The following is a 115,343-nucleotide window of genomic DNA, read 5'->3' as shown; positions in this document are numbered from 1 at the left end:
GAAGACGTCGTTGCCGTCCTGGTCCTGACCGAGGGCGTCGACCTCGAAGTCGAAGTCCATGGTGCCGGCCAGCGCGTACGCGATGACGAGCGGCGGGGACGCCAGGTAGTTCATCTTCACGTCGGGGGAGATGCGACCCTCGAAGTTGCGGTTACCGGAGAGCACCGCGGTGACCGACAGGTCGTTCTCGTTGATCGCCTTGGAGATCTCCTCCGGAAGCGGGCCGGTGTTGCCGATGCAGGTGGTGCAGCCGAAACCGCCCAGGTAGAAGCCGAGCTTCTCCAGGTACGGCCACAGGCCGGCCTTCTCGTAGTAGTCGGCGACGACCTGCGAGCCGGGCGCCATGTTGGTCTTGACCCACGGCTTGGTGGCCAGGCCCTTCTCGACCGCGTTGCGGGCGAGCAGTGCGGCACCGATCATCACCGACGGGTTCGACGTGTTGGTGCAGGACGTGATGCCCGCGACCGCGACCGCGCCGTGGTCGAGGACGAACTCGCCACGCTCGGACTTGATCTTCACCGGCTTGCTCGGGCGACCGTGCGAACCGTTGGCGGCCGACGGAACGGTGGCCTCGTCGTTGGCGGTCGACGTCTCGACCGGATCGGACGCCGGGAAGGACTCCTCGACGGCCTCGTCCAGGGCGGAGTGCGCGGCGTCGGCGCCGTTGGTCACGTAGGTCGCGATGTCGCGACGGAACGCGGCCTTCGAGTCCGACAGCAGGATGCGGTCCTGCGGGCGCTTCGGGCCGGCGATCGACGGCACGACGGTGCCGAGGTCCAGCTCGAGGTACTCGGAGTAGGCGGGCTCGTTCGCGGCGTCGTGCCACATGCCCTGCTCCTTGGCGTACGCCTCGACGAGCGCGAGCTGCTCGTCGCTGCGGCCGGTCAGGCGCAGGTAGTTGATGGTCTCGCCGTCGATCGGGAAGATCGCTGCGGTGGAACCGAATTCGGGGCTCATGTTGCCGAGGGTGGCGCGGTTCGCGAGCGGAACCTCGGCGACGCCGGCGCCGTAGAACTCGACGAACTTGCCGACGACGCCGTGCTTGCGGAGCATGTCGGTGACGGTGAGCACGACGTCGGTGGCGGTCACGCCGGGCTGGATCTCACCGGTCAGCTTGAAGCCGACGACGCGCGGGATCAGCATGGAGACCGGCTGGCCGAGCATCGCGGCCTCGGCCTCGATGCCGCCGACGCCCCAGCCGAGCACGCCCAGGCCGTTGACCATCGTGGTGTGCGAGTCGGTGCCGACGCAGGTGTCGGGGTAGGCCTGACCGTTGCGGGTCATGACGGTGGGCGCCAGGTACTCGATGTTGACCTGGTGGACGATGCCCATGCCCGGGGGGACGACCTTGAAGTCGTCGAACGCGCCCTGGCCCCAGCGCAGGAACTGGTAGCGCTCGCCGTTGCGCTGGTACTCGAGGTCGACGTTGCGCTCGAGGGCGTCGGCGCGGCCGAACACGTCGAGGATGACCGAGTGGTCGATGACCATGTCGGCGGGCGAGAGGGGGTTCACCTTGTTCGGGTCGCCGCCGAGGGTGGCGACGGCCTCACGCATGGTGGCGAGGTCGACGACGCAGGGGACGCCGGTGAAGTCCTGCATGATGACGCGGGCCGGGGTGAACTGGATCTCGACGCTCGGCTCGGCCGAGGGATCCCAGTTCGCGATCGCGCGGATGTGGTCGGCGGTGATGTTCGCACCGTCCTCGGTGCGCAGCAGGTTCTCCGCCAGAACCTTCAGTGCATAGGGCAGCTTCTCGGTGCCGGGCACGGCGTTCAGGCGGAAGATCTCGTACGAGTTCTCTCCGACCTCCAGCGTTCCCTTGGCGCCGAACGAATCAATACTGGTGCTCACGTCAGCTCCACTCGTCTTTGAGGTTCGCCGTCGACGGGGCTGTGCCGACGGCAAGCGAGGCTTTCGCGGCGACCAGTCAGGTGTCATGACGGGAAGCTGCCATGTGGTCGACTTGGTCGAGACCGACCCGGTAGGTCGCGCCGAATAACCTCGCGGTGATTCTAACAGTACGCTTGTCCTGTGAAATCTGCGGCATCCGCATGGCCTGCGGGTCGCACACCAGAGATCCTTGTCCGTCGCGACCGCGATCGCAACGCGGGAGCGACATCGCCGGGTTGTCGCGTCGCGGTCCCGTAAGGTGCGGGGCGGTCACCGACCACGCCACCGCCCATTCCCCTGATGCACCGGACGAGAGATGCCTGCCGCTCACACCATCGCGTTCCTCCCGGCGCCCGCCGACATTCCGCCGGGCGTCGACATCGACACCGTCCTCGCGGACCTGGCGGACGACGGCGTTTCCGCGCCCTCCGGCGACGTGGCCGGACTGCAAGCCGTCGTGGCACGGGCGCAGGAGCACGGCCTGAACCTGCGGGTCGTCGTGCTCGCCGAGAACCCCGGGCGGGACTCGCAGTTGCGGGACATCGCCACCGAGGTCGGTGTCCATGACGGCGGCACGGTGCTGGTGCTGAGCCCGAGCTGGGTGGGGACCTACAGCGATTCGTTGCCCCGGGTGAGTGTCGAGGACGCTCAGGACCGCGCCTACACGGGCAACGCGGTGGACTCGGCGAACCAGTTCCTGGACACGGTGATCCAGCCGGACGCGCCGTACGGGTTGATCACGATCGCACTCGTGCTCGTCGTCGGCGGTGGTGCGGCCGCGACCTGGATGCTCCGCACCCGTCGCCTCGGCGCAGGCCGCGCGGACTCCTGAGCGGCCGCCCGGATTTCCGGTCCGTGGGCCGGGTGTCCTGACTCGACTCGCGCCGAGCTGCAATCGGCTCGGCACGCCGGGCCGATCGGCGAAAACGTCACGCGGTAAATCTGTTTCACGCTACGGGCGATTCCCTCCACTACATGCGGCATTTGTACGGTGTAATTACGCATGTGTCGTTTGTGACTGAAGTTTCGTCAGTGCGCGAAGTGTCGTACGGTGCCATTGACGCTTTTGGGGAAGAAGTGTCGCTGTGGGCAGGGTTGCCACGAGAGTGGCCCCTGCACGCCGGAGTCCACGGGTGAGCAGTCCTGTGGTCGCCTTCGGCACGCGTCTTCCCGGGACTGTCGCGGACCGAGGGAGACAACTGTGAGGCGAAGGGCACCGAGCGGCACCCACCGCCGCGGATTCTCGCGCAGGCGATCTCGCGGCGCGCGGGTACTCGTCGGATTCGGCATCGCACTCTCCCTGGTTGCGACCAACCCGGGCGTCGCGGGCGCGGTGCCGCCGCCGCCACCGAACCCCAGCGACGGTCAGTTGCAGCAGGCGGACACGGACGTGGCGGCACGCGTCGGCCAGGTCGGCGCCCTCATCAACGAGGTCGCCAGTGCCGACCAGCAACTCCGCGCACTCGACGACGCGGTCGCGATCAAGCGCGAGGACGTCAACCGGGCGCTCGTCGACCTGCAGAACGCGCGGGACGCGGCGAGTGCTGCCGCCGGCGCCGTCGGTGCGACGCTCCAGGCGCTGAAGGACGCGGGCGCACAGATCGACGCAGCGCAGCTCCGGTTCGACGAGTTCGCCGCCAACACCTATCGGCAGGGCACCGGCGTCGCGTCGTTCGCGTCGTTCATCGGATCCCAGGGTCCCGGCGACGTTCTCGATCGCGCGCAGCTGATGCGCGTGCTCGCGACCAACAAGAACGCCGTGCTGGACGCACTGCAGCGCGCCCGCACCGCCGAGGCCAACAAGAACTCGGCGGCCCGGGAGGCGAAGCAGCGAGCCGACGACGCCGCCTCGGCGGCCGAGTCACGCAAGGCCGACGCGGAGAACTCGATCGCCGTCGCGCGGGCAGCGCTGGCCGAGCAGGCGGGTAAGAAGGCGGCCGTCGAGGCGCAGAAGGCGTCCGCCGAGGCGCAGCTCGCCGCGGCCCGCGACAACGTCGCCGGTCTGCAGAGCCAACGGCAGGCGTTCGTCAACTGGGACACCCAGCGCGCGGCCGAGCAGGCCGCAGCCGCGGCGGCAGCGCAGGCCGCGCGGGAGGCGTCGGCCCAGGCGGCCGCCCGCGTCGCCGCCGACCAGGCGGCGCGTGACCGCGCCCGCGCACTGGCCGAGGGGCAGCGCAGTCACACCCAGATCGAGGACGATCCCACCGAACTCCCGTCGTGGAGCGTGCCGGACGATCCCGATGCCACGGAGCCGGACGGCACCGACACGGACACCTCGGAGTCCACGGACACCGACACGGACTCGGAGACGTCGGAGTCCACCGATACGGATTCGGGGACCTCGGACTCGGACACCGACTCCACGCCGACGACGACCGCGAAGCCGAAGCCGACGACGAAGCCGACGACACCGAAGCCGTCGAAGCCGAAGCCGTCGATCAGCGGCAGCGCAGCAGTCGAGACCGCCATCGACCGGGCGATGTCCCAGCTCGGCGTCCCCTACGCGTGGGGTGGCGGCGACGAGAACGGGCCGACGCTCGGCATCCGCGACGGCGGTGTCGCCGACAGCTACGGCGACTTCAACAAGGTCGGGTTCGACTGCTCCGGCCTGATGATCTACGCGTTCGCCGGCATCGGGATCTCGTTGCCGCACTACACCGGCTACCAGTACACCGCGGGCGAACAGGTGCCCACCTCGCAGATGAAACGCGGCGACATGGTCTTCTACGGGCCCAATGCCAGCCAGCACGTCGCGCTGTACCTTGGCAACGGGGAGATGCTCGAAGCTCCGCAGTCGGGATCGTTCGTGAAGATCTCGCCCCTGCGCTGGGACGGCATGACCCCGTACGTGGTCCGGATGGTGTCCTGACCCGGCGCACACCGCCGGATTCGGGGGAGTGGAAAGCGGTGGATTCTTGGTGACGTCACAGGGCGCGGACGGCGGCACGGCGAGCAGCGGCGACACCGGGACGGCCGGCGGCAGCACCGCGAAGGCCGACGGCGGCACCGCGAACGCCAACGGCGGGGCCGCGGCGGGCGCGGGCACCGCGTCCGGCGTGCAGTCCGACGCGCAACTGCTCGAGAAGGTGATCTACGAGGTCAAGCGCGTGATCGTCGGCCAGGACCGGCTCGTCGAACGGATTCTGGTCGGCCTGCTCGCCAAGGGACACGTGCTGCTCGAGGGTGTGCCCGGCGTCGCCAAGACCCTGGCCGTCGAGACGTTCGCGACGGTCGTCGGCGGCTCCTTCTCCCGGGTCCAGTTCACCCCCGACCTGGTGCCCACCGACCTCGTCGGCACCCGGATCTACCGGCAGGGCCGCGAACAGTTCGACATCGAACTCGGTCCCGTCGTGGCGAACTTCCTGCTCGCCGACGAGATCAACCGGGCCCCGGCCAAGGTGCAGTCCGCGCTGCTGGAGGTCATGGCCGAGCGGCATGTCACCATCGGCGGCAAGACCTTCCCGATGCCCGAACCGTTCCTCGTGATGGCCACCCAGAACCCGATCGAGAACGAGGGCGTCTACCCGCTGCCGGAGGCCCAGCGGGACCGCTTCCTGTTCAAGGTGCTCGTCGACTACCCGTCGATCGAGGAGGAGCGCGAGATCGTCTACCGGATGGGGGTCGCCGCGCCCGAGCCGCGCCAGGTGCTCGGCCCCGACGACCTGATCCGGCTGCAGAAGACGGCCGGTGGGGTGTTCGTGCACCACGCGCTCGTCGACTACGTGGTCCGGCTCATCGCCGCGACCCGCACCCCGGACGCCTTCGGGCTCACCGATGTCGCCGGCTGGATCTCCTACGGCGCCTCGCCCCGCGCGACCCTCGGCATCATCTCCGCAGCGCGCGCGCTGGCCATGCTGCGCGGCCGCGACTACGTGGTCCCGCAGGACATCCTCGACGTGGTCCCGGACGTGCTGCGGCACCGTCTCGTGCTGTCCTACGACGCCCTCGCCGACGAGGTCAGCCCCGACGACGTGATCACCCGGGTGCTGCAGACCGTCGGGTTGCCGCAGGTCGCCGCGCAGCCCGTCGCGCCCGCGCCCGTTCCGCAACCCACGGCCACTCCGGCGGCGCCGGTCGGGGGCGCACCGCGGTGACCACTCCCGGCTCCGCCGGGGCGACCCCGACCGGGTCGTCGCTGCCGTCGCTGCGTTCCGGTCAACTGCGGGACCCCGAGCTGGCGGCGGCGCTGCGCACGCTCGAACTGACCGTGCGACGGCGGCTCGACGGGGTGTTGCACGGTGAGCACCTCGGCCTGATCCCCGGGCCGGGCACCGAGCCCGGGGACGCGCGGATGTACCAGCCCGGCGACGACGTCCGGCAGATGGACTGGTCCGTCACCGCCCGCACCACCCACCCGCACGTGCGGCAGTCCGTCGCCGACCGCGAACTCGAGACCTGGCTGGTCGTCGACCTGTCCGCGAGCCTCGACTTCGGCACCACCGGTGCGGAGAAGCGGGACCTGGCGGTCGCCGCCGCCGCGGCGGTGGCCCACCTGACCAGCGGTGGCGGCAACCGGATCGGCGCGATCGTCGCGACCGGACACCACAGCGTCCGGATCCCGGCCCGCGGCGGCCGCCTGCACGCGCAGGCGATGCTGCGCACGATCGCGACCACCCCGCACGCCCCCGACGGTGTCCGGGGTGACCTCAAGGGCGCGATCGAGGCGTTGCGCCGGCCGCAGCGCAGGCGGGGCCTCGCGGTCGTCATCAGCGACTTCCTCGGCCCGTTGGACTGGGAACACTCCCTGCGCGCCGTGTCCGGTCGGCACGACCTGCTCGGAATCGAGGTGCTCGACCCGCGGGATCTGGAACTGCCCGACCTCGGCGAGGTGGTGTTGCACGATCCCGAGACCGGCCGCACCCGCGAGTTCACCACCACCCCGCAGTTGCGCGCCGACTTCGCCGCGGCCGCGCAGGCGCACCGCGAGACGGTCGAGCAGACGCTGCGGCGCTGCGGGGCGCCGGTCCTGGGACTGCGGACCGACCGGGACTGGATCGCGGACATCGTCCGCTTCGTCGCCGCCCGCAGGCACAGTTATGGTTCCCGGGTGAATCGAGTGCCGCGCCGGTGAGCCCGACCCAGTTCGCGTCGCCGTGGTGGCTGGCGTTCCTCCTCGTGGTCGCCGCGCTGGCGGCCGGGTACGTGCTCGCCCAGCGCCGCCGCCACCGGAACCTGCTGCGGTTCTCCAACCTGGAGATGCTGGAGAAGGTCGCGCCGGCGCGGCCCGGGCGGCTGCGGCACCTCCCGACGGCGCTCGTCCTCGTCGGACTCATGTTGCTGACCGTCGCGCTCGCCGGGCCAACCACCGACAAGCGGGTGCCGCGGAACCGGGCCACCGTGATGCTCGTGATCGACGTGTCGCTGTCGATGAAGTCGACCGATGTCGCACCGACCCGGCTCGCCGCCGCCCAGGAGGCCGCGAAACAGTTCGCGGACGGACTCACCCCCGGCATCAACCTCGGACTGGTGGCGTTCGCGGGCACCGCCTCGGTGCTGGTGTCACCGACGGTCAACCGCGAGGAGACCAAGGCGGCGATCGACCACCTGACCCTCGCCGAGCGCACCGCGACGGGTGAGGCCATCTTCACGTCGCTGCAGTCCATCGAGACCCTCGGTGCGATCCTCGGCGGCGGCGACCAGGTACCGCCGGCGCGGATCGTGCTGCTCTCCGACGGCAAGCAGACGGTGCCGGACAGTCCCGACGACCGTCGCGGCGCCTACACGGCGGCCCGGCAGGCGAAGGAACAGGGAGTGCCGATCTCCACGATCTCGTTCGGGACCTCGTACGGCACAGTCGACATCGGCGACGAGCGCATCGCGGTGCCGGTCGACGATCCCTCCCTGCGGGAGATCGCCAACCTCTCCGGCGGCACCTTCTTCACCGCGTCGAGCCTCGAGGAACTGAACAAGGTCTACGACACCCTCGAGGAGCAGATCGGGTTCGAGATCACCCGCGGAGATGCGAGCCGGATCTGGCTGGTGCTCGGCGTGCTCGCCACGGCGGCGGGCCTGGGCGCGGCTCTGGTTCTGCGCCAACGCCTGCCGTGACGCTCACGCTGCTGTCACAATGTGCTGCCGGCCGATCGCCGTAACGCCACAGACCCGCAAGACGAAGACCCTGACACCCAACAGATAGGTTTATCGAATGTCGAACGCGTCCACCCCGTCCCGCTCCGTGCTCGTGACCGGAGGCAACCGGGGCATCGGCCTCGCGGTGGCCCAGCGTCTCGCCGCGGACGGTCACAAGGTGGCGGTCACCCACCGCGGTTCCGGTGCGCCGGACGGACTGTTCGGCGTGCAGTGCGACGTCACCGACGCGGAATCGGTGGACCGGGCGTTCACCGAGGTCGAGGAGCACCAGGGTCCGGTCGAGGTGCTGGTTGCGAACGCAGGCATCACCGACGACACCCTGCTGATGCGGATGACCGAGGAGCAGTTCACCAACGTCATCGACGCCAACCTGACCGGTGCGTTCCGGTGCGCCAAGCGTGCGAACCGGGCGATGCTGCGGGGCCGGTGGGGCCGGATGATCTTCCTCGGCTCCGTCGTCGGTCTCGCGGGTCAGGCGGGGCAGATCAACTACGCGTCCTCGAAGGCCGGCGTGATCGGCCTGGCCCGTTCGGTCACCCGCGAGCTCGGCTCGCGATCGATCACGGCCAATGTCGTCGCGCCCGGCTTCATCGAGACGGACATGACCGCCGACCTCTCCGAGGATCTTCGCGACACGGCGAAGAAGTTCATCCCGCTGCAGCGACTCGGCAAGCCCGAGGACGTGGCCGCGGTGGTCAGCTTCCTCGCCTCGGAGGACTCCGCGTACGTGTCGGGCGCTGTGATTCCCGTCGACGGCGGCATGGGCATGGGGCACTGACCCGGCTCGATCCCCTCTCGCACGCAACGACTTTCACACCAGGAGGAGTACAACCATGGGCGGACTGCTCGAAGGCAAGACAATTCTCGTCACCGGCATCATCACCGACGCGTCGATCGCGTTCCATGCGGCGGCGATGGCGCAGGAGCAGGGCGCGAAGGTGATCATCACCGGGTTCGACCGGCTGCGCCTGATCGACCGGATCGCCCAGCGGCTGCCGAAGCCGGTGCCGCCGGCGATCGAGCTGGACGCCACGAACGAAGAGCACCTGGCCGCGCTCGCGGACCGCGTCCGCGAGGTTGCCCCCGAGGGCGTCGACGGCGTGCTGCACTCGATCGCCTTCGCGCCCAAGACGCTGATGGGGCCCGAAGCCAAGCCGTTCCTGGAGGGGCCCGGCCCGGACGTCGCGAAGTCGTTCGAGATCTCCGCCTGGAGCTACGCCTCGCTGGCCCGCGCCGTGCTGCCGGTCATGAACGAGGGCGGCTCCATCGTCGGCATGGACTTCGATCCGCGCACCGCGATGCCGTACTACAACTGGATGGGTGTGGCCAAGGCCGCACTCGAGTCCGTGAACCGCTACGTCGCGCGTGAGGTCGGCGAGGCGAAGAAGGTCCGCTCGAACCTCGTCGCCGCAGGACCCATCAAGACCCTCGCCGCGAAGGCCATCGCCGGCACCGCCACCGACGACGCCAAGAAGATGAACCAGCTCAACGAGTACTGGGACGCCGCGTCGCCCATCGGCTGGAACTTCAACGATCCCACCGCGGTCGCGAAGTCCGTGGTCGCGGTGCTGTCGGACTGGCTGCCCGCCACCACCGGATCGATCATCTACGTCGACGGCGGAGCCAGCCACAACACCTGGCTGCCCGAGAACCTGTGACCGCCTGACGATTTCGATGACCTACGACGCCCTGCTCCTGCTCTCCTTCGGTGGTCCCGAGAAGCCCGCCGACGTCCGGCCGTTCCTCGAGAACGTCACCCGGGGCAGGGGGGTGCCGCCCGAACGCCTCGACGAGGTGGTCGAGCACTACATGCACTTCGGCGGGGTGTCGCCGATCAACGCGCTCAACCGCGACATCATCGCCGCGGTCGAGGCCGAATTCGCGACTGCGGGAACCGAACTGCCGGTGTACTTCGGCAACCGCAACTGGCATCCGATGGCCGAGGACACCGTCGCTCGCATGCGCGACGACGGTGTCCGCTCGGCGCTGGTGTTCCCGACGTCTGCGTGGGGCGGGTACTCGGGGTGCCGGCAGTACCACGAGGACGTCGCACGTGCCCGCGCCGCGGTCGACGGGGCGCCGGAGCTGACGAAACTGCGTCAGTACTACGACCATCCACTGCTGATCGCGGCCTTCGCCGATGCGATCACCGCCGCCCGCGCCGACCTGCCCGCCGAGCAGCGGGACGGCGCCCGGCTGGTGTTCACCGCGCACTCGGTGCCGGTGGCGGCGGACGCAACCGGCGGTCCGCCCGCGGACGGCGGCCGGCTCTACAGTCGGCAGGTGGCCGAGGCCGCACGGCTGTGCGCGGCGGCGGTCGGCGTCGGCGAATACGACCTGGTGTGGCAGTCGCGGTCCGGGCCGCCGCAGGTGCCGTGGCTCGAGCCCGACATCTGCGACCACCTCGACACCGTCGCGACGTCCGGCGCCGACGCGGTGATCGTGTGCCCGGTCGGGTTCGTCTCCGACCACCTCGAGGTGATCTGGGACCTCGACACCGAGGCACGGGACAGGGCGGCGGAACTGGGTCTCGGGTTCGTCCGCGCCGGCACCCCGGGCACCGATCCGCGGTTCGCGCGACTCGTCGCGGAACTGGTCGCCGAGCAGACCACCGGTGCGCCGGCCCGGCGCCTCGGCACCGAGCCGCTGTACGGCGCCGGAGTCAACGGCGGTCTGTGCGCGGTGGACTGCTGCCGCCCCGCCCGGCGCCCGGCCCGGCCCGCATCGGCCCGGCCCACCGTGTGACACCCGAACTCATAGTTCCTCGACGTGCTCGTCGAGGAACCGCTGCGCCATCTCCGCTATCGACTCGCCGTTGCAGGGATACTGTTGGCGGGCAGTCAGGGCAAGAGCCACGCAGCAGCTGATCGGCTGGGGGACGGATGGAGTCACCGAGCACGGCCGAAGCGGGCGAGTGGATGCGCGCCTATGTCGCGGACAGCCTTTCGCGCGCCGACCTCGAGGCGTTCATCGACGATGTCGCCACGTCGATGGGTGCGGACGTTCCGGAACTGTCCACGGATGCCGACGTTCAGCGGGACCTCCATCTGGCCGTTCGCAGCCAGTTCCGCTTGTTCCTCTCGATCGGGCAGCGCGCGGCGCGGCGGTCCGTTCCCGTCGCGGAGGAGGCGCATTCGCTGGCCCGGACGATCGCGCGTCGTGGACTCGAGCTGCGCGTTCTCTCCCAGCTGTATCACGCCGGCCACCGCGCGGTGTGGCGCTTCGTGACGGCGTTCGTCGACGATGCGGACGTGCCGGGGGAGTTCAAGGTTCGGCTCGTGGTGATGATGTGGGAGCAGACGAGTGAGGTCATGAACTCGATGCTCGAAGAATTGGCGGCGACGTACACCCGGGAACGGGAGGGGATGCTCAGCGGGACCTTCTCGATGCGGGTGAACACGGTCCGCGAGATCCTGGACGGCAGCCTGAGCGGCGAGCCGGAGGCGTCCGCGCGGCTCGGCTATCCGGTGCACCGGGTCCACACCGCGGTGGCGTTGTGGACCACCGAGCACGCGATCTCGTTCGACGCCCGGATCTTCGAACCGCTGGTTCTCCGGCTCGCCCGCGCCGCATCCGCGACCGAAACCCTCTGCGTCCCATCGGGTTCGCGAGGACTGTGGGCGTGGTTGATCACCCGAGAGGGTGAAGAGCTCGCGATGGATCCCACCCTGGTGCCGCCGGGTGTGCGGGTTGCGACGGGCCGACCGGGGCAGGGCCTCGTCGGCTTCCGGCGGACGCACCGAGAGGCGCTCGCGGCGCAGGACATCGCGACGCGGGCGCGACGCCCCCGCGCCGTCACCACCTACCGCGAGGTCGAACTGGTCGCGATGCTCGCCGCCCGGCCCGACGCGCTGAACACACTGGTCCACCGTGAGCTCACCGGGCTGACCGGTGACGACGACGTGTCCGCGCGGCTTCGTGCGACATTGCGTGCCGTGCTGAGCAACCCCGGCAATCTGGAGGCCGCGGCCCGGCGCCTGAGCGTGCACAAGAACACCGTGCGGTACCGGATGCAGCAGATCGAGGAACGTCTGGGTCAGCGGATCGAGCGCCGCGCCCTGCACCTCGAACTGGCACTCGACTGTTTCGACACCTTCGGGGTCGAGCCCGACCCCGGTGTGCCGACCGCACAAATCGCGAGACGGCGGTTGGACAAGTAGACCAAACCGCGGGGCATGCCCGGTTGGAAGGCTTCGACACACCAGCGACGACAAAGGAGCGCCCAGTGTCAGTGCCCATTCGACCGGAGTCAGTGCCCATTCGACCGGAGTCAGTGCCCATGCGACCGGAGTCAGTGCCCATGCGACCGGAGTCAGTGCCCATGCGACCGGAGTCGGTGCCCACCCGACCGGAGTCGGTGCCCACCATCCCCGCAGGATTCGATCCCACCGACCCGGACATCTACGCGACGCACGTGCCGCACGCCGAGTTCGCCGAGCTCCGCCGGACCGCTCCCGTCTGGTGGTGCCCGCAGCCGCCGACGACCGGCGGGTTCCAGGACCACGGCTACTGGGTCGTCACCCGGCACGAGGACGTCAAGGAGGTGTCACGCGACAGCGACGTCTACTCCACCTGGGAGAACACCGCGATTCCGCGCTTCGAGGACGACATGCCCCGTGACGCCGTCGAGCAGCTGCGGCACATCATGCAGTTCAAGGACGCACCCGAGCACACGGCACTGCGCAAGATCATCGCGCGAGGCTTCACACCGCGAGCCGTCAACAGCCTGAAGGCGGCGTTTTCCGAGCGTGCAGCCGGGATCGTGAGCGAGGCCCTCTCCGCCGGCGCCGGTGACTTCGTCACCCACGTCGCCTGCGAACTTCCACTGCAGGCCATCGCCGAGCTGATCGGTATTCCGCAACAGGACCGTGGCAAGGTCTTCGACTGGTCGAACCAGATGACCGGCTACGACGATCCCGACTTCGAAGGTGAACCCGAGGCCGCCTCGATGGAGCTTCTCGGATACGCGTACCAGCTGGCGGAGGAGCGCAAGCGGTGTCCGGCCGACGACATCGTCACCCAGCTCCTGCAGGCCGACGTCGACGGTGACGCGCTCAGCGCGGAGGAGTTCGGGTTCTTCGTCCTCATGCTCGCGGTCGCGGGCAACGAGACGACGCGGAACGCCATCACCCACGGAATGATCGCGTTCCTCGAGGACCCGGACCAGTGGGAGAAGTTCAAGGCGGAGCGGCCGGCGACCACGGTCGAGGAGATCGTGCGCTGGGCGACCCCCGTCACGGCGTTCCAGCGGACGGCGCTGGTGGACACCACGCTGGGTGGCCAGAGGATCCGGCAGGGTGACCGGGTCGCCATGTTCTATGCGTCGGCGAACTTCGACGAGGAGGTCTTCGACGATCCGATGACGTTCGACATCACCCGCGACCCGAATCCGCACCTGGGATTCGGCGGAACGGGGGCGCACTTCTGTATCGGTGCGAATCTCGCGCGTCTCGAGATCGACCTGATCTTCAATGCGATCGCCGACCACATGCCCGACATCACCAGGCTCGGCGACCCGAAGCGACTGCGCTCCGGGTGGCTCAACGGCATCAAGGAACTCGAGGTCGACTTCACCGGAGGATGCCCGGTCGCCCACTGAGCCCGGCAAGCCGGTCGCGATCGCGAAGTTGACGCTTCACCCTGGTGTGCGGGTGGGGATCGGGGGAGGATGGGACTGTCTTCCCTCGGGCCCATCGGGAGGGGTCGTCTCCATGATCCGTCGTACCACCGCGTTCGTCCTCGTCGCGTTCGCCTCCACCGCCCTCCTCGTCGCCGGACCCGCCACGTCCGCCGAAGCCGCCACGGCACCCCCCAAAGCAGGGCCCGGCGACCAGTACGTCAGCAATCCGCCCGACGACAATCAGCTCGTCGGCTACTGCTCCGACCAGGCGCAACTCGCGAACAACCTCGAAATGCAGGGCGATCACGATCGCGCACTGAACGTCGTCGGGGCCGCGAACATGCGCGGCTGCCGCATCTACACCTTCGAGGCCAGCTGGGGTGCGCAGTGACTCACGCGGTCCACGCGTAGCGGAGCCGCTCGGCGACCTCGTCGACGGGCCGGTTCCGGTATTCGGCGAGCTCGTACCCGCGGACGGCACGCAGCGCCTCGTGGATCAACGGGTCGAAGAGCTGATCGGCGAGCCGTGAGTCCGTGAATCTGCCGAGCATGTCCGCGGGCTTCGTGGGGAGCAGCGTCACCCCCGCGCCGGCCCGCTCCACGTCGCTCAACCGGGCCGGATTGATCGTCACCTCGGGAGGCAGTGGCAACGCCTCGGTCAGACCGGTCTGCACCGCACCGAGCAACACGGTGGACGCCAGATAGGGGTTCGCGGACGGATCGATCGGCTTGACCTCGACGTGGGCGCCGTGCGGATTTCCCGGGGTGTCGGCGCACAGCCGCACCGCCGCCTCCCGGTTCTCCAGCCCCCAGCAGCAGTGCGCCCCCGCCCAGCTGTTCGGGCGCAGCCGCAGGTGGGAGAGCGCGGACCCGGACAGCACCAGCATGAAGTCGGGCAGCACCGCGACGAGGCCGGCGAGCGCGTGGCAGCCCTCGTCGGTGAGCGCGTGCGGGCCGTCGCCGCCCGAGAACAGCGGCACACCGCCCCGGCTCAGTGAGAGGTGCTGGTGGGCGCCGTTTCCGGCGCCTCCCGGGGTCGGCATCGGGGAGAACGACGCCGTCAGCGCGTGAGCGCGTGCCGCCCGGCAGATCAGGATGCGGGCGAGGACCGCCTGGTCAGCGGCGTGGACGGGGGCGGCCGGTGGCAACGACACCTCGAACTGGCCCGGACCGTACTCCGCGTGCACCTGTTCGATGCGCAGTCCCGCCCGCTCCGCCGCGGCCTGCAGATCGGCGATGAAGTCCCGCCGGCGCAGCACGGAATCGAGTCCGTACGCGGACCAGGTTCCGGGATCGTCGCCACCGAACAACGTGAACTCGAGCTCGTGCCCGATCAGCGCGTCCAGTCCCGATTCGCCGAGCACGCCGACGGCGGTTTCGAGGGCCCGGCGCGGGCATCCGCCCCACGGCGCGCCGTCCTGGTCGGTCAGGTCGGCCGGTGCCCACCAGGTGTCCGCGCCGAGGTCGCGCAGGTCGTCCCGGCCGATCCGCAGGCGCAGGTCCCCGACCACGGACAGGTTCTCGGTGAACGCGAGGTGGTTGTCGGCGCAGAACACCATCCAGCAGACCGAGGCGCCGGCGCCCGCGGTGACGAAGTCGTCGAGCCGGTCACCGGGCATCGTCTTCGCCCGCGCCACCCCGGCCATGTCCACGACCGAACCCACGATCAGTCCCGGATTCGTCGTCAGCATTGCCTTCTCCGCGCATCGTCGTCTCCGCGCATTGCCGTCTCCGTACCGTCGCGGTTCGTGTCATGGCCGGCCGAGCTTCAGTCTGACACCCGACGAGACCCCGGCACGTCCCGAAATCGAGATTGGTCACAATTGGATCGTGAGCACTGATGGCTACTTCGTCAGGGTCGACGACCACCGCTACCGCCCGACCGCGCTGACCGGAGGGGCGTGGACCGAGGCGGAACAGCACATCAGCCCGCTGAACGGGCTGATCGTGCACGCGATCGACCGCTTCGTCGCGGCCCGTGGAGCCGACGACCTGGAGATCGCACGGATCAGCATCGACATCCTCGGCGTGCTGGCGATCGAGGACTTCGACATCGCCGTCGAGGTGCTGCGCCCGGGTCGCACCATCGAACTCCTCGAGGCCACCGTGACCGCCGCCGGACGGCCCGCGGTCCGGGCTCGGGTGTGGCGAATGGCGACGTCGGACACCACCGCGGTGGCGGGAGGCCCCTCGCAGGCATTGACCCCGCCGGAGGAACTGCCGACCTGGCCGATGTCGGACCTGTGGCCGGGCGGCTTCATCGCCTCCCTCGACGTGCGGACTGTCGGGGCGCCGCGGCCCGGCCGCACCACGGCCTGGATCTCCACGTCGACGGCGCTCGTCGCCGACGAACCGGTCGGGGCGCTGGCGCGCTACGTCGCGCTCGTCGACACCGCCAACGGGATCGCGGTGCGCCAGCCGCCCACCGAATGGATGTTCCCGAACCTGGACCTGACCATCCACTTCGCCCGGCAGCCGCGCGGGGACTGGGTCGGCCTCGACACCACCGTCACCTTCGGGCCCGACGGGCACGGGCTCACGTCCAGCGTCCTGCACGACCGGCACGGCCCGATCGGGCAGGCCAACCAGATCCTCACCGTCCGCGCGCTCGGCTGAGTCGGCGGCCGCCGGGCGGCACGGTTCGGGTGCGGGGCGGCCGCGGCTGCGTGATGATGGGTGACGGCCCGATACGCACGCGGCCGCTCCGGCCGCACCCGGACAGTCGAGGTATGCGATGACCGACAGTTGGATCCATTCGCGCGATCCGTTCGACGACATCTTCAACCGATTCTTCGGTTCCGGATCCGCGCCCCGATCACCCGTGCAGCGCGTCGACCTGGGGCGGCTGCTGAACGACGACGCGAAACAGCTTGTCGCACTGGCCCGTCAGGCCGCCGACGACTGGGGGAACCCGGAGATCACGCCCGAGCACCTGCTCTATGCCGCGACCCTGGCCGACCCGACCCGCGGGGTGATCAGCGGACTGAACCTGGACCCGGACACGGTGGCCGAGCAGATGCAGGCCGCGATCGGGAAGGGCGACGGCACGGGGGACGGACAGATCACGCTGAGCCCGGCGGCCAAGCTGGCGCTGCGCACCGCGCAACGCGAGGCGGGGCAGGCCGGGATCAGTTACATCGGCCCCGAACACATCCTGTTCGGGATCGCGTCGAACCCGGAGAGCCCGGCGGCGCGCGCGCTGGCCGGCGCCAAGCTCGAGGCCGCCACGGCCGGGGCGCAGGCGCAGAGCACCACCCCGACCCTCGACGAGTACGGCCGCGACCTGACCGCCGAGGCGCGGGAGGGACGGGTGGACCCGGTGGTCGGCCGCGCCGACGAGATCGCGCAGACCGTCGAGATCCTGTCCCGGCGCCGCAAGAACAATCCCGTGCTGATCGGCGATCCGGGAGTTGGCAAGACGGCCATCGTGGAGGGGCTCGCGCAGCGGATCGTCAACGCCGACGTGCCGTCCACCCTCGCCGACCGCCGGGTGATCGCGCTCGACGTCGGATCTCTGGTCGCGGGCAGCAAGTACCGCGGCGAGTTCGAGGAGCGGCTGACGAAGATCCTCGACGAGGTACGCGAGCACTCGGACGAGCTGATCGTGTTCATCGACGAGCTGCACACCATCGTCGGGGCCGGCGCGGGCGGCGAGGGGGCGATGGACGCGGGCAACCTGCTCAAGCCGGCCCTGGCCCGCGGCGACCTGCACGCGATCGGCGCCACCACCATCGACGAGTACCGCCGGTACATCGAGAAGGACGCCGCGCTCGAGCGGCGGTTCCAGCCGGTGATGGTCTCCGAACCGACCGTCGACGACACCATCGAGATCCTGCGCGGCCTGATCGACGTGTACGAGGAACACCACCAGGTGCACTACACCGACGAAGCGCTGGTCGCGGCCGCGGAACTGTCGGATCGCTACATCACCGACCGGTTCATGCCGGACAAGGCGATCGACCTGGTGGACCAGGCCGGTGCCCGGGTGCGGCTGCGCACCAAGACGCCGGACGCCGACACCCGGTCCGCCGAGGACGAACTCGCGCGGCTGCGGCGGGAGAAGGACTCCGCGGTGTCCGCCGAGGACTACGAGCGCGCGAACGAACTCAAGAAGCAGATCACCGAGCAGGAGGAGTCGCTCGGCGCGGCGGCGACCGGCGCGACCCCGGAGGTCGAGGTCGTCGACATCGCGGAGGTGATCTCCCGGCAGACCGGCATCCCGGTCGCGGACCTCACCAGCGAGGAACGCGCGCGACTGCTCAAGCTCGAGGAGGTGCTGCACGCCCGGGTGATCGGGCAGGAAGAGGCCGTCACCTCGGTCGCCGAGGCGGTGCGACGGGCCCGCGCCGGTCTCGCCGACCCGAACCGGCCCACCGGGTCGTTCCTGTTCCTCGGCCCGACCGGTGTCGGCAAGACCGAGCTGGCGAAGGCGCTCGCGGACGCGGTCTTCGGCGACGAGGACCGGATGATCCGATTCGACATGAGCGAGTTCCAGGAGAAACACACCGTCTCCCGGCTCGTCGGGGCCCCGCCCGGGTACGTCGGCTACGAGGAGGCCGGTCAGCTCACCGATCGGGTGCGCAGGCAGCCGTACTCGGTGATCCTGTTCGACGAGGTGGAGAAGGCGCACCCCGACGTCTTCAACATCCTGCTGCAGCTGCTCGACGACGGCCGGGTCACGGACGCGCAGGGCCGCACGGTGGACTTCAAGAACACCATCGTGATCATGACCAGCAACCTCGGCTCCGACCTGATCCTCGGCGCCGACAGCGACGATCTCGAGGCGCTGATGCCGCAGCTGATGGAACGCCTGCACGCGCACTTCCGGCCGGAGTTCCTCAACCGGATCGACGAGACCGTCGTCTTCCACCGCCTCGACAAGGAGCAGCTGCACCAGATCGTCGGGCTCATCCTGGACCGGACGCGGCGGCTGCTGCGCGCCCAGGACGTCGAACTCGACATCACCGACGGCGCGGTCGACTGGCTCGTCGACACCGGTTTCGAACCGCGTTTCGGTGCCCGGCCGCTGCGGCGGACCGTGCAGAAGGAACTGGACAACAAACTGTCCAACCTGTTGCTTGGCGGGGCCGTTTCCGGCGGCGACACCGTGCGAGTGGACGTCGACGAGGCCGGACTGATCCTCGAACGGGTCGCGCCCGACGGCACCGAGGGGACGGTGGACGTGGCGCCCGGGGACTGACCCCCGACACCTGGGTCCCCGACACCCGGGTACGGGTGCCGCCGGAACTCGGGTAGTCCACTACTCGTTTCCACCGCCACGTCCGCCGATAGCGTCGAGACGACCCAGCGGCCGTGGCCAGGGAGGCGAAGTCATGCGGGAGAACAATCCTGTCCCGAAGATGTCCGGATGCGCCGGTACCGACGGTCCCGATCGCGGCGGACCGGCACCGGGGGTCGCTCCCCGAAAGAACATCGTCATCTGTCTCGACGGCACCGGCAATCGCATCCGCGCCTCCGGGAACACCAACGTGATCAGGCTGTTCCGGGCGCTCGAGAACACCGCGGGCCGGCAGATCGTGTACTACGACCCCGGCGTCGGCACCTTCTCGTCCGCCGGCGCATGGACCGCGATCGGGCGGTGGTGGTCTCGCATGCTCGGACTGGCTTTCGGTGTCGGGGTGAAAACCAACCTGGCGGAGGCCTACACCTTCCTGATGAACCACTGGGAACCCGGTGACCGGATCTACCTGTTCGGGTTCAGCCGGGGTGCGTTCACGGCGCGGGCGCTGGCCGGGATGCTGCACCGGATCGGCATTCCCCGGCCGTCGTCCGAGAATTTGGTGCAGTATGCGATCGCTGCATACTCGCGTCGCCGCGCCTGGACCGTCGACGACCGCGAGGAGGCCAAGGAGTTCTCCAGTACCGTCTGTCGAGCAGTCGACGGCGCGGGCAAGGGCCGCTTCTCGGTTCCCGTCCACTACCTCGGGGTGTGGGACACGGTCAGTGCGCCAGGGATATTCCGGCGGGCCCTGCGGTTCGAGAGCACCCGGCGCCTGAAGAACGTGCGGGCCGGCCGCCACGCCGTCTCGCTCGACGAGAAGCGCCGTCCGTACCGGCTGTACCGGGTCGACAATCCCCGGATCGACGAGGTGTGGTTCTCGGGTGTGCACTCGGACGTCGGCGGCGGCTTCTCCGACGACCACAGGCTCGCCGACATCTCGCTGATGTGGATGCTGGACGGTGCGTACCGTCACGGCCTGCTCCTGCGTGAGCGGCACGAGCTACGCGAACTGCCCACCGTGACTGCCGGTGACGCCGTCGGCAAGGTGCACCGGATGTCGTGGTTGTGGGCATTCGTGGGGCGCGGCAGCCGCAAGCCGGGTCCGGGTGCACGGGTTCACGACAGCGTGCGGCTCCGGCGCGAGGAGAGGCCGGACGAGAAATGCGTGCGGTTGCAGGAGCCGGTCTGGGTGGACCCGGGCTGGTGCGGGCCACATGTCTACGGGCACGCCCGGACGCCCAGCCTGGTCGGTCAGTACGCCTCGCCGAACGGAGGCAGGCGTGCCGGCAGGGCCCGCGCCGCGTCGAGCCGTGCTGCGCATCGGGGCTGAGGTGCTTCGCGCGCACGGGTTGCGCTGACAGGCCGGGACGCGAGGTCACGCGCGGTGTCCGCCCTGTCGGCCCAGCTTCGGTCGAACTGGATCACTGAATCGACCCGGAGCGGTGATCGCGCGGTGGCGTAGTGTTCGGGGCGTCGGAACTGGAGGTGCCGGGGTCGATGCGATCCGACGGGGATTCCTGGGACATCGTGAGCGGTGTGGGCCGCACCGCGTTGGGTGTGGCGACCTTTCGCGCGCTGGAGACCGAGCGCCCGGACAACCTGATCACCGACGAGTACGCGCGCTGGTTCGTCGAGGCCGCCGGCGACCCGCACTTCACCGGACTGCTGGCAGACCCGTCGCCGCTGCAGGATCTGCCGTTCTTCTTCCCCGGATTCATGGGTCTTCGGACGAAGTTCTTCGACGAGCACTTCCTGTCCGCCGCGGCCGGCGGGGTGGTGCAGGCGGTGATCCTGGCCGCCGGGCTCGACGCGCGGGCGTACCGCCTCGACTGGCCGGCGGGGACGGCGGTGTTCGAGGTCGATCAGCCGAAGGTCCTCGAATTCAAGGCCGAGGTGCTCGGCGCGCACGGCGCCCGGCCGAAGGCCGATCGGCGGCCGGTCGCCGTCGACCTCCGCGACGACTGGCCCACCGCGCTCGTCGCCGCCGGTTTCGACTCGGAACGTCCGACCGCATGGTCGGCGGAGGGGTTGCTGCCCTATCTGCCGGGCCCCGCGCACGACGCCCTGTTCACCCGGATCGACGAGTTGTCGGCCGCGGGCAGCCGCATCGCCGTCGACGGCTTCGGTGGAAGCGCCGACATTCGTCGGTTCATTGCATTGCGGGACAAGTACTTCGGCAACGAGGCATTCGGCGGAATCGACGTCGCGCAGTTGTTCTACGACGACGAGCGTGCCGATCCGGCGCAGTGGTTGACCGATCGCGGCTGGACGGTGCGGCGATCGACCCCCGTCGACCTTGCCGCGGCATACGGCGTGCAGGTACCCGAACTACCCGACGACCTGGCCGATCTGGCGCGAACCCCGGCCTACCTGGTGGGCGGGAAGTAGGCGGCGCCGGCGCGAACCGATTACTTTGGCCGACCGGACGAGTCTCAACTCCCGTATCACCATCATCGGACAGCGAGGGAGCACAGTGAACCAGCTATTGCGAGTCCAGAACTTCAACGTCTCGAGCGACGGGATCGCCGCCGGGGAGAATCAGAGCTTCGAGAGCCCGTTCGGCTTCGACCACGGCGCCATGTTCGCCTGGGCCGGTGCGACGGCCAGCTGGCCCAACCGCACCGACCCCGGCGGCAGCCGCGGCCTCGACGACTACTTCACCCGAGACTTCGCCAACAACATCGGCGCCGAGATCATGGGCCGCAACAAGTTCGGGCCCCAACGCGGACCCTGGCACGATCTCGAATGGCTCGGCTGGTGGGGCGACGAGCCGCCGTTCCACACCCCGGTGTTCGTGATGACCCATCACAAGCGCCCCTCGTTCGCGCTCTCGGACACCACGTTCCACTTCGTCGACGGCGACCCGGCCACCGTCCTCGAGCAGGCCCGCACGGCGGCGCAGGGCAAGGACGTCCGGCTCGGCGGCGGCGTCACCACCATCCGGCAGTTCCTCGACGCCGACCTCGTCGACACCATGCACGTGGCCGTTTCGCCGTTCGAGCTCGGGTCCGGACTGAAACTCTGGGAGACACCGGAGGAGCTGACCGACCGGTTCCACCTCGAGATCGTGCCCAGCCCGAGCGGCGTGACGCACCACCTGTTCTGGAGAAAGTGACTCGCGCGCAGGGGGTGCTCACCGGTCAGGGGCGGGGTTGTCCGGCGCCCACGCACGACGTCACCGCGGCGACCCGTGCGGTCCGCACCGCCGTCCACAGCGGTCGCAGGGTGTCGTCCCGGGCGCTGGCGCCGGTCGCGGTCTGCGCCCGGCCCGAGGACTCGCCGGCGACAGTGAGGATCGCCGCGACCTGATCGGCGGTGTCGAGGATCCGCAGCGCCCGTGCAGACGTGCCGTCCGGTGTCGTGTGCCGCGAGAGGTCCGCCAGTGCATCCGCGATCCGCGCCCGGGGATCGCCCTGCCCGGGATCGAACCCGCCGTGCATCGACGCGAGCGCGTCGGCGGCGTCCCGGACCGCCTCCCGCAACGCGTACTCCGCCTCGCCGAGACCGAACTGCTCGACCGGACGCGGAATCTCGGGGACCGAGTACACCGTCCACCGCAACACGTCCGGGCCCTCGACGGTCGGCACCACCCCGATTCCCGGGGATCCGGGCGCACCGATCATCACGCCCTGGCCTGCGGCCAGCGCCGCCGCGGCGAACTCGGTTCGGGCGGGCAGCCCGCGGACGTCGCCCGCGGCGGGCAGCACGAGAATCGGCGCCGCCCCGGGATCGGCGGTGGTGACCGCTCGCACCGCGCGCAGCAGTGTCACCGGACCCGCGTCGGTGGGATCGGGCCACGGCAGATCCCACTGCAGCGCGACCTCGGCGTCCGCGGAGGCGATCAGGTGCATCGGGGCCCACGCCCGGACGGCGTCGATCGCGTCGTCGGGTGAACTCGCGCCGGCGAGCCACGCGGCGGACCAGAGAGTGAAGCTGATGCTGGGGCAGGACACGGTAGTCAAGCTTAGGACGGTGCGGCGCGCAGTGGCACTAGCCTGGTCGGTCGTGAGTGGACGCGACATGTACGGCGGGAACATCTTCGACGGGCACACCCGGCGGCGGGCCCGCGAGTACCCGAAGGTGCCCGCCGACCGTGGCCTGGTCGTCGAGGACGCCGCCACCGGATGGTGCGGTGCGGTGGTCGGCATGGAGAAGACCTACGACGGCGACTACGTCCGCCTCGAGGACGGCCGTAAGCAGACCCGGCTGTTCGCGATGCGCGAGGCCGCGTTCCTGATCGACGGCAAACCGGTCACCCTGACCCGGCCGACCGCGAAGAAGCCGGCCGCCGCCACCCGCTCGGCGTCCGGTTCGACCCGCGTCGAGGGATTGAAGGCCCGCACCGCGCTGCCCAGCCGGATCTGGGTGGAGGGCGTGCACGACGCCGCGATCGTGGAACGGGTCTGGGGTCACGACCTCCGGGTCGAGGGAGTCGTCGTCGAGCAGCTCGAAGGTCTCGACAACCTGCCCGAGCGGCTGGCCGAGTTCGGTCCCGGCCCGGGCCGCAAGGTCGGGGTCCTCGCCGATCACCTGGTCGAGGGGTCGAAGGAGACCGCACTGACCCGGGGCCTCGGCCCGTACGTCATGGTCACCGGGCATCCCTACATCGACGTGTGGGAGGCGGTGCGCCCGAAGGCGGTCGGCATCGACGCCTGGCCGAAGATCCCCCGGGGGCAGGACTGGAAGACCGGGGTGTGCCGCGAACTCGGTTGGGGCACACCACAGGACGGCTGGCGTCGGGTGTACGGCGCGGTGTCCTCGTTCCGGGACCTGGAGGCCCCGCTGATCGGCGCGGTCGAGCGGCTGGTCGACTTCGTGACTGTCGACTGATCCCGCTCGCGCGCACCGCCGCCGCGGGCATCCGGGTGGTTAGATGGTGGCGTGGCGGCAGTGATCTGGTTGGTTGCGGGTGTCCTGCTCGCCGCCGCGGAAGCGGCGACGGGCGACTTCTTCCTGCTCATGCTCGCCGGCGGTGCGCTCGCCACGGCCGGGGTGAGCGCCGTGACGGACTTTCCGGTGTGGATCGACGCCGTGATCTTCGCGCTGGTGTCGCTGGTCCTGATCCTCGGTGTCCGGCCGGCCCTGCTGCGGCGATTCGCGACGCCACCGGTGTTGCCGACCAACACGGCCGCCCTGCCGGGCAAGCACGCGCTGGTGCTCGAAGAGGTGTCCGAGCATCAGGGCCAGGTGAAACTGGGCGGTGAGGTGTGGACCGCCCGCCCGCTCGACCACACCGAGGTGTATCCGCCGGGTACCACCGTCACGGTCATGGAGATCGACGGCGCGACCGCCGTCGTGTGGCGGGGACCGTAGACGCCGGGATCTGCAGGCACTCTGTACGGACAAACGCAGGAGGGGATTGGGGATGGCCGCACTGATCGTGCTGGCGGTGATCGTCGTACTCGTGGTGATCGTGGTGGCGAAGTCCGTCGCGCTGGTGCCGCAGGCCGAGGCCGCGGTGATCGAGCGTCTCGGCCGCTACCAGCGCACGGTGTCCGGACAGCTCACGCTGCTGGTGCCGTTCGTCGACAAGATCCGCGCGAAGGTCGACCTGCGGGAACGGGTGGTCTCGTTCCCGCCGCAGCCGGTGATCACCCAGGACAACCTGACGCTCAACATCGACACCGTCGTGTACTTCCAGGTGACGAACCCGCAGGCCGCGGTGTACGAGATCAACAACTACATCGTCGGTGTCGAACAGCTGACCACCACCACGCTGCGCAACGTGGTCGGCGGGATGACCCTGGAGGAGACGCTGACCTCCCGCGACTCGATCAACGGCCAGTTGCGCGGGGTGCTCGACGAGGCCACCGGCCGGTGGGGTCTGCGGGTGGCGCGGGTGGAGCTCAAGAGCATCGATCCGCCGCCGTCGATCCAGGAGTCGATGGAGAAGCAGATGAAGGCGGACCGCGAGAAGCGCGCGATGATCCTCACCGCCGAGGGCAGCCGCGAGTCCGCGATCAAGACCGCCGAGGGCGCCAAGCAGAGCCAGATCCTGGCGGCCGAGGGTGCCAAGCAGGCCGCCATCCTGACCGCCGAGGGCGAGCGGCAGTCCCGGATCCTGCGCGCGCAGGGTGAACGCGCCGCGAAGTACCTGCAGGCGCAGGGGCAGGCGAAGGCGATCGAGAAGGTGTTCGCCGCCATCAAGTCCGGCAAGCCGACACCGGAACTGCTTGCCTACCAATACCTTCAGACCCTTCCGCAGATGGCGCAGGGTGATGCGAACAAGGTGTGGCTGGTGCCGAGCGACTTCGGCGACGCGCTCAAGGGTTTCGCGAAGACCCTCGGCGCGCCCGGCGAGGACGGGGTGTTCCGCTACGAGCCCAGCGCCGAGGAACCGGTCGCGCCGGTGGACGACTCCGACGAGGTCGCGGACTGGTTCGAGTCCAAGACGGACCCGTCGGTCGCGAAGGCCGTCGCGGCCGCGGAAGCCGTGGCGCGCACGCCGGTCGAGACGTCGCTGATCCCCGAGCACGAGCTGCCCGGCGCACCCGGCCAGCACACGTTGCCGACACCGCCGCTGCCGGAGGGGGAGCAGCAGCTCTAGGCGATCAGCGGCCTGGGCCAGGGCCGGTCAAGGTTCACGGATCGACTGGAGTTGTTCCGGTTCCGGGGCGTGACGAGCGCAGCTCGTCGAGGGTCTGCTCCGGACCGGCGGGCACGCCGAGCCGGGCATCGATCACGAGCCCGACGACCCCGATCCCGAGGCAGAGCGCCGACACCGCGAGCAGCGCGGGGGAGGTCCCGCCCCCGATCGCGTCGCCGAGCACCACCACGCCGATCGTGCCGGGGATGATGCCGACGATCGTCGCCAGGATGTACGGAACGAACCGGATCGACGACAGCGCCGCGCAGTAGTTCGTGATCGAGAACGGCATCGGAGCGATCAGCCGCAGCGATCCGACCGCGAGCCAGCCGCGCCGGGCCAGCCGGTCGTCGATCTTCTGCACCGCCGGATGGGTCAGGCGGGCGGCGACCACGTCCCGGCCGAGCGCACGCACGAGGACCAGCGCGATCGCCGCGCTCACCGTCGTCGCGGCGATCGCGATCAGGATCCCGGTGACTGCGCCGAACAGGACGCCCGCGGCGAGGGTGAACACGGTGCGGGGGACCGGGGCGACCGTCACGATCGCGTGCACCGCGAAGAACGCCAGCGGAAACGCCGGGCCCAGCGAGTCGGACCATTCGCGCATCTGGTCGATCGACGGATGCGGCACGAACAGCGCGACCGCGGCCAGCGCCGCGAGCACCACGATCAGGCCGATGGCCTTCGGGCTGCGCAGCCGGCGGACCGCCGCCGTCAGCACGACGCCGAGGCGTCGGTGTCGCGCCGGTCCGTGGCGGGGGCTCCGGCGGCACGCCGGCAGGTGACGGTGGCGACGGAGCAATCGCGGCCGGCGTGGTCGCGGACGGTGACCCGGACCACCGACACCCGCCGGCCCGCCCGCATCACCTCGGCGTCGAACACCGTCGGCCCGTCGAGCGGCACCGGGCGGAAGAAGTTGGCCCGGAGTGCCGCGGTCCGCATCGAAGGCCCGGCGGCGATGCTGCCCGCCAGGTCGAGCGCGCAGGTCTGGATTCCGCCGTGCATCATGCCGAGCACGTTCGACAGCGCCGGGTTCGCGGGCACCGTCAGCCGGGACCCGGTTCCGGTCTCCTCGATCCGGCCGCCGAGAAGGTCGAGCGGCGGCGCCGACGGGCCGTCGGCCATCGGTTCGGGTGCGGTCGCGGTGAGCACCGGACGGTTCTCGCTGACGCCGTCGACGAACGATCCCCACAGGGTTCCGGTCGCGATCAGGGTCCCCGCCGAATCGACGACGCGGGTCGAGCTGAGGCCACCGTCCTCGTCGAGGGTCTCCACCCGCGCCTCCGACGCCAGGTGGGGCCCGCGCCAGCCCGTGGTCGGGGCGAAGTCGACGGACAGGGCGGCACTGACGAGTCCGGCCCGGTCGCCGCGCCGGTGGTACAGGGTGAACCCGAGAATGTCGTCGAGCAGAACGCCGAGGGCGGCGGTGGAGTCCGGGAACCCGGCTCCGAGTGTCATGGACGACCGGTTGACGTGACCGTCCCGGACCGGCCTGCTCACCCCGAACAAGGCCTGCGGGGTCTCGTGCAGATCGGTCGCAATGGTCATGCGGTGAGGTTACCGAAGGGTAGGTGGTCCAGCGGAAAGGGCCCGACGGCACCGGGCTAGCATCACAGGCGGAATGACCATGTCCGAATACCGAGAGGAAGCTGACACCGTGTCACAAGCTCCAGTGCCACGCGCTTCACAGACCGAGGAAGCTGCCCGCGACTACGCGGCGTGGCAGCAAGCGGTGGCTGCGGTGCTCGCGAAGGCCCGCAAGGTCGACGTTTCCGAGCTGCCGGCCGACCCGGAACACCTCCTCGACACCACCACGTACGACGGTGTCACCGTCACCCCGCTGTACACCCGGCGCGAGGAAACCCCCGAGGCCCCGCTGCCCGGTGTGTTCCCGTTCGTCCGTGGTCGCGACGCGCACCGCGACGTGAACAGCGGCTGGAAGGTCAGCGCCGCGTTCGGCGCGGGCGAGAACGATCCGAAGCTGGTCAACGAGGCCGTCCTCGACGGACTCGAGAACGGTGTCAGCGCGATCTGGCTGAGTGTCGGCGGCGCCGGGCTGTCCGCCGACACCCTCGGTGTCGCGCTGGACGGCGTGCTGCTCGACCTCGCGCCGCTGACGCTGGACGCGGGCGCCGACGTCGCCGCGGTCGCCGAACGGCTCTACGCGCTGATCGACGAGCGCGCCGCCGCCGGTGACGGCGTCGCCGACCGGTCCGCGATCACCGTCGGCCTCGGCGCCTCCCCGCTCACCGACGGGTTCGCCGGTACCGACGGTGTCGACCTCGCTGCGGCGGTCGCGCTCGCCGCCGCCGCCACGGCGCGCCCCGAGACCGTCCGCGCGATCACCGTGGACGGCACCGCCTTCCACAACGCCGGTGCCTCGGACGCCGAGGAGCTCGGCGCCGCCGTCGCGGCCGGACTCGAATACCTTCGTGCGCTTGCCGGATCGGACGTCACGATCTCGAAGGCGTTGGGGCAGATCGAGTTCCGCTTCGCCGCCACCGACGACCAGTTCCAGACCATCGCCAAGCTCCGTGCCGGCCGCCGCCTGTGGGCGCGCGTCGCGCAGGTGTGCGGCGCCGGCGAGTTCGGTGGCGCCCCGCAGCACGCGGTGACCTCCGCCGCGATGATGGCGCAGCGCGACCCCTGGGTGAACATGCTGCGCACCACCCTCGCGGCCTTCGGTGCCGGTGTCGGCGGCGCCGACGCGGTGACGGTGCTGCCGTTCGACGTCGCGGTGCCCGAGGGCACCCTCGACACCTCCAAGTCGTTCGCCGCCCGCATCGCCCGCAACACGCAGTTGCTGCTGCTCGAGGAGTCGAACCTCGGCCGCGTGCTCGATCCGGGCGCCGGCTCCTGGTACGTCGAGGACCTCACCGGGCAGGTCGCGGCCAAGGCGTGGGAGTTCGTCCAGCAGATCGAGGCCGCAGGCGGGTACACCGCCGCGCTCGAGTCCGGCGTGATCGCCGACCGCATCGGTGCCACCCGGGCCAAGCGCGACTCCGACATCGCACACCGCAAGACCGCGGTCACCGGTGTCAACGAGTTCCCGAACCTCGCCGAGGCCCCGCTGGCCGAGGGCCCCGCACCGCTCGAGGGCGTCGCCCGCTACGGCGCGGCCTTCGAGGCGCTGCGCGACCGCTCCGACCGGTTCCTCGCCGAGCGCGGCCACCGGCCCAAGGTGCTGCTCGCGGCGCTCGGCCCGGTCGCCGAGCACAACGGCCGCACCACGTTCGCCGCGAACCTGCTCGCCTCCGGCGGCATCGAGGCGGTGAACCCCGGCACCCTCGATCTGGCGACCGTCGCCGGGGTCGTGGCGGAGTCCGAGACCACCATCGCGGTGCTCTGCGGCACCGACAAGCGGTACGGCACCGACGGGGTGCCCGCGGTCGACGCGTTGCGCGCCGCAGGCATCGAGACCGTCCTGCTGGCCGGACCGGAGAAGACGTTCGCCGACGCGCAGGGCGCGGACCGGCCGGACGGCTTCCTGACCGCTCGTATTGACGCAGTGTCGGCCCTGACCGGTCTGCTCGACACCCTGGGAGCGAAATGAGCATCAAGCACACGATCGGCAGCTTCGCCGACGTGCCGCTGACCGACCCGGACTTCCCGGCGCCCGCGGCGCCGACCGCGGCCGACGTCACCGCGCACATCGAGGAAGCGGCACAGGCGAACAACTACGAGGCCGACCAGGTGGTCTGGTCGACGCCCGAGGGCATCGACGTCAAGCCGGTGTACACGAAGGCCGACCGGGACGCCGCCGAGGCGTCGGGCTACCCGCTCGACAGCTTCCCGGGTGCCGCTCCGTTCCTGCGTGGGCCGTACCCCACGATGTACGTCAACCAGCCGTGGACGATCCGTCAGTACGCCGGCTTCTCCACCGCCGCCGAGTCCAATGCCTTCTACCGGCGCAACCTTGCGTCCGGCCAGAAGGGCCTGTCGGTCGCGTTCGACCTCGCGACGCACCGCGGCTACGACTCGGACCACCCGCGCGTGCAGGGTGACGTCGGCATGGCCGGTGTCGCGATCGACTCGATCCTCGACATGCGGCAGCTCTTCGACGGCATCGACCTGTCTCAGGTGTCGGTGTCGATGACCATGAACGGCGCGGTGCTGCCGATCCTGGCGCTGTACGTCGTCGCCGCGGAGGAGCAGGGCGTCACGCCCGAGCAGCTGGCCGGAACCATTCAGAACGACATTCTGAAGGAGTTCATGGTCCGCAACACCTACATCTACCCGCCGAAGCCGTCGATGCGGATCATCTCGGACATCTTCGCCTACACCAGCGCGAAGATGCCGAAGTTCAACTCGATCTCCATCTCCGGCTACCACATCCAGGAAGCCGGTGCGACCGCCGACCTGGAGCTGGCGTACACCCTCGCCGACGGTGTGGAGTACATCCGCGCCGGACTCGACGCGGGCATGGACATCGACAAGTTCGCGCCGCGACTGTCGTTCTTCTGGGCGATCGGCATGAACTTCTTCATGGAGGTCGCCAAGCTGCGCGCCGGGCGTCTGCTGTGGAGCGAGCTGGTCGCGAAGTTCGACCCGAAGAGCGCCAAGTCGCTGTCGCTGCGCACCCACTCGCAGACCTCCGGCTGGTCGCTGACCGCGCAGGACGTGTTCAACAACGTCGCGCGCACCTGCGTCGAGGCGATGGCCGCGACCCAGGGCCACACCCAGTCGCTGCACACCAATGCGCTCGACGAGGCGATCGCGCTGCCGACCGACTTCTCGGCCCGCATCGCGCGCAACACCCAGCTGCTGCTGCAGCAGGAGTCCGGCACCACCCGGCCGATCGACCCGTGGGGCGGCTCGCACTACGTCGAGTGGCTCACCAACGAGCTGGCCAACCGGGCACGCGCGCACATCGCGGAGGTCGAGGAGGCCGGCGGTATGGCGCAGGCCATTTCCGAGGGCATCCCGAAGCTGCGCATCGAGGAGGCCGCGGCCCGCACCCAGGCCCGCATCGACTCGGGTCGGCAGCCGCTGATCGGCGTCAACAAGTACGTGCCGGACGAGCCGGACAGCATCGAGGTGCTCAAGGTCGACAACACCAAGGTGCGTGCCGAGCAGCTGGCGAAGCTGCAGCAGCTGCGCACCGATCGGGACGAGGCGGCCACGCAGGCCGCGCTCGCCGAGCTGACCCGCGCCGCCGCCGCGACCGAGGGCGGCATGGAGAACAACCTGCTCGCCCTGGCCGTGAACGCGGCCCGCGCCAAGGCCACCGTCGGGGAGATCTCCGACGCGCTGGAGAAGGTGTACGGGCGCCACCAGGCCGAGATCCGGACCATCAGCGGGGTGTACCGGGACGAGGCCGGAAAGTCGGAGAACATTTCCACGGCAACCGAACTCGTCGAGAAGTTCGCGGAGGCCGAGGGTCGCCGTCCGCGAATCCTCGTCGCGAAGATGGGTCAGGACGGTCACGACCGAGGCCAGAAGGTGATCTCCACCGGGTTCGCCGACCTCGGATTCGACGTCGACGTGGGACCGCTGTTCCAGACCCCCGAGGAGGTCGCCCAGCAGGCGGCCGACGCCGACGTGCACATCGTCGGTGTCTCCTCCCTCGCCGCAGGCCACCTCACCCTGGTGCCTGCGCTGCGGGAGGCACTCGCGGAGGTCGGCCGCCCCGACATCATGGTCGTGGTCGGCGGCGTCATCCCGCCCGGTGACTTCGACGAGCTGTACGAGGCGGGCGCCGCGGCGATCTTCCCGCCCGGTACGGTCCTCGCGGACGCGGCGGTCGGGCTGCTGACCAAGCTGTCGGATCAGTTGGGACACTGATCGGATTGGCGCCGGTTAAGCGTCCACCGCTGGACTTGACCGCCCTCGGCGATGCGGTGCTGGCGGGCCGGCGGGGGGAGATCGCGAAGGCGATCACCCTCGTCGAGTCCACCCGCACCGACCACCGGGAGCAGGCGCAGCAGCTGCTGCTGCGCCTGCTCCCGCACGCCGGTGGCGCTATCCGTGTCGGCATCACCGGTGTTCCCGGGGTCGGCAAGTCCACCACCATCGAGGCCCTCGGGATGTACCTGATCTCGTTGGGGCACAAGGTCGCCGTCCTCGCGGTCGACCCGTCGTCCACGCGGACCGGCGGCTCGATCCTCGGCGACAAGACCCGGATGCAGAACCTGTCGGTCGAGCCGAACGCGTTCATCCGGCCGTCGCCGACATCGGGCACGCTGGGCGGTGTCGCGAAGGCGACCCGCGAGACGATGGTGCTGATCGAGGCCGCCGGCTACGACGTGATCCTCGTCGAGACCGTCGGCGTCGGGCAGTCCGAGGTGACGGTCGCGAACATGGTCGACACGTTCACCTTCCTTACCCTGGCCCGCACCGGGGACCAGTTGCAGGGCATCAAGAAGGGCGTTCTCGAACTCGCGGACATCGTCACCGTCAACAAGGCCGACGGCAAGCACGAGCGGGAGGCCAAGGCCGCGGCCCGCGAGCTGGCCGGGGCGCTGCGGCTGATCTACCCGCACGACGCGCTGTGGAAGCCCCCTGTGCTGACGATGAGCGCACTCGAGAACGTCGGCGTCGACAAGTTCTGGGACGAGGTGCTGCGGCACCGGAAGGTCCTCGGCGACGCGGGCGAACTCGAACGCAAACGCCACCAGCAGCAGGTGGACTGGACGTGGTCGATGGTCCACGACCAGCTGCTGCGCCGCCTCGACACCGATCCGGCCGTCAAGGCCATCCGCGGCGACGTGGAACAGCAGGTGCGGGACGGGTCGTTGACCGCTGCCCTCGCCGCGCACCGCATCCTCGAGGCGTTCGACAGGTAGCGGCTGCGCCACCTGCATCGAGCGCAGGCTCCGCTCCGCGGACCGCGCGCGATCTTCACCCGGCCGGTTGAAACGGTCGTTGCAACACCGCTGATCCTGGAAGGCGTTGCAGATGGTGTAGATCGGTCGGCCCGGCGTCAGAACAGGCGCGGTTGAGGTTCCGGCAGTGCCGCAATGAAGACGCGTCGACGGTGGAGGTCGGGGCGCGGCCGCGGTGGCCTACTTGACGCCAAAAGGTGGATCGTGGCGTCCGGCTGGGGGCGACCCCGCCGGACGCCACCACGGTCGGGACGGTCTCTGTTGCTCAAGGACCGCGAGACGATTTCGAACCGCTGCAGGCCGGAAAGGCGCAAACCGAGATCGCAGACGCGGTGGGGCGGTCCCGGTTGACGATGATCCGGGAGCCCGCCAGGAGCACGACTAAGCGTGGCTACATCGCTTCGACCGCGCACCGGGTAGCGCAGGAACGGGCGAAACGCCCGAAACCTGCGACGCTGGCCACCCACAGGGCTCGCCTCCCACGCCAAATATCGGTTGCCGGTGCGGTGGATGTCGTCGACGTGCGAGGCTTCGCCTTCTCGTGAGCCAGTGGGGCCGAGACGTCTGGGTGCTGGAGCTGCTCTGCGAGTGCGGGTACCGGCCCTCCGTCATCCGGCCGGTACCCACTGTGAGTGGGGCGCAGTGCAGTGTTGAGTGTGGTCGGGCCCCTGCACCCTGGTTGGTGCAGGTCTGGCAGGTGGCGTCAGCGCGGCAGGTACTGAGCGATGACTGGTCAAGTATCCGCTGCTGACGCGTGTGACGCTGGAAGGTTGACCAGATCAGGCCGGGGATCAGGGCTGGTCTGGTATCCCTTCGGCGTGGAAGGCGCGCATAGCGCCATCATTCAGCAACCAATCAGAGAGACGCTCGCGGCGGCCGACCAGACCTCGGATGTCATCGAGAGTGACTGCGTATATGAGACCGATACCCTTCGTCTGAATACTCTTTAGCCGCTCTACGAAGGTTTTGTAATAGCCAGCAGAGGAGACGAAGATTCCGATCTTTACGATGGACTTGCGATCATCGATCTTGGACTCGAAAGTTCTAAGGTCGGCAACACCCACGGGCGACTTCCAGTTCTTGCACTCCACAAAAATGTAGGGGCTGTTCTGCGATGTCCAGAACGGGGCTGGCAGATTGTTCCTCAGCACGAGGTCGATCTCTTCCTCCCGGGTGCTGAAGTTCTTTTCGGTCACTGTCAGCTGAGGCGCTTCGGTCTGCAAGAGTGATTCCATGAGACGTTCCAGCGCGTCTCCTCGAGCCTTTGATGAGCTCTTCGCTCGGTCCTGATTGAGTTCGTCCAGTTGCCTCAATGCTGTAGCTGCCTGTCCGAACCAGTAGTGAGGTCCGAGGCGCGTTTCGAAGTCAGCCAGAGCGCCGAATAGCACCCCGAGGTTCCGTGCGTAGCTCGCGATTCCGCCACCAGTCGCGCTCCAGTAGCCGTCGATAAAATCCTCTGTCTCGTCTTTAGTGTGCATATCGAATTCGGCGATGCCCTCGGTGAGTACGTAGCGAACGCCTGTATCGGCTGGAAGGTGCTGGAGCAGCACAGCCACCAGCATGGGCCAGGCAACGAGTCGTGCCTCGCGAAAGAGAACGGCGATGGTCTCGACAGCACGGGCTACGGGCAGAGGTGGATACCCAGCATTCTCCGCTGCTTGAATCGCGTCGTCTAAGGTCGTAAAGGTCACCTCTAAGGGCTCGTCGTAGAGGAGGTCCTTGAATACGAGGACCTCCTCTTGATTCGAATCGAGCCACTGCGCAGAGAGAATCGCCCCAAGTGACGAGAGATCCTCCTCCGGGGAAGAGGATCTCTCGGTCATAAGTCGTTCATCTACGCTTTTCAGAGCCTCGGCCGCGGCTTCGGATTCGTCCTCAGCGGATCGGTATGCACGTGCCGCGTACATCCCTCTAAGCGCGGCTTCAGAAAACGATCCGTCCCGGACCGCGGTGTACGCAGCAACACTCGCATCCCACCCAAGACCTTGCTCCTCGAGATTCTGAAGCACTTCTCCGGCTGTGCTCTCAAACATCACATCGGTTGGTCTCCCGTGTGATACTTCCGAGAACTGAATGTCGAGGTCGTCGCGAGTGAACAAGAACCGTGGAAGGTCTCCGGTCTGCTTGCGGTACTCCACGACCGTCCGGTCCCCAACATCGACGTATGTATCAAATCCCATAGGTCCTGACTGTAATCAGGCGGAACTGATCGGTCGGGCCAGTTCAATCGGGCGTTGCAACACCGCTGATCCTGGAAGGGGTTGCAGATGGTGTGGATCGGTCGGCCGCCGGCGTCAGGACAGGCGAGTCAGCGCTGCAGCGCGGTTTCGATCAGGTCGTGGCCGAGGTCGAAGCGGATGCCGTCCGGGTTCGTCAGACCCGGTCCGCGGTACCAGGATTCGTCCGCCTCCGGGTGCGGGCCGACCAGTCCGACGCGGCCGTTGCCGTACGGCGTGACCACCGCGGCAACCGTGTCGTTGGGATAGCGGGCCAGGACCGTGGCTCCGACGGCGGAGAAGTCGCCATCGGCGACCCGAAACGTCGCGCCGTCCTGGAAGTACATGTGCCGCCGCTGATCCCGCCAGGTCACCTCGACGATCGCGTCCTCGGTGTCGTCGACGGTCGCGCCGTCCGTGCCGATGTACTGCCGCACCCGGCCGGGGAACAGGCCGTACCCGGGGTCTCCTCCCGCCAGATAGGCTCCGAGACAGAACCCGAGATAGGTGCCGCCGCCGGACACCCAGTCCCGGAGCGCAGGCGCGTACGAGCGGGTGTGCCGCCAGGCGGACTTCAGCGTTCCGCCGCCCGGTTGCGCATACACCACCGCACCGGCGAGGGATTCGGCGGTGACGTCGATGTTCTCGTCGGGGCCCGCGTACACCGGCCGCAGCGGGGTCGGTGCCGACTCGAGCAGGCTCGCCACCGACTCCGCGCACCCCGAACAGGTCGCGGGACCCCGGTAGACGAGGGCGACCGGGCGGTCGTCCTCGAGCCAGCGGGGCAGGGTCACGGCGGCGGTCGCGCCGACCGCGCCGACACCGACCGCGCCGAGCAGCAGCCGGCGCCGGCTGACGGGGCTCACGACTGCGCCTGCCGGGCACTGGCACGCGCTTCGACGATGCGCCGGACCCGGGTGGTGATCGACCGGACGAGACCCTCCAGCGGTCCGCGGCCGGCCGTGGCCCGCCACGCGACCGCGGCGACCGCCATGACGAGCAGCTGGCGCAGGTAGCCGTCCCACGGTCCGTACACGTCGAAGTCGGAGTTGACGAACATGATGTGCCCGACGTACGCGGTGAGCGACATGGTCCCGATCGCGACGACCGGGGCCGTGACGATCCGAACGACGCGCAGCGCCGCGCCTCCGACGTGGAACAGCAGCAGACACAACCCCAGCACCAGCAGGGAACTGCCGGTCGTGGACATCAGGTCGAAGGTGGTTCCGGTGTGCGGTGCCGACACCGTCAGCCACCACCCCGAATCGGTCGGCACCCAGCCGTCGGACCCGAACGCGAGGATTTCGTCGACGATGTCGGCGCCGGACGCCTCGACGAGGCGGTCCAGGCCCTCGAACGGGTGCAGGAACATCCACGAGATCACCGACGCCGCGAGCACGAGCGCCGCCCCGACCCCGGCGAGAGTGGCGGCGATGCGCGGCGACCGCAGGTCGAGCCGCCCGATCACGAGGCCGGCGCAGACGTACGTCATCCACACCAGTGCGGGGAACTCGCCGGTGAACAGCAGGTCCGCGACCGTGGCGAAGGGTTTGTGCAGCAATGTCTCCCACGACAGCTGGCGGGTGAGGCCCTCGGACAGGTGTGGGCGCACCAGCTGGCTCACCACCGGCATCAGCAGCGCGTTCGCCGCCCCGATCACCGCGACGGTGCGGGTGCTCAGGAAGATCAGCGGGATCGCGAGCAGGAACATCACGCCGTAGTAGCCCAGGATCACCACCCCGTAGTCGATGTTCGTGTAGCCGAGGGTGAGGCCGATCGCCCCGATCACGGCGGCGCGGGCGGCGATGCCGGCGGACATGCCGTACGCGCGCGGGCCGGGACGCTGCCGGGCGCGTCCGGACAGGAAGGCGATCGACACGCCGGCCAGGACGGCGAAGATCGCCGCGGCGTGCCCCGCCGAGATCCGGTAGATCAGCGTCGGCTGGTCGTCGTCGCCGTAGGGGATCAGCGAGTGCACGGCCACCATCCCGATGACGGCGATGCCGCGGGCGAGGTCGACACCGGTCAGCCGGTACGGACGGGTGCGGGTGCCGCGCGTCTCGGCGGCGGTCGTGGTCTGCGTGCTCATCGGGTCATCACCGCATCGATCAGGTCGAGGCCGGCGGCGGTGCCGACGTCGGCGGGGGTGGGCAGTCCGGAATCGGTGAACCAGGCGGCGTCCGCTTCGGGGTGGGGGCCGACGACTCCCACGCGGCCTTCGCCGAAACGGGCGGTCAGGGCGGCGACCTCGCCGTTCGCGTACGCGGCGAGCACGTGCATCCCGGGAGGGAAATGGGGCGGCAGCGCGAAGGTCGGCCCGTCCTGGAAGTACATCGGCTGGGGTCGTCCCCGCCAGCGCACGTCGACGACTCTGGCCTCGGTGCCGGGAACCTCGGACCGTGCCGTGGCGATGTACTGGTCGGTGTCGCCGGGCAGCAGGTCGAAACCGGGGGTGGCGCCGGCGAGGTAGCCGCCGAGGCAGAACCCGAGGTACCGGCCCCCGCCGCGGACGTAGTCCCGGACGACGGGACGGTGCCGGCGCATGCGGCGCCAGGCCGGGACCAGCTCGTCGCCGCCGGGCTGGGCGTACACGGCCGCGCACCCGAGGACCTCCGGGGTGAGGTGGAGGTACTCGCGCGGGCCGACGTAGTGCACGTCGAAGTTCCAGCGACTCCGCTGCAGGAGCGCGGCAACCGACTCGGCGCTGCCGGGCAGGGTGGCGCCGCGGCCGCGGTACACGAGGGCGAGGGGGCGGTGCCGGGAGTACCTCACGCGGGCACCGCCTGTGCCGGAATGCCTTCCCAGCGGGTGTCGGCGGGCAGTTCGTCGCCCTTCATCAGCAGCGACAGCGCTCCGAGTTCGGCGTGCGGCCCGACGATCGCGTCGTAGAGCACCACCGCGCGGGTGCCGACGGTCGCTCCGGCGCCGACGGTGACCGTCGACATCTTCATCACTCGGTCCTCGAAGAGATGGGTCTGCAGCGACACCCCGGCGCCGATCTCCGCGTCGTCCCCGACCCGCACGAGGTCGAACTCGGTGAGGTAGGTGGTGCCGATCCACACCCGTTTGCCCATCCCGGCCCCGAACCAGCGCAGGATCATCGGCAGGAAGGGGGTCCCGGTGAGCTGGTTGAGCAGCACCGGCACGGCGGCGGATTCGTACATGCCGGTCGCGAACTCGGAGCGGCGGACGAACTTGGCCCAGAGCGGCTCCACCCGCGGACGGTAGCTGCCGACCAGGTTGCTCTTCACCGCCGCGGCGAAGAGCACCACGCCGAGCGCGGTCAACAGGGCGAGCCCGGGCGCGGCCAGGATGGTCCAGGTCAGGGTGCTGCTGCGGGCGATCAGCGACAGGCCGAGCAGGTAGAAGTACAGGCTGACGCCGATCACCGTGGGCGGCAGCACGATCCGGAAGAACTCGATCCACCACCGGTGCGCGACGACGGAACTGCTGGGCGCGAACGTCTCCTGCTCGGAGTACTCGCCACTGTCCTGCCGGGCGGGCAGGTAGAACGCCGGGTTCCCCAGCCACGACGTGTCGGGCGGTACGCCCTCCGCGGGCGGCACGGTGAGCACGCCGACGAGGGAGCCGTCACCCGTGCGCATGCCACTGGGCAGGACCGCGGCGTTGCCGATGAACGCCCGGGTGCCGACCTCGGTGGGTGCGAACGTCATCCGGCCGTTGCAGTACGTGCTGCCGCCGAGACTGGCCATGTCGGCGACGAAGCTCTCCTCGCCGATGGTGAGCAGGTCGGGGTCGATGTGCGAGACGGTGGAGACCTCGGCGCCGCGACCGACCCGGGCACCGAGGACGCGCAGCCACGGCACGGTGTACAGCGTCGCGTACAGCGTGTTCGTGTAGAGCAGGCTCATCTCGAACAGTTTGTCGGTGACCCACTTCTTGACGCCGAGGGTCGACGCGGCGGGGAAGGTGCCGACCGGTAGCGACGGCAGGATCAGCTTCTTGCCGAGCGCGACCACCGCGCACACGCTCGCCACGTAGACCGCGCCGGATGCCAGAGTGGCGAGCAGTGACGCGATCATGCCGTATTCGAGCAGCACCGCCCACACCAGCACGAGGCTGGGCACGATGGTCGCGATGGCCAGTGCCTCGAGGGTGACGACGCCGAAGGCGGTCAGCAGCAACGTCATCGGGGCCCAGCCGGGCGCGGGCTCGTCGGCGGCCATCGCCTCGACCCGCGGGTCGAGGGTGCGGACGCGCTGCGGCGGCGATCCGGTCCACCGTGTGCCGGGCGGGAGAGAGGCGCCGTCGGCGAGCACCGACTGGTCGCCGAGCATCGCTCCGTCACCGACGGCGGCCCCCGGGTCCAGGACGCAGTTGGCGGCGACGTAGGCATGGTCGCCGACCGAGATCGGGGCGACGACCACCTCGCCGCCGGCCACCCGCCACGGCCGGATGTCGGTGTTGGTCCCGATCGACGCGCCGGCGCCGATGTCCACGAGCGCAGGGAACGAGACGATGGACGTCCCGATGTGGGTGTCGGAGCCCACCCGCGCTCCCAGCGCGCGCAGGAACGGGGCCATCAGCGGTGACCCGCTGAGCACCGGCATCGGCGCCAGCATCATCAGGTGGTCGACCATCCACAGCCGCAGATAGGTTGCGCCCCAGAGCCGGTAGCGGCCGGGTCGGATGCCGGCGGACAGCGGTCTGATCGCGATGACGGGCAGCACCCAGCGCACGCCGAGATAGGAGGGGATGGTTGCGATCAGCAGGTCGACGAGCGCGTCGAACGACGGCTGGCCGTCGTGCGCCCGGTAGACGATGGAGACCGGGATGGTGACGACCAGCAGCACCACCAGGACGAACAGTGCCTGGACCGTGCCGGCGCGGCGGACGGCGGCGTTGCCGATCGGTTCGCGGCCGGCGCGTTCGACAGGCGGGATCGGGGGTGGGGGACCGCCTCCCGTCGCGTGCGGGCCCACGCCCGGTGGTAGGGCCCCGGCCATCGCGCGGATCGTGGGATTCGCGTACACGTCCCGGATGCCGGCGCTCGGATGCAGTCCGCTCTCTCGCAACCGGGTGACCAGTTGCGCGGCGGCGAGGGAGTGGCCACCGAGTTCGGTGAAGAAGTCGGCTTCGACGGACACCTCGCCGGCAGGAAGGCCGAGCAGGTCGGCCCACAGTCCACGCAGGTCGTGTTCGACGTCGGTACCCGCGGCGACGACCGGGCCACTGGGGCCCGACAGCCGGCGCCCGGTCGGCGCGGGCAGGCGAGGGCGGTCGACCTTGCCGCTGGGCATCATGGGCAGCTCGTCGACGATGTCGATGAACGTCGGGACCATATAGTCGGGCAGTCGCCGGGAGGTTTCCGCGTCGAGCCGTGCGAGGAGGGCGGCGACGGCCAAGGGGCCCGCGTCCGTGCCCGGCATCAGCACCACCCAGGAGGCGAGCTGCTCGACGTCGGCGACCGTCACCAGCGACACCACGGCGCTGGCGACGTCCTCGTCGACGAGGAGCACGCTCTCGATCTCACCGAGATCGACTCGGTGACCGCGGATCTTGACCTCGCTGTCCGCGCGGCCGAGATACTCGATCTCGCCGTACTCGGTCCAGCGCGCGAGGTCACCGGTCCGGTAGATCCGGCCGGCGATGCCGCTCTCCGGAAGGTCGAGAAACTTGTCCGCCGTCAGATCGGGGCGCCCGATGTAGCCGCGTGCGACCCCGGGGCCGCCGATGCAGAGCTCACCGACCTCGCCGTCCGGGACGACGCGTCGGTCCTCGTCGAGGATGACGCACGAATAGGTCGGCAGCGGGACACCGATCGTGACCGGGCGGCCGGGAACCAGCTCGCACCAGGTGGCGGTGACGGTGGCCTCGGTGGGGCCGTACGTGTTCAGGATCCGGCGCCCCGGGCGGCCCCACCGCTCGACGAGTTCGCGGGGGCATGCCTCGCCGCCGACGAGAATGTTGCGCAGCAGTGGTAATTCGCGCGGAATCGTCGCGAGCAGCGTCGGAACGCAGTAGAGCACCGTGACGCCGTTGCCTTCGAGGAAGTCCGCCAGTTCACCGCCGAGGCGACCGGCGCCGGTCGGCCCGGCGACCAGGGTGGCGCCCACCGCCCACGTCGGCCAGATCTCCTCGATGGAGAAGTCGAAGGAGATCGTCATGCCCTGGTAGACGCGGTCGGTCGGTTGCACGTCGTAGACGGTGGGCACGATGTCGAGGAAGTTGCAGATGCTGGACTGCGCGACCTCCACACCCTTCGGTCGCCCCGTCGAACCCGATGTGTAGATGATGTAGGCGGCCGGATCGCGGTGTGCCACCTCGAAAGTCGGGCGGGTGACCGGCTGGGTGGCGATCAGGTCCGCCTCGCCGTCGATCTCCGTCCACGGGACGCCGAGCGGTTCGAGAAGGCCGGCGAACGACGCGCTGGTCAGGACGAGGTCGACGCCCGCGTCATGGGTGATGTAGTCGACGCGGTCGGCGGGGGAGGCCGGGTCGATCGGGACGAACGCGGCGCCCGCCTTGAGCACGGCGAGCAGGGCGACATAGGTGTGCGGTGAACGCTCGAGCAGGATCGCGACCCGTGCGCCGACGCCCGCGCCCACGTTGATCAGGTGGTGCGCCAGCTGGTTCGCTCGCCATTCGAGATCGGCGTAGGTGAATGCGGCTTCCTCACAGAGGAGGGCGGTCGCGTGCGGGGTCCGGTCACAGGCCGTTTCGAAGACGTGCTCGAGGCGGCGCGGCCGGGTGCCGGTGCCGTGAGTGTGGTCCGCTGACGGGTGCGTCTGCGCGCCTGACATCGACATCCTTCGGAGCTAATTACTGGCTAATTGACTTTCGAGTGCCACAGTCAATCACGCTCCCGAAATTTCTGGACGATTGTCCATGACGGCGGGTCGGGCCGCGACGGCGGGGTCCGGAAATGACCTTTTTGTTCCGTTCGTGCTGGACATTTCGGCGATTCTCGCCCCGGGAATCCTGGGCGGCGGGGGTGGTGTGCGACATCCTTCGGTGCACGTCGTTCGGGATATTTCACCCTCGGGTTCACCCGTTCTTCCTGTTAGGAAGTGGCGGCGGTCACAGTCGGGTGCGCGCGCATGGGAGGGCCGCTGGACACCCGGAGGCTAATCCGGACACCGTGGGCGCGGTGTTGACCGCCCTGGTGGGGTCCCGCGGGCTGCCGACTGTCGACGCTCGTCGTCGACATTCGGCTGTACGCTGCCCGGCCGGAAGCTCGCGCGAGAGCGGGTGCCCGCGCCGGAGTCCGCGTCGGCGCAGACGGACCGGACCGAGGCGAAGGTCGAGCTGATCGCGTTGTGTGCTGGCCTTCTACGGTGCGGGCTGTGGCACCGGCGCCGCGGTTGCGTCGTAGCCGGTCAGGAACGGTTGCAGGAAGGGCACTTCCGAGAGCCGGTCGAACGGCCACGGCAGCGGCGCGCGGGTCGGCGTCGTGGTGGCCGGCAGCGGGGTCGAAGTGGTCGGGGCCGGCGGTGTGGTCGTCGTCGTGGGCGACGGGGCGACGGCGACGGGTGCGGTCGTCGTGGGTGCGGGCACGGCAGGGGCGGTGACCTGGGGTGCGACCGGTGCGACCGGCGCAGGAGCCGGAGTGGCGGGCGCGGCGGGTGTGGTGGTGATCGGTGCCGCGACGGTCGTCGGTGCCGGGACGGCAGTGGTCGTCGGTGCCGGGACGGCGGTGGTCGTCGGGGCGGTCGTGGTAGTCGTTGCCGGCGGGGTCGTGGTGGCGGTCTTGTTGCCGCGCACGGTGGTTTCGATCAGGTCGTACGCGAGCTGCGGGTTCACCGCACCGTCCGGGGACAGCCCGTCGTCGACGAACCAGCTCTTGTCGGCCTCGATGTGCGGGCCCACGACGCCGACCCGGCCCTTGCCGTAGTCGGTGGCGAGCGCGGCCACCTCGCCACCCTTGTACGTGCCGAGGATGGTGGCGCCGTGCCCGGCGTTGAGCTCGAAGGCCGGCGGATCCTGGAAGTAGGTCGTGTACTCGGTTCCCCGCCAGACGATCGTCGACCGCGCGGGCTTGGTGTCCCACACCGTCGCGCCGCGCTTCGCGCTGTACTGGGAGGTGTCACCGGGCAGCAGGTTGTACCCCGGTGTGGCACCGGCCAGATAGCCGCCGACGCAGAAGCCGAGATAGTTGCCGCCGGCCGCGATCCAGTTCTTGATCAGCGTGGAGTACGGCTTCATCGCCTTCCACGCGGTGCTCAGGCTCGGTCCGCCGGGCTGGGCGAAGACGGTGGCGCGGGCCAGGGTGGCCGCGGTGATCGGGGTGTCGTTCGGGCCGACGTATTCGATCCGGAACTTGGACGGTGAGTTGCGCAGCACCACGGCAACGGATTCCGCGGTGCCCGGCACCGACGCCGGACCCCGGTACACCAGCGCGAGCGGCTGGGCCGGTGGGACCGGCGTGGTGGTCTGGGCGGCGGCCAGCACCGGCACGCCCAGCAGAGCCAGCACCACGGCCAGGACCACAAGTACCCGTCGGTGATTGCGCATGGCACCCCGCTCTGTTCTCTCGTCGCTCGCTGTCGGCGAGAACCGACGGCGCGGTTGACATTACAATGATGCGATCAGATATCCGCCGTTTGACACAGGCGGGACCCGATGCGGTCGATCAGGTCGTCGAAGAACGCCTCGGGATCGGTGTCCACCGCGATGTCGGCGTTCGGTGCACGTCCCCACATGCCGTGCCAGTCGGCGACCGTGCAGCCGCGGGTCAGCGTCCCGATGAGTTCGACGTCCACGGTCGCGGGTCTGGTCGTCGCTCGGGCCGGGTCGAGGGCGAGGGCCGCCGCGAACGGATCGTGCATGTGCGCCAGAAATCCCTGCCCGTGGTCGCGGTGGAACTCCAGGTAGAAGCGGATGGCATCGGACAGCGCGCGGAGGACGGGATTGGCTGTACGCGAGCGTGTTCCGGGAGGATCCTGCTCGGTGATCAGCTCGACCGGCGTGCTGCCTGCGGCCTCGGCGAGCCGGCGTAGATGGGTCGGTCGCATCTCGATGGTCTCGGTGATGTCGAGCGGGCACACCAGAGGCCTGCGGTCGGGCGGTGCCGCGCTGAACGCGTCGAACACCACCTTCGCGGCCTCGGGGTCGACGGAGATGTTCCACTCCGCCTTCGGTGTCGTGTTCCCGGGATGGTTGAACGCGCCACCCATGACGACCAGCCGGTTCAACAGCAGCGGCAGTTCGGGCTCCATCCGCAGCGCCAGCGCGAGATTGGTCATCGGTCCGGTCACCAGGCCCGTCACCTCACCGGGGCGCGAGCGGGCGATCTCGACCCACGCGGTGGCCGAGTCACGCTGGGCGAGCGCGCGTGTCGACGGTGGCAGCACCGCGTAGCCGAGCCCCTGTGGTCCATGGGTGTCCTCGGTGGTGCGCAGGTCGTCGGTCAGCGGCACCGGTGAACCCAGCGTCACCTCGATGTCGGGCCTGCCGCACAGGTCCAGCCAGGCCAGATTGTTCGCAGCGACCTGTGCGGTGGGCACATTGCCCGCCGTGCTCGCTACGGAGAGGATCTCGGCATCCGGACTGGCGACCAGGTACAGCAGTGCAAGAGCGTCGTCGATCCCGGTGTCGACGTCGACGAACAGGGGAGTCGGCGCCACGTCAGTCCTCGATTCGCGTCGTCGGGTCGTGCCGGACGGGGAAGTTGACGGAGCGGGCGATGAAGCACGTCTCGTGCGAACGCCGGTGCAGGTCCGCGACCGCCGCGATCACGTCCCCCGCGTCCCCGGAACTGCGCGCGACGACCACCTCGGGGCGAAGGGTGACGGACGTGAACTGCCCCGCCCCGCCCGCCTCTTCGACCATGGTTCCGGTCGGACGGTCGGTGTACTCCGTGACGACGATGCCGTCCGCGGCGGCAAGGCCGAGAAACCAGAGCATGTGGCATTCGGAGATGGACGCGACGAGCAGTTCCTCGGGGTTCCAGCGTCCTGGGTCACCACGAAATGCCGGATCCGAACTGGCGAGGACCGGCGGTTTGCCGTCTGCGGCGACATGATGGTCCCTGCTGTACTTCGTCGGGGACGAAGTACCCGAGCCGAGATTCCCGGTCCACGTCACCTCGAGGCCGTAATGGTGTTCACGCACGGACAGATCCTCTCACCCCCCTCAAACCCAGTGCGGCGCATCGGCACCCCAGTCGTGAGCCGGGAACGGGTACTCGGCACGTCCGGGAAGTGCGGGACGCGCAGAGGTGATCGCGCCGTGGGTGACGGTCGCGGCCGCGCCGGGCGCGAGTGGCGCCGGAGGCTGCTCCACCCGCCCCGGAGCGCCGAGGAGGGAGTGAGCGGTTCGTGCCAGCGAGACCGAAACCGAACGCCCCAGGCCGTCGCCGACCCGCAGCGCCACTGCGTCGACGATGCCCGCCGCCAGCAGGTAGCCGCTCGCATGATCGAGGGCCTGGACCGGTAGCGCGCCTGGACGCTCACCGCCCTCGACGAGCGCAATTCCCGACGCGGCCTGCACGATCGAGTCGAAGCCGCGTCGCCGAGCCCACGGGCCGCTCGTGCCCCATGCACTCACCGACCCGTGCACCAGTCCCGGCCGCTCCGTCAGCCCGAACCGGTCGAGCGCGCCCGGGCGATAGCCGGTGACGAGCACGTCCGCGGTCTCGAGCAGTGCGCGCATCGCGAACAACTCCTCGTCGAGCGTCAGGTCGAGCAGCGTCGTCCGCTTGCCCTGCCCGGTGTCACGGTGCTGCCAGTCGATCTCGTGCAGGTGGGGCGAATCGACGCGCAGCACCTGGGCGCCGAGAAAGGCCAGCGCGCGGGCTGCGACCGGACCGGCGAGCACCCGCGTCAGGTCGAGTACCCGCAGGCCCGCAAGCGGGCGGGTGGGGTCGGCGACCGACAGCACCGCGCCCTCGTGCCATCCGTCCGCTGTCGTCATCGTCACCAGCGGCCCGCGCGCAGCCTCCAGTCCCTGTGGGTGCGTGGCCCATTCGTCCTCGCTGCGAACCCGAGCCGCAACCGCGTCCGCCTCGGTGCACCGGTCCTCGACCTCCTGCGCGGTCAGTTCACCGACCCGGGTCGACAGCATGCCCGGATCGGCGTCGGCAGGAAGGTCGAGTGCCGCGAGCAGCCGCAGCCGATGGTGCGGATAGTTCGCGTGCGTGCGGACCCACCCGTCCGACGCCGCGAAGAACCCCGACATCGGCGCGAACCCGGCGACGGGCTGCCCGTCGATCCGCAGCACCTTCTCGCCCGCGAACGACGCCGCGATCCGTTCGGAATCGAGAAACCACGGATGCGGCTCACGGCCACGGGCCACGAGCAACCGATTCACCGCCGACGCGAGCGCACCGACCGAACCCGACGCCAGCGCGGTCGTCGGCAGCCGGGACGTCAGGAACCCCGACGGCGCCGGATGGTGCACCCACCCCGGATCCGAGGACAGGGCGCACCCGCGCTCGTACTCGTCGTGGAACCGCTGCGCTGACGCCACATCTGCACCGTACCCCGCGCTCTACGATGGCCCGATGATCTCAGGTGCGAAGCGCAGCGGAGCCACCCGTCACGCCGACCGGAAGTCCACCGGTACCGCGACGGTCGCCGCGGCGGCCTTCGGCGTCGTCGCAGTCGTCCACCTCGTCGCCCAGCTGGCCGGGGCAGGCACGGTGGACCGGATCAGTCAGTACCTGCTGATGCCGCTGCTGGCGGCGACGCTCGCGCTGTCGACCGATGCTCCGCGTTCGCGGCTCGTGCGCACGACGCTGCTGGCACTGGGCTTTTCCTGGCTCGGTGACTCCGCCCCGTCCTTCTTCGACGGCGACACCGCGTTCCTGGTGATGATCGGCTTCTTCCTGCTCGCGCAGATCGCCTACATCGTCGCATTCTGGCCGTATCGGTCCCGGGCACTCGCGACCCGCCCCGCCCTCGCGGCATGCGCCGTCGCGATCGTGCTGCTGGTCGTCGCATGCGCCCCCGGCGCCGGGGTTCTGCTGGCGCCGGCGCTGGTCTACGGACTGTGTCTGGGCTCGATGGCGGTGCTCGCCACCGGGCTCGGCCGCATCGCCGCGTGGGGCGGCGCACTGTTCCTGCTGTCCGACTCGATGATCGCGCTCGGCGCGTTCGCGGACTGGTTCAACCCACCCGCCAAGGGTTTCTGGGTCATGCTCACCTACATAGCGGGGCAGACGCTGTTGGTCGCTGGTGTCCTGTCCGTCGACCGCGCGGCCCGAGCGATCACGCCCCCGGACGGTGATGTCGGCGCCGGAGCGACTACGTCCTCCGGACGGTGATCTCGAACCCGGCGTCGCGTAGCCGCTCCACCAGGCGGTCGCCGATCGCCGTCGCGGGTGTGAGCACGCCGGCCGCGTCCGGCAGTGCGCCCCGGTCCAGGGCCAGGGCGAGGGCGGACTCGCCCAGCATGACCGCGGTGGCCGCGTACCCGGGGTCACCCTGCGCCCGGATCCGCGACACGTACCGGGCGCCCGTGGTCGTGGTCGTGTGGACGTCGCTGGTGAAATGCCCTGTCCTCCGCGTCTTCTCGCTCGGGCCCTCGCCCGGCTTCGGCAGCACCCGGTCGAGCGCCCAACGGGTCGGGGGAAACGACAGTCCGGCGATCAGCGCGCCGAGGCCGGCGGCGACTCCCGCCGCGAGCACCGGCGACAGGGGAGACGTGCCGACACTCATCACCTCCCGATACCGGAACGTGCGCCCGTACGCCCAGTCCCGCAACGCATTGCTGCGCCGCACCACCCGGGTGTTCGTCGATCCCATGACGAACGGCGCCGTCACGCCCTTCAGATCCGGCGAGATGTCCGAGCCCTTGACCAGTTCGGTGTCGGGCTGACGGCCCAGGTCCGGTTCCGCGGCCACCTCGGGGCTCAGTGAATACGGTTGCAGCGCAATCGAACGGGCCCGCTTGTCGGACTTCACGGTGTCGACGAGGGTGCGCATCGAGTCAATGGTGCCGCCGCTCACGCCGCCGCGCAGCGATGCCACCAGCGTCGTGTCGGTGAGGGTGCCTTCTCCGTCCGCGGCCACCTGTTCGTGCAGCACGTGCACCCCGAGGTCGGATGGGATCGAGTCGTACCCGCAGGCGTGCACGATCCTGGCGCCGGTCCCCGCGGCGACGTCGTGGAACCGGTCGATCGACTCGCGCGCGAACAGCACTTCGCCGGACAGGTCGGCGTAGTCGGTGCCCGCCTCGGCGCAGGCACGGACCAGGTCGATGCCGTACTTGGCGTAGGGGCCGACCGTGGTGACCACGACATGGGTGGCGTTCGCCAGTGCCGTCAGTGAGTCCGCGTCGTCGGCGGACGCGATCAGCAGCGGCCACTCCGCCGCCCCGGGCAGGCCCTCACGGACCCGCACGAGCCGTTCGCGGGACCGGCCGGCCAACCCGATCCGGGTGCCGGCGGGGGCGTGTCGGGCGAGGTACTCGGCGGTGAGCCTGCCGACGAAGCCGGTGGCGCCGTAGACGACGACGTCGAGGTCGCGGGTGCGGGTCATGGGCCGACACTACTCGGAGGTAGGTGGTGCCGGGCTCAATCCCAGGTGTGGACGGGCGACGCCGAATGCATGCGATCGAGGTAGTCGGAGAGCATCGAGCTGAGTGCCGCGTCCCGGCTTTCGCCCGCGTTCTCCCGCGCCGCCACCGCCGCGCGCTGCCAGTTCGCGCCGTTGCGGCGGCCGCGGCAGCGTTCCTCGACGATTCCCAGATAGGTGTCGCGGACATCGGGCGCGACCCCGAGGGCGTCCAGACCGTCGTGTGCCAACGGCAGGAGTGTCTGCAACACCAGTTCGTGCGGGGCGACCGCGCCGATGTCGGGCCAGAACAGGCGCGCCTCGAACCCACGCCGTGCGCCGGCCTGGAGATTGGCGGCGGCCGCCTCGAACGGCATGCGCGACCACGAGGGGCGTTCCGCATGCGCCAGCGAGTGCACCGCGCCGTAGTAGAAGGCCGCGTCAGCGACGGTGTCGCGGACGGTGGGACCGCACGGCAGCACCCGATTCTCGAGGCGCAGATGGTGGTCGGTGGCGGTGGTGTCGTAGATCGGGCGGTTCCAGCGATAGATCGTCCCGTTGTGCATGCGCAGTTCGGCAAGTTCGGGGGTGCCCCCGGCGGCGACCACGGCGCGGGGTTCCTCGTCCGTGCACTCCGGGAGCAGGGCCGGGAAGTACCGGGAGTTCTCCTCGAACAGATCGAAGATCGACGAGATCCACCGCTCTCCGAACCAGACCCGCGGACGCACACCCTGATTCTTCAGCTCCAGCGGACGGGTGTCGGTCGCCTGCTCGAACAGCGGGATGCGGGTCTCGTGCCACAGCGCCCGGCCGACGAAGAACGGGGAGTTCGCGGCGATCGCCACCTGCACTCCCGCCAGCATCTGCGCCGAGTTCCAGTGGGCACCGAATTCGCTGGGCGAGACCTGCAGGTGGAGTTGGGTGGACGTGCATGCGGCCTCCGCGAGGATCGTGTCGGTCACCGTCGCGAGGCGCTCGGTGTCCTGACGGCCCGGCAGCGGCACCCCCGTGATGTCGAGTTCGATGTCCTCCCCGCGGGCCGCGAGGATCTGCTGGGCGAGCGCCGTGTACCGCGGGTCCGACGACATCCACCGCTGGTCGAGGTGCCGCTTGCGCAGGGTCGGCAGGATGCCGATCATCGCCAGCCGGCCTCCACCGGCGCGGGCCCGCTCGTTGGCCTGGTTCAGTGTGGTCCGCAGTTCGTCCTCGAGCTCCGCCAGATTGGTGCCGTCGAGCCGGCGCGGAGCGACGTTGACCTCGATGTTGAACTGCCCGAGCTCGGTCTGGTACGCCGGATCGGCGATGGCGTCGAGCACGGATGCGTTCACCATCGCCGGCTCCCTGTGGGTGTCGACGAGATTCAGTTCGAGTTCGAGTCCCACGGTCGGTTCGCCGTCGGGCGCCTGCTCACCGGCCAGCAGATCCGCGAGGGCATCGAGGCAGTTGTGCACCTTCTCGCGGAACACCTGCCGGTCCTTGCGGGTGAACACCACACGGGTGACCTCGCGGCCCATGCGCGTCTCCCTCGGTCGACATCACATGTCGAATCCAAGTATTCCCGAGGGGGCGCCGCGATGCGCGGTGATGCCATCTCGGCGGCGGGCCGCCCGAGATCACCAGGGTGAGGGTACGAAGTCCTTGAGGAAGCAGCCGTACAGGTCCACGCCGGCCTCGCCCTGCACGATCGGGTCGTAGACCCGTGCCGCGCCGTCGACGAGGTCGAGGGGTGCGTGGAAGCCCTCCTCCGCGAGCCGCAGCTTGGTGTAGTGCGGGCGCTCGTCGGTGATCCATCCGGTGTCGACGGCGGTCATCAGGATGCCGTCCTGCTCGAGCATCTCCTTCGCGCTGGTGCGCGTGAGCATGTTGAGTGCGGCCTTGGCCATGTTGGTGTGCGGATGGCCGGGGCCCTTGTACTGGCGCGAGAACTGGCCCTCCATCGCGGAGACGTTCACCACGTACTTGCGGCGTGCGGGTGACGCGGCCATCGCGGGTCGCAGACGGTCGACGAGGATGAACGGCGCCACCGAGTTGCACAGCTGGACCTCGAGCAGCTCGATCGGGTCGACCTCGCCGACCGCCTGCACCCAGCTGTTGGTGTGCGCGAGGTCGGGCACCAGGCCGCCCGCGTCGATCGCGATTCCCTGCGAAATGCGTTCGGGGGTGGCCGATCCCGCGACCAGGGCCAGTTCGCTGACCTGGTGGACGATGGACTGCGTCGCGGCGGGCAGCGAGCTCGCCAGCGCGGCCGGGTGCGCGTCGCTCGTCTTGCCGAACGTCACGACCTCGGGCAGTTCGCCTGCCGGCAGAGGACCGGACTCCGCCTCGGCGAGCGCCGAGTACGCGCCCGGCGAGCGGCGGACGGTCTGGGCGGCGTTGTTGATCAGGATGTCGAGCGGGCCCTGCGAGGCCACGTCCTCGGTGAGCGCCACCACCTGGGCGGGGTCGCGCAGGTCGATGCCCACCACGCGCAGTCGGTGGATCCAGTCGCCGCTGTCCTCCATCGCCGTGAACCGGCGGATCGCGTCGTTCGGGAACCGGGTGGTGATCGTCAGGTGGGCGCCGTCGCGCAGCAGACGCAGCGCGATGTACATGCCGATCTTCGCGCGACCGCCGGTGAGCAGGGCGCGGCGGCCGGCCAGGTCGGTGCTCGCGTCTCGCTTGGCGTGGCTGCGGGCCGCGCACTCGGGGCACAGCTGGTGGTAGAAGGCGTCGACGACGGTGTAGCGCTGCTTGCAGATGTAGCAGGGCCGCGGCCGGATCAGGGTGCCCGCGGTGGCGCCGGCGGTCGGTGAGGAGATCAGCACGCCCGCGGTCTCGTCGTCGATCCGGTTCGGGGAACCGGTCGCCGTGGCCGCGACGACCGCACGATCGGCCGCGTTCTTGGCGTCGCGTGTCTCGATCCGCTTGCGGCGCTTGAGTCGCTTGAACATCTTGCCGCTCGCGCGTTGCAGTGCGATCGAGTCGGGGTGCTCGGCGTCGAGTTCACCCGCAGCGGCGAGGACCTTCAGACAGGTCTCCAGGTCGGCGGGGTCGATACCGGTCGTCGGTTGTGCCATCGGTGTGGTGCTCAGTCCTGAATCTCGTCACCCCGGCGGGCCGGGCAGTCTGTCCGTGCAGTCGTCGCCCGAGTCTACCGACCGCCTCGCGACCAGCCGATTCGGCCGTGTCACGGGTGGTGACATCCGGTCCGGGCGCGAGGAGGATTGCCGGTGTCGGGGGAGTGGGATCGGTCGGGGGATCGTCGGGCCGGGCCGGCCCGACCGGACGAAAGGCCAGCATCATGGACAAGTCGGAACGGCGGCCGTCCACCGGATTGGCGACGATCGTGACCGCGGCCACCGTCGTACCAGTGGAGCGACCTGTACAGAAGGACGGACCGTACCTGCCCGAACTGACGGACCTGGACCAGTTGGTCCGGGTACCCGAGACACGCCGGGACTTCAACGTGTCCGGCTCGGGGGTCACCGTCGCGATCCTCGACACCGGGCTGCGGGCGACCCACGCCGATTTCTCGGGGCGGGTGCTGGCGGGGCACAACTGCACGGGCGGTGACCCGGACGACACCGGGGACCGGTACGGGCACGGCACGAGTGTCGGAGGGATCGCGTGCGCGGGCCGCATTCACACGGGGGTCGCCCCGAACGCCCGGATCGTGCCGGTGAAGGTGCTCGGTGACGACGGCGGCGGCACGCTGGCGCACGTGCGGGACGGACTGGAATGGGTGCTCGGGCACTGGGCCCAGCTGGGCATCTCGGCGCTGTGCATGCCGTTCGGCACCGCCGACAACCGGACCAGTGACACCGACCTCGCCGGCGACGAGATCGGTTCGCTGCTGCAGCAACTGACCGAGCGCGGCGTCGCCTGCGTGGTCGGGTCGGGTAACGAGTACTACGCGCACGGCGGCGTGCAGGGCATGAGCTACCCGGCGATCATCCGGCACTGTCTGAGCGTCGGTGCGGTCTACGACGCGGACGAGGGGCCGTTCCGCTACCCGGACGGGGCGAAGGCGTTCTCGACGGCGCCGGACCGGATCACCCCGTACTCACAGCGGCTGCACCACAAGATCGGCGGGCCGTGCGCGACCGACCTGTTCGCGCCGGGGTCGCCGGTGACCTCCACCGGGGTGCGCAACGACACCGGGGAGTCGCTGCAGTACGGCACCAGCCGGGCCGCGGCCGTCACCACCGGAGTGATCCTGCTCCTGCAGTCGTACTACCTCCGTGCCACGGGAGAGTTGCCGACGGTGGCGGACGTCAAACGCTGGCTGTTGCGTGGGGCGACCGTCATATACGACGGCGACGACGAACACGACAACGTCGCGCACACGGGTCTGACGTTCTCACGGCTCAGCGCGCCCGGGGCGCTGTTCGCATGCGCGAAGGAACTGGCGATGCACGAACTCACGTCGGCGCAGAGGATGTGAGCACTCCACGAAATCACTCCACGAAATCGCAAGGGCGACAACGAGAAAAACCCCGGACCGTGGTCCGGGGTTCTTCTCGTCTGTCTCAACTCAGAGTGCGCGAGGGGGGACTTGAACCCCCACGTCCATTAGTAGGACACTAGCACCTCAAGCTAGCGCGTCTGCCATTCCGCCACTCGCGCTTGCACACTCTTTGTTTCGCTCGCCGCTCTCGCTGCGTGCTGGAAAAGATTAACCCAGGCAGACCCAAACACCAAAATCGCCCTGTTTCCGCAGGTGAAAGGGGGTGTCCGACGATCATCGACGCGATATTCGGTGACCGCCGGTGGTAGGAAAGGGTGGTGCCCCACATCGACAACCCGATCAATTCGGGGGAATCCGCCCGCAACAGCCCCGAACCGACCGCCCGCAGTCGTGCAGAGAACGAGGTCGTGGATCTCGTCAGCGCGCTGATCCGTTTCGACACGTCGAACACCGGCGAACTCGCCACCACCAAGGGTGAACGCGAATGCGCCGAATGGGTGGCCCGCAAACTCGAGGAGGTCGGGTACGAGACGGTCTACGTCGAGTCCGGGCAGCCGGGACGAGGCAACGTCTTCGCGCGACTGCCCGGTGCCGACCGCAGCCGCGGGGCGCTGATGATCCACGGCCACCTCGACGTCGTTCCCGCCGAACCGGCCGACTGGAGCGTGCACCCCTTCTCCGGCGCCGTCGAGGACGGGTACGTGTGGGGCCGGGGTGCCGTCGACATGAAGGACATGGTCGGGATGACCCTGGCGCTGGCGCGCCAGTTCAAGGCGGAGGGCACGGTGCCGCCTCGGGACCTGGTGTTCGCCTTCCTGGCCGACGAGGAGGCCGGAGGCACCTGGGGATCGCAGTGGCTGGTGAAGAACCGGCCCGATCTGTTCGAGGGCGTCACCGAGGCGGTCGGCGAGGTCGGCGGCTTCTCGCTGTCGGTGCCGCGCCCGGACGGCAGCGACGCCCGCCTGTACCTGGTGGAGACCGCCGAGAAGGGACTGGGCTGGATGCGGTTGACCGCGAAGGCCCGCGCCGGCCACGGCTCGTTCCTGCACGAGGACAATGCGGTGACGATCCTCGCCGAGGCGGTCGCCCGGCTCGGCAAGCACACCTTCCCGCTGGTGGTGCCCGACTCGGTTGCGGAATTCCTCGCCGCCGTCGGTACCGAGAGCGGGCTGGAATTCGATCCGGGTGCGGCGGATCTCGACACCGCACTCGGGAAGCTCGGCAGCATCTCCCGGATCATCGGCGCCACCCTGCGCGACACCGCGAACCCGACCATGCTCGACGCCGGTTACAAGGCGAACGTCATCCCGCAGACCGCGACCGCCGTGGTGGACTGCCGGGTGCTGCCGGGCCGGCAGGCCGCGTTCGAGCGCGAGGTCGACGAGCTGATCGGTCCGGACGTGACCCGGGAGTGGATCACCAAACTCGATTCGTACGAGACCACCTTCGACGGGCACCTCGTCGACGCCATGAACGCCGCGATCCTCGCGCACGACCCGAACGGCCGCACGGTGCCGTACATGCTGTCCGCGGGAACCGATGCAAAGGCGTTCGCCACGTTGGGGATTCGCTGCTTCGGGTTCGCGCCGCTCCAGCTGCCGCCGGAACTGGACTTCACCGCGCTGTTCCACGGAGTCGACGAGCGGGTGCCGGTCGACGCACTAGAGTTCGGCACGCGCGTACTCGAGCACTTCCTGTTGCACAGCTGAGAACTCACGAGAGGACACCCCATGGCTCATGACCACGATCCGTACGGCCCGCTGCCGGACCTGCCGACCTTCACCCTGACGTCGGAGCAGATCACCGAGGGCGGCGAGGTGCCCGCCGATCAGCGCAGCGGCATCTTCGGGGTGCCCGGCGGCAAGGACATCTCGCCGCAGCTGTCCTGGTCGGGGTTCCCGGCGGAGACGAAGAGCTTCGTCGTCACGATGTACGACCCGGACGCCCCGACCGCGTCGGGCTTCTGGCACTGGGCGGTCGCGGACATCCCCGCCTCGGTGACCTCGCTCGCCGCGAACGCAGGCGACGACGGCGGCGCCGGACTGCCCGACGGCGCGATCACGCTGAAGAACGACGGCGGCGGCCACCGGTACCTCGGCTCGGCCCCGCCGGTCGGCCACGGCCCGCACCGCTACATCTTCGCCGTGCACGCGCTGAGCGTGGAGAAGGTCGACGGCCTGACCACCGACTCGACGCCGGCCTTCCTCGGCTTCAACCTGTTCAGCCACGCGATCGCCCGCGCTACCCTGACGGCCACCTTCGGCCGCTGACCCCCGGCCGGGGCCGCGCGCCGACCTTCGTCGGTCCCCCCGAGGCGGAAGGGCACCTTTGTTCGGTCAGATCGAACGAAGGTGCCCTTCCGCCGTCAGGGGGTGCATCGTCCGGGCGTGAGGCGCCCGGGGGTGCGTGGTGGGTGCAGGTCAGGCGCGGGTGGCGGCACCGACGGCGTCGGCGAGCGAGGCGTAGCCGCCCTCCCGGACCTTCCGGGCCAGACCCTTGTGAATCTTCTTCATCCAGAACGGGCCGCCGTAGATGAAGCCGGTGTACCCCTGGATCAGCGAGGCGCCTGCCAGGATCCGTTCCCACGCCTGATCGACGGTCTCGATGCCGCCGACCGAGATCAACGCGAGCCGATCCCCGACCCGGGCGTACAGCCGGCGCAGCACCTCGACCGACCGGTCCGCGACCGGTGCGCCGGAGATGCCGCCGGCACCGAGAGCCGACACCTCGTCGGCGGGGGTGCGCAGGCCGTCCCGCGAGATGGTGGTGTTGGTGGCGACGATGCCCGCCAGTCCGAGCTCGACGGCGAGGTCCGCAACCGCGTCGATGTCCTCGTCGGACAGATCCGGAGCGATCTTCACCAGTACAGGCACCTCCACGCTGGCGAGAACCGCGGCGAGGATCGGTCGCAGCGATTCCACCGCCTGCAGGTCCCGCAGGCCGGGGGTGTTCGGGGAACTGACGTTCACGACCAGGAAGTCGGCGAGCGGGCCGAGCAGGCGGGCGCTGGTGGCGTAGTCGTCGGCGGCTCCTTCCGCGGGCACCACCTTCGTCTTGCCGATGTTCGCGCCGATCGGCAGTGCCGTGTGGCGGCGTCGCAGCTGATTCGCCGCGTCACCCGCACCGTGGTTGTTGAAGCCCATCCGGTTCAGGAGCGCGCGGTCCGCGGGCAGCCGGAAGAGGCGCGGCGCCGGGTTGCCGGGCTGGGCCTGCGCGGTGACGGTGCCGACCTCGGCGTACCCGAATCCCAGGGCGCCCCAGGTGTTCACGCCGGTGGCATTCTTGTCGAACCCGGCGGCCAGGCCGAGCGGGGCGGGGAAGTCGACGCCGAACACCCGCGTGCGCAGCACCGGGTCCGGCACGGTGAGCACGCGCGCCACCAGGGAGCGCAGCGGCCCGAAGAACGTCACCGCCCGCATCGCCCCGAAGGCGAGGTGGTGCACCCGTTCCGGCGAGATGAGGAACAGCAGGCGCAGCAGCAGGTTGTACACGGAAGATCTCTCCTCGATGGTCGCGGAGCGGGAGTCGGAGTCGGAGTCGGGGCTCAGTGGCCGGCGACGTCGATGCGCTGCACGCCGTCCCCGGTGGCCGAGGCGACGAACACGGTCCCGGTGTCGGAGTCGACGGCCACCGAATTCGGCTGGCGGACGGTCGGATAGCGGTGCTTCTCCACCGGAATTCCGGTGGACAGGTCGAATCCGATGACCTCGTTGGTGCCGGTGACGGTGACCCACACCAGTCCGGACTTCTCGTCCACCGCCACTGCGTACGGCGAGTTCGCGACGGGGTAGCGCTGGTGCATCATCAGCGGGTCCATGGTGAACGACAGCAGTTCGCCGCCGGTGGTGTCGGTGACGATCACGCGGCCGAATCCGTCGGTGACCAGGTTGGTGGCACCCTCGCCGGCGCGCAGCGCCATGCCCCGCTTGCCGTTGGCCAGATCGATCTCGGTCAGCGACGTCTGCCGCCGGTCGAGGGCGCTGAGCTCGGCCCCGGTCAGCCCGAGCGCGTCCACCGACACCAGGCCGTCGACCCGATGCGTCACGCTGCCCGCCGAATCCAGTTCGAGCACTTCGCCGTCCGCGGTTCCGACCGCCACGCGGCCCTCGCCGAGCAGCGCCGCCGATCGGACCTCCGCGTCGACCGGGATGGTGGAGACCGTGCCGTCGGACAGGTTCACGGTCGACACCCCGCGGCCCGAGGGGACCGCGACGACGCCGTCGCGCGGGGCGGACAGCGACGCCACCCCGCCGGGCAGCGTCACGTCGCGGCGCGGGAAGTCGGACATCGTGCCGGGGGGCATCCCGGGGACGGTCGCGGGTACGAGGATCAGCCCGCGGGCGTCGGGTGTGAGCATGGCCACGGTGTCGCTGGTCGGGTCGAACACGGTCGCCGCGACGGCGGTGCCGAGCGTGATCACCCCGCCGGCGGGAGTGTTCGACACCGCCGGGGACACGGCGGCGGTGGCCGCGTCGATGGTCTGGATCTTGTCGTTGCCGCTGTCCGTGGAACAGCCGGTGACCAGCAGTAACAACGCTCCCGACAGTACGGTCGCGGTGCGTGCGCGGTGTCCCGGCATCTTTCGTCTCCTCAGGGTGCTGCGTCGACTGGCGGCGTTCGGGTGAACGATGTTCCCGTCCAGCATTCCCGATCGCCGCCGACTTCCCGAATCCGCATGGCCCTTTCGGGCGGGGGGCGGGCCGATCGGTGTCAGGCGGGCCCGCGTCGTGGGAGGACGAGCTGCGCACCCGTTCGCGGATGGGCGAGCACCTCGACGGGGTGGCCGTACACCCGTCCGAGCAGGTCCTCGGCCAGAACGTCCCGGGGTGTGCCGAACGCGGCGAGACCGCCGTCGGCGAGGACCGCGACGGTGTCGGCATAGGCGGCGGCCAACGCCAGGTCGTGCAGCACCACCACCACCGCGGCCCCGGCCCGCGCGCGGTCGGCGGCGAGGTGCATCACCGCCTCCTGATGGCCGAGGTCCAGGGCGGCGGTCGGCTCGTCGAGGAGCAGGGTCGCGGTCCGCTGCGCGAGGACGCGCGCCAGGGCGACGCGGGCCTTCTCGCCGCCGGACAGTGCCGCGAAGGGGCGGTCCGCGAACCGCTCGACGTCACAGGTGGCCATCGCTTCGGTGACGGCGGCATCGTCCTCGTCGCGCAGCGTGGTGCGGGCCCACGGGGTGCGGCCCATCCGGACCACCTCACGGGCGGTGAAGGAGAAGCCGACGGTGTGCTGCTGGGGGAGTACCGCGCGGTGCCGGGCCATCTCGGGTCGGTTCCACTCGCCGAGCGGTCGTCCGTCGAGCTCGACGTGACCGGACGCGACGTCCGTGTCCGCGGACAGGGCGGCGAGCAGGGTGGACTTGCCCGCCCCGTTGGGGCCGACCAACGCGAGCACCTCACCGGCCCGCACGTCCAGGGTCACCGACTCGAGAACGCGACGGCCGCCGCGGTCGACGCTGACGTCCACCGCCCGCATCGTCACCGCGCCCGGTGCGGGCCACTCGGGCGCGGGCAGGTCGCGGGCCAGCAGTTCCCGCACACGGGCGGACAGGTTCATGCCCAGCCTCCCTGCTGCCTGCGGGTGCGGCGGAGCATCCAGAAGAAGAACGGTCCACCGATGAGGGACGTCAGCATGCCCAGGGGCAGGTCGGCGTTGGGGACCAGGGTGCGGGCGCCGAGATCGGCGGCGAGCAGCACGATCGCGCCGCACAGCACGCTGGCGGGGATCAGCAGCCGGTGCCCGGGACCGACGATCATCCGCATCAGGTGAGGAACCACCAGGCCGACGAACAGGATGATGCCGGTGAACGCGACCGACGCCGACACCAGCAGCGCGACGACCAGGACCGCCACCTGCCGCAGCCGCTCGACGTTCACCCCGAGGTGGGCGGCCGCGGACTCGCCGAGCGCGAGCAGATCCAGTTTGTGGGCGAGCAGCATCGTGACCGCGATGCCGATGACGGCCATCGGCGTGACCACCGCGACCGCTTCCCAGGTGGCGCCGTTGAGGCTGCCGAGCTGCCAGAAGACGATCTGGTCGCGGGCAGCGGGATCGGCGGCGAACGTGAAGAAGGCGATCAGGCCGCCGGCGAACGCGTTGATCGCGACGCCGGTGAGCACCAGGGTGACCACCTCGGTGCGGCCCTCCGCCCGGGCCAGCAGGTACACCAGGACCGTGGTCACGAGGCCGGTGACGAACGCCGCCGCGGCGACCGCGGTACCTGCGACGAAGGCGCCACCGGTGAGGATGACGGCGCAGGCCCCGACGGCCGCACCGGACGACACCCCGATGACCCCGGGTTCGGCGAGCGGGTTGGCGAACACGCCCTGCAGCAGCGCACCGGCGCAGGCCAGGCCGGCGCCGACGACGATCGCCAGGATCACCCGGGGAAACCGGACCTGCCAGAGTGTCACCTCACCGCTGGGGTGGGCGGGCATCGGGCCGATGTCGAGACCGATCCGGTGGGCGATCGACCCGAGCACTTCGGCGGGCGAGGTCGGCACCTGACCGACACACGCGGAGATCAGCGCGAGCGCGAGCAGGCCGAGCGCCAGTGCCACCAGTACGCCCGTCGCGCGCGGGCGGCGGGACGTGCCGGTGTCGGCGGTGTCGGTGGCCGCGGTCACTGCGTGTCGGTGCCGTACACGGCGACGGCGAGGGAGTGCAGCACGTCGCCGGTACGGGGGCCGAAGCTGAGCAGCACGCCGTCCTTCATGTCGACCACCCGCTGGTTGCGGCCGGCCGGGGTCTGCGCGATGCCGGGGATCCTCGCCAGGCCGTCGAGCCCGCCGATGGAGTCCAGTCCGTTCGTCATCATGAGGAACACGTCCGGGGCCGCCGCGATCATCGCCTCGCTGGTGATCGGGGTGAACTGCTGGGTCAGCCCGGATGCGGTGCCCGCGTCGACACCTCCGAGGGCTTCGATCAGCGAGTCGGCACCGGAGCCGGGGCCGGCCAGCATGGTGATCGAGGTGCCCCGCATGTAGAGGAACGCGATCTTCGGCGCGGTGCCGTCGGTGGGGGCGAGCGCCTTCGCGGCGTCGATCTGCGCGGTGGTGCGGTCGGCGAGGGCCTTGCCCTGGTCGGGCACGCCGAGCGCCTCGGCGACGGCCTCGATCTGACCGGGCACGCCCTCGAGGGTGCGGGTGGGGTCGAAGAACACCACCGGAATCCCGGCCGCCCGCACCTGGTCCTGCACCGCCCGTGGTCCGATGCTGGTGTCGGTCAGCACGACCGTCGGGTGAAGGTTGAGGATCGCCTCCGCCGACATCGAGTGTCCGGACGGGGTGATGTCCGGCACCGCCTCGACCGCCGGGAACTTCGCGGCGGTGTCGCGGCCGACGAGCCGGTCCCCGAGGCCGAGGGCGTACACCGTCTCGGTGAGGGTGCCGTACTGGTCCGCGGCGACGATGCGACTGGTGTCGGTGACCGTGACATCGGTCCCGTCGAAGCCGCGGACGGTTACCGGCAACGTCGACTGGGCGCCCTGCGTGATCGGTGTCGGGTCGAGACTGTCGAGGGTGGCCGTGGTCCGGCCGGATTGGCCGTCGGACGCGGCGGGGTCGTCGGCCGCGGAGCAGCCTGCGGTCACCAGCGCCGCGGCGACCAGTGCGACGGCCGTGCGGATCATCGTGCGAGTGCGCAACGGGATCACTTGACCAGGTAGCTGTCGATGTCGTTCTCGAGGTCGGCGAACAGGGCCCCGTTGAGGTCGTAGGCGAGGTTGACCTCGTCGATCAGCCGCTGCTGGTCCTCGGCGGACAGCGGGGCGTCGTCGAGCTTGGCGCGGTAGTCGTCCTTGTACAGCTTGGGCTTCTCGATCCGGTCGAAGATGTAGAACCGCAGGCCGTCCGTGGTGTACCCGTAGGCGCGCTCGAGCATCCGGCGGATGATCTGACCGCCGGACAGGTCACCGAGGTAGCGGATGTAGTGGTGCGCGACGAACCCGGCGGGCCAGTCGAACGCGATCTCGTTGAGGCGGTCGACGTAGCGCTGGGTGGCGGGCAGCGCGGTGACCTGCAGGCGCCAGTCTGCGCCGACCAGGAACTCGAGGTCCGCTTCGAGGGCGTCGGTGCGGAGCAGTTCGTCACCGAGAAAAGGTGCGACCACCGGATTGTCCGCATGGGCGCGCCCGGCCTCCTCGAGCGTGCGATAGACCAGGTACGTCTGGCCGATCAGCGCGGCGTGGGCGGCGGGGGTCAGTTTGCCTGCGAGCAGTTCCCCGACGAAACGGGACTGCTCGGTGCGTCGGTGGGCCGCATCGGTCTGCGTCTTGATCCGCTCGGCGAGGCCGGGTGCGGGCGCGGTCGCGGCTGCGGTGTCGAGCGCTGTCATCACTACCCCTGTTCATGGAAAACGATGTCGAAAAAGCGGATCTCCAACAGGTTAGCCTGGCCTTGCTTCGTGGTGCTCGTGGGCGGCCCATGACGCCCAGTGCCGTGGCCGGACGACGATCACCGGACCTCCGGGGGTATTCGCGTCGTACTGCGGATACTTGTCCACCAACGCCCGGATTCCGGCGTTCCCGACCGCCGAGGTGGCGTCGACCACGTTCGCGTCGCCGTCGACACGAATCCACCACAGTCGCGTCCAGTCCTCGTCGTACCCGTCCACCAGCAGACTCACCCGGCCGGTCGACCGGATGTTGTCGAGACGGCGAAGCCGACGCGTCGACTTCGGTTTGTCGTCGACAGCCGAATACACGACGTCACCGGCGAGGGCGAACACCACCGGCACCAGGTGTGGTGCACCGTCGGCGGTCACGGTGCCGAGAGTCGCCACCCGTGCCCGCGCGAACCTGCTCTGCCGCTCCTGTTCGTGCATCCAGACCAGGCTAGAACACGCCGCGGCCGGGAGTCAGGCGCTGACGTCGTCCAGCGCCGCAGCGATGGCATCGGGCAGTTCGAGCTCCTCGGTGGCGAGCACGCCGGTGTGCTGGGCGTAGTCGCGGGCACCGACGATCGCGCTCGCGACCCCGGGCCGATCCCGCACCCACGCCAGTGCCACGGCCAGCGGAGACGCCCCCAGGCCGTCCGCCGCGGTGACCACGGCGTCCACCACCCGGGACGTCTCCTGGGTCAGGTAGCCGCTGACGTCGTCCGCGCCGGATTCCGAGGCGCCGCGGGAATCGGCGGGGATGCCGTCGCGGTACTTGCCGGTCAGAACCCCGCCCGCGAGGGGCACCGCGGCGAGCACTCCGACGCCGTGGTGCGCGGCGGCGGGCACCAGCTCGTCCTCGACGCCGCGGGCCAGCAACGAGTACTCGGCCTGCGTGGCGGTCAGGGGCGACACCGACGATGCGGTGGCCAGCTGCCAGCCCAGGTAGCCGCGCGCGCCGACGTACCGGACCCGGCCGGTGTCGACGGCGTGGGCGAGCGTGGCGGCGACCTCGTCGACCGGGGTCTGCGGATCCCATGCCGCGACCTGCCACAGGTCGAGGTGATCGGTGCCGAGTTCGCGCAGGGTCGCGTCGAGTTGCGTGAGCAGGGACCGTCGGGAACAGTCCACGCCGCCCGACCCCGGGTGAATCCCGCTGGTGCTCGAGATCACCAGATCGGTGCGGGGGATGACGTCGTCGAGCAGTTCGGCGAGGATCCGCTGCGCCGCCCCGCATCCGTAGAACGGTGACGAATCGACAAGTGTGCCACCGGCTTCGACGAACCCGAGCAATTGTGCCGCGGCCTCGTCCCCGTCGGTGTCCCGTCCCCACGACAGGGTGCCGAGACCGATCCGGGACACCCGTAGACCGCTGCGTCCGACCGTGCGCTGCTTCATTGTTCGACCACCACAAGTCCGGAAGCGTAGTGCCGCAGCGCTGCGCAGCACAGTGACTCGCCGGTCGTGCCCGCCGCGGACCCGGTCCGGCGCGCCGAGACGCTCCGCCGGTACGGTGCAGACCGTGATGCGTCGCCCAGCCACGTCGTTGGCCCCCCGATCGAAGACCTCTGCACCCGGCGACGGCGGGAGCACACGGTGATCGGGGAGTCCATGACCTGGCTGCAGGCGATCGTCCTCGGCGTGGTGCAGGGCCTGACCGAGTTCCTGCCGATCTCCTCGTCCGGCCACCTGCGGATCGTCTCGGAAGTGTTCTTCGGGGAGGACGCCGGGGCCTCGTTCACCGCCGTGACCCAACTCGGCACCGAGGCGGCCGTGCTGGTCTACTTCGCCCGCGACATCGGCCGGATCGTGATGGCCTGGGTGCGGGGTCTCCGGGATCCGGACAAGCGGGGTCACGACTACAAGATGGGCTGGTACGTCATCATCGGCACCATCCCCGTCGGCATCCTCGGGTTCCTGTTCAAGGACCAGGTGCGCACCGGTGCCCGCAACCTGTGGCTGGTCGCGACGATGCTGATCGTCTTCGCGCTGGTGATCGCCGCCGCCGAGCACTACGGCCGCAAGCAGCGGCCGATCGAGCAGCTGACCCTCAAGGACGGTGTGATCATGGGCTCGGCGCAGGCGCTGGCTCTGATCCCGGGTGTCTCCCGCTCCGGCGGCACGATCAGCGCCGGACTGTTCCTCGGCCTGACGCGAGAGGCCGCCGCGAGGTACTCGTTCCTGCTGGCTATCCCGGCGGTGACCGCGGCGGGCCTGTTCTCGCTCCCGGACGCGTTCGAGCCGGCCGGCGAAGGACTCAACGCCAGCGGTGCCCAGTTGATCGTGGCGACCGTCATCGCGTTCCTCATCGGCTACGCCACCATCGCCTGGCTGCTGCGATTCGTCGTCAACCACTCGATGTACTGGTTCGTCGGGTACCGGATCATCCTCGGCGTCGTGCTGCTGGTGTTGCTGGGCACCGGTGTCGTCGCGGCGACCTGACCCGATCCGCCCTACTCTGAATCCATGACGGTGATTCTGGTCCGGCACGGCCGGTCGACGGCAAACACGTCGGGCGTCCTAGCCGGGCGTGGTTCCGGCATCGATCTCGACGAGCTCGGCCGCGAACAGGCGGAGTCCCTCGTCGGCAGGCTCGGCGGCCTGGACGTGACCGCGATCGTGCGTTCCCCGCTGCTGCGGTGCGAACGCACGGTCGCACCGCTTGCCGACAAACTCGGGCTGATGCCGGTCGTCGACGACGCGCTCGCCGAGGTGGACTACGGGCAGTGGACCGGCCGGTCGATCAAGGAACTGCTCGACGAGCCGCTGTGGAAGGTCGTGCAGCAGCATCCGTCGGCGGCGGTGTTTCCGGACGGCGAGGGGCTCGCACAGGTCCAGGCCCGCGCGGTGGCCGCGATCCGGGCCCACGACACCCGGCTGGCCGCCGAACACGAGCGGGACGTGTTGTGGGTGGCGTGCAGCCACGGGGACGTGATCAAGTCGGTGCTCGCCGATGCGCTCGGCACGCACCTGGACGGATTCCAGCGCATCGTCACCGAACCGGCGTCGATCAGCGTGATTCGCTACACGGCGACCCGGCCGTTCGTGCTGCGGATGAACGACACCGGCGCCGACCTGTCCGGTCTGGGCGGCTCCGGTGCCGCGAAGCCGGCCGGTGTCGGAGCGTCCGAGGCCGTCCCCGGCGGCGAGGTGGGAACCGCCGGAAAGGGCGGATAATGGGACCGGGCGGAGACCGGAACACGACCCGACTGTGTGACGACCCGATCACGTGGAGGTGCTGAATGTCCCGAGCGATTCACGTCTTTCGCACCCCTGACCGCTTCGTCGCGGGCACTGTCGGTGAGCCGGGGGACCGCGCTTTCTACCTGCAGGCGGTCCACGACACCCGCGTGGTGAGCGTGCTGCTGGAGAAGCAACAGGTGCAGGTTCTCGCGGACCGGATGGGCCTGCTGCTCGACGAGGTGCACCGCCGGTTCGGCACCGCGGTCCCGCCGCACGAGGCCGAGCCCAGCGACACCAGTCCGCTGGTGATGCCGATCGACGCCGAGTTCCGGGTCGGGACGATGGGATTGGGTTGGGACTCCGACGCCGGTGCCGTCGTCGTCGAACTGCTGGCGGTGTCCGAGTCCGAGATCGACGAGTCGGTGGTGCTCGACGACGTGGAAGAGGGCCCGGACGCCGTGCGCGTGTTCCTGACTCCGGAACAGGCCCGCGAGTTCGCGGTGCGGTCCGAACGGGTGATCTCCGCGGGCCGGGCGCCCTGCCCGCTGTGCGGAGAGCCGCTGTCGCCGGAGGGGCACGTGTGCGTACGGACCAACGGCTACCGGCGGGGTGCGACCTTCGCCCGCCCCGACGACGGCGAGAGCTGACCGTTGACCACCTCGTATCCAGACACCGGAGAATCCCGTTCCGACGGCGTCGACCTGCTCGCGTCCGGTGAGCTGACGGTCCTGGGCCGGATCGTGTCGGCGAGCAACGCGACCCTGGTGTGCGAAGCGACGGCGGACGGCCGCAGTGAGCGCTGTGTCTACAAGCCGGTCCGGGGCGAGCGCCCGCTGTGGGACTTCCCGGACGGCACCCTCGCCGGCCGGGAGGTGGCGTCGTATCTGATCTCGGAGGCACTCGGCTGGGGAGTGATCCCGCGGACCATCCTGCGCGACGGCCCCTACGGGCCGGGCATGGTGCAGCACTGGGTGGAGACGCCGGATTCGGCGGGCGAGCGGGGCGAACGTCTCGACCTGGTGGACATCTGCCCGCCGGACCGGGTACCGGACGGCTGGTTCCAGGTGCTGCTCGCCTACGACGGGGAGGGTGAGGAGGTCGCGCTCATCCACGCCGACGATCCGCGGCTGCTGCGGATGGCGGTCCTCGACGTGCTGCTCAACAACGCCGACCGGAAGGGCGGGCACGCGTTGGAGGGCACCGACGGATCCGTGTACGGCGTCGACCACGGCATCTGCCTGCACACCGAGAACAAGCTGCGGACCGTGCTGTGGGGCTGGGCCGGCCAGCGGATCGGTGGGGACCTGCTCGCCGACATCGCGGGATTCGAGCAGACGCTGGGCGGTGAGCTCGCCGACCGGCTGGCCGAACACGTCACCGTCGCCGAGGTGCGGGCACTGCGCGAGCGGACGCGCGCGCTGCTCGCCGATCCGGTGATGCCGCAGCCGAGCACGCACCGGCCGATCCCGTGGCCCGCGTTCTGATCTCGCTCGTCTGACCTCGCCCATCGGGGGAGCCGGATGACGCTTCGGATAGGCTCGGCAGCATGCAGTCCTGGTCCGACATCGCCGTTCCGCCCGTACCCGGTCAGGGGCCGCCGTTGCGGCTCTACGACACCGCGGACCGCCGCGTGCGGCCCGTCACTCCGGGCCCGACGGCCACGATGTACGTGTGCGGCATCACGCCGTACGACGCCACGCATCTCGGTCACGCCGCGACATACCTCGCGTTCGACCTGGTGAACCGGATGTGGCGGGACTCCGGACACGACGTCCACTACGTGCAGAACGTCACCGACGTAGACGACCCGCTGTTCGAGCGTGCGGAGCGCGACGGTGAGGACTGGGTGGTGCTCGGGATGCGCGAGACCGCGCTGTTCCGGGAGGACATGGAAGCGCTGCGGGTGCTGCCTCCGCGCGACTACATCGGTGCCGTCGAGTCGGTGAACGAGGTCGTCGAGATGGTCGGCAAGATGCTGGCCGCAGGCGCCGCGTACGTCGTCGACGACGCCGAGTACCCGGACGTGTACTTCCGTGTCGACGCCACCGAACAGTTCGGCTACGAATCCGGCTACGACCGCGAGACGATGGAGCGCTTCTTCGCCGAACGGGGCGGCGACCCCGACCGGCCCGGCAAGCAGGACCGCCTCGACGCCCTGGTGTGGCGGGCGCAGCGACCCGGTGAGCCGTCGTGGCCGTCACCGTTCGGTGCGGGCCGGCCGGGCTGGCACGTCGAGTGCTCGGCGATCGCACTGAACCGCATCGGTTCCGGATTCGACGTCCAGGGCGGCGGCAGCGACCTGATCTTCCCGCACCACGAGTTCTCCGCCGCGCACGCGGAATCGGTTGTGTGCGAACGCAGATTCGCGCGGCACTACGTGCACACCGGCATGATCGGCCTGGACGGCGAGAAGATGTCCAAGAGCCGCGGCAACCTGGTGTTCGTCTCGAAGCTGCGTGGCGAGGGCGTCGACCCGATGGCGATCCGGCTCGGTCTGCTGTCCGGGCACTACCGGCAGGACCGGGCCTGGACCGGTGATGTGCTCGCCGCCGCCGAGGAGCGGCTCGCGCTCTGGCGGCGGGCGGCGGCGCTGCCCACCGCCCAGAACGTCCTGGACACGGTCGCCCGGCTGCGTCAGCACCTCGCCGACGATCTCGACACCCCGAAGGCGCTCGACGCGCTCGACGGCTGGGCCCGCCGGGCCGTCGATCACGGCGGCTCCGACGCCGCGGCGCCGGGCCTGTTCTCCGATGCCGTCGACGCGTTGCTGGGGGTGTCGCTGCGCTGAGGCGCCGCGGTGTCACCCGCCGCGTCCGTCGATGTGCGCCGGGTGCGCGGTCGAGAGCGCTCCCCGGGGCCGCGTCGTTCATCGTGCACGTCGTTCGTCGGACACGGCGTTTGGCGGCGCGCGCGCCGGGTAACCCGATGCCATGAAGAATGTGTGGATCGGATTGGTCATCGGAGCGCTCACCGGTGCGGTGGTGGGGGCTGTCGCCAACGCCGTGCGGGGCGCCGAACGCCGGGTCCAGGAAGCGGACTTCGGCACTCGCGCGCACGATGCGGCGACGAAGCTGGCGTCGTCCGTCGCCGAGTCCCCTGTCGGTGAGATGGGGAAGCAGGCCGGGCATCTCGTCGCCGACACCGCCCGCCGCGCGGAGAAGTTCGCGGAGGAGCACGTGCCCGTGGGCGGGAACCGTCGGGCGAACTGAGAGACCGGGTTCGGAGGACCGGCGTCGGCCCGCCGCGCGCGACTGCGGCCTCCGCTCGTCACCGGGCCGAGGCCGGGGCCGCTCGCGGTGAGACGCGGGTACTCGATCGATGCCGTGCGACGCGGGAACGGGCCGCATCATTCCGACGCGAGGAGTGGTCATGGCGAACAATCTGCGGGACAAGAGAATTGCCTTTCTGGTTGCGCCCGAAGGGGCCGAGCAGGTGGAACTGACCGAACCGTGGTCGGCGGTGTCCGACGCAGGCGCGTCACCGGTCCTGGTGTCGACCCGGCCGGGACGGGTCCGGGCCTTCCGGCATCTGGACCGCGGTGCGTCCTTTCCGGTCGACGCGGTCGCGGGCGAGGTCCCGTCGGCGGATTTCGACGCACTCGTGCTTCCGGGCGGATTGGCGAACCCCGACCACCTTCGGACCGTGTCCGAGGCGGTCGACTTCGTCCGCGGGTTCTTCGACGAGGGCAAGCCGGTGGCCGTCATCTGCCACGGACCGTGGACGCTCGTCGAGGCCGGTGTGCTGAGTGGACGCACACTGACCTCGTGGCCGAGTCTGCGGACCGACATCCGCAACGCGGGCGGCCGGTGGATCGACGAGCCGGTGGTGGTGTGCAGGCAGGCGCCGAGTGTGCTGGTCTCGAGTCGGAGGCCCGCCGATCTCCCGGACTTCTGTCGCAGCCTCGTCGAGGTCTTCGCCGCTGCGTCCGCGCCCGCCTGAACCTCCAACCAGCCTGAACTTCTACCAGCCTGAACTTTTACCCGCATGAACATCTACAGGAGGTGCAACTCATGGGAACGTGCACGACGTGTGGAAACGACTATGACAAGGTGTTCACCCTGACGATGGGGGACAGGACGGGCACGTTCGACAGCTTCGAATGTGCGATCCAGGAGATGGCGCCGGTGTGCGCGCACTGCGGGTGCCGGATCCTCGGTCACGGTGTCGAGACCGGTGGCGCCGTCTACTGCTGCGCGCACTGCGCCCGCAGGTCCGGGCACGACGAACTCGTCGATCGCGGTGCCGGCTGAGCCGACCTCAGGTGTCCGGGTGCTGCCGGTTGCTAGGCGTCCCGGTGCTTCGCGCCCGTGTCCGCGGCCCCGTGCTCGGTGGATTCGGGGTGCTCGGGTTCGCCGGATTCGTCGCCGGTCCGGAGGTCCGGATCGATCCGGTCTGCGCGTCCCCACTGGTCGTCGACCTCGGCACGCGCCTCGTCCGCGTCGGACCGGGTGGCAGCGGCCCGCTGCCGCAGGCGTTCGGATTCTGCCTGCTTCGCGTCCGCCTCGGCGCTCGCGATGCGGGCCTTGGCCGCGGTCTCGCTCGCGAGGGCTTCCTTCTCGCCGACATCGAACGACTGCTGACGCGCGTCGGCGCGGATCCGCTCGGCCTCCTCGCGCCGGCGTTCGGTCCGCCTGCGCATGAGCAGGACAACTGCCGCGGCGACGAGCAGCACCACGACGACGGCGACGACGATCCACACGATGGTTGCGGTGTTCATTTCGACTCCTCGTTTGCAGGCCCGCGACCGCGGGGCAGTTCCGAGTTCCCCGCTCGGGGGAGGTCGAAACCTCGGACGCCGCGGACACGGTGCGGACGCAGAACAGCGTGTCCGTCAAGGCTTCTCGTTCATCAGGTGTGGCCTGTTCAGGTGTGGCGTGCCCGGTAGGCGCCCTGCCCGACGGCCACCCGGCCGAGAACGAGCCCGAGCGCGAGCATGCCGGCGCCGAGTCCGAGGTGCAGCCAGTTGTCCGCGGTGTTCACGGGCACGAAGTTCGCTGCGGAGTGCTGGTCGACGAGCATCCCGTACACCCACAGCGCCAGGTACACGATGCCGCCGCCGACGAGGAACAGTCGCGCCGCCGCGGCCGTGCGTGCCATCGCGAGTCCGGCGACACCGAAGACCAGGTGCACGATGTTGTGCAGCACCGACACGGTGAACGTTCCGAACAGGGCGGCGCCCGATTCGTGTCCGGCGAACGTGAGTGCGTCGTAGTTCGTCGTGATTCCGGGGATGAAGCCGAGCACCCCGACCGCCAGGAACACCCCACCCACCACCAGCGCCGTCATCTGGATCGGTGACCGTGTCACCGTGGACTTCTCTCTTTGTGCCTGCATCGCCAATCGCCTCCTGCCTCGGGTGAGGGTGTCGGGGTACCCGAGGGTCGCAGATCCAAACCTGCGGCACCAGGCAGGGTGAGCGGCAGGCGCGGCGCCCGTCATTCGGTCGCCGTATCGCCACGAGTACCGACTCTTCGGTATCGACCCAGTCACGGACGACGAAGGCCGAGTCCCGATATCATGAACAGGCAGCCCACACGACGCCGACGTTGAAGCAACAGCATCCGCGTGAGGATTCGGATGAAGGATTTCTCATCGCCTGATCCAAGCCCAGCCGCCCTGAAACCGCAGGGGGCAGCACACCAACCGGACGGTTCGCCGGACGCGTTCCCGCTGTCGGCGGTCCAGCGGAGCGTGTGGTTCGGCCAGCAGCTCAGCCCGACGGCGCCCATCTTCATCGCGCAGTACGTGGAGCTGCACGGCGACCTGGACCTCGACCTGTTGCGTTCGGTGGCGGTCACCGCGGCCCGTGAGTTCCAGTCTCCGTTCCTTCGTCTGGTGGACACGGGCGGGGAACCGAGCCAGAGGGTCGACCACTCGATCGACACCACGATCGAGTGGTTCGACTTCCGACAGGAGACGGACCCGCTCGCGGCGGCGCACGCGTGGATCGACCACGACTACGTCACCCCGATCCAGCTGACGCGGGACCGACTGGTGGAGATGACCATCCTCCAGGTCGCAGACAGGGACTACCTGTGGTACACGCGAATTCACCACGTCGCGCTCGACGGATACAGCGGAATGACGATGGTGAACCGAATCGCGGCCCTCTACACCGCCGCGTCCACGGGCCTGGATCCGGAACCGAACCGGGCCCTCGACCTGCGTACGCTGTACGAGCTGGATCAGAAGTACCGTTCGTCGAGCCGGTTCGAGGCCGACCGCGAGTACTGGGCGGAGCACGTGCGGGGGATCGAGGCAGGCTCCACGCTCGCGCACCGGGACGGCCCGGCCGCGGCCCGTTGCCGACTCGAGAGCGCGCAACTGACCGACGCGGCGCAGGGCCGGCTGAACTCCTCCGACGCCCGAGTCGGCGCCACGCCCGCGGCACTGCTGATCGCGGGCTTCGCCTGCTACCTGTCGAGGCTGACGGGCAGCCGCGACGTCCTGGTGAACGTGCCGGTGTCCGCGCGCACCACCGCGCCGCTGCAACATTCCGGCGGCATGCTCGTCAACGTCGCCCCGCTCCGGATCACCGTCGACCCCGACGACACCGTCGCCGACCTCGTCCGGAGGGTTCAGCTGGAACTGATGGGCGCGCTGCGCCACCAGCGGTGCAGTCTCGAGGACATCCGGCGCGACGCCGGCCTCGCCGGTGCCCGGCACGGGCTGGCGGGTCCGATGGTCAACGTGATGCTCTTCCGCCAGGAGATCACGCTCGGACCGATCGTCGGCGAGTACCACATCGTGACCTCCGGACCCGTGCAGGACCTGCTGGTCAACATCTACCAGAGCGGTACCCCGGCCCGGACGCTCGTCGACTTCCGCGGCAACCCCAACCGATACGGCGAGGACGAACTGCGCACGCATCACCGGCGCTTCGTCGAACTCGTGGAGGCCCTGCTCGCAACCGAGCCGACGACCAGGCTTGCGGACATCCATCCCGAGTCGGCCCGGATCGGGGCGCGCATGCTGCGTGAGAAGGCCGAGCTCGCGTTCTGGGCGGAGGAGCTGGCCGGACAGCCGGAATCTGCGCTGTTGTCGCCCGCAAGCCCGGCGCCACCCGTCGGGACCGGACGGGGCTCGGTCACGCGTGTGCTCGACCGCGACCTGCACAGTGCGGCCACGGCGCTCGCCCACGGTCTCGGGATCGGGCCGTTCACGATGCTGCACACCGCACTGGCCGCGATCCTGAGCAGGCTCACCGACGCCGACGACATCGTCGTCGCCGCTCCGGTGCTGATCCGGTCGCCCGAGGCGACGCCGTCCGGGTCTGCCACCACCGCCCGCCGGAACACCATCGCCCTGCGCACTCCGATCGACCCGTCCGTCCCCTTCACCGTTCTGGCGAGGGAGACCGGCAAGCGCGAGCGCCGCGCCTTCGCCCACTCGGAGACCCCGTTCGAACGGGTCGTCGAGACACTCGGCGCCCCCCGTCCGCGGGTGACGCTCGACGTTCACACCGCCGACTCCGGCGCGAGCGCCCCGGAAAGTACCGAACTCACGGTCGACCTCACCGAGCGTTTCACCGCGGGCGGCGCGCCCGCAGGTATCGACGCGCGGTTGACCTTCGACAACACCGCGCTCGACGAGCACACCGTGACCGCCCTGATCGATCGGTTCGAACGACTGCTCGCCGGGGTCGCCGAGGATCCCGGTCGGGCGGTGGGGGACGTGCCCATCCTGGGCGACGCGGAAACGGCGGAGCTGACACCGGTGACGGGAGAGGATGCCGTCGCCCCGCGGACCCTCGACCGGATCCTTGCCGACGCCGTGGCCGTCGATCCGGATCACCAGGCGGTCGTCGCCGACGGCCGGGGCCTCTCCTACCGCGAACTCGACGAACTGGCCGGCCGATTGGCCGGACGTCTGTCCGCACACGGAATCGGTCCGGATTCCGTTGTGGCCCTGGCCATTGCGCGCTCGATCGAGTCGGTGGTCGCGGTCTGGGCGGTCGCTCGCGCCGGGGCCGCCTTCCTGCCCGTCGACCCGGACTACCCGGCGGACCGGATCACGCACATGCTCTCCGACTCCGGTGCAGCCCTCGGCCTGACCGTCCGGGCGCACCGCGACGGGTTGCCCGACAGCGCCGCGTGGTTGGTCCTCGACGACCCGATCGCCGAGCCGGAGCCCCAGCTCTCCGACACCCAGCTCTCCCGAGCCGCGGCGACTCGGCCGGTGCACCTCGACGACGCCGCCTACCTGATCTACACCTCCGGATCCACGGGTCTGCCCAAGGGCGTGGTGGTCACCCATCGTGGGCTGGCGAACCTCGCCGCGGAGGAACGCGACCGGTTCGCGATCACCGCGGCATCCCGCACCCTGCACTTCTCCTCGCCGAGCTTCGATGCGTCCGTGCTCGAACTGCTGATGGCCGCGGCGGCCGGGGCAACGATGGTCGTGGCCCCGCCGCACGTGTATGGCGGCGCGGAACTGGCGGACACCCTCCGCCGCGAACGCGTCACGCACGCCTTCGTCACCCCCGCTGCGCTGGCATCCGTCGATCCCGCCGGACTCGATCGGCTCGAGTGTGTGGTCACCGGTGGTGACGTGTGCCCGCCCGCGCTGGTCCGGCAATGGGCTGCACCGACCTCCCCCAGTTCCCGAGGGGCAACGACATCCCCGAGTTCCCGAGAGGCAACGACATCCCCGAGGCGCCGCATGTTCAATGCGTACGGCCCGACCGAGACCACCGTCGTCGCAGGCATCAGCACCCCGTTGCGGCCCGGCGCCCCCGTCACCATCGGCGGACCGTCCCGCGGGTGCGGCGAAATGGTTCTGGACCGGCGGTTGCAGCCGGTGCCCGAGGGGGCGGTGGGGGAGCTGTACGTGACGGGCGAGGGGCTGGCCCGCGGCTACCACCACAGGCCGGGGCTCACCGCGGACCGCTTCGTGGCGAACCCGTTCAGCGCCACCGGCGGGCGGATGTACCGGACCGGCGATCTGGTGCGGTGGCATGCTCGCGCGGGCAGTGAGCCGGCGGGCACGACGGCGCGCGAGCTCGAGTATCTCGGCCGCAGCGACTTCCAGATCAAGATCCGCGGCTTCCGGATCGAGCTCGGTGAGGTCGATGCCGTGCTCCGGGCACACGCGGGTGTCGCGTTCGCGGCGACCGTCGGGCGCACCGGACCCTCGGGTGACCTCGTGCTGGTCGGCTACGTGCTGCCCGCGGCCGCCGCCGAGATCGACGAGGTCGAGCTCCTCGCCCACGCCGCCGAGTCGCTGCCCGCGCACATGGTGCCCGCGGCACTCGTCATCCTCGACCGGGTGCCGTTGACCCCGGCGGGCAAGCTGGACCGAAAGGCGTTGCCGGAACCCTGTTGGGGCGCGACCACCCCCGAGTACCGTGCGCCGCGCACCCCGACGGAGGGGACGGTCGCCGCGGTGTACGCGGACCTGCTCGGGCAGGCCCGGATCGGTGTCGACGACAGCTTCTTCGATCTCGGCGGCGACTCCCTCGTCGCCACCAGGGTGATCGGACGGGTGAATGCGGCGCTGCCCGTGCACCTGAGCGTGCGTGACCTGTTCGCGGAACCGACGGTGGAGGGACTGGCGCAGCACGTCGACCGGATCCTCGAGAACGCGGATCCCGCTCGGCCGGCACGGGACCGGCCCGCACTGGTTGCGCGGGACCGGCCGGACCGGCTCCCGCTCTCCCCGGCGCAGCAGCGGATGTGGCTGGTGAACCAGTTCGACACGGCGTCGCCGGCCTACAACATTCCGTTCGCCGTGACGTTCACGGGCGAACTCGACCGTGCGGCGCTGCAGACCGCGTTGGGTGACGTGATCGGCAGGCACGAGGCCCTGCGGACGGTGTTCCCGGCCGACGCGCGGGGGCCGTACCAGGTGATTCTGCCGGTGCTGGACGCGGCGGTGGACCTGACGCCCGTCGTCGTGGACCCGGATCGGGTCGGGGAGTCGGTCGCGGCGGCGGCCGCCGCCGGTTTCGATGTCCGCGAACAGCTTCCGATGAGAGTCGTGTTGCTGCGGACCGGGCCCCGGCGGCACGTCCTTGCCGTCGTACTGCACCACATCTCGGCCGACGGGCAGTCCGTGGAGCTGTTGGCCCGAGATGTGGCGGCGGCATATGCCGCGAGGGTGGCCGGGCGCGCACCCGACTGGGATCCGCTGCCGCTCCAGTACGCCGACTACGCCCTGTGGCAGCGCGAGCTGCTCGGCGCGGAGGACGATCCGCAGTCGCTCGCCGCCCGGCAACTCGCCTACTGGGGTGAGCGGCTCGCCGACCTTCCGGCGGCGATCCCGCTGCCCCACGACCGTCCCCGGTCGACACGCCCGACCGCGGCCGGCAGCCGGATCGAGTTCGACGTCGCGGCCGGGATCCACCGAGACCTCGTCCGGATCGCGCGTGAGCACGGCTGCACGCTGTTCATGGCCCTGCACGCCGCGCTCGCGGTACTGCTCGCGCGGCTCGGCGCCGGGGCCGACGTCGCCGTGGGCACACCGGTCGCCGGCCGCGGCGAACCCGAACTGGACGACCTCGTCGGCATGTTCGTCAACACCCTCGTCCTGCGTACCACGGTCCGGGCCGAGACCACGTTCGCCGACGTGCTCGCCCAGGTGCGCGAGACCGACCTGGGAGCATTCGCCCACGCCGACCTGCCGTTCGAGCGTCTGGTCGACGAGTTCGCCTCGGACCGTTCACCGATACACGCGCCCCTGGTTCAGGTGCTGCTCGAGTTCCAGCACGGCGAGCCCACGGCGGTGGCGATGCCGGGACTGTCCGCCGAGGCCGTCGAAGTGGATCCGGGTGTCGCCAAGTTCGATCTGCAACTGGGAGTGCGGGAACGATTCGACGAGTCCGGGCGCGCCGCCGGCCTGTCCGCGACCCTGCGGTTCGCGACGGACCTGTTCGACCGCACCACGGTGGCCTCGTTCGGTGACCGCCTGGTGCGGATCCTCGCCGCGGCCGCCGCCGATCCTACCGCGGTGGTGGGTGACATCGTGATCACCGGCGAGCGGGAAACTGCCCTCGCGATGCGGGAGCCGCCCCGCCGCGTGGTGCCGCCGGCCACCCTGCCGGAGCTGTTCGCGAGTGCCGCGGCGCGAAACCCGGACGCGTGCGCGGTCGTCGCCGGGGCCACCCGCGTCCGCTACTGCGAGCTGGCCGCGCGCGCGAACAGATTGGCCCGCTTGCTGATCGGCCACGGAGTGGAACCGGGCTCGCTGGTCGCGGTCGCGATGGCGCGTTCGGACGATCTGCCGGTCGCCCTCCTCGCGGTCCTCACGACCGGCGCCGCCTACGTTCCCGTGGACGTGGATTATCCGGCGGAACGCATCGCCTACATGATCGCCGACGCGTCTCCGGTGTGCGTGCTCGTCGACGGCGCCGCGACCGGTACGGCTCTGCGTCGCACCGACGTTCCGGTACTCGACCTCGGTGATCCCCGCGTGGCGACCGCGCTCGGCGAACAGTCGCCGGCGCCGGTGACCGACGCCGACCGAGGAGCGCGGCTGTACCCGGACTCGCTCGCGTACGTGATCTACACCTCCGGGTCGACCGGACGGCCCAAGGGAGTGGCGGTCTCGCACCGCAGTGTGACCGCGCTGTTCGCCAATGCGGCCGAGTACTTCCGATTCGGTGGCGACGACGTCTGGACGATGTTCCATTCGTACGCTTTCGATTTCGCGGTGTGGGAACTGTGGGGCGCGTTGATCCACGGCGGCACCGTGGTACTGGTCGACCCGACCACGGCCCGCACGCCGCACGACCTGCTGCGGTTGCTGGAGGACGAGGCGGTCACGGTCCTGTGTCAGACCCCGAGCGCCTTCTACCAGCTGGCCGACGCCGACCGGGCCCGCGCCGACGAAGGCGACGCCGCGGTGCTACGGCTGCGGTACGTGATCTTCGGCGGCGAGGCGCTGGACCCGGGTCAGCTGGCCGAATGGCTCTCCCGCCACGGGGATTCGGATCCGCGGTTGGTGAACATGTACGGGATCACCGAGACCTGCGTGCACGTGACCCACTGCCCACTGTCGCGGGCACCGGGGGGCGGGGCGTCCGGGGCATGGGGTCGAGGGTCGATCGGCCGCGCGTTGCCGGGGCTTCGGGTGCGCGTGCTCGACGAGCGACTGCACGTGGTCCCTCCCGGCGTGGTGGGGGAGCTGTACGTGTCGGGCGCCCAGCTGGCACGCGGCTATCCGCGTCTGGCCGGGGAGACCGCGACGCGGTTCGTCGCCGACCCTTCGGGGTCCGGAACCCGGATGTACCGCACCGGCGATCTGGGCCGGTGGCGGGTGGACGGCGAGCTCGAGTACGCCGGCCGCAGGGACGACCAGGTGCAGGTACGCGGATACCGGGTGGAGCTGGGCGAGCTGGAGGCGGCGCTCGCAGCGGTGCCGGGAGTGGCGTCCGCGGTCGCGCTCGCCGACGAGGGACCCGTCGGGATCCGGCTGGTGGGCTACGCCGTGCCCGCCGGTGGTGCGGCACTCGATCCGGACGAGGTGAGAGCGTCCGTCGCCCAGTCCCTTCCCGGCTACATGGTGCCGTCGACGGTGATGATCCTGGATCGACTTCCGGTCACCGCGCACGGCAAACTCGATCGCGCGAGCCTGCCGCTCCCCGGGGACGTCGGGGACGCCTACGTCGCGCCGCGCAACCCGATCGAGGAGATCGTGGCGGGGGTGATCGCCGACCTGCTCGGGGTGGACCGGGTCGGTGTCGCCGACGGATTCTTCGCACTCGGCGGCAACTCGCTGGTGTCGGCGCAACTGGTTGCCCGGATCAACGACGCGACCGGCTCCGCGCTCGGCATTCGGGACGTGTTCGACGGCCCCACCGTCGGTGAGCTCGCCCGGCGAGTCGGCGGGGAGGGCAGCGGCGTGCGGCGGCCTCCGCTGGGTCCGCGCGTCCGGCCGGCCCGGATCCCGTTGTCCCCGGCGCAGCAGCGGATGTGGTTCGTCAACCAGTTCGATCCGCAGTCCCCGGCGTACAACATCTCGTTCTCGCTGCAGTTGGTGGGCGAGCTCGACGCCCCGGCGCTGCGGGCCGCGCTCGGCGACGTCGTCGCCCGGCACGAATCCCTGCGCACGGTGTACCCGCTCACCGACGACGGGCCCTGCCAGCAGATCCTGCCGGTCGGGCTCGCGGAGCCCCGACTCGAGGTCGTCACGGTGCGCGACGCCGACGACCTGCGCGCCCGGGTGCGAGCGACGCTGACACGCGGCTTCGACGTCGCGGAGCAGATTCCGCTGCGGGCACGCCTCTTCCGGGTCGACGAGACGCACCACGTGCTCACCGTGGCGATGCACCACATTCTCGCGGACGGCTTCTCGCTGAATCCGCTGGCGCGGGACGTGGCCGCGGCGTACGCGGCCCGCCTGCACGGTTCCGCGCCGAGGTGGCCGGCGCTGACCGCGCAGTACGCGGACTACACACTGTGGCAACGCGACTGGCTCGGCGGCGAGGACGACGGGTCGTCCCCGCTCGCCCGTCAACTCGAGTACTGGGCCGGCACGCTGTCGGGCCTGCCCGAGGTGCTGGACCTGCCGAGCGACCGGCCGCGGCCCGCGGTCCGCTCGCCGTCCGGCGGACGCGTCGAGTTCGCGGTCGGCGAGCGGCTGCACCGGAGCCTGATCGCGCTCGCCCACCGGCACGACGCCAGCGTGTTCATGGTGGTGCACGCGGCGTTCGCTGCGCTGCTGTCCCGGCTCACCGGCTCCGACGACATCGCGATCGGCACCCCGATCGCCGGGCGCGGAGCCGCGGCGCTCGACGACATGGTCGGGATGTTCGTGGGAACCCTCGTGCTGCGATGCGACATCGGTGGAGCGTGCTCGTTCGGTGAGCTGATGCAGCGGATCCGGGAGACGGACCTGGGCGCGTTCACGCACGCGGACATCCCGTTCGAACGGGTGGTGGAGGCGCTGGACCCGCCGCGCTCGCCCGCACACACCCCGCTGTTCCAGGTGATGCTCGAATTCCGCACCATCACGCGGCCGGAGCTCGCGCTGCCCGATCTGCGGGTGGGGGACTTCGATCCGGGCGACGCGGTCGCCAACTTCGACCTGCAGCTCACCATGGCCGAGGAGTTCGACGCCGCGGGCGGCGCGGCCGGAATGTCGGCCGGCCTGGTGTTCGCGACCGACATGTTCGACGAGGCCACCGTGCGGACCTTCGCCGCCAGGTTCGTGCGGATCCTGGAGGCGGTCGCCGAGACCCCGGACATGCCGGTGGCGGACATCGACATCCTGGGCGCTGCCGAGCGCGCCGCGCTCACCGCGGTACGGGGCGCGCCCGGCGCAGCGCCGCGCACGCTGGCCGCGATCCTCGCGGCGGGCGCGGCGATCGATCCGCAGCGGGCCGCCATCCGGATCGACGGCCACGACATCTCCTACCGCGACCTCGACCACTCGTCGACCAGGCTCGCCCGCGAACTGATCGCCGCCGGCGTCGGACCCGGATCGGTGGTGGCGCTTGGCATGCCCCGCAGCGCCGAGTACGTCCTCGGCCTGTGGGCCGTCGCGAAAACCGGGGCGGCCTTCCTCCCGGTCGACCCGGCGCACCCACCCGACCGCATCGCGTTCATGCTCGGCGATTCGGGTGCGGTGCTCGGCCTGACCGTCGCGCGGTCCCGGAAAGCCCTGCCCGACGAGCCGAACTGGTGGGTGCTCGACGACCCTGCGACAGCGATCGTCGACGCCGATGCGACAGCGATCGTCGACGCCGATGCGACACCGATCGCCGACACCGAACGGACCGCGCGGATGCGCCTCGACCAGGCGGCCTACCTGATCTACACCTCCGGGTCGACGGGAATCCCGAAGGGCGTCACGGTCACTCACCGCGGTCTCGCGGCGTTCGCCGACCACGCCCAGCGGCTGGGCCGGACGACGCCCCGCTCCCGGACACTGCACTTCACCTCGCCCAGCTTCGACGCCTCGATCCTCGAGTTCGTCCTCGCGTTCGGTGTCGGGGGCACCCTGGTGATCGCGCCGCCCACCGTGTACGGCGGCGACGAGCTGAGGGAGCTGCTCGTGGCCGAACGCGTGACCCACTGCTTCCTCACTCCCACGGCCCTCGCGGCGACGGACCCGGCCGGACTCGACGACCTCGCGTGCGTGGTGACGGGCGGCGAGGCGTGCCCGCCCGGTGTGGTCGCCCGCTGGGCCCCGGGACGGCACCTGTACAACGCGTACGGTCCGACGGAGGCGACCATCGCCGCCAGTGTCAGCGATCCGATGTCCCCCGGCGATCCGATCACGATCGGCGGCCCCGCACCGGGATTCCGGCTGCGGGTGCTCGACCGCAGGCTGCAGCCCGTGCCGGTCGGCGTGCCCGGCGAGCTGTACCTCGCGGGCCCGGCGCTGGCCCGCGGCTACCACCGGCGTCCGGGGCTGACGGCCGGCCGCTTCGTCGCCGACCCCGGCGGCGATCCAGGCGAACGCATGTACCGCACGGGTGACGTCGTGCGCTGGACCGCCGACGGCCCGCTGGTCTACCTGGGGCGCGGCGACCGGCAGGTCAAGGTCCGCGGCACCCGCATCGAGCTCGGTGAAGTCGAATCGTGCCTGACGGCAGACGGATCCGTCGCACACGCGGTGGCCGACGTGCGCGCGGTCGGGCGCGGGGGCGACCGGCTGATCGGGTACGTGGTGGCCGCCGGCGGGGCCGTGGTGGACACCGCGCACCTGCACGAGGCCCTCGCCGCGCGGCTGCCCGCGTACATGGTTCCCGCGCACATCGTGGTGCTCCCCGAACTTCCCATGACCGTGCACGGCAAGCTCGATCGGACCGCGCTGCCGACGCCCGATCTCGCAGTGGAGGCGTCCGCCGGCCGGTCCCCGAGGAATGCGGCCGAGGAGAACCTGGTGCTGCTCTTCGCGGAAGTTCTCGGACTCGACACGGTCGGCGTGGAGGACTCGTTCTTCGCGATGGGCGGAGACAGCATCATGTCCATCCAACTGGTGGCGCGAGCGAAGTCGGCGGGACTGCTCCTCACACCGAGGGACGTGTTCGACCACCCGACCGTCGCCGGGCTCGCCGCGGTGGCGGACTCGCACACCGCCACACGCCACCCGACCCTCGACGAGCTGCCCGGCGGTGGCGTCGGGGAGGTGCCGATCACCCCGATCCTCGCGTGGATGCTCCGCCGCAGCGCGGGCCGGATCGGCCGGTTCTCGCAGTCGGTCCTGCTGGTACTGCCCCACGGGGTCGACCAGCCCACGCTCGAGGCCGCGGTGCAGGCCGTCCTCGACACGCACGACATGCTCCGGGCCCGGCTCGGACCGGACAGTGGCACCGACGGTGACACACCTCGTCGCTCCGCTCGCCCCGATGACCCTCCCCGTCGCTCCGCTCGCCCCGGTGGCTGGAGGATGACGGTTCCCGGCCCCGGCAGCGTCACCGCCCAGGACGTTCTGGCGCGGATTCCGGTGGATTCGGTGGACGACGAGGAGTTCGACGCCCTCGCGGCCGCGGCGGCCGAGGCCGCGGCCGATCGCCTGGATCCGGCCACCGGCACGATGGTGCAGGCCGTGTGGTTCGACGGGCCGTCCGGCACCGGACGACTGCTGCTGGTCATCCACCACGCCGTCGTCGACGGAGTGTCCTGGCGCGTTCTGGTGCAGGACCTGGCCTCGGCGTGGGCGCAGGCGTCGGAGGGGCGGGTGCCCGAGTTGCCCCCGGTGGGCACGTCGATGCGGCGATGGGCCCTCGCGCTGGACGAGGCCGCCCCACAGCGAGTCGGCGAACTACCGCTGTGGGAGCGGATCCTGGGCGGTGTCGCGGATCCGCCGATCGGGTCGCGGCCGCTCGATCCGGCGCGGGACGTCGCTGCCACCAGCGAGGTGGTCACCAGCGAGGCGCCACCAGAGGTCACCGAGGCCGTGATCACGGCGCTGCCGGAGTCGCTCCACGCCGGCGTGCTGGACGGGCTGCTCACGGCCCTCGCGATGGCAGTGGTCCGCTGGCGCAGCGAGCGAGGCGTCGCCCGGTCCGACGTCCTTCTCGGAGTCGAGGGGCACGGGCGGGAAGAGGGAGCGGTCCCCGGTGCGGACCTCACCCGGACGGTCGGCTGGTTCACGACGCTGTCGCCGCTGCACCCGGATCTGTCGTCGATCGACCTCGGCGCGGCATTCGCCGGGGGTCCGGCGGCCGGTGCGGCGGTCAAACTCGTCAAGGAGGCGCTGCGGGCGATCCCGGATCGGGGCATCGGGTACGGCCTGCTCCGCGAACTCGCCGGAGAACAGGGCGCCACGGTGCGCGGGTGGCGCGACCCCCAGATCGTCTTCAACTACCTGGGCAGGATGGCGGGCGTCGACCGGACGGCCGCGGGGGCCGGCGACGATCCGCAGGCGTGGCGGCCCAGCGCGCGGCATGGGCTCGGCGGCGGCCACGACCCACGGATGCCCGCGACGGCCGTCGTCGACATCTCGGCCGGTCTCGTGCAGCGGCCGGGAGGCGCGGTCCTGCAGTCGTCCTGGACATTTCCGGCCGGGGTGCTCGACGCCGACGCAGTGCACCGGCTCGCCGACCTGTGGCACCGCGCGCTGGGAGCGCTCGCGGTGTACGCCCACACGCCCGGTGCGGGCGGGCTCACCCCGTCGGACGTCGATCTCGTCCCGCTCGGCCAGTCGACGATCGACGCCCTCGAGGCACGACGACCCGGGCTGACCGATGTGTGGCCGCTGACCCCGCTGCAGGCGGGACTGCTGTTCCACGCGCAGCTCGCGGAGCATTCGGTGGACGCGTACACGGTCCAGCTCGTCGTCGGGTTGCACGGCAGGCCGTCGCGCGAACGGATGCGCCGCGCCGCGGGGACCCTGCTCGATCGCCACCCGAACCTGCGGGCGTGCTTCGTCGACGACGACGAGGGCGACGTGTACCAGGTCGTCGCAGGCCGAGTCTCGGTGCCGTGGCGTGAGATCGACCTGTCCGGGCTCGACGGGCCCGCGGCCGGGGAGCGGTGGCGGGAGCTGCTCGCGGAGGATCGGGCGACGCCCTTCGCGATGGACCGTGCGCCGCTGCTGCGCTTCACGCTGATCCGGACGGGCGCGGACGAGCATCGGCTCCTGCTCACCCACCACCACATCCTGCTGGACGGCTGGTCGACGCCGCTGCTGCTCGCGGAGCTGCTCACGCTGTACGGCACGGAAGGCGAGCAGCCGTATGGCACGGACGGCGCGCCTGCGCCGGTGGGCGACTACCGCGACTACCTCGCGTGGCTGACCGCGCAGGACCACGAATCCGCCCTCGGCGCCTGGAACAGCGCCCTCGCGGGCGTCGACGGGCCGACGCTGCTCGTGTCGCAGGCCGAGCCGGTGCACGCTCCGCAGGCTCCGCTCGACGCCGCGGTGAGTGCGGCCGAGCACAGGGAGGTGCGGCTGACACTGCCGGCCGACGAGACCGCGGCGCTGGTGGCGGCGGCCCGCGAACGCGGGGTGACGGTCAACACCGTCGTGCAGGTCGCCTGGGCGCTGGTGCTCGGCACGCTGACCGACCGCACCGACGTGGTTTTCGGTGCGACGGTCTCGGGTCGCCCGCCGCAGGTACCGGGGATCGAGTCGATGATCGGACTGTTCATCAACACCGTGCCGGTGCGGGTCCGGTTCGACCCCCGCGAAACCGTCGGTGAACTGCTCGACCGTGTGCAGGCCGAGCAGGCGGCGATGCTCGACCACCACCACATCGGGCTCGCCGAGATCCAGCGGGCGGCGGGTTCGGCGGCGACGTTCGACACCCTGACCGTCTTCGAGTCGTATCCCGTCGACCGCTCGGCCCTGGCACGTGACAGCGGCACCGACATCGCCGGACTGCGGGTGACGGGTGTCGAGGGCTTCGACGCCACCCACTACCCGCTGACCGTGCTGTCGAGCGTGGACGACCGCCTGCGAATGACGCTGAAGTACCGGCCCGACCGTCTCGGCCCCCTCGAGGTGGAATCGATCGCCGACCGGTTGCGGATCGCGCTCGCGACAGTCACCGACGAGACGGCGCGTCCCGTCGCCCGGGTCGACCTGCTGTCCGCCCGCGAGCGCCACACCGCCACGCCGATTCGTGGCGGCGAAGCGAGCCCGCCACGTCTGCTGCCCGAGATCCTGGTCGCCGGTGCCGCGGTCGAGCCCGACCGGGTGGCAGTTCGGGCGGGGGAGGTGCAGCTGTCGTACCGGGAACTCGAGGCGGAGTCGAATCGGCTGGCGCGGTACATGATCGGTGCGGGAGTGGGGCCGGGCACGGTGGTCGCGATCGCCCTGCCGCGGTCGGTGCGGTCGGTGACGGCGGTGTGGGCGGTCGCGAAGACCGGTGCGGCGTTCGTGCCCGTTGATCCGACCTACCCACTCGACCGCGTCCGGCACATGCTCACCGATTCGGGCGCCGCGCTGGGGCTGGCCACCGCCGCCGATCGCCACCGTCTGCCGGACGGTGTCCGCTGGCTGCCGGTCGATGATCCCGGCTGCGAGGCGGACGTCGTCGCGCTTTCCGCCGAGGGCGTCGACGACGCGGAGCGGACGGGTGCCCTGCACGTCGACGACGTCGCGTACCTGATCTACACCTCGGGATCGACCGGCCGGCCGAAAGGCGTGAGCGTCACGCACCGCGGCCTGTCGGCCCTGCTCGCAACGCAGCGTGACCGTTACGCGATCCCGGCGACGGCGCGGTGCCTGCACGTGTGCTCGCCGAGTTTCGACGTCTCGGTGCTCGAACTGCTGCAGGCCGCGACCGCGGGCGCGACCCTGGTGATCGCGCCGCCCGGCGTGTACGGCGGCGCCGAGCTGGCCGAACTGCTTCGCCGCGAGCGGATCACCCACGCCTGCATCACACCTGCCGCCCTGGCCACCGTCGATCCCGACCGGCTCGACGCCCTCGACGTGCTTGTCGTCGCGGGCGACGCCATCGGTCCCGAACTGGTCGCCGACTGGGCGGCGGGACGCACGATGCTCAACGGATACGGGCCGACCGAGTCGACGATCCTGACGACGATCAGTGCGCCGCTGGTGCCTGGAGCGCGGGTGCCGATCGGGGAGCCGGTGCGCGGCACCGACCTGCTCGTCCTCGACCGCTTCCTGCGGCCGGTTCCGGCCGGGGTGCCCGGCGAGTTGTACATCGCGGGCGCGGGATTGGCCCGCGGATACCACCGCCGGGCCGCGCTGACCGCCGCGCGATTCGTGCCCGATCCGCGTGGCGGGCCCGGCGCCCGGATGTACCGCACCGGTGACGTCGTCCGGTGGCGGCCGGACGGAACACTCGACTATCTGGGACGCAACGACTTCCAGGTCAAGGTGCGGGGACTGCGCATCGAACTCGGGGAGATCGACGCGGTGGTCGCCGCTCACCCCGGGGTCGGGTTCGCCGTCACGGCAGCGCGATCACGGGAAGCCGGCGACCCGATGGTCGTGACCTATGTCGTGCCGAACTCCGCGGACGGTGTCGACGTCGCCGACGTCATGGACTTCGCGGGCAGGAGCCTGCCCGCGCACATGGTGCCGACGACCGTGGTGACGCTCGACGAGGTGCCGCTCACCCCGGTGGGCAAACTTGACCGCGCGGCGTTGCCCGAACCGGACTTCGCCTCGTTGACACCGCGATTCCGGGAACCGGGCAACGCAACCGAGGCGGGGTTGGTCACCGTGTTCGCCGACGTGACCGGTGTCGACCGGGTCGGAGTCGACGACGACTTCTTCGTGTTGGGCGGAAACTCCCTCAGCGCGACGCGGGCCGTGGCCCGCATCAACCGCGTGCTCGCCACCGGGATCGGGGTGCGCGACCTGTTCGAGTGCCCGACCGCGTCCGCGCTCGCGCCGCGGTGTGCGCGCGCTGTCGCACGGCCCACGGACGAGTTGCGCACGGGCGTACGGCCCGACCGCATCCCGCTGTCGCTGGCGCAGGAACGCATGTGGTTCGTCAACCAGTTCGATCCGGCGTCCGCCGCATACAACGTGCCGATGGTGCTGCGGCTGTCGGGGAGCCTCGACGCCGCGGCTCTGCGCCGCGCGCTGATCGACGTGGTGGAACGCCAGGAAGCGTTGCGGACGGTGTTCCCGTCCCAGCCGGCCGCAGGCCTGTCCCGCCCGGCCGCAGGCCCGTCCCGGCATGCCGCCGGACCGGTCCAGGTGATGGTGCCCGCGCCCGGTGTGGTCGGGGACCTGACGCCGGAGCCGGTCCCCGCGGATCGGGTGGCCGCCCGCATCGACGAGATCGTGCACGAGGGATTCGATGTGGCACAAGAGGTTCCGGTGCGGGTCCGTCTGCTTCGCACCGCGGCGGACGAGCACGTTCTCGTGCTGGCGGTCCATCACATCGTGGCGGATGGCTTCTCGATCGGCCCCCTGGCTCGTGACGTCGCGACGGCGTATGCGGCACGTGTCGGCGGCGGCGCCCCGAGCTGGGGGACGCTGCCCGTCCAGTACGCGGATTTCGCCGTGTGGCAGCGCTCGACACTGGGGTCGCCCGGCGACCCGGACTCGTGCATCGCCGGCGAGCTCGCCTGGTGGGAGGGCCGGCTGGCGGGGGCGCCGCCGGTGACCGGGTTGCCGTTGGACCGCCCACGGGAGATCCGGCGCTCGACGCGCGGCGGACGGGTCCCGCTGTCGGTGGGTTCCGGCGTCCACCGCGCGCTCGTCGCCCTCGCCCGCAGGCACGATTCGACGGTGTTCATGGTGGTGCACGCCGCGCTCGCCGTGCTGCTGTCCCGGGTGGGGGCCGGCCGTGACGTCGTGGTCGGCACCCCGGTCGCCGGGCGCGGCGAGGCCGAATTGGACGACCTGGTCGGCATGTTCGTGAACACCCTGGTGCTGCGGACCCCGGTCGATCCCGCGGCGTCGTTCGATGCGGTGCTCGCCGGGACACGAGACGCGGACGTGGACGCGTTCGCGCACGCCGACGTGCCGTTCGAGCGGCTCGTGGAGCGGGCGAGTTCGGCGCGGTCGACGTCGTACGCTCCGCTGTTCCAGGTGATGCTCGAGTTCCGCAACGTCGACCGCCCCGACGTGCGGCTGCCGGGACTGACGGCCCGGGTGGTCGACGTCGAGATAGGAGAGATCAAGTACGACCTGCAGTTCGGAATCGGGGAGCGGTTCGACGACTCCGGGGCGGCGGCGGGACTGACGGGCGACGTGCTGTTCGCCGCCGACGTGTTCGACGAGGCCACTGCGACGGGCCTGGCGGACATGTTCGGTCGGGTGCTCACGGCCGTCGCGGCCGATTCGTCCGTCCGTGTCGGGGACATCGACGTCACGGGCGCGTTTGCGCGCGAGGTGGTGGCGAAACTTGCGTCCGGGCCGGAACTCGCCGCACCTGCGGAGGGGACGCTGCCGGCGGTGCCGGCGGAGGGGACGCTGCCGGAGCTGTTCGCCGCGGCGGTCACTGCAGGCCCGGACGCGATCGCGGTGGTCGATGGGGGCACGCGGGTGACGTACCGCGAACTCGACGAGCGTTCGAACCGGTTGGCGCGCTGGCTGATCGATCGGGGCATCGGACCGGAGTCCGTGGTCGCCGTGATGATGGGACGGTCGGCCGACCTGGTGGCCGCGCTCGTCGGGGTCGCGCGGTCGGGTGCGGCCTACCTGCCGGTTGACCCGTCGTATCCGGCGGCGCGCATCGGGTTCCTGCTCGACGATGCGGCACCGGCCTGCGTGCTGGTCGACGCCGGTGTGCCGCCGGATCTCGTGGACGGGAGCGTCGGCGGCGCCGGGGCTCCGGTGGTGCGTCTCGACCGCCCGGAGATGCGTGCACAGCTGGACGCCCGGGACGCCGCGCCGGTGACCGATGCCGACCGGACCGGTCCACTGCACGCGGATTCCGTCGCGTACGTGATCTACACGTCCGGGTCGACCGGCAGACCGAAGGGCGTCGCGGTGTCCCACCGGAACGCGGTGACGCTGTTGACCGGCGCGCGCGCCGTGCTCGGCTTCGGCGGGGCCGACGTGTGGACGATGTTCCACTCGTTCGCGTTCGACTTCGCCGTGTGGGAACTGTGGGGGGCGTTGGGTTTCGGTGGCCGGTTGGTGGTCGTCGACCACGACACCGCACGATCCCCGGACGAGCTGAGACACCTGCTGGTGGCCGAGTCTGTGACGATGCTCAGCCAGACGCCGTCGGCCTTCCACCAGTTCGCGCAGGCCGATGCCGCTGCCGATGCCGAGGGCGGAACCCTCGCACTGCGCTGGGTCGTGTTCGGCGGCGAGGAACTGGACGTCACCCGCCTCGCGGGATGGGTCGCGCGGCACGGTGCCTCGGTGCCGGCGCTGGTGAACATGTTCGGGATCACCGAGACCTGCGTGCACGTGACGTGGCGGGTGATCGACGAAGAGACGATCGTCGGGCCGCGCCACGCCGGATCCGTGATCGGTCGCGGGCTCCCCGGGGTGCGGGTGTGGGTGCTCGACGACCGCCTGCGGCCGGTGCCGATCGGGGTGGCGGGCGAACTGTACGTGTCCGGCGCACAGGTGGCGCGCGGCTACCGGGGACGACCGGGCCTGACCGCGGGACGCTTCGTCGCCGACCCGTTCGGGGCGTCGGGCCGGATGTACCGCACCGGCGATCGCGCACGCTGGAACTCGCACGCCGAGCTCGAGTTCCTGGGGCGCGGCGACTCCCAGGTCCAGATCCGAGGGTTCCGGGTCGAGCCGGGGGAGGTCGAGTCGGCGCTGTCCGCGGTTCCGGGTGTCGCCTCCGCCGTGGTGCTCGCGCGGCCCGGGCCCGTCGACGGCGCCGCACGCCTGGTGGCCTACGTGGTCCCCGAATCCGGTGCCGACCTCGATCCGGCTGCGGTCACCGAGGCCGTCGGCCGTCGGCTGCCCGGACACATGGTGCCGTCCGTGACGACGGTCCTCGCGGAGTTCCCGATCACCGCACACGGCAAGGTCGACCGCACCGCACTTCCCGAACCGCGACCCGAGACCGTCGGCGGGCGAGCACCCCGCACCGACACCGAGCACGTGCTCGCGACCCTGTTCGCGGAGATGCTCGGCGTCGAGTCGGTCGGTGTCGACGACTCGTTCTTCGGGCTCGGTGGCGACTCGATCATGTCCATCCAGCTGGTGTCCCGCGCGAAGGCCGCGGGGGTCACCTTCACACCCCGCGACGTGTTCGAGAGCCGCACCGTCGCCGGCCTCGCCGCGGTCGCCGACCTCACCGATTCCGAGCGCGTGGTCGTGCTGCCGGAACTGCCGGGCGGCGGCGTCGGCGACCTGCCGCTCACCCCGATCATGCGATGGATGATCGAGCGCGGTGGCGACTTCCGCCGCTACTCCCAGTCGGTTCTGCTCGCCGTGCCCGGCGGAATCGACGGTGACACCCTCACCCGCGCGGTGGGCGCCGTCCTGGACCGGCACGACATGCTGCGGTCCCGGCTGCGCCCGGACGCGCGTTCGGTATCCGGGTGGCGGCTCGAGGTGCGGCCGACGGGTGCGGTGCGCGCCGACACGGTGGTGCGGCGGATCCCGCTCGACTCGGTTGCCGGAGCGGACTTCGCCGCGACCGCCCGCGGCGCACTCGAGGAGGCCGCCGACCGGCTGGACCCGGAGTCCGGCGCCATGATCCAGCTGGTGCACTTCGTCGGGCGCGACGCGGCCCGGCTGCTCGTCGTGGCCCACCATCTCGTGATCGACGGGGTCTCGTGGCGGATCCTGATCCCCGACCTCGCGCTCGCCGCTGCGCAGGCCGCGGACGGCGCGGAGCCGGACCTGCCTGCGACCGGCACGTCGATGCGCACCTGGGCGGCCGGGCTGGTGCAGGCGGCGCTGGGCCGCACCGGCGAGCTGGCACTGTGGCGGTCGGCCGTCCCCGGAACGTCGGCGGTACGCGTTGTGGGTGAACTCGATCCGTCGGTCGACGTCGTCGGCACCCTCGACCGCGTCGAGGTGGAGCTGCCTGCCGACGTGACCCGAAGCCTGACGACGACGGTGCCGCGGGTGTTCCACGGATCCGTCGACGACGGACTGCTCACCGCGCTGGCCCTCGCGCTCGTGCAGTGGCGGCGCGGCCGCGGTGTGGAGACCGACGACGTCACGGTGGCAGTGGAGGGACACGGCCGGGAGCCTCAGGTGGTGCCCGGTGCCGACCTGTCCCGCACGGTGGGGTGGTTCACGTCGATCCACCCGGTGCGGCTGGACCTGTCGGGCGTCGACATCGACGAGGCCCGCAGTGGTGGTGCCGCCGCCGGTGCGGCGGTCAAGGCGGTCAAGGAACAGCTGCGCGCGGCACCGGACCACGGGATCGGGTACGGCCTGCTCCGGTACCTCGGCGACGAGACCCGGCCGGAACTGGACGGTTCGCCCGAGCCGGAGATCAGCTTCAACTACCTCGGCCGGCTCGATCGCGGCTCCGATCCGCGCGGCGACGGACACTGGCTCCCGGTGACGGAATCCGGCCTGTCCGACGCCGCGGCGGCGACCATGCCGGTGGCCTTCGCGATCGACGTCAACGCGATGACGGTGCCCGGCCCGGACGGCCCCCGGATCAAGGTCACGTGGGCCTTCCCGCGCCGCGTGCTCGATGCGAACGAGATGGAACGGCTGGCGCAGGAGTGGATCGTCGCTGCAAGGGCGATTGCCGCCCAGGCGAACGCGCCGGGTGCGGGCGGGCGGACGCCGTCGGATCTGGCGCTGGTGCACCTGGACCAGTCCACGATCGAGCGGTTCGAGGAGCGGTTCCCGTCACTGTCCGACGTGTGGCCGCTGACTCCGATGCAGCGCGGCATGTTCTTCCACGCCGAACTCGCCGACACCTCGCTGGACGCGTACCTGGTGCAGCTGCTCCTCACCCTCGGCGGCGACGTCGACTCCCGGCGCCTGCAGCGAGCGGTCCAGGCCGTGGTCGACCGGCACGCGAACCTGCGGACGGCGTTCGCGCGCGCCCCGGACGGGGAGGCCGTGCAGATCGTCCAGGACGGCGTGGCCGCGCCGTGGACGGAGACGGACCTGCGCGCGTCCACCGACCAGTCGGCGGCGGCGCGGTTCGGTGAGATCCTCGCCGAGGACCGCACCCGTCCGTTCGCCATGGCGACACCGCCGCTGCTGCGAATCCGTCTGGTGCGCTTGCCCGACGGAACGTGCCGGCTGGTGCTGACCAACCACCACATCCTGCTCGACGGGTGGTCGACACCGCTGCTGCTCGCGGAGCTCGTCAGCCTCTACGCCACCGACGGCGACCCGTCCGCGCTGCAGCCGGTACGGCCGAACCACGGCTATCTCGCATGGCTCGCGGCGCAGGACCGCTCGGCGGCGCTGCACGCGTGGGCCGACGCCCTCGGCGGACAGGACGAGCCCACTCTGCTCGTCCGTGAGGGCTCCGCCACGACCGCACAGTCCACCCCGTCCCTGGACGTGCCGTACGAGTTGGACGTGGCGGCGACCGGGCGACTGCGCGCCCTCGCGCAGGAACGCGGGGTGACGCCGGCCACCGTCGTCTCGGTCGGATGGGCGATCGTCCTCGGACTCCTCACCGGCCGCGACGACGTCGTGTTCGGCGCCACCGTGTCCGGGCGGCCCCCGCACGTGCCCGGCATCGAATCGATGATCGGATTGTTCATCAACACGGTGCCGGTCCGGATCCGGCTCGATGCCGCGGAGACACTGGGTGCGCTGCTCGACAGGGTGCAGGCGGAGCAGGCGTCTCTGCTCGATCATCACCACGTCGGGCTCACCGACATCCAGCGTGAATCGGGACCGGGTGCCGGCTTCGACACGCTCACCGTCTTCGAGTCCTACCCCGTGCCCGGCGAGCTGTCCGCGACCACCGACATCGCGGGGATGCACGTGATCGGCATCGAGGTCCGCGACTCCGCCCACTACCCGCTGAGCGTGGTCGCTTCCGCGACCGACCGGCTCCGCCTGACGATGAAGTTCCGCCCGGACCTCGTGGGCCGGACCGTGGTCGACGCCGCCGCCCGCCGGCTCCTGCACGTCCTGCGCGCGATCGGTGCCGATCCGGGTCGGCGCCTGGCCGCGCTGGACCTGCTGACGGCCGGCGAACGCCGGATGCTGGCGCCGGTACGGGGAGCGCCGCGCAGCGCCGCCCGTACCCTTCCGGAGATCCTCGCGGACGCGGCGGCCCGCAACCCCGACGCGGTCGCGCTGGTGTCCGGGGACCGGAGGCTCACCTACGCGGACCTCGACGCCCGGTCCAACCGGCTGGCGCGGGCGCTGACCGCCCGCGGTGCGGGACCGGAAACCTATGTGGCACTCGGAATTCCCAGGTCCATCGAGTCGGTCCTCGCGATGTGGGCGGTGGCCCGGACCGGGGCGGCATTCGTCCCGGTGGACCCGGACTATCCCGCCGAGCGGGTCGAGCACATGCTCGCCGACTCCGGTGCCGGCGTCGGGCTCACGGTCGCCGCACATCGGCACCGGCTGCCCGACACGCTGCCGTGGCTGACGCTCGACGACCCCGCGTTCGCGGCGGACTGCGAATCCAGATCGGCGGCGCCGGTGACCGATGCGGAGCGCACGGCGCCTCTGCGCATCGACAACCCGGCATACCTGATCTACACGTCCGGCTCCACGGGCCGGCCGAAGGCGGTCACGCTGACCCATCGGGGCCTGGCGAACTACGCGGACGAACAGCGGGATCGGTGCGCGGTGACCGGGGACTCCCGGACGTTGCACTTCTCGTCGCCCAGCTTCGACGTCTCGCTGCTCGAATACCTGCTGTGTTTCGCGGCGGGCGCGACCATGGTGATCGTGCCCCGCACCGTGTACGGCGGCGCGGAACTGACCGCGGTGCTGAGGGAGCAGCGCGTCACCCACGCCTTCATCACGCCCGCCGCCCTCGCCTCGATCGACCCGACCGGGCTCGACGACCTGCAATGCGTGATGGTCGGCGGGGAGGCGTGGCCGCCGGATCTGATCACGGACTGGATGCCGGGGCGGCGCGTCCTCAACGTGTACGGGCCGACCGAGACCACGATCGTCGTGAACGCCGAGGACTGTGTGCCGGGGGTCGCACCGATTCCGCTGGGCGGGCCGATCCGCGGCGTCGCCGAGGTGATCCTGGACGCACGACTGCAGCCGGTGCCGGTGGGTGTCGAGGGCGAGGTCTACATCGCCGGTCCCGGTCTGGCCCGCGGCTACCACCGCCGGGCCGCGACGACCGCCGGTCGATTCGTCGCCGACCCGTTCGGCGCGGCGGGCGGGCGGATGTACCGCACCGGCGACGTCGGGGTGTGGACCCAGGAGGGGAAGCTCGAGTACCGCGGGCGCAGCGACTTCCAGGTGAAGGTCCGGGGGTTCCGTATCGAACTCGGCGAGATCGACGCCGTGCTCGCGGCACACCCCGACGTGCGCTTCGCAGTGACACTCGGCCGCCCCGGGCCGGGCGGTGAGACCGTCCTGGTCTCCTATGTCGCCGCCGCCGACGGCCGGGACGTCGCCGTCGACGACCTCCGGGCACGGTTGTCCGCGCACGTCACCGACTTCATGGTGCCGACATCGATCGTGGTGCTGGACGACATCCCGCTCACCCCGACCGGGAAGCTCGACCGCCGCGCGCTGCCCGATCCCGCGTCGGGCCGGACAGCGGCCGAGTTCAGGCCGCCGACCAACCCGGTCGAGGAGGCGGTGACCGCGGTGTTCGCGACGGTGCTCGGGGCGGACCGCGTCGGGACCGGGGACGACTTCTTCGAACTCGGCGGCAATTCACTGTCCGCGACCCGTGCGGTCGCGCGGCTCCGGGAGACCCTGGGCATCGAACTGGGTGTCCGCGAGCTCTTCGCAGCGCCCACCGCGGCGGCACTCGCCGAGCGCATCGAGCACGGGGCGGCGGGCGCGTCCGGACGGCCCGTCCTGGAGGCGACCGGACGGCCCGACGAGATCCCGCTGTCGCCGGCGCAGCAGCGGATGTGGTTCATCAACCGGTTCGACCCGGCCTCGCCCGCCTACAACGTCCCGCTCGTGGTGCGCCTGTCCGGTGCCCTCGACGCCCCGGCCCTCGATGCGGCCCTGTCCGACGTCGTCGACCGGCACGAGTCGTTGCGCACCGTGTTCCCGATCGGGCGCGACGGCCCGGTGCAGCGGATACTCCCGGCGGCCGAGGCCGCGCCGGTCCTGCGGCCGGTGCCGGTCGCAGGCGAGGAGGAGCTGGCCCGGCGGATCCACACCGAGGTGTCCGCCGGGTTCGACGTCACCACCCGCGTGCCGGTCCGCGGTGCGCTGTTCGCGCTCGGTGCCGAGGAACACGTCCTGGTCCTGGTGGCGCACCACATCTCGGTCGACGGATTCTCGATGGGACCGCTGTCCCGGGACCTGGTCCGCGCGTATGCGGCGCGGGTGGCGGGCCGCGCACCCGAATGGTCGCCGTTGGCGGTGCAGTACGCCGACTACACGCTGTGGCAGCGCCGGATGCTCGGCGACGCCGACGACCCCGGGTCGCTGGCCGCCCGGCAGCTCGACCACTGGACGTCGACGCTCGCGGGGGCGCCCGATCTCCTGGGTCTGCCGACGGATCGCCCGCGCCCGCTCCAGCAGTCGTTCCGCGGCGCCCGAACGGGTTTCGCGATCGAGCCGCAGCTGCACCGCAGGCTCGAGGAGTTCGCGCGGCGTCACGGCACGAGCGTGTTCATGACCGTGCACGCGGCGCTCGCGGTGTTGCTGAGCCGTCTCGGCGACACCGACGACATCGTGATCGGCACCCCGATCGCGGGCCGTGGCGAACCGGCGCTCGACGACCTGGTCGGCATGCTCGTCGGCACGCTCGCGTTGCGCACCCGGATCGATGCGGCGCAGTCGTTCTCCGATCTGGTGGCCGCGGTGCGCGAGGTCGACCTGGGTGCGTTCGGGCACGCCGACCTGCCGTTCGAACGCGTGGTGGAGGCGCTCGATCCGCCGCGGTCGACGGCATACTCTCCGATCTTCCAGGTGGCATTGGAGTTCCAGAACGACACGAGGACCCGCCTCGACCTGCCCGGGCTGACGGTCGAGGGGCTCGCCACACCCTCCGGTGTGGTGAAGGAGGACCTCGAGTTCGTGCTCGCGGAGCAGTTCGACGCGGCGGGCGCCCCGGCAGGCATCGCCGGGAGCATCGAGTACGCGACCGATCTGTTCGACGGCGACACGGTGCGAGGTTTCGCCGAACGGTTCCTCCGGACACTCGAATCCGCGCTCGCCGATCCCCGCGCCGCGGTCGGGGACATCGCGATCCTGCGCGACGACGAACTGCGCGACCTCGCTCCGGCCCGGGGCGCCCCCGACGCCCCGGAGCTGCTCCTGCCCGCGTTGTTGACCCACGCCGCGCACGACCCGGAGGCCGTCGCGGTCGCCGGCGACGGCATCGAGGTGACGTACGGAGAGCTGGATCGGCGGTCCAACCGGTTGGCGCGGCTCCTGATCGGCCGCGGCGTCGGTCCCGAGCGCTATGTCGCACTGGGGCTGTCGCGGTCGCCCGAGTCCGTGCTCGCGGTGTGGGCGGTCGCGAAGACCGGGGCGGCGTTCCTGCCGGTCGATCCGGGATACCCGGCGGAGCGGATCGAGCACATGCTCGGCGATTCCGGGGCCGTGCTCGGGGTGACCGTGGCCGGAGCGCGCGATCGGCTGCCGGACGGCGTCGACTGGGTGGTGCTCGACGATCCCGGCACGGTGAGGTCCGTCGCGGCACTGCCGGACGCGCCGATCGCCGACGCAGAGCGGACCCGGCCCGTCCGAGTCGACCACCCCGCGTACCTGATCTACACGTCGGGGTCGACCGGCATCCCGAAGGGCGTCGTCCTCACCCACAGTGGTCTGGCGAACCTCGCCCGCGAGGAGCGCACCCGTCTCGGCGTCACCCCGGACGCCCGCACCCTGCACTTCGCGTCCCCGAGCTTCGACGCATCGGTGTTCGAGATCGTGATGGCGCTGAGCGCGGGCGCGACGACGGTGATCGTCCCGCCCGACGTCCACGGTGGCACCGAGCTGGCCGAGGCCCTCGAAACCGGGCGCATCACACATGGTTTCGTCACGCCGACCACCCTGGCGTCGGTGGAGCCCGCGGGGCTCGGCACGCTCCGCGCGCTGGTCGTCGCGGGTGAACAGTGCCCGCCGGAACTGGTGGAGCAGTGGGCTCGGGACCGCACCATGCTCAACGCATACGGTCCCACCGAGACCACGATCATGGCGAACATCAGCGAACCGATGGTTCCCGGTGCGCCGATCACATTCGGTGGACCGATCCGCGGTGTGTCCGAGATGGTCCTCGACTCGCGTCTGCACCCGGTGCCGTCCGGTGTGGTCGGCGAGCTGTACGTCGCGGGGCGGGCACTCGCCCGCGGCTACCACCGCAGGCCCGCGCTGACATCCGGCCGGTTCGTCGCCGACCCGTTCGGCAGGCCGGGGGAGCGGATGTACCGCACCGGCGACCTGGTCCGCCGACGGACCGACGGCACGCTCGAGTACATCGGCCGCAGCGACTTCCAGGTGAAGGTTCGCGGTTTCCGCGTCGAACCCGCCGAGATCGATGCGGTTCTCGCCGCGCAGCCGGGCGTCGGGTTCGCGGTGACGATCGCGCGCACCGGACCGGCAGGGGACACTCTGCTGTGTTCCTACGTGGGTGCGATCGGGACCGCCCGTGTCGAGCCCGTCGAGCTCCGTCGCGCTGTGGCGCAGCGACTTCCGCGCCACATGGTCCCGGCGACGGTCACGGTGCTCGACCGGATCCCGACCACCGCCACCGGCAAACTCGACCGGGACGCGCTGCCGATGCCGCAGTTCACCTCGGCCGCCTACCGGGAGCCAGCCGGTCCGGTGGAGGAGGCGGTCGCAGGTGCGTTCGCCACCGTGCTCGGAGTGGAGAGAATCGGCGCCGACGACAGCTTCTTCGACCACGGTGGCAACTCGCTACTGGCGACCCGTGTGGTGACCGATCTCCGCGAGTGCCTCGGACGGGACGTCCCGTTGCAGATGCTCTTCCTCGATCCGACGCCGGCAGGACTCTCGCGCCGAATCGGTGAGACGGCCGCCGCGACCGTGGAGGACGCGCTCCGGATCGTGATCCCGCTGCGCGGCACCGGAACCGGCCGCCCACTGTTCTGTGTTCATCCCGGAATCGGGTTGTCCTGGGGGTACACCGGGCTGGTCCGGTACCTGCCCGCCGAACGACCCGTGTACGGCCTGCAGCTGCCCGCGATCACCGGAGGTCCGGCCTACGGATCGATCGAGGCGCTCGCGCGCCGGTACGTCGACGAGATCCGCGCCATCGCCCCCGAGGGGCCGTACGACCTGCTCGGGTGGTCCCTCGGCGGCGTCCTCGCCCACGCGATGGCCGTCGAACTGCAGCGGCAGGGTGAGTCCGTCTCGACCCTGGCGCTCATGGACAGCTACCCGGACGACGGCTCCGACCCGCTGCTCGGACGGCTCGAGCTGGCCGACCTGCTGCGTGGTCTCGGGCTGGACATCGGCGCTTCCGAGGAGCACGGGGACCTGACCTACGACTCCGCGGCGCGCATTCTCGGCGACTTCCTGGGCAGCGGCGGGATCACCGCGGCGCACCTGGAGCGGATCAACGACGGCTACGCGAACTCGCGGCTGCTGGTGCACCGCTTCGTGCCCGGCGTGTACGACGGCGACCTGCTGGTGTTCCCGGCCGGGCGCGGGCAGGACGGGGGTACCGTGCGATCGGCGCAGGAGTGGCGGCCACTCGTCACCGGGGCCGTCGACGAGTGCCCCGTCGACTGCGGGCACAACGAGATGATCGAGCCGTCGTCGCTGGCCGTGATCGGTCCGGCGCTGGCCGCCCGCCTCGAAGGTCGAACCTGAGCCTCGGGAGCGGCCGCCCGGATCACCGCGCGTGGGCGCGGCGGGCGCCTCGCTTTCGTTCCCGGGCAAGGTCCCAGAGGTAGTGGTCGAAGTCGACCTCCATGGTGTGGCGGGGCGAGGCGTAGAACTGCCGCTTGTTGCGTTCGTGCTCGGCCGTCATCTGTGCGCGGATCTCGCCCTCCGGCGGCGGCAGGTACCGGCCGGTGAGGATCTCGGTGATCCACGCGCTCTGGGCCTCGACGAGCGGCATCACCGCGCCGACCGGTTGCAGGAGCCCCAGGAAGTACAGGCCCGGCAGGTCCGGGTGCACGGTCCGCTTCCACAACGGCAGATCGTTGTCGCGGGCCCGGATCAGATCCGGGTCGAGGAACGGGAAGCTCACCCGGTAGCCGGTGGCCCACACGATCAGGTCCGCTCGCGATCTGCTTCCGTCGGTGAAAACCACTGTGTCACCGTCGAATCGCGCGATTCCGGGGCGTGGGGTGATCGCGCCTGCCTTCAGGCGCGCACGCAGTTGCTCGGACTGCACCGGATGCGCCTGACCCGGCCGGTGCGCCGGCCGCGGCAGGCCGTACCGGGTGAGGCTCCCGGACGCGACCGCGCCGATCCGCAGCCTGGCCGCCGTCACCCACCACGGCATCCAGCCGGGCAGCGCGACCTGGTCGGCCGCCCGGCCGAACAGCATCTTGCGCAGCACCCAGTGGCTGCGGCGCACCGACAGTGTGGTGCTGCTGCCGACCCTCGACGCGTCGACCGCGATGTCCAGGCCCGAGTTGCCCATGCCGACGACCACGACGTCCCGGCCGGCGAGCTGGTCGGCGCTGCGGTAGTCGTGGGAGTGGATCTGCGTTCCCGTGAAGGTGCCCGGGTAGGCGGGCTCGGGCCACCGCGCGTCCCAGTGGTGGCCGTTCGCGACGAGGACGGCGTCGTAGGTGCCGACGTGCTCGCCGGCCGGACCGGTCGTGTGCACCGACCAGGTACCGTCCGGGTTGCGCGTGACGTGCCGGACGGTGGTGTCGAAGGTGATGGTGTGCCCGAACCCGAAATGGTGGACGTACGAGTCGAAGTAGGCGCGGACCTGGTCGTGTCGCGCGTACGGCGGGTAGTGGGCCGGCATCGGGAAGTCCGAGTAGGCCATGCGTGGGCAGGAGGTGTTGATCTCCAACGATTCGTAGCAGGCGGACTGGTCGTTCGGGTTGTCGTAGACCCAGTTGCCGCCGATCACGCTGCCCTTCTCGAAGCAGTCGAACGGGATCCCGGCGAGATAGAGGGCCTTCGCCGCGGCGATGCCCGACGATCCGGCACCGATGACGCAGACGCGGGGGAGGGACTCGTCGGCCGGGACGGGAGCGGTCACCGGCGGGGCGCGATGTCCGGGTTTCACCAGGTAGGCCACGAGGACCATGGTGTCACGTGAGGCGCGGCCCGGACACGGCTTCGGGCCGTTCCGGGGTCCTTCGTCGTGACGGTGGTGCGTCGATGAAGCGTGCGCCCTGCCGCGATCACCCGGCAGGATCCGTAGGTCTCGCGGTGGGGCGCGGTCCTGTGGAGCAGACCACGCGCCCCGCGCGATGCCTATCGGCCGTTCAGTTCGCCGCCGGCGTGATGTTCTGGTTGACGTGGAAGACGTTTTCCGGGTCGTAGCGGCGCTTGACCTGGGCCAGCCGGTCGTAGTTGCCGCGGTAGGCGGCCCGGACACGGTCCCGGCCCTCGTCCATCAGGAAGTTGACGTAGGCGCCGCCCGCGGACGTCGGGTGCAGGTCCGTCCAGTAGTCCTTGGCCCACCTGGTGATGGTGTCGGCGTTCGCGGGGTCGGGATCGACGCCGACGATCACGCCGGCCCAGCCGCCGTCCCGGTAGGCGAACGAGGTGTCGTCGTCGGAGACGCGGGCGGCGGCGCCGTCGATCGGGTACATGTGCATCGTCGAATGCCCGGTCGGGAGCTGTGCACCGAACCTCTCGTGCACCCCGATCGCCGTGTCGCTGATCTCCTGGAAGAAGTCTGCCCGCCAATACCACTGCAGCCCAGCGGGATACAACGCATCGAAGGCGCTCTGCAGTGCGGTGAATGGCAGCTCGTGCACGCCGACCAGCATCGGGTCACCGAAGCTGCGGACCGGTTCGAGAACCTGGTCGGCGCGATCGTGCGGACCGGTGTAGCACCACACGATGCCGCACGCCTTGCGACCCCACAGTTCCTCCGGGAACGGCGGCGCAGGCGGGACGGTGAGCACCGAGATCCAGCCGCTGAGCTCCTCGGGCAGCGCGGGCATCAGTTCCCGATACCAGCGCATCACGGCGTCCGTGTCGGCGATGTCGTAGAGGACGGGCCCGCCGATGACGATGCCGTGTTCGCCGATGTCGTGGCAGCGGAACGTGAACGAGGTGACGACTCCGAAGTTGCCGCCGCCGCCGCGCAGGGCCCAGAACAGGTCCGGGTGGTTGTCGGCGTCGGCGTGGACGAAGGTGCCGTCGGCCAGGACGACGTCGGCGCCGAGCAGGTTGTCCACGGTGAGGCCGAACCGCCGGGACAGGTAGCCGATCCCGCCGCCGAGGGTCAGTCCGCCGACACCGGTCGAGGCGAGAAAGCCGGACGGGGTGGCCATCCCGAACGCGACGGTCGCGTGGTCGACGTCGCCCCACACACAACCGCCGTCGACACGGACGGTGTGGTGCTCGGGATCGACGGTGACGCTGTGCATCTGCGACAGGTCGATGACCAGCGCGTCGTCCCACACGCCGAGACCGCCGGCATTGTGGCCGCCGCCGCGGACGGCGAGTTCGAGTCCGTTCTTCCGCCCGTACCGCACGCAGGCCACGACGTCCGCTGCGTCACGGCAGTACGCGACGGCGGCGGGCCTGCGGTCGATCATCGCGTTGTAGACGGCACGGGACCGGTCGTAGTCGGGATCGCTCGGGGTGACGAGCCGACCACGGAGCGCGGCCGCGAGTTCGGAGTGGTCGAGTGTGGTGGTCATGACGAATCGGTCCTTCGGGGTGGGGTGTCCGTGGGTCGGACGCCATGTGACCGACGCTAGGAAGCCGGCGTTCGCGGAGCGTTCGGCCCGTCACGGGCGGTCCCGAACGGTGCGTTCGAGTTCGTCCCGCCGGCGCAGCACCTCCGGCACCCACCACAGTTCGCTCCGGGCGCGGGCCGCAGTCAGCGCGGCGTCGATCACCGCGTGCGCCGAGTCCAGCCGCCCCGCCCGGACGTGCAGGTCGGCGAGGAGGGAGAGCCAGTACGGCATCCGCGCGAACGCCCCGGTCGCACGCAGACGGTCGATGCCGTCCGTCGCGAGGTCCAGCCGCGACCGCGACCACCCGTCGAGGACCAGTGCCCACTCCCGGTAGTAGGCGAATCCGTACCGCTCGCACAACGACCGCAGTTCGGTGACCGTCTCGCGAAGCCCGGTCGGTTCGCGGCACAACTGGGCGGTGACCGCGCCGTACGCCAGCGCCACCGCCAGGCTGTACGGCTGGTCGACGTCGCGGGCCAGTGCGATCGCCGAGTCCGCCGCCTCCCGTGCCTCGACGCAGCGCCCCTGTAGTGCCTGGGCGTGCGCGGACCAGGCCCGGGCGTGCACGTCGAAACGGGCCCCCACCCACAGGGTGCGCGCCCCGCCGCTCAATTCGTCCGCCGCCGCGAAGTGCCGCAGGGCCTCGTCCGGGTGCGCGAGTGTCACCGCGGCCCCGCCACACGCGAAGTGTGCGGCGCCGGAGGCGTCGGGATCCGCGAGGTCCTCGGCGATCGTGAGCGCCCGTGCCGCGACCGCAGCGGCCTCGGGATTTCGCCCCTGCACGAAACGCGACGACCACAGCCCGACCAGCCCTGCGACGAGCGACGCCCGGTGACCGAGACGCTCAGCGAGGGCCACCGCCCGTTCGAGGACCTCCTGCAGTTCCGGCGACGCGTAGCCGCGGGAGGCGGTCAGCGGCGCCGCCGACGCCTCCAGGACCATCAGCTCCCGGCGCCGTGTCGCCGCGCTGTCCGGCGCGGCCCGAACGGCCGCCGCCGCGGACCGGTGCAGCCGGATGGCCTCCTCGTACGAGAAGGTCGCCGACGCGATCTCGGCCGCCCGCAGATAGTGGGGGACCGCGCGGTCGGGTCGGCCGCCGAGGTCGTACTGGCGCGCGAGCTGGGCACTGAACGGGTCGGGGTCGTCGGCGTGCAGCAGTTCGAGCCCCTGCGCGAGGCGCCGGTGCAGCAGCCACCGGTGCGGTGGGTCGATCCGCGCGTAGGCGGCGTCCCGCAGGAGGTCGTGGGTGAAGTCGTAGCCACGTCCGGTCTCGCGCAGGATCCGATGCCGCCACAGGGCGTCGACCGCGCGGACCACGGCGGGCGGGTCGAGGTCACCGGCCTCGACCAGCAAGTCGAGGGTGACGTCCCGGCCTGCGGCCGCGGTGAGCCCCGCGATCGCCTCGGCGTCCGGACCGGCCCGGGTCAGCCGGGCGTCGAGGACCTCACCCAAACGTTCCGCGGGCACGGTGGAGGTCCCGCCGGACGTCGGTCCACCCGCGCGCATCGCCTCCACGAGGTAGAGCGGGAACCCCCCGGTGCCGGCGTGGAGCACGGCATGGTCCGCATCGGACAGATCGCGGCCTGCGAGGGCGTCCGCGAGCCGGGCGCTCGCGTCGGGGCCGAGCGGGGCGAGGGCGAGTTCGGTGACCGGGATGCCGTCCCGCAGCCGGGCGAGCCGATGCGCGAGTTCGGGCGGTTCGCCGCGTGTCGTCGCGGCGACGAGCAGCGGTGCGCGCGGATTCGCCGTGACGAGATACCCGAGAAAGTCGAGGGTCTCCGGGTCGCACCACTGCAGGTCGTCGACGACGAGCAGGGTCCGTCGCCCACCGGCGAGCAACGCCAGGGCCAGGGCGTCGACGAACCGGTGCCGTCGCCACGCGTCCGCCATCCCGATCGGGGTGTTCGTGGCCGCACGGTCACCGGTACCGGTCAGCCGATCGACCTCGCCGCGCACCCCGGGGTCGAGGCCGGCCACCCGGCCCGCGATCGCCGGTTCCCGCAGCCAGTCCGCGACCGGAGCGAGCGGCAACCTGCCTGCGGCCGCGAAGCACCGGCTGCGGGCGACCAGCGTGCCCTGCCGGCGCACCCGACGCGTCAGCTCGGCCACGAGGCGGGTCTTTCCGACCCCGGCGTCACCCCGGACCACGACGAGTTCGGCGTGCCCGGCGCCGGCCCGCTGCCACACCGCGTCGAGGTCGGCGAGTTCGGTGTCGCGACCGACGAGCGGTGCCGCACGGCTTCCGGTGGGCGGCGGTGCGCGATCCGGTTCGCCGCGCTCGGCCCGTGGACCCAGCAGCCGCTCGAACGCCGACCGGGTGGCGGGGTCGGGATCGACGCCCAGCTCCCGCTCGAGGACGGCCGCGCAGCGGTGGTACGTGCGGACCGCGCCGGCGCGGTCACCGAGTTCGGCCTGCAGCGACATCAGTGTCCGGTACCCGGATTCCTCCAGGGGCCGCAGCGCGACCCGCCGGCGCGCGATCTGGATCGCCCCGGGAAGGTTCCCGGTGCGGGCGCGGACGTCGACCAGCAGGTCACACAGCTCGACGCACCGCTGTTCCAGGTCGTTCCGCGTGTCGGCGGCCCAGTCGCCCTCGCCGGCGGGCAGGAACGGCCCCCGGTACAGGTCCACCGCAGTGGCGGCGTGCGCGTCGGTCGCGTCGTCGTCACCGTGCTCGGCCGCGGCCCGGGCCGCGCCGGATTCGCGGGCGAACACGCGGGCGTCGACGCGCACGCCGTCGGTGTCGCGCCAGCACAGGTCGGTGGCGGACACGACCAGGGACGGCGTGTCGTGCAGCGTGCGGCGCAGGTGGTGCAGTTCGCGGCGCAGGTTCGTCAGTGCCTGACCGTCCGGGGAGTCGGGCCAGAACGTCGCCGCGATGCGCTGTCGCGGCTGCGGAATCCCGGCGTGTGCGACCAGATACGCGAGCAGCTCCACCGCGCGCGGCGACCTGGACACGGCGTCCCCGGACTCCGTGTCGATGATCGCCTGTTCGCCCAGGAGGGCGACGTGCAGCATGGCGCAGCCTCCTGGGAGTTCAGGGTAGCCGCGCCGCCGCCCGCACACCCCGGCCCCGACGCACGGGATTCGGCGATCACCTCACGGCGTCCGAACCGGGACGCGGCGCGTCACGACGACCGATGCGTCCGTTCCGGTCGAGCTCCAGGGTGACATCGACACCGAGCCCGTCCAGAAACTCGTCGTCGTGGCTGACGACCAGAATCGCACCGCGGTAGCCGTCGAGTGCCTCGGTGAGCTGCTCGACGCTGGAGATGTCGAGGTTGTTCGTCGGCTCGTCGAGAATCAGCAGTTGCGCGGGTGGCTCGGCCAGCAGCAGCGTGGCGAGTGACACGCGAAAGCGTTCACCACCGGAGAGCGTGGCGACGGGCCGGTCGACGCTGCTACCGCGGAGCAGCAGGCGGGCGAGCTGATTGCGGATCGTGGCGACGGGTGTTCCGGGCGCGACCTCCCGAACGTTCTCCAGTGCGCTCGCGGCTTCGTCGAGGTTGTCGAGTCGCTGAGGCAGGTACCCGACCCGGTCGGTGAGCAGCGCACCGTGCGCGCGCCCCGAGAGTGCGGCGGTCCCGCGGACGAGTTGTTCGAGCAGTGTCGACTTCCCGGCGCCATTGGGGCCGACGAGCGCGACGCGCTCGGGTCCCTGGATCACGATCGTCCGGTCTCCGTCGTGGAACTCGGCGAGGCGTCGGCCCCGCGGCACGTCCGGGTCGGGGAGAGTGAGGTGGATGTGTTCGTCTCGCCGCACGCGAGCGCCGGCCGCATCGGCGGCCGCCTGTGCGGCGGCGACCTTGTCGTCGAGTGTCGAACGCATCGTCCCGGCGGAGGCCTGTGCCCTGCTCGCGCGGTTTCCGGCGAGGATCCGGGGGATACCGCCGTCCTTCTGGGTCTTCTTCGCAGTGCGTTCACGTCGGGCCAGCTTGGTCTCGGCCTCGGTTCTCTGACGTCGCTCGACCTTGAGTGCCTGTTGGGCCGAGCGGGCTTCCTGCACGGCGGCGGCCTGCTGCTGCTCGACATGCTCCTTCCACGCGCTGTACGGGCCGCCGAAAGTCTCGAGATCGGCGCTGTGCAGTTCGGTCGTGTTCTCCATGCGTTCGAGCAGTTCCCGGTCGTGGCTGACCACGACGAGAGTGCCGGGCCACGAGTCGACGAACTCGGCGAGCTTCGCGCGGGTGGGACGGTCGAGGTTGTTCGTGGGCTCGTCGAGCAGGGTGATCGGGGTGCGGCGGATCCGCAGGCCGGTGACGGCGATGAGCATTGCCTCCCCGCCGGAGATCTCGTCCACGCGACGGTCGAGATCCGCAGCGGTAAAGCCGATCTCGTGCAGGCCCTCGTCCGCACGCGACTCGATGTCCCAGTCGTCGCCGATCGCGCGGAAGTGCCGCTCGTCGACGTCGCCGGACTCGATCGCGCGGAGGGCGGCGCGGATGCCGTCGATTCCGAGGAGTTCCGCGACGGTCGTGTCCTTCCCCAGCGTCAGCGTCTGCGGCAGGTAGCCGACGTCGCCGGCCGTGTCGATCCGCCCCGACGTGGGAGCGAGGCGGCCGGCGACGAGGCGAAGCAGGGTGGACTTTCCGGCACCGTTGCGGCCGACGAGGCCGGTGCGTCCGGGCGTGAAGGTGCCGCTCACGTTGTCGAGAGCGGTTGTGCCGTCCGGCCATTGGAATGTGACGTTCTTCAGGGTGACGGCGGACTTCATGGACATGATCGGGGATCTCCTTCGGCGGCTGTGGCTGATCAGCAGTGCTGATGGAAGCGACCGATCACGGGACGTCGTGGAGGAACCGGGCACATGCCCGGACGCGCACGCCGGCAACGCAAGCCGAACGGAACCGTCGTGGCGCGACACAGCCGGACGGACCGGGACAGCCGACATCGTTCGGTGGCAGGACGTGACCGATGATCGGTGCGACGCGAACGTGCCGGAGTGGCCCGGTCAGAAGGGAACGGCAAGGACCGCACGGTGCGGTTCGGGAACCCCTGACGAATGGGTGAGGTCATTCACTGCGGGCGCACTCGGCGCCCTCTTCGCGTGAAAGCCACCGGCAGTTCGGTGGCTAGATTCTGTCGACCTCGATGTCCATGGGCGCCAATATAACAGCCGGTTCCGGCTCACACCCCCGCCAGGTCCAGCCCGCCCGGCTCGAGCGCTCGCCGCCGGAGCGGGGATCCGAGTGCGCGGGCGAGGTCGGTGCCGTCGTGCTCGGACAGCAAGGTGCCACCGTCCCACACCATCAGCGTTGCGCTGACCGAGTGCTCGGGCGTCGAGTGGGACAGGTCGTAGTGCGCGCACCCCGGCACGCCGGCGTAGGTGACCCACAGGTCGTAGCCGGTCATGAACAGGTCCAGGTCGAACTGGACGCTCAGCCCCAGCAGTTCGCTGCGGCCGTTGTCGTCGACGCCGGCGAACGCCTCGTCCAGACCGAGCAGGCGCGGGGCATGCGGATCCGCCGACGAGAGCATCACGTGCGCGGCCGCGAACAGCGGCAGGTGCAGCGACACCGACTGCTCGCCGCCCGACAGCGCACCGTGCCGGGCGACGGTGAGCTTCTCCTCGGTGCCGTCGCCGGCGATCAGGCTGAACGAGAACACTCGCCAGCGCCGGTAGTCCAGCGCCTCGGTGAGGATCTCCGGGTAGGCCCGCTCCGGATGCGCGGCGCGCAGCGCCCGGATCCGGGCGGCGAAATGTCCACGGATGGTGGCCAGTTCGTCGGGTCCGAGCGCGGACGCGTCGCGGTCGAGGAGCTTGGACACCGCGCGGGCGCTGTCGTCGAGGTTGTCGGCGAGGACCCAGTGCACACCGATCGTGTTGCCCGACGACATGCGCCGGCCGCGCATCTCCGCGGACATCTGAGCGATCAGGTCGCGCGCGTCGACGGTCCGTTCGTGGATCTGCTGCGCCAGCCCGGTCAGCAGAGCGTCCTCGAGGATCCGGCGTTCGGACTCGGTGAGCAGTTGCTGCTGGTCGTCACGCCGCGCGGCGATCATGGCCGCGAAGGCGCCGATCGAGGAGTGCCCCTCGTCGTGCTGGACGGTGACGGTGGTCAAACCGTCTGCGTCCCAGCGCAGTCGGTAGTCCTGGCCGGCCGCGGCGAGGCGAGCGTCGAAGTCCTGGAGCGCTCCGGTGAGGGCGGAGCGGGTCGACTTGCCCGCGGCCTCGGACACCTTGACGCCTGCGGTGGCGGCCTCGAGAGCCTCGTGCAGGGCGGAGACCTCGGCAGGCACCACCGGGGCGGGCTGATCGGCATCGGTCTGGATCCGGTACACCAGCTGGTCGCTGGTCAGCCACGCGGCATCCGAGGCGGGCCACGCGTGGGAGCCCTCGACACCGAGCAGTTCGAGGAGGTCACGGCGCGCATACGGCGCCAGACGCTGTGCGTCCGAGCGGGTCTCGGTCACCGCACCGCGCAGCGACTCGACCGCGGCGCCGTGTGCGCCCTCCGCCTTGCCGATCGCCACCACGGCCGCCTCGTGTGCCTTGCGGGCCGCGCGCTGCTCGGCGGTGCACGCGTCGATCCGGGCGCGAGCACGTTCGATCTCGGCGTCGATGTCCTCGGCGCTCGCGCCGAGCGCCTCCCGCAGGGTCTCGAGCCGCTGCACCTGCTGTTCGAGCTTCTCCTGCTGGGCCACCGTCTCTTCCGCGAACTCCTCGGCGACGTCCCGGGCCTCGGCGTGCCGGTCCTCGGCCTCGCGCAGCCGCTCGTGTTCCTTCTCCCGGTCGCGCCGGCAGCGGACGACGAGGTCGCCCTGCTTCTCGAAATGGCGGATCGCGGCGGCGAGGGCGTCGAGGTCCCGCGCCGGGTCGCCGACCCGGTGCCGGGCGGCGGTCTCGCGGAGTCTGCGGTCCTGAGTGGCGAGGTCGGCGATCGCCTGGTCCAGTTCACGCTGGACCGTCGTCGCGGCCTCCTGCCGGGTGCGGAGCGCACCCGCCGCCTCCGCGACCGAACGCAGCGCGGCGAGCACGCCGGTGGCGCGGGGCAGTGCCTTTCCGGCGGCGACGAGCGATGCGTACCGGTCCGCGGCGGCGGACTGCTCGGCGAGCGCGTCCTGCCGCCGCCGGTGCGCCTGCTCGATCGCCGCGTCGAGTTCGGCGATGCGCAACTCGCGGCGCCGCTGCCGCGCGGTGGCGCCGATGTACTCGGCGTCGGGCTTGGTGTGTCGGCCGAGCTGGATGCCCTGCCGGAACCCTCCGTCGGAGCCGACCGCCACGAGCGAGTCCGAATCGGTTTGCAGCGCAATGGAAGCCAGTAGCGCCGCCACCCGCTCCTCGGGCACGGCGGTGTCCTGTTCCGGGACGAGGACGTCGGCGAGTGTGGCGCCCTCCGGCCGGTTGCCCGCGGGCAGCGGCGCCAGGAACAGTTCGGAATCGTGCGCGGGCAGCGGACCGTCCGCGGGCAGCACCCAGCCGTCGAGCAGGTTCGCGGCCGCGAGTGCGGATTCGAGGCCGGCGGCGTCCGCGGCGGGGACGCCGTCGGCGAAGCGGACCAGCCGCCAGAACGGCGCGCCGGGCAGGCCGTCGCGATCGCCGGTGCGTTCCGGGTGCGGCGGCGGCGCGTCGTCGTGCTCGGCGGCGACGCGGGCCCGGTCCGCCGTGAGATCGGCGGCGAGGGCCGCGGACTCCGCGGCTTCGGACTCGGCCCGCGACCGGCGCGCGCGGACGGTGTCGAGGGGGTCGGTGACGTGGTCGGCGAGCAACTCGGGGAAGCCGACGCCCTCGTCGTCGCCGATCGTCTGGACCGACTCGTGCAGCGCGACGAACAGATCGCTCGAGACCCCGACCGTCGCGTACAGCGACGAGTGGGCCGTCCACCACCGGCGGATCGTGGTCTCGCACTCGCTGCGCGCGAGTTTCGCCGCCGCCGCGGCCTCGGTGACCGCCGTGGTCGACGCCTCGAGCAGTTCCCGGCCCCGATCCGCGGCCCGCTCGGCGCGTGTTCGCTCGGTGGTGGCCTTCTCGACGCCGACCATCGCGTCGCGCACGGCCCGCACGTCCCCGGAGCGCTCCTCGGCGTGGCCGCGCACCGCGGAGGTGATCTGGTCGCCTCGGGCGGTGTCGGGCAGCGCGGCCCACTCGATGCCGGCATCCACGGCAGCGGCCTGCAGGTCGTCCTCGGCGCGGGAGAGCGCGTGGGTGGCCTGCTCGACCCGGGTCGTGGACTGGGCGGATTCCTCCGCCCGCTGGGCGAGGCTGGCCTGTGCCTTGCGGGCCTTGTCGGCCTGCTGCTCGGTGGACCTGCGCAGGTCCGCGACGGCGGCACCGAGGTCGTCGAGTTGCTGCTTGCCCTCGTAGGCGCTGGACCGCTGCAGGGTCTCGAGTTCCGCGCGGGCGAGGTCGAGGGCTCGTTCGGCCGCGGTGGCGCGCTCCTCGGCCTCGACCCGTTCCTGCTGCCGTCGGGTCTGCGCGACGGCGGTGTCCCCGACGGCGGTCACGGCGGCGTCGACCGTCTCCAGCCGCCGCGACACCTGTTCGACATCCGTGCGCGCCTGCTGCCGCAGGTACTTCGTGTACACCCCGACGAACGACCGGGTCGCCTGATCCGCCTCGGTGAGCCCCTCGAGGGCCCGGCCGACCTCCTCCATGTCGCTGAACGAGCGCGCCGCCTCGACCACCAGATGGTCGTCGAGCGGGCGCAGGCCGTCGGTCAGCGCCTGCGACAGGCCCTTCGGGTCGAGGTTCTTCGCCAGCTGTGGTCGGCGCAGCGTCAGGATCAGCGTGATCAGCTGGTCGTAGCGCTGCGCACCGAGCCCGAACAGGCGCGCGTCGATCGCCGCCCGGTAGTCCACCGGACGGTCCGTGATCGCGTCGCCGCCGATCTGTTCGGCGAGCTGCTTCTTGGTCAGCGGCTGGTCACCGGCCCCGATGAGCGAGAAGTCGACGCCGACGCGGCCGTCGGCGACGAAGTGCCAGCGGGTGACCTTGTCGTTCTGCCGGGTCGCGCGCATGCCGATCCCGACGGTCACCGCCTCCGGGTCGTCGTCGTTGCCGCGGGCGAACTCCATCCACACGTACGAGTGGGCGCTGTCGTCGCCGCGGTAGAGCAGGTTCGACTTCATCGTCCGCTCCTCGCCGGCGAACGGGTTCAGCCGGCGCGGTTCGATGCGGCCGTCGAGGACGAACGGGAACAGGACCTCGAGTGCCTTCGTCTTGCCGGAACCGTTCGGGCCGCGCAGTACGAGACGGCCGTCGGCGAACGAGAACTCCTGGTCCCGGTAGTCCCACAGGTTGACGATCCCCGCGCGGGTCGGTCGGAAACGCGCACTCGCCATGCGTAATCAGCCTCTACTTCTCGGTGGAAACGACCGGGGTCGGGACGGGATCGGTGGACAGGTCGAGCTCGGGGGCACGCTCGCGCACCGTCACCGTGACACCGCGGTAGCGGGCCAGTGCCGGCAGCACGAGCACCCCGCCGGCGACGATGTGCACCAGCCGCTGGCCGTCGAGCAGGTCCACGGCGCGCCGCCGCAACCCGGAGGTGTCGGCCTGCCACTGCGCGGCGAACGTCCGCCCGAAGCGCTCGACGAGGTCCGTCACGGCGGTCTCGATCCAGCTGTCCTCGACGAACGGGTGGAGCGCCGGCTCGATCGGCGCCGATACCGGGGCAGCCGGGGCCGGGTCGGGCGCCGCGTCGCTGAGCTCGGGGAGCAGGCTCGCCTGCGGAATCGCCGAGTCGAGCTGGGCGACCAGATCCGCGGTCCGGGCCATCGGGACCGGGAGCCGCAGCGGTTCGGGGGCGTCGACGTCGAGGATCCGGTCCGCGATCTCTCCGGCCAGCAGGAGCGCCACCTGCGCGATCGTGCCCGTGCCGGGGAACCGGACGTCCGAGAGCCTGCCGGACGCGTCGATGAGGGCGATGCCCTCCGCGCGGCGCTCGGCGACCAGCCCGGTGAGCAGCTCGACGTCGGCGGCGGTGCGCGGCAACGCCAGCTGCAGGCGCTCGTCGTCGTCGAGATCGTCCGCGTACACGACCGGCTGCTGGACCAGTGCCCGGCGCACCCGGCGTGCGGTCTCGCGGGTCGCCGACTCCTCGGTCGGCGTGGCGAGCAGGCCCCGGACCGAGGACAGGTGCTGCAGTGCCCGTGGCGGCCGGAACAACGCCACCACCACAGAGCGGTTGATGTCGTAGAGCGCTTCTCCCGCTTCGGGATTCGACGCCCAGCCGGCGGCGTCGCCGTCCGCGAGGGCGATCGCCCCGCGGGCGGACAGCCAGCCTGCGGCGTCGACGAACGCGTCCCGGTCCGCGGCCCGTTCGGTGGACAGTTCCACCGACGGCACCTGTGTGGCCTCCGCGGCGACGTGGTCGGCGAGTTCGGAGAGGGTGATCTGGTTGCCCGCCCGTCCGAGCGCGGCGAGCGCCAACGCCAGATAGGCGTAGCGACGGCGGTCGAAGGGGCGCCCGTTGGCGGTGCGGGCAGGCATCGTCGCGTCGAGGCGGTCCGCGGCGGTGAACAGGCGCGCGGTGGTCTCGGTGATCTCGAGCCGGTACCCGAACAGCTCGAGCAGGTCGTCGCGCAGTTCGGTGGCCCATCGGCGCACCAGCGGCAGCGCCAGCGGATCGGGATAGGAGGTCGTGACCAGATGATTGGCCAGCACCACCCGGGCCGCCCGCTGGTACGACTCGATCATCAGCGGGGAGATCTCGCGTGCCCTCACCGCACACTCACCCGCAGCCGGTCCAGGTGCAGGCGACCGCGCGTGGTCTGCACCGTCGTCGACACCTCGTGGGGCTCGAGGGTCAGCCGGACGCCGTTCGCCGATCCCGTCGAACTGCGGACGGTGCCGCTGACCGGCACCCGTGCCGTCAGCGCGGCGGTCAGCAGGCTCAGCAGCACCTCGGTCTCCTCGTCGTCGAGCGTGCGGTCGTACGCACCCCCCGCGGCGAGGGAACGCGCGGCCTCCGCCCGGGCCCGCTGCGCGGCGAGCTGGGCGTCGCGCAACCGGCGGATGCTCGCGTCGTTGCGTTGCAGGCGGCTCGGCGCCCCGACGGCGGCGTCCCGGCCGGTCTCGGCGAGGGTGCGGGAGATCTCCACCGGTGGCGCCTCCCACCACGACCGCGAGTCCGGGATGATGTCGGCGTCCGGGTGCACGGTGGACAGGTGCCGCGGCCGGCCGAGGTCGAACACCGCCTGGAACAGGGCGTGCGCGGAGTCCTCGGTGGGGGCGGCGGCGAACCAGCCGGCCAGGTGCCGCAGCTGGCTCTCCCGGCTGACGCCACCGCGCCGGGTCTCGGTCACGCGGCGCAGCAACGACAGCACCGCCGCGATCGCGCTCATCGTGCCCTCCCGCAGCCGATCGGACTCGCTGAGCCCGCCATGGGAGTGGCCGTCACCGCCGGCGGGGGCGACGAACCACTGCGTCAGGCCGGCCCACCGGGACGCCCAGTCGGCTTCCCGGTCGGCGACTGACAGGAACAGGCGCTCGTCGCTCGTCGCCGCGCGGGCCAGCAGTGCCGGTACTCCCGTCGACTCGACGGCCGCGATCGCCGCCGCGAGCTTCGGTGCGTACCGGGCCAGATCGGAACTGAACTCACGCATGTGGGTCAGCAGCGCGTCCTTGTGGACGAGGAACTCCTCGGGCGTGATCTCGGTGGTGCGGACCAGGTCGCCGAGCGTGAGATAGAACTGCGCGGCGCGCGTCGCCATGTCCGAGAGCGTGTCGTCGAGGCGCCGCAGCTTGCGGTAGATCAGGTCGCTGTCACCGACGCGGTTCGCGTCGGCCAGCTCGTGCAGGTCGGCGAGCAGGTCGGGCAGCGCCAGCCGGGACAGGGCCGCCTCGTCGAGGCGGGCGCCGATCACGTCCTCGACGGCGCGGAACGCCTGGTATCCGAGCCGGCTGAACTGGTAGACGAAGTGCCGGTTGCGGTACTCGGCGAGCGTCGCCGCCCGGGATCCGTCATAGCTGCGTTCGAGCACGCCCCACTGGTGCAGCTGGTCCAGGAGCGGCGCGATGTCGGGGGACTTCAGCGCGGAGTGGCCGAGCCGGTGCAGCGTCTGCTCGACCTCACCGGCGTGCAGCAGCACCACGTAGTTCGCCCGGGCGTGGTCGAACGCGCGCAGTACCCAGCGGTAGTCGATGCGCTTCTCCGCGGTCGCGAACGCGAACAGCCGCAGCCGGTCGCCCAAGGCGAAGTCGTCCGTCTCGCCTCGGTTCGCGAACGCGTCTCCTGCGTCGGGTGCCGGACCGGAATCGTTCACCGTGACAGGGTAGGGGAGCGGGACCGGGTCACCTAGCCGACCGGCCGAACGCGAGCGGCGCCCGCGCGTGATATCCACCGCTGTCGGGTGGACGTCGTGCGCGGGCGCCGCGGGCGCAGGAGGGATCAGACCGGGACGGGTGCTCCGTATGTCATGACGATGTCGCCGGATGCGGTCTCCAGTCGCGCGTACGGCCGCAGGGTGACCGGACCGATCGCGCCGGAGACGCTGCCGTGGACGCCGCTGATTCGGATCTTCGCGCCCGGTCCGCTGAACTCCTTGGCGTCGACGATCGGGACGTCGGTGATGCCACCCGGCTGCAGATCGAACGTGAAGTTCTGCTGCGGGATGATGTCGCCGAGCAGTTCGGCCCTGCCTCCGACCGCGAGGTCGAGGTCGGGGGCGGTGAGCAGGTTGGTGAGTGCGAGGCCGTTGGTGCCCTCGACTTCGAAGCCGAGTGCGGGCGTGTTCAGCTGGATCGTGGCGCCGGTCAGCGCGATCGGATACCCGACCTGGTAGCCGAACGAGAGCTTGCTGCCCTCCATCGCATCGGCCCCGGGGCCGGTGATCCTGGCCTCCGCGTATCCGCTGTGGAAGAACTCCCGGCTGAGCGGTGAGCTGTCCAGCGGAGGCACAGAGGTGATCTGCGTGTCACCCTGGCTGACCTCGATGGTGTTGTTCTGCGCGTCGACGATGCTGCTGGCGTTGTTCACGACGGCTCCCGCCGTGCCCGTACCGAGCGTGAGGCCGAGTGCTGCGACACCGGCGACCGCGAGCGCCTTCTTCGAATGCGTACGCCGGTGTCCCCCCGACGTGGAGGCCTGCTGAGAACGACGGGCCCTGCGAATCTCGGTCATGAAATACCTCATCCGTTAGGTCGTTACCAGGTCACGTGCTCGTGCCCGGTCACCGGCTGGGCGCTGATATCCCGATCCACTGCAGACGCTAGTGGATTACACTGCACAATGCGGCGATTTCTCGTGGGTCGATACATGGTGTTCACGAATGATGCACGTTCTCGCGCAACCATGTTCACGTGCAACCGTGCTCAGAAATTGGCTCGCGAGGAGGCCGGTTCAGGCACGACTGCGGTTCGCGGTTTCCCAGGCGCGGTCGTAGCGATTGCCTCCGGGCCGCTTCGGATCCTTGCTGCGGTAGACGACGTACGGCCTGCCCAGGTATCCCAGCGGGGCGCTGAACACGTGGACCAGGCGGGTGTACGGCCAGATCGCCAGCAGCGCCAGCACGGTCAGACCGTGCAGCTGGAAGCTCCACGGGACGCCGACCATCAGATCCGGCTGCGGGTTCAGCGAGAAAAGGCTGCGGAACCACGGAGACACCGTCGACCGGTAGTCGTAGTGGCCGAGGACCAGGTTCTCGCCGAGGGTGTTGTACATGCCGGTCGCGATCACCGCGACGAACAGCACGTACATGATCTTGTCGCTGGTGCTGCTCGCCTTGCGCACGCTCGGAACGGTGATCCGCCGGTAGACCAGGATGGCCAGTCCGGCCACGGTCGCGAGACCGGCGGGAATCCCCATCCCGACCGCGGCCAGGTGGTACAGATTGTCCGAAATGCCCAGCGCCGCCGTCCAGCTCGCAGGAATGAGGACACCGCCGACGTGGCCGGCGAGCACCGCGAGAATGCCGAAGTGGAACAGGGGACTGCCCAGGCGAAGCAGCCGCGACTCGTACATCTGCGACGAGCGGGTGGTCCAGCCGAACTGGTCCTTGCGGTACCGCCACACATGGCCCACCACGAACGAGGTCAGGGCTATGTAGGGGAGGGTCAGCCAGAGCAGCGTGCTCAACGGGGAACTCCGATCGGGGGGTAGTCGTCGATGTGCGGGTGCAGCGCCGGATCGAGTGCGTACGTGTCGAGTCCCACGGTGTCCTCGGGCGGTCCCTCGGCGGCGAGCTTGACCACCTGCGCACGGTCGTCGGTGTCGAGGTCGGGCAGCGTCGCGCACAGCGCGTCCAGCACGCTCGCGTACGCGGATCCACCGTCGTGCAGGGACAGTCGCAGCACCTCGATGACGGCGCGGTGGTTGATCAGCAGTCGCAGGCCGCGCGCCGGGTCGGCGGTGGCCGCGAACTCGAGAACCACCGGCAGGAAGTCCGGCAGTTCGTGGTCGCCGAGTTCGAGGCCCGCATTGCGGTACGCGGTCTTGAAGCGCAGCAGCGCCATTCCCCGGTTCCTGGTGTCGCCGTACGCGTAGTACGACAGGTGCAGGCTCGACCGCCTGCGCAGGTCGAACGTCTCGACGTAGCGGGCCGCCAGCGCGATCGGGTCCTGTTCGCGCATGTGGTCGATGCAGGCGCACAGGCCTTCGCCCGCCGGTGCGGGAAGGTCGGAAGCCGCGGCACGCAGGTCGTCGAGCAGATCCAGCGTCGACTGGTGTGGATAGTCGAGGACCAGGGCCGCGATCCGCCACACCAGGCGCCGCTGGGTCTCGGACATCGAACCCGCGACCGGAGCGGCCCGCCGCGACCGCCGCATGCCGAGCACTCCCATCACGAATCCTCCCGCGAGCCGGCGGGGACGAGGCCCTCGGTGCTGCGTCCGTCCCAGTTGAGGAGGTTGATTCGCCGTTCCTTGTTCTCCGGCGCCGCACCGTTGGAGTCCTCGCCGACGAGGTGGAACTTGTCGGCGACGACGTCGAGGGCGGTCATGCCCGGCCCGCCCATCCCCGGGCCGCCGTCGTCGTCGAGGCTGCACCCGGTGGCCATGGCGTCGAGCCGGTGCGCGTCGGAACCCGCCCCCGTCGGGATCACGTACCGGTCCTCGTACTTGGCCAGCGCGAGCAGCCGGTACATCGCCGTCAGCTCGTCCGGCGTCAACCGGACCGCCGCGGCGACCTCCGGACGGATCGACTCGCCGAGGTTCACCTGACGCATGTGCGCGCGCATCGCGGCCAGCCGCTGCAACGAGGCCCGGACCGGTCCGATCTCGCCGGCGGTGAACAGTTCGGCCAGGTACTCGATCGGGATCCGCAGAGAGTCGATGGCGCCGAACAGGTTGTCGGCGGACTCGCCGTCGTGCCTGGTGTCCGACAGCGCCTCGACCATCGGGGACAGCGGCGGGATGTACCAGACCATCGGCATGGTCCGGTACTCCGGATGCAGCGGCAATGCCACCTGGTAGTCCACGATCAGCTTGTAGACGGGCGAACTCTGGGCGGCCTCGATGAATTCGGCGGAGATGCCCGCCCGCTCGGCCTCGGCGACCACCCGCGGGTCGTGCGGATTGAGGAACACCCCCAGCTGCGACGGGTAGAGGTCCTCGTTCTCGGTGACCGACGCCGCATCGAGCACGGCATCGGCGTCGTAGAGCATCACCCCGATGTAGCGGAGCCGGCCGACGCACGTCTCCGAGCAGATGGTCGGGATCCCGACCTCGATCCGCGGGTAGCAGAACGTGCACTTCTCGGCCTTGCCGGTCTTGTGGTTGAAGTAGATCTTCTTGTACGGGCAGCCGGTGACGCACTGCCGCCAGCCGCGGC

At 70.7% G+C, this 115,343-nt stretch carries 73 protein-coding genes and 1 tRNA gene (1 of these 74 running past the window's edge); 35 read left to right on the top strand and 39 right to left on the bottom strand.

Going from position 1 to position 115,343, the window contains the following annotated elements:
• Window positions 1–1,851: the 5' portion of an aconitate hydratase AcnA gene (gene acnA, locus ACWDU4_RS10205; protein ID WP_450113775.1), read on the bottom strand. 948 nt of this gene lie to the left of the window's left edge; only the first 1,851 of its 2,799 coding nucleotides appear in the window; its start codon is at window positions 1,849–1,851; its stop codon lies beyond the left edge, outside the window.
• A 355-nt stretch (window positions 1,852–2,206) separates the two neighbouring features.
• Here acnA and ACWDU4_RS10200 point away from each other — a divergent pair, with 355 nt between their 5' ends.
• The 11 genes from ACWDU4_RS10200 (at window position 2,207) to ACWDU4_RS10150 (ending at window position 13,991) form a co-directional block, all read left to right on the top strand.
• Window positions 2,207–2,722 (top strand): Rv1476 family membrane protein, encoded by a 516-nt coding sequence (locus tag ACWDU4_RS10200; RefSeq protein WP_450113774.1) that lies wholly within the window; start codon window positions 2,207–2,209, stop codon window positions 2,720–2,722.
• 369 nt (window positions 2,723–3,091) lie between these two features.
• Window positions 3,092–4,759 carry an NlpC/P60 family protein gene (locus ACWDU4_RS10195; protein WP_450113773.1) on the top strand — a complete coding sequence of 556 codons (1,668 nt, stop codon included), beginning with the start codon at window positions 3,092–3,094 and terminating at the stop codon, window positions 4,757–4,759.
• Between the two features lie 49 nt (window positions 4,760–4,808).
• The gene (locus ACWDU4_RS10190; RefSeq protein ID WP_450113772.1) at window positions 4,809–5,984 is read left to right on the top strand and encodes an AAA family ATPase; all 1,176 of its coding nucleotides are present in this window, start codon (window positions 4,809–4,811) and stop codon (window positions 5,982–5,984) included.
• Window positions 5,981–6,961, top strand: a complete 981-nt coding sequence (locus ACWDU4_RS10185) for a DUF58 domain-containing protein (RefSeq protein ID WP_450113771.1) — start codon at window positions 5,981–5,983, stop codon at window positions 6,959–6,961. Before ACWDU4_RS10190 ends, ACWDU4_RS10185 begins: the two co-directional genes overlap by 4 nt.
• Complete coding sequence (locus ACWDU4_RS10180; RefSeq protein ID WP_450113770.1) at window positions 6,958–7,938, top strand: VWA domain-containing protein; 981 nt, start codon at window positions 6,958–6,960, stop codon at window positions 7,936–7,938. The genes ACWDU4_RS10185 and ACWDU4_RS10180 overlap by 4 nt, the downstream gene beginning before the upstream one ends.
• Window positions 7,939–8,035: 97 nt before the next feature.
• The gene (gene fabG1, locus ACWDU4_RS10175) at window positions 8,036–8,758 is read left to right on the top strand and encodes a 3-oxoacyl-ACP reductase FabG1 (protein ID WP_450113769.1); all 723 of its coding nucleotides are present in this window, start codon (window positions 8,036–8,038) and stop codon (window positions 8,756–8,758) included.
• Between the two features lie 55 nt (window positions 8,759–8,813).
• Window positions 8,814–9,638, top strand: coding sequence for an NADH-dependent enoyl-ACP reductase InhA (gene inhA, locus ACWDU4_RS10170; protein WP_450113768.1), 825 nt, complete (start codon window positions 8,814–8,816; stop codon window positions 9,636–9,638).
• A gap of 16 nt (window positions 9,639–9,654) precedes the next feature.
• Window positions 9,655–10,725 (top strand): ferrochelatase, encoded by a 1,071-nt coding sequence (locus ACWDU4_RS10165; protein WP_450113767.1) that lies wholly within the window; start codon window positions 9,655–9,657, stop codon window positions 10,723–10,725.
• 137 nt (window positions 10,726–10,862) lie between these two features.
• The gene (locus ACWDU4_RS10160) at window positions 10,863–12,140 is read left to right on the top strand and encodes a PucR family transcriptional regulator (protein WP_450113766.1); all 1,278 of its coding nucleotides are present in this window, start codon (window positions 10,863–10,865) and stop codon (window positions 12,138–12,140) included.
• A gap of 176 nt (window positions 12,141–12,316) precedes the next feature.
• Window positions 12,317–13,579, top strand: a complete 1,263-nt coding sequence (locus tag ACWDU4_RS10155) for a cytochrome P450 (protein ID WP_450113765.1) — start codon at window positions 12,317–12,319, stop codon at window positions 13,577–13,579.
• Between the two features lie 112 nt (window positions 13,580–13,691).
• The gene (locus tag ACWDU4_RS10150; protein WP_450113764.1) at window positions 13,692–13,991 is read left to right on the top strand and encodes a hypothetical protein; all 300 of its coding nucleotides are present in this window, start codon (window positions 13,692–13,694) and stop codon (window positions 13,989–13,991) included.
• A 1-nt stretch (window position 13,992) separates the two neighbouring features.
• On the opposite strand, the gene ACWDU4_RS10145 is transcribed toward ACWDU4_RS10150, so the two are convergent.
• The gene (locus ACWDU4_RS10145; protein WP_450113763.1) at window positions 13,993–15,291 is read right to left on the bottom strand and encodes a glutamine synthetase family protein; all 1,299 of its coding nucleotides are present in this window, start codon (window positions 15,289–15,291) and stop codon (window positions 13,993–13,995) included.
• 139 nt (window positions 15,292–15,430) lie between these two features.
• Here ACWDU4_RS10145 and ACWDU4_RS10140 point away from each other — a divergent pair, with 139 nt between their 5' ends.
• The 5 genes from ACWDU4_RS10140 to ACWDU4_RS10120 all read left to right on the top strand — a co-directional run bounded on the left by ACWDU4_RS10140 (window position 15,431) and on the right by ACWDU4_RS10120 (window position 21,957).
• Window positions 15,431–16,216: a thioesterase family protein gene (locus tag ACWDU4_RS10140; RefSeq protein ID WP_450113762.1), complete on the top strand. Its 786-nt coding sequence runs from the start codon at window positions 15,431–15,433 to the stop codon at window positions 16,214–16,216.
• Between the two features lie 118 nt (window positions 16,217–16,334).
• Window positions 16,335–18,800 (top strand): ATP-dependent Clp protease ATP-binding subunit, encoded by a 2,466-nt coding sequence (locus tag ACWDU4_RS10135; protein WP_450113761.1) that lies wholly within the window; start codon window positions 16,335–16,337, stop codon window positions 18,798–18,800.
• A gap of 133 nt (window positions 18,801–18,933) precedes the next feature.
• Window positions 18,934–20,172 (top strand): DUF2235 domain-containing protein, encoded by a 1,239-nt coding sequence (locus tag ACWDU4_RS10130; protein WP_450113760.1) that lies wholly within the window; start codon window positions 18,934–18,936, stop codon window positions 20,170–20,172.
• Window positions 20,173–20,339: 167 nt separating this feature from the next.
• On the top strand, window positions 20,340–21,230 hold the full coding sequence (locus tag ACWDU4_RS10125; RefSeq protein ID WP_450113759.1) for a class I SAM-dependent methyltransferase: 891 nt from the start codon (window positions 20,340–20,342) through the stop codon (window positions 21,228–21,230).
• Window positions 21,231–21,315: 85 nt separating this feature from the next.
• A complete protein-coding gene (locus ACWDU4_RS10120; protein ID WP_450113758.1) occupies window positions 21,316–21,957 on the top strand; it encodes a dihydrofolate reductase family protein in 642 nt (213 codons plus the stop codon).
• A 25-nt stretch (window positions 21,958–21,982) separates the two neighbouring features.
• Here ACWDU4_RS10120 and ACWDU4_RS10115 read toward each other — a convergent pair whose 3' ends face one another.
• Window positions 21,983–22,795 (bottom strand): hypothetical protein, encoded by an 813-nt coding sequence (locus ACWDU4_RS10115; protein WP_450113757.1) that lies wholly within the window; start codon window positions 22,793–22,795, stop codon window positions 21,983–21,985.
• Window positions 22,796–22,847: 52 nt separating this feature from the next.
• Between ACWDU4_RS10115 and ACWDU4_RS10110 the strand changes: the two genes are divergently transcribed.
• From ACWDU4_RS10110 to ACWDU4_RS10100, 3 genes are read left to right on the top strand one after another with little or no spacing between them, the layout of a single operon-like run.
• Window positions 22,848–23,672 carry a DUF3097 domain-containing protein gene (locus ACWDU4_RS10110; protein ID WP_450113756.1) on the top strand — a complete coding sequence of 275 codons (825 nt, stop codon included), beginning with the start codon at window positions 22,848–22,850 and terminating at the stop codon, window positions 23,670–23,672.
• A gap of 51 nt (window positions 23,673–23,723) precedes the next feature.
• Window positions 23,724–24,155: an NfeD family protein gene (locus ACWDU4_RS10105; RefSeq protein ID WP_450113755.1), complete on the top strand. Its 432-nt coding sequence runs from the start codon at window positions 23,724–23,726 to the stop codon at window positions 24,153–24,155.
• 52 nt (window positions 24,156–24,207) lie between these two features.
• On the top strand, window positions 24,208–25,389 hold the full coding sequence (locus ACWDU4_RS10100) for an SPFH domain-containing protein (protein ID WP_450113754.1): 1,182 nt from the start codon (window positions 24,208–24,210) through the stop codon (window positions 25,387–25,389).
• Window positions 25,390–25,423: 34 nt separating this feature from the next.
• On the opposite strand, the gene ACWDU4_RS10095 is transcribed toward ACWDU4_RS10100, so the two are convergent.
• Window positions 25,424–26,149 carry a TVP38/TMEM64 family protein gene (locus tag ACWDU4_RS10095; RefSeq protein WP_450113753.1) on the bottom strand — a complete coding sequence of 242 codons (726 nt, stop codon included), beginning with the start codon at window positions 26,147–26,149 and terminating at the stop codon, window positions 25,424–25,426.
• Window positions 26,143–26,976: a PaaI family thioesterase gene (locus ACWDU4_RS10090; protein WP_450113752.1), complete on the bottom strand. Its 834-nt coding sequence runs from the start codon at window positions 26,974–26,976 to the stop codon at window positions 26,143–26,145. The genes ACWDU4_RS10095 and ACWDU4_RS10090 overlap by 7 nt, the downstream gene beginning before the upstream one ends.
• Window positions 26,977–27,100: 124 nt before the next feature.
• On the opposite strand from ACWDU4_RS10090, the gene ACWDU4_RS10085 reads away from it, so the two are divergent.
• From ACWDU4_RS10085 to meaB, 3 genes are read left to right on the top strand one after another with little or no spacing between them, the layout of a single operon-like run.
• On the top strand, window positions 27,101–28,981 hold the full coding sequence (locus ACWDU4_RS10085; RefSeq protein ID WP_450113751.1) for a methylmalonyl-CoA mutase family protein: 1,881 nt from the start codon (window positions 27,101–27,103) through the stop codon (window positions 28,979–28,981).
• Window positions 28,978–31,212, top strand: a complete 2,235-nt coding sequence (gene scpA, locus ACWDU4_RS10080; protein WP_450113750.1) for a methylmalonyl-CoA mutase — start codon at window positions 28,978–28,980, stop codon at window positions 31,210–31,212. The genes ACWDU4_RS10085 and scpA overlap by 4 nt, the downstream gene beginning before the upstream one ends.
• 5 nt (window positions 31,213–31,217) lie before the next feature.
• Window positions 31,218–32,213, top strand: a complete 996-nt coding sequence (meaB, locus tag ACWDU4_RS10075; protein ID WP_450113749.1) for a methylmalonyl Co-A mutase-associated GTPase MeaB — start codon at window positions 31,218–31,220, stop codon at window positions 32,211–32,213.
• A gap of 830 nt (window positions 32,214–33,043) precedes the next feature.
• Here the strand turns inward: meaB and ACWDU4_RS10070 are convergent.
• From ACWDU4_RS10070 to ACWDU4_RS10030, 9 genes are all read right to left on the bottom strand, one after another.
• Window positions 33,044–34,432 carry a restriction endonuclease gene (locus ACWDU4_RS10070; RefSeq protein ID WP_450113748.1) on the bottom strand — a complete coding sequence of 463 codons (1,389 nt, stop codon included), beginning with the start codon at window positions 34,430–34,432 and terminating at the stop codon, window positions 33,044–33,046.
• A 128-nt stretch (window positions 34,433–34,560) separates the two neighbouring features.
• Window positions 34,561–35,334 (bottom strand): BPL-N domain-containing protein, encoded by a 774-nt coding sequence (locus ACWDU4_RS10065; RefSeq protein WP_450113747.1) that lies wholly within the window; start codon window positions 35,332–35,334, stop codon window positions 34,561–34,563.
• The gene (locus ACWDU4_RS10060; protein ID WP_450113746.1) at window positions 35,331–36,557 is read right to left on the bottom strand and encodes a heparan-alpha-glucosaminide N-acetyltransferase domain-containing protein; all 1,227 of its coding nucleotides are present in this window, start codon (window positions 36,555–36,557) and stop codon (window positions 35,331–35,333) included. The genes ACWDU4_RS10065 and ACWDU4_RS10060 overlap by 4 nt, the downstream gene beginning before the upstream one ends.
• Entirely contained in the window at window positions 36,554–37,240 is a 687-nt protein-coding gene (locus ACWDU4_RS10055) for a BPL-N domain-containing protein (RefSeq protein ID WP_450113745.1), read from the bottom strand. Before ACWDU4_RS10055 ends, ACWDU4_RS10060 begins: the two co-directional genes overlap by 4 nt.
• On the bottom strand, window positions 37,237–41,232 hold the full coding sequence (locus tag ACWDU4_RS10050) for a Pls/PosA family non-ribosomal peptide synthetase (protein WP_450113744.1): 3,996 nt from the start codon (window positions 41,230–41,232) through the stop codon (window positions 37,237–37,239). The genes ACWDU4_RS10055 and ACWDU4_RS10050 overlap by 4 nt, the downstream gene beginning before the upstream one ends.
• Window positions 41,233–41,761: 529 nt before the next feature.
• Window positions 41,762–42,943 (bottom strand): BPL-N domain-containing protein, encoded by a 1,182-nt coding sequence (locus ACWDU4_RS10045; RefSeq protein WP_450113743.1) that lies wholly within the window; start codon window positions 42,941–42,943, stop codon window positions 41,762–41,764.
• A 74-nt stretch (window positions 42,944–43,017) separates the two neighbouring features.
• Window positions 43,018–44,055, bottom strand: a complete 1,038-nt coding sequence (locus tag ACWDU4_RS10040) for a nucleoside hydrolase (protein ID WP_450113742.1) — start codon at window positions 44,053–44,055, stop codon at window positions 43,018–43,020.
• 1 nt (window position 44,056) lies between these two features.
• Window positions 44,057–44,542, bottom strand: coding sequence for an OsmC family protein (locus ACWDU4_RS10035; RefSeq protein ID WP_450113741.1), 486 nt, complete (start codon window positions 44,540–44,542; stop codon window positions 44,057–44,059).
• A gap of 21 nt (window positions 44,543–44,563) precedes the next feature.
• Window positions 44,564–45,898, bottom strand: coding sequence for a CoA transferase (locus ACWDU4_RS10030; RefSeq protein ID WP_450113740.1), 1,335 nt, complete (start codon window positions 45,896–45,898; stop codon window positions 44,564–44,566).
• A 34-nt stretch (window positions 45,899–45,932) separates the two neighbouring features.
• On the opposite strand from ACWDU4_RS10030, the gene ACWDU4_RS10025 reads away from it, so the two are divergent.
• Window positions 45,933–46,694: a lysoplasmalogenase gene (locus tag ACWDU4_RS10025; RefSeq protein WP_450113739.1), complete on the top strand. Its 762-nt coding sequence runs from the start codon at window positions 45,933–45,935 to the stop codon at window positions 46,692–46,694.
• Here the strand turns inward: ACWDU4_RS10025 and ACWDU4_RS10020 are convergent.
• From ACWDU4_RS10020 to ACWDU4_RS10010, 3 genes are all read right to left on the bottom strand, one after another.
• Complete coding sequence (locus tag ACWDU4_RS10020; RefSeq protein ID WP_450113738.1) at window positions 46,675–47,910, bottom strand: saccharopine dehydrogenase family protein; 1,236 nt, start codon at window positions 47,908–47,910, stop codon at window positions 46,675–46,677. The two genes, ACWDU4_RS10025 and ACWDU4_RS10020, sit on opposite strands and share 20 nt — an antisense overlap.
• A 35-nt stretch (window positions 47,911–47,945) precedes the next feature.
• Window positions 47,946–49,439 carry a glutamate-cysteine ligase family protein gene (locus tag ACWDU4_RS10015; RefSeq protein ID WP_450113737.1) on the bottom strand — a complete coding sequence of 498 codons (1,494 nt, stop codon included), beginning with the start codon at window positions 49,437–49,439 and terminating at the stop codon, window positions 47,946–47,948.
• A 99-nt stretch (window positions 49,440–49,538) separates the two neighbouring features.
• Window positions 49,539–50,981, bottom strand: a complete 1,443-nt coding sequence (locus ACWDU4_RS10010; protein WP_450113736.1) for an SDR family NAD(P)-dependent oxidoreductase — start codon at window positions 50,979–50,981, stop codon at window positions 49,539–49,541.
• A 224-nt stretch (window positions 50,982–51,205) separates the two neighbouring features.
• Between ACWDU4_RS10010 and ACWDU4_RS10005 the strand changes: the two genes are divergently transcribed.
• On the top strand, window positions 51,206–52,348 hold the full coding sequence (locus tag ACWDU4_RS10005; protein ID WP_450113735.1) for a S8 family peptidase: 1,143 nt from the start codon (window positions 51,206–51,208) through the stop codon (window positions 52,346–52,348).
• 96 nt (window positions 52,349–52,444) lie between these two features.
• On the opposite strand, the gene ACWDU4_RS10000 is transcribed toward ACWDU4_RS10005, so the two are convergent.
• Window positions 52,445–52,530, bottom strand: a tRNA-Leu gene (locus tag ACWDU4_RS10000).
• Window positions 52,531–52,710: 180 nt separating this feature from the next.
• On the opposite strand from ACWDU4_RS10000, the gene ACWDU4_RS09995 reads away from it, so the two are divergent.
• Both ACWDU4_RS09995 and ACWDU4_RS09990 read left to right on the top strand, forming a co-directional pair.
• Entirely contained in the window at window positions 52,711–54,081 is a 1,371-nt protein-coding gene (locus ACWDU4_RS09995; RefSeq protein WP_450113800.1) for a M20/M25/M40 family metallo-hydrolase, read from the top strand.
• 21 nt (window positions 54,082–54,102) lie between these two features.
• Window positions 54,103–54,642, top strand: coding sequence for a YbhB/YbcL family Raf kinase inhibitor-like protein (locus ACWDU4_RS09990; RefSeq protein ID WP_450113734.1), 540 nt, complete (start codon window positions 54,103–54,105; stop codon window positions 54,640–54,642).
• 150 nt (window positions 54,643–54,792) lie between these two features.
• Here ACWDU4_RS09990 and ACWDU4_RS09985 read toward each other — a convergent pair whose 3' ends face one another.
• The 8 genes from ACWDU4_RS09985 to ACWDU4_RS09950 form a co-directional block, all read right to left on the bottom strand.
• The gene (locus ACWDU4_RS09985) at window positions 54,793–55,863 is read right to left on the bottom strand and encodes a quinone-dependent dihydroorotate dehydrogenase (RefSeq protein ID WP_450113733.1); all 1,071 of its coding nucleotides are present in this window, start codon (window positions 55,861–55,863) and stop codon (window positions 54,793–54,795) included.
• 53 nt (window positions 55,864–55,916) lie between these two features.
• On the bottom strand, window positions 55,917–56,951 hold the full coding sequence (locus ACWDU4_RS09980; protein WP_450113732.1) for a YncE family protein: 1,035 nt from the start codon (window positions 56,949–56,951) through the stop codon (window positions 55,917–55,919).
• 131 nt (window positions 56,952–57,082) lie between these two features.
• Window positions 57,083–57,931 (bottom strand): heme ABC transporter ATP-binding protein, encoded by an 849-nt coding sequence (locus tag ACWDU4_RS09975; RefSeq protein WP_450113731.1) that lies wholly within the window; start codon window positions 57,929–57,931, stop codon window positions 57,083–57,085.
• On the bottom strand, window positions 57,928–58,938 hold the full coding sequence (locus ACWDU4_RS09970) for a FecCD family ABC transporter permease (protein WP_450113799.1): 1,011 nt from the start codon (window positions 58,936–58,938) through the stop codon (window positions 57,928–57,930). Before ACWDU4_RS09970 ends, ACWDU4_RS09975 begins: the two co-directional genes overlap by 4 nt.
• A gap of 59 nt (window positions 58,939–58,997) precedes the next feature.
• Entirely contained in the window at window positions 58,998–60,005 is a 1,008-nt protein-coding gene (locus tag ACWDU4_RS09965) for a heme/hemin ABC transporter substrate-binding protein (protein ID WP_450113730.1), read from the bottom strand.
• Window positions 60,006–60,025: 20 nt separating this feature from the next.
• On the bottom strand, window positions 60,026–60,709 hold the full coding sequence (locus tag ACWDU4_RS09960) for a biliverdin-producing heme oxygenase (RefSeq protein ID WP_450113729.1): 684 nt from the start codon (window positions 60,707–60,709) through the stop codon (window positions 60,026–60,028).
• A gap of 51 nt (window positions 60,710–60,760) precedes the next feature.
• Entirely contained in the window at window positions 60,761–61,198 is a 438-nt protein-coding gene (locus ACWDU4_RS09955; RefSeq protein WP_450113728.1) for a TIGR03668 family PPOX class F420-dependent oxidoreductase, read from the bottom strand.
• 33 nt (window positions 61,199–61,231) lie between these two features.
• A complete protein-coding gene (locus ACWDU4_RS09950; RefSeq protein ID WP_450113727.1) occupies window positions 61,232–62,149 on the bottom strand; it encodes an aldo/keto reductase in 918 nt (305 codons plus the stop codon).
• Between the two features lie 201 nt (window positions 62,150–62,350).
• Between ACWDU4_RS09950 and ACWDU4_RS09945 the strand changes: the two genes are divergently transcribed.
• The 8 genes from ACWDU4_RS09945 to ACWDU4_RS09910 all read left to right on the top strand — a co-directional run bounded on the left by ACWDU4_RS09945 (window position 62,351) and on the right by ACWDU4_RS09910 (window position 68,184).
• Window positions 62,351–63,193 carry an undecaprenyl-diphosphate phosphatase gene (locus tag ACWDU4_RS09945; protein WP_450113798.1) on the top strand — a complete coding sequence of 281 codons (843 nt, stop codon included), beginning with the start codon at window positions 62,351–62,353 and terminating at the stop codon, window positions 63,191–63,193.
• Window positions 63,194–63,217: 24 nt separating this feature from the next.
• Window positions 63,218–63,928, top strand: coding sequence for a histidine phosphatase family protein (locus ACWDU4_RS09940; protein ID WP_450113726.1), 711 nt, complete (start codon window positions 63,218–63,220; stop codon window positions 63,926–63,928).
• Window positions 63,929–63,993: 65 nt separating this feature from the next.
• Window positions 63,994–64,581, top strand: coding sequence for a DUF3090 domain-containing protein (locus ACWDU4_RS09935; protein WP_450113725.1), 588 nt, complete (start codon window positions 63,994–63,996; stop codon window positions 64,579–64,581).
• Between the two features lie 3 nt (window positions 64,582–64,584).
• Window positions 64,585–65,418 carry an SCO1664 family protein gene (locus ACWDU4_RS09930; RefSeq protein WP_450113724.1) on the top strand — a complete coding sequence of 278 codons (834 nt, stop codon included), beginning with the start codon at window positions 64,585–64,587 and terminating at the stop codon, window positions 65,416–65,418.
• A 62-nt stretch (window positions 65,419–65,480) separates the two neighbouring features.
• Window positions 65,481–66,722 carry a cysteine--1-D-myo-inosityl 2-amino-2-deoxy-alpha-D-glucopyranoside ligase gene (mshC, locus tag ACWDU4_RS09925; protein ID WP_450113723.1) on the top strand — a complete coding sequence of 414 codons (1,242 nt, stop codon included), beginning with the start codon at window positions 65,481–65,483 and terminating at the stop codon, window positions 66,720–66,722.
• 142 nt (window positions 66,723–66,864) lie between these two features.
• Window positions 66,865–67,143 (top strand): hypothetical protein, encoded by a 279-nt coding sequence (locus ACWDU4_RS09920; protein ID WP_450113722.1) that lies wholly within the window; start codon window positions 66,865–66,867, stop codon window positions 67,141–67,143.
• Window positions 67,144–67,303: 160 nt separating this feature from the next.
• Window positions 67,304–67,873 (top strand): type 1 glutamine amidotransferase domain-containing protein, encoded by a 570-nt coding sequence (locus ACWDU4_RS09915; RefSeq protein WP_450113721.1) that lies wholly within the window; start codon window positions 67,304–67,306, stop codon window positions 67,871–67,873.
• Window positions 67,874–67,944: 71 nt separating this feature from the next.
• Window positions 67,945–68,184, top strand: a complete 240-nt coding sequence (locus tag ACWDU4_RS09910; protein ID WP_450113720.1) for a hypothetical protein — start codon at window positions 67,945–67,947, stop codon at window positions 68,182–68,184.
• A 32-nt stretch (window positions 68,185–68,216) separates the two neighbouring features.
• On the opposite strand, the gene ACWDU4_RS09905 is transcribed toward ACWDU4_RS09910, so the two are convergent.
• Window positions 68,217–68,651 carry a hypothetical protein gene (locus ACWDU4_RS09905; protein WP_450113719.1) on the bottom strand — a complete coding sequence of 145 codons (435 nt, stop codon included), beginning with the start codon at window positions 68,649–68,651 and terminating at the stop codon, window positions 68,217–68,219.
• A gap of 146 nt (window positions 68,652–68,797) precedes the next feature.
• Entirely contained in the window at window positions 68,798–69,241 is a 444-nt protein-coding gene (locus ACWDU4_RS09900) for a DUF4383 domain-containing protein (RefSeq protein WP_450113718.1), read from the bottom strand.
• Window positions 69,242–69,511: 270 nt separating this feature from the next.
• Between ACWDU4_RS09900 and ACWDU4_RS09895 the strand changes: the two genes are divergently transcribed.
• Complete coding sequence (locus tag ACWDU4_RS09895; RefSeq protein ID WP_450113717.1) at window positions 69,512–96,616, top strand: non-ribosomal peptide synthase/polyketide synthase; 27,105 nt, start codon at window positions 69,512–69,514, stop codon at window positions 96,614–96,616.
• 22 nt (window positions 96,617–96,638) lie between these two features.
• On the opposite strand, the gene ACWDU4_RS09890 is transcribed toward ACWDU4_RS09895, so the two are convergent.
• The 11 genes from ACWDU4_RS09890 to ACWDU4_RS09840 all read right to left on the bottom strand — a co-directional run.
• The gene (locus ACWDU4_RS09890; RefSeq protein ID WP_450113716.1) at window positions 96,639–98,012 is read right to left on the bottom strand and encodes a flavin-containing monooxygenase; all 1,374 of its coding nucleotides are present in this window, start codon (window positions 98,010–98,012) and stop codon (window positions 96,639–96,641) included.
• A 190-nt stretch (window positions 98,013–98,202) separates the two neighbouring features.
• Window positions 98,203–99,594 carry an FAD-binding oxidoreductase gene (locus ACWDU4_RS09885; protein WP_450113715.1) on the bottom strand — a complete coding sequence of 464 codons (1,392 nt, stop codon included), beginning with the start codon at window positions 99,592–99,594 and terminating at the stop codon, window positions 98,203–98,205.
• Between the two features lie 90 nt (window positions 99,595–99,684).
• Window positions 99,685–102,651 (bottom strand): ATP-binding protein, encoded by a 2,967-nt coding sequence (locus ACWDU4_RS09880; RefSeq protein WP_450113714.1) that lies wholly within the window; start codon window positions 102,649–102,651, stop codon window positions 99,685–99,687.
• Window positions 102,652–102,727: 76 nt separating this feature from the next.
• The gene (locus ACWDU4_RS09875) at window positions 102,728–104,353 is read right to left on the bottom strand and encodes an ABC-F family ATP-binding cassette domain-containing protein (RefSeq protein WP_450113713.1); all 1,626 of its coding nucleotides are present in this window, start codon (window positions 104,351–104,353) and stop codon (window positions 102,728–102,730) included.
• A 407-nt stretch (window positions 104,354–104,760) separates the two neighbouring features.
• Window positions 104,761–108,915, bottom strand: coding sequence for a TIGR02680 family protein (locus ACWDU4_RS09870; protein ID WP_450113712.1), 4,155 nt, complete (start codon window positions 108,913–108,915; stop codon window positions 104,761–104,763).
• A 13-nt stretch (window positions 108,916–108,928) separates the two neighbouring features.
• Entirely contained in the window at window positions 108,929–110,299 is a 1,371-nt protein-coding gene (locus tag ACWDU4_RS09865) for a TIGR02678 family protein (protein ID WP_450113711.1), read from the bottom strand.
• Window positions 110,296–111,756, bottom strand: a complete 1,461-nt coding sequence (locus ACWDU4_RS09860) for a TIGR02677 family protein (RefSeq protein ID WP_450113797.1) — start codon at window positions 111,754–111,756, stop codon at window positions 110,296–110,298. The genes ACWDU4_RS09865 and ACWDU4_RS09860 overlap by 4 nt, the downstream gene beginning before the upstream one ends.
• 209 nt (window positions 111,757–111,965) lie before the next feature.
• Window positions 111,966–112,697, bottom strand: coding sequence for an MspA family porin (locus ACWDU4_RS09855; protein WP_450113710.1), 732 nt, complete (start codon window positions 112,695–112,697; stop codon window positions 111,966–111,968).
• Window positions 112,698–112,916: 219 nt separating this feature from the next.
• Window positions 112,917–113,651, bottom strand: a complete 735-nt coding sequence (gene narI, locus ACWDU4_RS09850) for a respiratory nitrate reductase subunit gamma (RefSeq protein WP_450113709.1) — start codon at window positions 113,649–113,651, stop codon at window positions 112,917–112,919.
• Window positions 113,648–114,355, bottom strand: a complete 708-nt coding sequence (narJ, locus tag ACWDU4_RS09845; RefSeq protein WP_450113708.1) for a nitrate reductase molybdenum cofactor assembly chaperone — start codon at window positions 114,353–114,355, stop codon at window positions 113,648–113,650. Before narJ ends, narI begins: the two co-directional genes overlap by 4 nt.
• A partial coding sequence (locus tag ACWDU4_RS09840) for a 4Fe-4S dicluster domain-containing protein (RefSeq protein WP_450113707.1) occupies window positions 114,355–115,343 on the bottom strand: 989 nt, incomplete at its 5' end. The genes ACWDU4_RS09840 and narJ, both read right to left, overlap by 1 nt.

The organism is Rhodococcus sp. NPDC003348 (assembly GCF_053589375.1).
Note: the sequence above shows the minus strand (reverse complement) of the source record. Positions and strands in the feature narration are given on the sequence as shown.

Bases quoted from the DNA above. Each gene is read 5' to 3' on its own strand.
- ACWDU4_RS10145 (WP_450113763.1), bottom strand. From the start codon at position 15,291: ATGCTGACGACGAATCCGGGACTGATCGTGGGTTCGGTCGTGGACATG.
- ACWDU4_RS09955 (WP_450113728.1), bottom strand. From the start codon at position 61,198: ATGCACGAACAGGAGCGGCAGAGCAGGTTCGCGCGGGCACGGGTGGCG.
- ACWDU4_RS09895 (WP_450113717.1), top strand. From the start codon at position 69,512: ATGAAGGATTTCTCATCGCCTGATCCAAGCCCAGCCGCCCTGAAACCG.
- ACWDU4_RS09905 (WP_450113719.1), bottom strand. From the start codon at position 68,651: ATGAACACCGCAACCATCGTGTGGATCGTCGTCGCCGTCGTCGTGGTG.
- ACWDU4_RS10125 (WP_450113759.1), top strand. From the start codon at position 20,340: ATGCGATCCGACGGGGATTCCTGGGACATCGTGAGCGGTGTGGGCCGC.
- ACWDU4_RS10020 (WP_450113738.1), bottom strand. From the start codon at position 47,910: ATGACCCGCACCCGCGACCTCGACGTCGTCGTCTACGGCGCCACCGGC.
- ACWDU4_RS10130 (WP_450113760.1), top strand. From the start codon at position 18,934: ATGCGGGAGAACAATCCTGTCCCGAAGATGTCCGGATGCGCCGGTACC.
- ACWDU4_RS10160 (WP_450113766.1), top strand. From the start codon at position 10,863: ATGGAGTCACCGAGCACGGCCGAAGCGGGCGAGTGGATGCGCGCCTAT.
- ACWDU4_RS10015 (WP_450113737.1), bottom strand. From the start codon at position 49,439: ATGGGCCGCGAGGTCACCCGTGTGGTGTTCACCCGCAAGGACCGGCAG.
- ACWDU4_RS09880 (WP_450113714.1), bottom strand. From the start codon at position 102,651: ATGCTGCACGTCGCCCTCCTGGGCGAACAGGCGATCATCGACACGGAG.
- ACWDU4_RS10005 (WP_450113735.1), top strand. From the start codon at position 51,206: ATGGACAAGTCGGAACGGCGGCCGTCCACCGGATTGGCGACGATCGTG.
- ACWDU4_RS10200 (WP_450113774.1), top strand. From the start codon at position 2,207: ATGCCTGCCGCTCACACCATCGCGTTCCTCCCGGCGCCCGCCGACATT.
- ACWDU4_RS10060 (WP_450113746.1), bottom strand. From the start codon at position 36,557: ATGAGCACGCAGACCACGACCGCCGCCGAGACGCGCGGCACCCGCACC.
- ACWDU4_RS10070 (WP_450113748.1), bottom strand. From the start codon at position 34,432: ATGGGATTTGATACATACGTCGATGTTGGGGACCGGACGGTCGTGGAG.
- ACWDU4_RS09940 (WP_450113726.1), top strand. From the start codon at position 63,218: ATGACGGTGATTCTGGTCCGGCACGGCCGGTCGACGGCAAACACGTCG.
- ACWDU4_RS09855 (WP_450113710.1), bottom strand. From the start codon at position 112,697: ATGACCGAGATTCGCAGGGCCCGTCGTTCTCAGCAGGCCTCCACGTCG.
- ACWDU4_RS10100 (WP_450113754.1), top strand. From the start codon at position 24,208: ATGGCCGCACTGATCGTGCTGGCGGTGATCGTCGTACTCGTGGTGATC.
- ACWDU4_RS09870 (WP_450113712.1), bottom strand. From the start codon at position 108,915: ATGGCGAGTGCGCGTTTCCGACCGACCCGCGCGGGGATCGTCAACCTG.
- ACWDU4_RS09935 (WP_450113725.1), top strand. From the start codon at position 63,994: ATGTCCCGAGCGATTCACGTCTTTCGCACCCCTGACCGCTTCGTCGCG.
- ACWDU4_RS10010 (WP_450113736.1), bottom strand. From the start codon at position 50,981: ATGGCACAACCGACGACCGGTATCGACCCCGCCGACCTGGAGACCTGT.
- ACWDU4_RS09920 (WP_450113722.1), top strand. From the start codon at position 66,865: ATGAAGAATGTGTGGATCGGATTGGTCATCGGAGCGCTCACCGGTGCG.
- ACWDU4_RS10135 (WP_450113761.1), top strand. From the start codon at position 16,335: ATGACCGACAGTTGGATCCATTCGCGCGATCCGTTCGACGACATCTTC.
- fabG1 (WP_450113769.1), top strand. From the start codon at position 8,036: ATGTCGAACGCGTCCACCCCGTCCCGCTCCGTGCTCGTGACCGGAGGC.
- ACWDU4_RS10165 (WP_450113767.1), top strand. From the start codon at position 9,655: ATGACCTACGACGCCCTGCTCCTGCTCTCCTTCGGTGGTCCCGAGAAG.
- ACWDU4_RS09960 (WP_450113729.1), bottom strand. From the start codon at position 60,709: ATGACAGCGCTCGACACCGCAGCCGCGACCGCGCCCGCACCCGGCCTC.
- ACWDU4_RS10045 (WP_450113743.1), bottom strand. From the start codon at position 42,943: ATGCGCAATCACCGACGGGTACTTGTGGTCCTGGCCGTGGTGCTGGCT.
- mshC (WP_450113723.1), top strand. From the start codon at position 65,481: ATGCAGTCCTGGTCCGACATCGCCGTTCCGCCCGTACCCGGTCAGGGG.
- ACWDU4_RS09975 (WP_450113731.1), bottom strand. From the start codon at position 57,931: ATGAACCTGTCCGCCCGTGTGCGGGAACTGCTGGCCCGCGACCTGCCC.
- ACWDU4_RS09990 (WP_450113734.1), top strand. From the start codon at position 54,103: ATGGCTCATGACCACGATCCGTACGGCCCGCTGCCGGACCTGCCGACC.
- ACWDU4_RS09875 (WP_450113713.1), bottom strand. From the start codon at position 104,353: ATGTCCATGAAGTCCGCCGTCACCCTGAAGAACGTCACATTCCAATGG.
- ACWDU4_RS09980 (WP_450113732.1), bottom strand. From the start codon at position 56,951: ATGCCGGGACACCGCGCACGCACCGCGACCGTACTGTCGGGAGCGTTG.
- narJ (WP_450113708.1), bottom strand. From the start codon at position 114,355: ATGGGAGTGCTCGGCATGCGGCGGTCGCGGCGGGCCGCTCCGGTCGCG.
- ACWDU4_RS09885 (WP_450113715.1), bottom strand. From the start codon at position 99,594: ATGACCACCACACTCGACCACTCCGAACTCGCGGCCGCGCTCCGTGGT.
- inhA (WP_450113768.1), top strand. From the start codon at position 8,814: ATGGGCGGACTGCTCGAAGGCAAGACAATTCTCGTCACCGGCATCATC.
- ACWDU4_RS09910 (WP_450113720.1), top strand. From the start codon at position 67,945: ATGGGAACGTGCACGACGTGTGGAAACGACTATGACAAGGTGTTCACC.
- ACWDU4_RS10150 (WP_450113764.1), top strand. From the start codon at position 13,692: ATGATCCGTCGTACCACCGCGTTCGTCCTCGTCGCGTTCGCCTCCACC.
- ACWDU4_RS09950 (WP_450113727.1), bottom strand. From the start codon at position 62,149: ATGAAGCAGCGCACGGTCGGACGCAGCGGTCTACGGGTGTCCCGGATC.
- ACWDU4_RS10050 (WP_450113744.1), bottom strand. From the start codon at position 41,232: ATGTCAGGCGCGCAGACGCACCCGTCAGCGGACCACACTCACGGCACC.
- ACWDU4_RS10090 (WP_450113752.1), bottom strand. From the start codon at position 26,976: ATGACCATTGCGACCGATCTGCACGAGACCCCGCAGGCCTTGTTCGGG.
- ACWDU4_RS09915 (WP_450113721.1), top strand. From the start codon at position 67,304: ATGGCGAACAATCTGCGGGACAAGAGAATTGCCTTTCTGGTTGCGCCC.
- ACWDU4_RS10025 (WP_450113739.1), top strand. From the start codon at position 45,933: ATGATCTCAGGTGCGAAGCGCAGCGGAGCCACCCGTCACGCCGACCGG.
- scpA (WP_450113750.1), top strand. From the start codon at position 28,978: ATGAGCATCAAGCACACGATCGGCAGCTTCGCCGACGTGCCGCTGACC.
- ACWDU4_RS09965 (WP_450113730.1), bottom strand. From the start codon at position 60,005: ATGATCCGCACGGCCGTCGCACTGGTCGCCGCGGCGCTGGTGACCGCA.